The organism is Leisingera sp., assembly GCF_982940295.1.
In genome coordinates this window covers 1-111,133 of sequence record NZ_CEYXRG010000015.1, presented here as the reverse complement: position 1 = coordinate 111,133, position 111,133 = coordinate 1, and the positions used below count along the sequence as shown (strand labels likewise).

111 protein-coding genes, 4 tRNA genes and 2 riboswitches (1 of these 117 cut by a window edge) are annotated in these 111,133 nt (G+C 63.1%); of the genes, 55 read left to right on the top strand and 60 right to left on the bottom strand.

All coding sequences use genetic code 11. The features are described 5' to 3' along the window. The 3 genes in view from AC4HIX_RS14555 to AC4HIX_RS14545 are tightly spaced (each overlapping or abutting the next) and all read left to right on the top strand, a layout consistent with a single transcriptional unit that may run on beyond the window. A protein-coding gene (locus AC4HIX_RS14555; protein ID WP_490399480.1) for an ABC transporter permease subunit crosses the window boundary here: on the top strand, nt 1–142 show its end. 740 nt of this gene lie to the left of the window's left edge; the window shows 142 of its 882 coding nt (coding positions 741–882); its start codon lies off the left edge, out of view; it ends in the stop codon at nt 140–142. After that, nucleotides 139–954, top strand: a complete 816-nt coding sequence (locus AC4HIX_RS14550) for an ABC transporter permease (RefSeq protein ID WP_475048801.1) — start codon at nt 139–141, stop codon at nt 952–954. Before AC4HIX_RS14555 ends, AC4HIX_RS14550 begins: the two co-directional genes overlap by 4 nt. Then, a complete protein-coding gene (locus tag AC4HIX_RS14545) occupies nt 954–2,273 on the top strand; it encodes an NAD(P)/FAD-dependent oxidoreductase (protein ID WP_490399471.1) in 1,320 nt (439 codons plus the stop codon). Before AC4HIX_RS14550 ends, AC4HIX_RS14545 begins: the two co-directional genes overlap by 1 nt. On the opposite strand, the gene AC4HIX_RS14540 is transcribed toward AC4HIX_RS14545, so the two are convergent. From AC4HIX_RS14540 to fliK, 3 genes are all read right to left on the bottom strand, one after another. Next, the gene (locus AC4HIX_RS14540; protein ID WP_490399479.1) at nt 2,246–3,022 is read right to left on the bottom strand and encodes a phosphotransferase; all 777 of its coding nucleotides are present in this window, start codon (nt 3,020–3,022) and stop codon (nt 2,246–2,248) included. The genes AC4HIX_RS14545 and AC4HIX_RS14540 overlap by 28 nt on opposite strands. Nucleotides 3,023–3,170: 148 nt before the next feature. Then, a complete protein-coding gene (locus AC4HIX_RS14535; RefSeq protein WP_490399470.1) occupies nt 3,171–3,848 on the bottom strand; it encodes a flagellar hook capping FlgD N-terminal domain-containing protein in 678 nt (225 codons plus the stop codon). Between the two features lie 4 nt (nt 3,849–3,852). Further along, a complete protein-coding gene (gene fliK, locus AC4HIX_RS14530; RefSeq protein ID WP_490399469.1) occupies nt 3,853–5,610 on the bottom strand; it encodes a flagellar hook-length control protein FliK in 1,758 nt (585 codons plus the stop codon). 127 nt (nt 5,611–5,737) lie between these two features. On the opposite strand from fliK, the gene AC4HIX_RS14525 reads away from it, so the two are divergent. From AC4HIX_RS14525 to flbT, 5 genes are all read left to right on the top strand, one after another. Then, nucleotides 5,738–6,031, top strand: a complete 294-nt coding sequence (locus AC4HIX_RS14525; protein ID WP_490399468.1) for a rod-binding protein — start codon at nt 5,738–5,740, stop codon at nt 6,029–6,031. Next, nucleotides 6,024–6,383, top strand: coding sequence for a flagellar biosynthesis protein FlgN (locus AC4HIX_RS14520; protein ID WP_475048789.1), 360 nt, complete (start codon nt 6,024–6,026; stop codon nt 6,381–6,383). Before AC4HIX_RS14525 ends, AC4HIX_RS14520 begins: the two co-directional genes overlap by 8 nt. A gap of 202 nt (nt 6,384–6,585) precedes the next feature. Next, on the top strand, nt 6,586–7,395 hold the full coding sequence (locus tag AC4HIX_RS14515; protein WP_490399467.1) for a flagellin: 810 nt from the start codon (nt 6,586–6,588) through the stop codon (nt 7,393–7,395). A 78-nt stretch (nt 7,396–7,473) separates the two neighbouring features. Further along, nucleotides 7,474–7,845, top strand: a complete 372-nt coding sequence (flaF, locus tag AC4HIX_RS14510; protein WP_475048783.1) for a flagellar biosynthesis regulator FlaF — start codon at nt 7,474–7,476, stop codon at nt 7,843–7,845. A 2-nt stretch (nt 7,846–7,847) separates the two neighbouring features. After that, nucleotides 7,848–8,252 (top strand): flagellar biosynthesis repressor FlbT, encoded by a 405-nt coding sequence (gene flbT / locus AC4HIX_RS14505; protein ID WP_027235787.1) that lies wholly within the window; start codon nt 7,848–7,850, stop codon nt 8,250–8,252. Nucleotides 8,253–9,121: 869 nt separating this feature from the next. Here the strand turns inward: flbT and AC4HIX_RS14500 are convergent. After that, nucleotides 9,122–10,450 carry a FliI/YscN family ATPase gene (locus AC4HIX_RS14500; protein ID WP_490399466.1) on the bottom strand — a complete coding sequence of 443 codons (1,329 nt, stop codon included), beginning with the start codon at nt 10,448–10,450 and terminating at the stop codon, nt 9,122–9,124. A gap of 87 nt (nt 10,451–10,537) precedes the next feature. Here AC4HIX_RS14500 and AC4HIX_RS14495 point away from each other — a divergent pair, with 87 nt between their 5' ends. The 9 genes from AC4HIX_RS14495 to AC4HIX_RS14455 are packed head-to-tail and all read left to right on the top strand — an operon-like array spanning nt 10,538 to nt 15,108. Further along, the gene (locus AC4HIX_RS14495) at nt 10,538–10,927 is read left to right on the top strand and encodes a FlgB family protein (protein ID WP_475053061.1); all 390 of its coding nucleotides are present in this window, start codon (nt 10,538–10,540) and stop codon (nt 10,925–10,927) included. 13 nt (nt 10,928–10,940) lie between these two features. Next, nucleotides 10,941–11,333, top strand: a complete 393-nt coding sequence (gene flgC / locus AC4HIX_RS14490; RefSeq protein ID WP_475048779.1) for a flagellar basal body rod protein FlgC — start codon at nt 10,941–10,943, stop codon at nt 11,331–11,333. Between the two features lie 22 nt (nt 11,334–11,355). Continuing rightward, entirely contained in the window at nt 11,356–11,652 is a 297-nt protein-coding gene (fliE, locus tag AC4HIX_RS14485) for a flagellar hook-basal body complex protein FliE (protein ID WP_475048777.1), read from the top strand. Nucleotides 11,653–11,655: 3 nt separating this feature from the next. Next, nucleotides 11,656–11,928 (top strand): flagellar biosynthetic protein FliQ, encoded by a 273-nt coding sequence (locus AC4HIX_RS14480; protein ID WP_475048774.1) that lies wholly within the window; start codon nt 11,656–11,658, stop codon nt 11,926–11,928. Next, nucleotides 11,928–12,644: a flagellar hook-basal body complex protein gene (locus AC4HIX_RS14475; RefSeq protein WP_475048772.1), complete on the top strand. Its 717-nt coding sequence runs from the start codon at nt 11,928–11,930 to the stop codon at nt 12,642–12,644. Before AC4HIX_RS14480 ends, AC4HIX_RS14475 begins: the two co-directional genes overlap by 1 nt. Nucleotides 12,645–12,654: 10 nt before the next feature. Then, a complete protein-coding gene (gene flgG / locus AC4HIX_RS14470) occupies nt 12,655–13,440 on the top strand; it encodes a flagellar basal-body rod protein FlgG (RefSeq protein WP_475048769.1) in 786 nt (261 codons plus the stop codon). Beyond that, nucleotides 13,440–13,862: a flagellar basal body P-ring formation chaperone FlgA gene (gene flgA / locus AC4HIX_RS14465; protein WP_490399465.1), complete on the top strand. Its 423-nt coding sequence runs from the start codon at nt 13,440–13,442 to the stop codon at nt 13,860–13,862. The genes flgG and flgA overlap by 1 nt, the downstream gene beginning before the upstream one ends. Then, nucleotides 13,862–14,602, top strand: coding sequence for a flagellar basal body L-ring protein FlgH (gene flgH / locus AC4HIX_RS14460; RefSeq protein WP_475048764.1), 741 nt, complete (start codon nt 13,862–13,864; stop codon nt 14,600–14,602). The genes flgA and flgH overlap by 1 nt, the downstream gene beginning before the upstream one ends. Nucleotides 14,603–14,610: 8 nt before the next feature. Continuing rightward, nucleotides 14,611–15,108, top strand: a complete 498-nt coding sequence (locus AC4HIX_RS14455; protein WP_490399464.1) for a flagellar basal body-associated protein FliL — start codon at nt 14,611–14,613, stop codon at nt 15,106–15,108. An 84-nt stretch (nt 15,109–15,192) separates the two neighbouring features. Here AC4HIX_RS14455 and AC4HIX_RS14450 read toward each other — a convergent pair whose 3' ends face one another. From AC4HIX_RS14450 to AC4HIX_RS14410, 9 genes are all read right to left on the bottom strand, one after another. Next, nucleotides 15,193–15,591: a hypothetical protein gene (locus AC4HIX_RS14450; protein WP_475048758.1), complete on the bottom strand. Its 399-nt coding sequence runs from the start codon at nt 15,589–15,591 to the stop codon at nt 15,193–15,195. Then, complete coding sequence (gene flhB / locus AC4HIX_RS14445; RefSeq protein ID WP_475048755.1) at nt 15,588–16,676, bottom strand: flagellar type III secretion system protein FlhB; 1,089 nt, start codon at nt 16,674–16,676, stop codon at nt 15,588–15,590. The genes AC4HIX_RS14450 and flhB overlap by 4 nt, the downstream gene beginning before the upstream one ends. Then, nucleotides 16,673–17,452: a flagellar biosynthetic protein FliR gene (locus AC4HIX_RS14440; RefSeq protein ID WP_490399463.1), complete on the bottom strand. Its 780-nt coding sequence runs from the start codon at nt 17,450–17,452 to the stop codon at nt 16,673–16,675. Before AC4HIX_RS14440 ends, flhB begins: the two co-directional genes overlap by 4 nt. Next, the gene (gene flhA / locus AC4HIX_RS14435; RefSeq protein ID WP_490399478.1) at nt 17,449–19,482 is read right to left on the bottom strand and encodes a flagellar biosynthesis protein FlhA; all 2,034 of its coding nucleotides are present in this window, start codon (nt 19,480–19,482) and stop codon (nt 17,449–17,451) included. The genes AC4HIX_RS14440 and flhA overlap by 4 nt, the downstream gene beginning before the upstream one ends. Nucleotides 19,483–19,941: 459 nt before the next feature. Then, nucleotides 19,942–22,392, bottom strand: coding sequence for a hypothetical protein (locus AC4HIX_RS14430; RefSeq protein WP_490399462.1), 2,451 nt, complete (start codon nt 22,390–22,392; stop codon nt 19,942–19,944). Next, nucleotides 22,389–23,258, bottom strand: a complete 870-nt coding sequence (motA, locus tag AC4HIX_RS14425; protein WP_475040211.1) for a flagellar motor stator protein MotA — start codon at nt 23,256–23,258, stop codon at nt 22,389–22,391. The genes AC4HIX_RS14430 and motA overlap by 4 nt, the downstream gene beginning before the upstream one ends. 78 nt (nt 23,259–23,336) lie before the next feature. Then, on the bottom strand, nt 23,337–23,951 hold the full coding sequence (locus AC4HIX_RS14420) for a MotE family protein (protein WP_475048747.1): 615 nt from the start codon (nt 23,949–23,951) through the stop codon (nt 23,337–23,339). After that, nucleotides 23,951–24,397 carry a hypothetical protein gene (locus tag AC4HIX_RS14415; RefSeq protein ID WP_490399461.1) on the bottom strand — a complete coding sequence of 149 codons (447 nt, stop codon included), beginning with the start codon at nt 24,395–24,397 and terminating at the stop codon, nt 23,951–23,953. Before AC4HIX_RS14415 ends, AC4HIX_RS14420 begins: the two co-directional genes overlap by 1 nt. Nucleotides 24,398–24,406: 9 nt before the next feature. After that, entirely contained in the window at nt 24,407–24,931 is a 525-nt protein-coding gene (locus AC4HIX_RS14410; protein WP_490399460.1) for a flagellar basal body-associated FliL family protein, read from the bottom strand. A gap of 119 nt (nt 24,932–25,050) precedes the next feature. Here AC4HIX_RS14410 and fliF point away from each other — a divergent pair, with 119 nt between their 5' ends. Genes fliF through fliP form a run of 4 tightly spaced genes read left to right on the top strand, consistent with a single transcriptional unit; the run spans nt 25,051 to nt 28,349 of the window. Next, nucleotides 25,051–26,721 carry a flagellar basal-body MS-ring/collar protein FliF gene (gene fliF / locus AC4HIX_RS14405; protein WP_490399459.1) on the top strand — a complete coding sequence of 557 codons (1,671 nt, stop codon included), beginning with the start codon at nt 25,051–25,053 and terminating at the stop codon, nt 26,719–26,721. Then, a complete protein-coding gene (locus AC4HIX_RS14400; protein ID WP_490399458.1) occupies nt 26,721–27,320 on the top strand; it encodes a FliH/SctL family protein in 600 nt (199 codons plus the stop codon). Before fliF ends, AC4HIX_RS14400 begins: the two co-directional genes overlap by 1 nt. After that, nucleotides 27,313–27,609 (top strand): FliM/FliN family flagellar motor C-terminal domain-containing protein, encoded by a 297-nt coding sequence (locus AC4HIX_RS14395; RefSeq protein WP_259967947.1) that lies wholly within the window; start codon nt 27,313–27,315, stop codon nt 27,607–27,609. Before AC4HIX_RS14400 ends, AC4HIX_RS14395 begins: the two co-directional genes overlap by 8 nt. Next, on the top strand, nt 27,606–28,349 hold the full coding sequence (gene fliP, locus AC4HIX_RS14390) for a flagellar type III secretion system pore protein FliP (protein WP_475048735.1): 744 nt from the start codon (nt 27,606–27,608) through the stop codon (nt 28,347–28,349). Before AC4HIX_RS14395 ends, fliP begins: the two co-directional genes overlap by 4 nt. 474 nt (nt 28,350–28,823) lie before the next feature. On the opposite strand, the gene AC4HIX_RS14385 is transcribed toward fliP, so the two are convergent. The 5 genes from AC4HIX_RS14385 to AC4HIX_RS14365 all read right to left on the bottom strand — a co-directional run bounded on the left by AC4HIX_RS14385 (nt 28,824) and on the right by AC4HIX_RS14365 (nt 34,701). After that, complete coding sequence (locus AC4HIX_RS14385; RefSeq protein WP_475048733.1) at nt 28,824–29,930, bottom strand: flagellar basal body P-ring protein FlgI; 1,107 nt, start codon at nt 29,928–29,930, stop codon at nt 28,824–28,826. Continuing rightward, the gene (locus AC4HIX_RS14380) at nt 29,927–30,934 is read right to left on the bottom strand and encodes a flagellin (RefSeq protein ID WP_490399457.1); all 1,008 of its coding nucleotides are present in this window, start codon (nt 30,932–30,934) and stop codon (nt 29,927–29,929) included. The genes AC4HIX_RS14385 and AC4HIX_RS14380 overlap by 4 nt, the downstream gene beginning before the upstream one ends. A gap of 3 nt (nt 30,935–30,937) precedes the next feature. Then, the gene (gene flgK, locus AC4HIX_RS14375; RefSeq protein WP_490399456.1) at nt 30,938–32,386 is read right to left on the bottom strand and encodes a flagellar hook-associated protein FlgK; all 1,449 of its coding nucleotides are present in this window, start codon (nt 32,384–32,386) and stop codon (nt 30,938–30,940) included. 46 nt (nt 32,387–32,432) lie between these two features. Beyond that, nucleotides 32,433–33,740 (bottom strand): flagellar hook protein FlgE, encoded by a 1,308-nt coding sequence (locus AC4HIX_RS14370; protein ID WP_475048728.1) that lies wholly within the window; start codon nt 33,738–33,740, stop codon nt 32,433–32,435. Between the two features lie 124 nt (nt 33,741–33,864). Continuing rightward, nucleotides 33,865–34,701 (bottom strand): flagellar motor protein MotB, encoded by an 837-nt coding sequence (locus AC4HIX_RS14365; protein ID WP_490399455.1) that lies wholly within the window; start codon nt 34,699–34,701, stop codon nt 33,865–33,867. Nucleotides 34,702–34,973: 272 nt separating this feature from the next. Between AC4HIX_RS14365 and nirK the strand changes: the two genes are divergently transcribed. Together nirK and AC4HIX_RS14355 are read left to right on the top strand one after the other, a co-directional pair. Continuing rightward, nucleotides 34,974–36,098: a copper-containing nitrite reductase gene (gene nirK, locus AC4HIX_RS14360; protein WP_475048725.1), complete on the top strand. Its 1,125-nt coding sequence runs from the start codon at nt 34,974–34,976 to the stop codon at nt 36,096–36,098. Nucleotides 36,099–36,174: 76 nt separating this feature from the next. Then, entirely contained in the window at nt 36,175–36,969 is a 795-nt protein-coding gene (locus AC4HIX_RS14355) for a formylglycine-generating enzyme family protein (protein WP_490399454.1), read from the top strand. Between the two features lie 335 nt (nt 36,970–37,304). Here AC4HIX_RS14355 and hemN read toward each other — a convergent pair whose 3' ends face one another. Further along, nucleotides 37,305–38,660, bottom strand: a complete 1,356-nt coding sequence (gene hemN, locus AC4HIX_RS14350) for an oxygen-independent coproporphyrinogen III oxidase (protein ID WP_490399453.1) — start codon at nt 38,658–38,660, stop codon at nt 37,305–37,307. A gap of 216 nt (nt 38,661–38,876) precedes the next feature. Between hemN and AC4HIX_RS14345 the strand changes: the two genes are divergently transcribed. Continuing rightward, nucleotides 38,877–38,963, top strand: a tRNA-Leu gene (locus AC4HIX_RS14345). 96 nt (nt 38,964–39,059) lie between these two features. Here the strand turns inward: AC4HIX_RS14345 and AC4HIX_RS14340 are convergent. Then, a complete protein-coding gene (locus AC4HIX_RS14340; RefSeq protein WP_490399452.1) occupies nt 39,060–40,547 on the bottom strand; it encodes a flavin-containing monooxygenase in 1,488 nt (495 codons plus the stop codon). Between the two features lie 11 nt (nt 40,548–40,558). Beyond that, entirely contained in the window at nt 40,559–41,002 is a 444-nt protein-coding gene (locus AC4HIX_RS14335; RefSeq protein WP_490399451.1) for a cupin domain-containing protein, read from the bottom strand. A gap of 125 nt (nt 41,003–41,127) precedes the next feature. Between AC4HIX_RS14335 and AC4HIX_RS14330 the strand changes: the two genes are divergently transcribed. Beyond that, nucleotides 41,128–42,147: an AraC family transcriptional regulator gene (locus tag AC4HIX_RS14330; RefSeq protein ID WP_490399450.1), complete on the top strand. Its 1,020-nt coding sequence runs from the start codon at nt 41,128–41,130 to the stop codon at nt 42,145–42,147. Nucleotides 42,148–42,277: 130 nt separating this feature from the next. On the opposite strand, the gene AC4HIX_RS14325 is transcribed toward AC4HIX_RS14330, so the two are convergent. Further along, nucleotides 42,278–42,354, bottom strand: a tRNA-Arg gene (locus AC4HIX_RS14325). 146 nt (nt 42,355–42,500) lie between these two features. Between AC4HIX_RS14325 and AC4HIX_RS14320 the strand changes: the two genes are divergently transcribed. Beyond that, entirely contained in the window at nt 42,501–43,526 is a 1,026-nt protein-coding gene (locus AC4HIX_RS14320; protein ID WP_490399449.1) for a LacI family DNA-binding transcriptional regulator, read from the top strand. After that, complete coding sequence (locus AC4HIX_RS14315) at nt 43,526–44,728, top strand: winged helix-turn-helix domain-containing protein (RefSeq protein ID WP_490399448.1); 1,203 nt, start codon at nt 43,526–43,528, stop codon at nt 44,726–44,728. Before AC4HIX_RS14320 ends, AC4HIX_RS14315 begins: the two co-directional genes overlap by 1 nt. A 6-nt stretch (nt 44,729–44,734) precedes the next feature. Here AC4HIX_RS14315 and AC4HIX_RS14310 read toward each other — a convergent pair whose 3' ends face one another. The 6 genes from AC4HIX_RS14310 to AC4HIX_RS14285 all read right to left on the bottom strand — a co-directional run bounded on the left by AC4HIX_RS14310 (nt 44,735) and on the right by AC4HIX_RS14285 (nt 49,982). Beyond that, nucleotides 44,735–45,163, bottom strand: a complete 429-nt coding sequence (locus AC4HIX_RS14310) for an acyl-CoA thioesterase (protein WP_490399447.1) — start codon at nt 45,161–45,163, stop codon at nt 44,735–44,737. Between the two features lie 168 nt (nt 45,164–45,331). Then, entirely contained in the window at nt 45,332–46,837 is a 1,506-nt protein-coding gene (locus AC4HIX_RS14305) for a TRAP transporter large permease (protein ID WP_475048707.1), read from the bottom strand. Continuing rightward, a complete protein-coding gene (locus AC4HIX_RS14300; RefSeq protein WP_490399446.1) occupies nt 46,834–47,415 on the bottom strand; it encodes a TRAP transporter small permease in 582 nt (193 codons plus the stop codon). The genes AC4HIX_RS14305 and AC4HIX_RS14300 overlap by 4 nt, the downstream gene beginning before the upstream one ends. 81 nt (nt 47,416–47,496) lie before the next feature. Beyond that, nucleotides 47,497–48,540 (bottom strand): TRAP transporter substrate-binding protein, encoded by a 1,044-nt coding sequence (locus tag AC4HIX_RS14295; protein ID WP_490399445.1) that lies wholly within the window; start codon nt 48,538–48,540, stop codon nt 47,497–47,499. Nucleotides 48,541–48,862: 322 nt separating this feature from the next. After that, complete coding sequence (locus AC4HIX_RS14290) at nt 48,863–49,561, bottom strand: fumarylacetoacetate hydrolase family protein (RefSeq protein WP_490399444.1); 699 nt, start codon at nt 49,559–49,561, stop codon at nt 48,863–48,865. Between the two features lie 345 nt (nt 49,562–49,906). Then, nucleotides 49,907–49,982, bottom strand: a tRNA-Lys gene (locus tag AC4HIX_RS14285). Nucleotides 49,983–50,169: 187 nt separating this feature from the next. Between AC4HIX_RS14285 and dapF the strand changes: the two genes are divergently transcribed. Both dapF and mtaB read left to right on the top strand, forming a co-directional pair. After that, nucleotides 50,170–51,012 carry a diaminopimelate epimerase gene (gene dapF / locus AC4HIX_RS14280; protein ID WP_490399477.1) on the top strand — a complete coding sequence of 281 codons (843 nt, stop codon included), beginning with the start codon at nt 50,170–50,172 and terminating at the stop codon, nt 51,010–51,012. Continuing rightward, nucleotides 51,009–52,271, top strand: a complete 1,263-nt coding sequence (mtaB, locus tag AC4HIX_RS14275; protein ID WP_490399443.1) for a tRNA (N(6)-L-threonylcarbamoyladenosine(37)-C(2))-methylthiotransferase MtaB — start codon at nt 51,009–51,011, stop codon at nt 52,269–52,271. Before dapF ends, mtaB begins: the two co-directional genes overlap by 4 nt. 17 nt (nt 52,272–52,288) lie before the next feature. Here mtaB and AC4HIX_RS14270 read toward each other — a convergent pair whose 3' ends face one another. Beyond that, on the bottom strand, nt 52,289–52,702 hold the full coding sequence (locus AC4HIX_RS14270) for a nuclear transport factor 2 family protein (RefSeq protein WP_490399442.1): 414 nt from the start codon (nt 52,700–52,702) through the stop codon (nt 52,289–52,291). Between the two features lie 339 nt (nt 52,703–53,041). On the opposite strand from AC4HIX_RS14270, the gene AC4HIX_RS14265 reads away from it, so the two are divergent. Then, nucleotides 53,042–53,479 carry a glyoxalase superfamily protein gene (locus AC4HIX_RS14265; RefSeq protein WP_490399441.1) on the top strand — a complete coding sequence of 146 codons (438 nt, stop codon included), beginning with the start codon at nt 53,042–53,044 and terminating at the stop codon, nt 53,477–53,479. 84 nt (nt 53,480–53,563) lie between these two features. Here AC4HIX_RS14265 and AC4HIX_RS14260 read toward each other — a convergent pair whose 3' ends face one another. From AC4HIX_RS14260 to AC4HIX_RS14245, 4 genes are all read right to left on the bottom strand, one after another. Beyond that, nucleotides 53,564–54,349 carry a cytochrome c1 gene (locus tag AC4HIX_RS14260; RefSeq protein ID WP_490399440.1) on the bottom strand — a complete coding sequence of 262 codons (786 nt, stop codon included), beginning with the start codon at nt 54,347–54,349 and terminating at the stop codon, nt 53,564–53,566. A 19-nt stretch (nt 54,350–54,368) separates the two neighbouring features. Beyond that, complete coding sequence (gene petB, locus AC4HIX_RS14255) at nt 54,369–55,703, bottom strand: cytochrome b (RefSeq protein ID WP_490399439.1); 1,335 nt, start codon at nt 55,701–55,703, stop codon at nt 54,369–54,371. A gap of 12 nt (nt 55,704–55,715) precedes the next feature. Beyond that, nucleotides 55,716–56,276, bottom strand: a complete 561-nt coding sequence (petA, locus tag AC4HIX_RS14250; RefSeq protein WP_490399438.1) for a ubiquinol-cytochrome c reductase iron-sulfur subunit — start codon at nt 56,274–56,276, stop codon at nt 55,716–55,718. Nucleotides 56,277–56,488: 212 nt separating this feature from the next. Further along, entirely contained in the window at nt 56,489–57,091 is a 603-nt protein-coding gene (locus tag AC4HIX_RS14245; RefSeq protein ID WP_490399437.1) for a glutathione S-transferase, read from the bottom strand. A 112-nt stretch (nt 57,092–57,203) separates the two neighbouring features. On the opposite strand from AC4HIX_RS14245, the gene AC4HIX_RS14240 reads away from it, so the two are divergent. After that, nucleotides 57,204–57,500 (top strand): antibiotic biosynthesis monooxygenase family protein, encoded by a 297-nt coding sequence (locus tag AC4HIX_RS14240; protein WP_490399436.1) that lies wholly within the window; start codon nt 57,204–57,206, stop codon nt 57,498–57,500. A gap of 51 nt (nt 57,501–57,551) precedes the next feature. After that, nucleotides 57,552–57,701, top strand: a riboswitch (FMN riboswitch). Between the two features lie 91 nt (nt 57,702–57,792). Then, nucleotides 57,793–58,230 carry a 6,7-dimethyl-8-ribityllumazine synthase gene (locus AC4HIX_RS14235; protein ID WP_490399435.1) on the top strand — a complete coding sequence of 146 codons (438 nt, stop codon included), beginning with the start codon at nt 57,793–57,795 and terminating at the stop codon, nt 58,228–58,230. Nucleotides 58,231–58,297: 67 nt separating this feature from the next. Here the strand turns inward: AC4HIX_RS14235 and AC4HIX_RS14230 are convergent, their stop codons facing one another. From AC4HIX_RS14230 to thiB, 3 genes are read right to left on the bottom strand one after another with little or no spacing between them, the layout of a single operon-like run. Further along, a complete protein-coding gene (locus AC4HIX_RS14230; protein ID WP_490399434.1) occupies nt 58,298–58,990 on the bottom strand; it encodes a thiamine ABC transporter ATP-binding protein in 693 nt (230 codons plus the stop codon). Then, nucleotides 58,977–60,533 carry a thiamine/thiamine pyrophosphate ABC transporter permease ThiP gene (locus AC4HIX_RS14225; RefSeq protein WP_490399433.1) on the bottom strand — a complete coding sequence of 519 codons (1,557 nt, stop codon included), beginning with the start codon at nt 60,531–60,533 and terminating at the stop codon, nt 58,977–58,979. Before AC4HIX_RS14225 ends, AC4HIX_RS14230 begins: the two co-directional genes overlap by 14 nt. Further along, a complete protein-coding gene (thiB, locus tag AC4HIX_RS14220) occupies nt 60,509–61,486 on the bottom strand; it encodes a thiamine ABC transporter substrate binding subunit (RefSeq protein ID WP_490399432.1) in 978 nt (325 codons plus the stop codon). The genes AC4HIX_RS14225 and thiB overlap by 25 nt, the downstream gene beginning before the upstream one ends. A gap of 32 nt (nt 61,487–61,518) precedes the next feature. Next, nucleotides 61,519–61,610: riboswitch (TPP riboswitch) on the bottom strand. Between the two features lie 231 nt (nt 61,611–61,841). Here thiB and aroC point away from each other — a divergent pair. Further along, the gene (aroC, locus tag AC4HIX_RS14215) at nt 61,842–62,942 is read left to right on the top strand and encodes a chorismate synthase (protein WP_490399431.1); all 1,101 of its coding nucleotides are present in this window, start codon (nt 61,842–61,844) and stop codon (nt 62,940–62,942) included. A 65-nt stretch (nt 62,943–63,007) separates the two neighbouring features. Here aroC and AC4HIX_RS14210 read toward each other — a convergent pair whose 3' ends face one another. Continuing rightward, the gene (locus AC4HIX_RS14210; RefSeq protein ID WP_490399430.1) at nt 63,008–63,424 is read right to left on the bottom strand and encodes a MerR family transcriptional regulator; all 417 of its coding nucleotides are present in this window, start codon (nt 63,422–63,424) and stop codon (nt 63,008–63,010) included. Between the two features lie 73 nt (nt 63,425–63,497). Between AC4HIX_RS14210 and AC4HIX_RS14205 the strand changes: the two genes are divergently transcribed. Next, on the top strand, nt 63,498–64,136 hold the full coding sequence (locus tag AC4HIX_RS14205; protein ID WP_490399429.1) for a cation efflux transmembrane domain-containing protein: 639 nt from the start codon (nt 63,498–63,500) through the stop codon (nt 64,134–64,136). 92 nt (nt 64,137–64,228) lie between these two features. Here the strand turns inward: AC4HIX_RS14205 and AC4HIX_RS14200 are convergent, their stop codons facing one another. Then, nucleotides 64,229–65,731, bottom strand: a complete 1,503-nt coding sequence (locus AC4HIX_RS14200; protein WP_490399428.1) for a malonate--CoA ligase — start codon at nt 65,729–65,731, stop codon at nt 64,229–64,231. Between the two features lie 95 nt (nt 65,732–65,826). Between AC4HIX_RS14200 and AC4HIX_RS14195 the strand changes: the two genes are divergently transcribed. Next, nucleotides 65,827–66,762, top strand: a complete 936-nt coding sequence (locus tag AC4HIX_RS14195) for a DMT family transporter (protein WP_475048673.1) — start codon at nt 65,827–65,829, stop codon at nt 66,760–66,762. Nucleotides 66,763–66,817: 55 nt separating this feature from the next. On the opposite strand, the gene AC4HIX_RS14190 is transcribed toward AC4HIX_RS14195, so the two are convergent. Then, nucleotides 66,818–67,522, bottom strand: a complete 705-nt coding sequence (locus AC4HIX_RS14190) for an SDR family oxidoreductase (RefSeq protein WP_490399427.1) — start codon at nt 67,520–67,522, stop codon at nt 66,818–66,820. Between the two features lie 96 nt (nt 67,523–67,618). On the opposite strand from AC4HIX_RS14190, the gene AC4HIX_RS14185 reads away from it, so the two are divergent. Continuing rightward, nucleotides 67,619–68,455, top strand: coding sequence for a LysR substrate-binding domain-containing protein (locus AC4HIX_RS14185; RefSeq protein ID WP_490399426.1), 837 nt, complete (start codon nt 67,619–67,621; stop codon nt 68,453–68,455). A gap of 3 nt (nt 68,456–68,458) precedes the next feature. Here AC4HIX_RS14185 and AC4HIX_RS14180 read toward each other — a convergent pair whose 3' ends face one another. The 4 genes from AC4HIX_RS14180 to AC4HIX_RS14165 all read right to left on the bottom strand — a co-directional run bounded on the left by AC4HIX_RS14180 (nt 68,459) and on the right by AC4HIX_RS14165 (nt 71,608). Beyond that, nucleotides 68,459–68,830, bottom strand: coding sequence for an SPW repeat domain-containing protein (locus tag AC4HIX_RS14180; protein WP_490399425.1), 372 nt, complete (start codon nt 68,828–68,830; stop codon nt 68,459–68,461). A gap of 138 nt (nt 68,831–68,968) precedes the next feature. Next, nucleotides 68,969–69,928 carry an AraC family transcriptional regulator gene (locus AC4HIX_RS14175; protein ID WP_490399476.1) on the bottom strand — a complete coding sequence of 320 codons (960 nt, stop codon included), beginning with the start codon at nt 69,926–69,928 and terminating at the stop codon, nt 68,969–68,971. A gap of 133 nt (nt 69,929–70,061) precedes the next feature. After that, nucleotides 70,062–70,532 (bottom strand): MgtC/SapB family protein, encoded by a 471-nt coding sequence (locus tag AC4HIX_RS14170; RefSeq protein WP_490399424.1) that lies wholly within the window; start codon nt 70,530–70,532, stop codon nt 70,062–70,064. A 209-nt stretch (nt 70,533–70,741) separates the two neighbouring features. Then, nucleotides 70,742–71,608, bottom strand: coding sequence for a branched-chain amino acid aminotransferase (locus tag AC4HIX_RS14165; RefSeq protein ID WP_475048660.1), 867 nt, complete (start codon nt 71,606–71,608; stop codon nt 70,742–70,744). Between the two features lie 163 nt (nt 71,609–71,771). Between AC4HIX_RS14165 and AC4HIX_RS14160 the strand changes: the two genes are divergently transcribed. The 6 genes from AC4HIX_RS14160 (at nt 71,772) to dxs (ending at nt 77,274) form a co-directional block, all read left to right on the top strand. Then, complete coding sequence (locus tag AC4HIX_RS14160; RefSeq protein WP_008554519.1) at nt 71,772–72,284, top strand: MarR family winged helix-turn-helix transcriptional regulator; 513 nt, start codon at nt 71,772–71,774, stop codon at nt 72,282–72,284. Next, entirely contained in the window at nt 72,281–72,982 is a 702-nt protein-coding gene (locus AC4HIX_RS14155) for a response regulator (protein WP_490399423.1), read from the top strand. Before AC4HIX_RS14160 ends, AC4HIX_RS14155 begins: the two co-directional genes overlap by 4 nt. A 259-nt stretch (nt 72,983–73,241) precedes the next feature. Further along, complete coding sequence (locus AC4HIX_RS14150; protein WP_490399422.1) at nt 73,242–74,168, top strand: histone deacetylase family protein; 927 nt, start codon at nt 73,242–73,244, stop codon at nt 74,166–74,168. Then, entirely contained in the window at nt 74,165–74,407 is a 243-nt protein-coding gene (locus AC4HIX_RS14145) for an exodeoxyribonuclease VII small subunit (protein ID WP_019297546.1), read from the top strand. The genes AC4HIX_RS14150 and AC4HIX_RS14145 overlap by 4 nt, the downstream gene beginning before the upstream one ends. 3 nt (nt 74,408–74,410) lie before the next feature. Then, complete coding sequence (locus AC4HIX_RS14140; protein ID WP_490399421.1) at nt 74,411–75,295, top strand: polyprenyl synthetase family protein; 885 nt, start codon at nt 74,411–74,413, stop codon at nt 75,293–75,295. Nucleotides 75,296–75,345: 50 nt separating this feature from the next. After that, nucleotides 75,346–77,274 carry a 1-deoxy-D-xylulose-5-phosphate synthase gene (gene dxs / locus AC4HIX_RS14135; RefSeq protein ID WP_490399420.1) on the top strand — a complete coding sequence of 643 codons (1,929 nt, stop codon included), beginning with the start codon at nt 75,346–75,348 and terminating at the stop codon, nt 77,272–77,274. A gap of 59 nt (nt 77,275–77,333) precedes the next feature. Here dxs and AC4HIX_RS14130 read toward each other — a convergent pair whose 3' ends face one another. Continuing rightward, nucleotides 77,334–78,203 carry an SDR family oxidoreductase gene (locus AC4HIX_RS14130; RefSeq protein ID WP_490399419.1) on the bottom strand — a complete coding sequence of 290 codons (870 nt, stop codon included), beginning with the start codon at nt 78,201–78,203 and terminating at the stop codon, nt 77,334–77,336. Nucleotides 78,204–78,277: 74 nt separating this feature from the next. Between AC4HIX_RS14130 and AC4HIX_RS14125 the strand changes: the two genes are divergently transcribed. Continuing rightward, entirely contained in the window at nt 78,278–78,913 is a 636-nt protein-coding gene (locus AC4HIX_RS14125; RefSeq protein WP_490399418.1) for a class I SAM-dependent DNA methyltransferase, read from the top strand. A gap of 226 nt (nt 78,914–79,139) precedes the next feature. On the opposite strand, the gene AC4HIX_RS14120 is transcribed toward AC4HIX_RS14125, so the two are convergent. The 4 genes from AC4HIX_RS14120 to AC4HIX_RS14105 all read right to left on the bottom strand — a co-directional run bounded on the left by AC4HIX_RS14120 (nt 79,140) and on the right by AC4HIX_RS14105 (nt 83,725). Continuing rightward, nucleotides 79,140–79,937, bottom strand: coding sequence for a carnitinyl-CoA dehydratase (locus AC4HIX_RS14120; RefSeq protein ID WP_490399417.1), 798 nt, complete (start codon nt 79,935–79,937; stop codon nt 79,140–79,142). Between the two features lie 50 nt (nt 79,938–79,987). After that, complete coding sequence (locus AC4HIX_RS14115) at nt 79,988–82,018, bottom strand: acetate--CoA ligase family protein (protein WP_490399416.1); 2,031 nt, start codon at nt 82,016–82,018, stop codon at nt 79,988–79,990. A gap of 243 nt (nt 82,019–82,261) precedes the next feature. After that, a complete protein-coding gene (locus AC4HIX_RS14110) occupies nt 82,262–82,558 on the bottom strand; it encodes an Rdx family protein (protein ID WP_490399415.1) in 297 nt (98 codons plus the stop codon). Nucleotides 82,559–82,561: 3 nt separating this feature from the next. Next, nucleotides 82,562–83,725 carry an acyl-CoA dehydrogenase family protein gene (locus AC4HIX_RS14105; RefSeq protein WP_490399414.1) on the bottom strand — a complete coding sequence of 388 codons (1,164 nt, stop codon included), beginning with the start codon at nt 83,723–83,725 and terminating at the stop codon, nt 82,562–82,564. A 79-nt stretch (nt 83,726–83,804) separates the two neighbouring features. Here AC4HIX_RS14105 and AC4HIX_RS14100 point away from each other — a divergent pair, with 79 nt between their 5' ends. Next, nucleotides 83,805–84,764, top strand: a complete 960-nt coding sequence (locus AC4HIX_RS14100) for a GlxA family transcriptional regulator (RefSeq protein ID WP_490399413.1) — start codon at nt 83,805–83,807, stop codon at nt 84,762–84,764. 21 nt (nt 84,765–84,785) lie between these two features. Here the strand turns inward: AC4HIX_RS14100 and AC4HIX_RS14095 are convergent, their stop codons facing one another. Together AC4HIX_RS14095 and AC4HIX_RS14090 are read right to left on the bottom strand one after the other, a co-directional pair. Continuing rightward, on the bottom strand, nt 84,786–85,976 hold the full coding sequence (locus AC4HIX_RS14095; protein ID WP_490399412.1) for a hypothetical protein: 1,191 nt from the start codon (nt 85,974–85,976) through the stop codon (nt 84,786–84,788). A gap of 83 nt (nt 85,977–86,059) precedes the next feature. Beyond that, the gene (locus tag AC4HIX_RS14090) at nt 86,060–86,482 is read right to left on the bottom strand and encodes a VOC family protein (protein ID WP_490399411.1); all 423 of its coding nucleotides are present in this window, start codon (nt 86,480–86,482) and stop codon (nt 86,060–86,062) included. Between the two features lie 141 nt (nt 86,483–86,623). On the opposite strand from AC4HIX_RS14090, the gene ade reads away from it, so the two are divergent. From ade to msrA, 8 genes are all read left to right on the top strand, one after another. Beyond that, nucleotides 86,624–88,426: an adenine deaminase gene (gene ade / locus AC4HIX_RS14085; protein ID WP_490399410.1), complete on the top strand. Its 1,803-nt coding sequence runs from the start codon at nt 86,624–86,626 to the stop codon at nt 88,424–88,426. Further along, nucleotides 88,423–89,889: an AMP nucleosidase gene (locus AC4HIX_RS14080; protein WP_490399409.1), complete on the top strand. Its 1,467-nt coding sequence runs from the start codon at nt 88,423–88,425 to the stop codon at nt 89,887–89,889. Before ade ends, AC4HIX_RS14080 begins: the two co-directional genes overlap by 4 nt. A gap of 140 nt (nt 89,890–90,029) precedes the next feature. Continuing rightward, on the top strand, nt 90,030–90,317 hold the full coding sequence (locus AC4HIX_RS14075; protein ID WP_008553440.1) for an HU family DNA-binding protein: 288 nt from the start codon (nt 90,030–90,032) through the stop codon (nt 90,315–90,317). A 166-nt stretch (nt 90,318–90,483) separates the two neighbouring features. After that, complete coding sequence (locus AC4HIX_RS14070; RefSeq protein WP_490399408.1) at nt 90,484–91,107, top strand: LysE family translocator; 624 nt, start codon at nt 90,484–90,486, stop codon at nt 91,105–91,107. Nucleotides 91,108–91,179: 72 nt separating this feature from the next. Next, entirely contained in the window at nt 91,180–92,085 is a 906-nt protein-coding gene (locus AC4HIX_RS14065) for a DMT family transporter (protein ID WP_490399407.1), read from the top strand. 100 nt (nt 92,086–92,185) lie between these two features. Continuing rightward, entirely contained in the window at nt 92,186–92,749 is a 564-nt protein-coding gene (locus AC4HIX_RS14060; protein WP_490399406.1) for a DUF4202 domain-containing protein, read from the top strand. Between the two features lie 102 nt (nt 92,750–92,851). After that, on the top strand, nt 92,852–93,301 hold the full coding sequence (gene msrB / locus AC4HIX_RS14055; protein ID WP_490399405.1) for a peptide-methionine (R)-S-oxide reductase MsrB: 450 nt from the start codon (nt 92,852–92,854) through the stop codon (nt 93,299–93,301). Continuing rightward, entirely contained in the window at nt 93,298–93,813 is a 516-nt protein-coding gene (gene msrA, locus AC4HIX_RS14050; RefSeq protein WP_490399404.1) for a peptide-methionine (S)-S-oxide reductase MsrA, read from the top strand. The genes msrB and msrA overlap by 4 nt, the downstream gene beginning before the upstream one ends. 151 nt (nt 93,814–93,964) lie before the next feature. On the opposite strand, the gene AC4HIX_RS14045 is transcribed toward msrA, so the two are convergent. From AC4HIX_RS14045 to AC4HIX_RS14015, 7 genes are all read right to left on the bottom strand, one after another. After that, a complete protein-coding gene (locus AC4HIX_RS14045; protein ID WP_490399403.1) occupies nt 93,965–95,971 on the bottom strand; it encodes a hydantoinase/oxoprolinase N-terminal domain-containing protein in 2,007 nt (668 codons plus the stop codon). A 72-nt stretch (nt 95,972–96,043) separates the two neighbouring features. After that, a complete protein-coding gene (gene queG / locus AC4HIX_RS14040) occupies nt 96,044–97,087 on the bottom strand; it encodes a tRNA epoxyqueuosine(34) reductase QueG (protein ID WP_490399402.1) in 1,044 nt (347 codons plus the stop codon). Nucleotides 97,088–97,158: 71 nt separating this feature from the next. After that, on the bottom strand, nt 97,159–97,824 hold the full coding sequence (gene fzlA, locus AC4HIX_RS14035; RefSeq protein WP_475048611.1) for an FtsZ-binding protein FzlA: 666 nt from the start codon (nt 97,822–97,824) through the stop codon (nt 97,159–97,161). 65 nt (nt 97,825–97,889) lie between these two features. After that, a complete protein-coding gene (mtgA, locus tag AC4HIX_RS14030) occupies nt 97,890–98,627 on the bottom strand; it encodes a monofunctional biosynthetic peptidoglycan transglycosylase (protein WP_490399401.1) in 738 nt (245 codons plus the stop codon). Nucleotides 98,628–98,869: 242 nt separating this feature from the next. Further along, entirely contained in the window at nt 98,870–103,402 is a 4,533-nt protein-coding gene (gene gltB / locus AC4HIX_RS14025) for a glutamate synthase large subunit (RefSeq protein WP_490399400.1), read from the bottom strand. Continuing rightward, entirely contained in the window at nt 103,399–103,833 is a 435-nt protein-coding gene (locus AC4HIX_RS14020; protein WP_490399399.1) for a GFA family protein, read from the bottom strand. Before AC4HIX_RS14020 ends, gltB begins: the two co-directional genes overlap by 4 nt. Before the next feature lie 107 nt (nt 103,834–103,940). Continuing rightward, entirely contained in the window at nt 103,941–105,380 is a 1,440-nt protein-coding gene (locus tag AC4HIX_RS14015) for an NAD(P)-dependent oxidoreductase (RefSeq protein WP_490399398.1), read from the bottom strand. A gap of 241 nt (nt 105,381–105,621) precedes the next feature. Here AC4HIX_RS14015 and AC4HIX_RS14010 point away from each other — a divergent pair, with 241 nt between their 5' ends. Then, complete coding sequence (locus AC4HIX_RS14010) at nt 105,622–106,428, top strand: undecaprenyl-diphosphate phosphatase (RefSeq protein WP_490399397.1); 807 nt, start codon at nt 105,622–105,624, stop codon at nt 106,426–106,428. A 61-nt stretch (nt 106,429–106,489) separates the two neighbouring features. Here AC4HIX_RS14010 and AC4HIX_RS14005 read toward each other — a convergent pair whose 3' ends face one another. Further along, a complete protein-coding gene (locus AC4HIX_RS14005) occupies nt 106,490–107,479 on the bottom strand; it encodes a complex I NDUFA9 subunit family protein (protein ID WP_490399396.1) in 990 nt (329 codons plus the stop codon). A gap of 239 nt (nt 107,480–107,718) precedes the next feature. On the opposite strand from AC4HIX_RS14005, the gene AC4HIX_RS14000 reads away from it, so the two are divergent. Continuing rightward, nucleotides 107,719–108,129 carry a globin domain-containing protein gene (locus tag AC4HIX_RS14000; RefSeq protein ID WP_490399395.1) on the top strand — a complete coding sequence of 137 codons (411 nt, stop codon included), beginning with the start codon at nt 107,719–107,721 and terminating at the stop codon, nt 108,127–108,129. 88 nt (nt 108,130–108,217) lie between these two features. After that, nucleotides 108,218–108,304 (top strand) — tRNA-Leu (locus AC4HIX_RS13995). Nucleotides 108,305–108,447: 143 nt separating this feature from the next. Here the strand turns inward: AC4HIX_RS13995 and AC4HIX_RS13990 are convergent. Both AC4HIX_RS13990 and AC4HIX_RS13985 read right to left on the bottom strand, forming a co-directional pair. Beyond that, nucleotides 108,448–109,944 carry a heme biosynthesis protein HemY gene (locus tag AC4HIX_RS13990; protein ID WP_490399394.1) on the bottom strand — a complete coding sequence of 499 codons (1,497 nt, stop codon included), beginning with the start codon at nt 109,942–109,944 and terminating at the stop codon, nt 108,448–108,450. A gap of 10 nt (nt 109,945–109,954) precedes the next feature. After that, nucleotides 109,955–111,133 (bottom strand): COG4223 family protein (locus AC4HIX_RS13985; RefSeq protein WP_490399393.1); only part of this gene is annotated, 1,179 nt, incomplete at its 5' end.

Sequence of the window (111,133 nt, the reverse complement as noted above, 5' to 3'; positions counted from 1 at the left end):
CAAAGTGCTGTGGGAAGAGTTCTTCTCCAACCGAGACTGGCCGGTGGCGTCCGCCGTGGCAGTGGTTCTGCTGCTGCTGCTCATCATTCCGATCGTGCTGTTCCAGCGCAATCAGCAGAAACAGCAGGAGGCAGAGCAATGAACCGTATGAGCTGGTTTAACGCCGTATCGCTGACTCTAGGGTTTGCCTTCCTCTACATCCCGATGGTGATTCTGGTCATCTTCAGCTTCAACGAAAGCAAGCTGGTTACCGTCTGGGCCGGATTCTCAACCAAATGGTATGGCGAGCTGCTGCAGAACGAGGCGTTCCTGAATGCGGCTTGGGTGACCATCAAGGTGGCCGTGTTCTCCTCCACCATGGCAACCGTGCTGGGCACCATTGCAGCCTACGTCCTGGTGCGCGGCGGGCGGTTCATGGGTCGGACGCTGTTTTCCGGCATGATCTATGCGCCGCTGGTGATGCCCGAAGTGATCACCGGCCTGTCGCTGCTCCTTTTGTTCATCGGCATCGGCCTGGACCGCGGCGTGTTCACCATCGTCCTGGCCCATACCACATTCTCAATGTGCTATGTCTCGGTGGTGGTGTCCTCCCGCCTGGTGAGCTTTGACCGCTCGCTGGAGGAAGCTGCGCTGGATCTCGGCTGCTCTCCGGCAGAGGCCTTCCGCCTGGTGACCCTGCCGATCATTGCCCCTGCAGTGATTTCCGGCTGGCTCTTGGCCTTCACCCTGTCGCTTGATGATCTGGTGATTGCCTCCTTCACCTCCGGCCCCTCGGCGACCACCCTGCCGATCAAGATCTTCTCTGCCGTGCGTCTGGGCGTCAGCCCTGAGATCAACGCGCTGTCGACGATCATGATCAGCATCGTCACTATCGGCGTCATCACTGCCTCGCTGGTAACCAAGCACCAGGTGGCGCGTCAGAAACGGGAGGAACAGGCCGCGGTGCGCGCCTGATGCGCAGGATCTTCTCGGATTACGCCTATGGTCCCGGCCCGCGCAGCAACTGCTGGTGGGACGAGACCATCGCAGCACCAGACTGGCCGGTGCTGCAGGGGGAGGGGTCCGCCGATGTGGCGATCATCGGCGGCGGCTTTACCGGTGTGTCAGCGGCCCTGCATCTGGCGGAAAGCGGCTTGTCCGTCGCGGTGCTGGAGGCTGAAACTCCCGGCTGGGGCGCCTCTGGCCGCAACGGCGGGTTCTGCTGTCTTGGCGGGTCCAAACTCTCCGGCTCTGCCATGCGCCGCCTGTTTGGAAAACCGGCTGCAGATACCTATGACGCCGGCGAAGAAGCTGCCGTGCATCTGGTGCGGGAGCTGCTGCAGACCCATGGCATAGATGCCGACACGCATTCGGACGGGGAAACCCAGCTGGCGCACAGCGAAAAGGCCGCACGCGGCCTGCGGGCACAGGCCGAAACCATGCGCGCGTCTGGAGATGAGCCTGGTTTTCTGGCCCGGGACCAGCTGGCGGAGAACGGCCTGAACGGCAATTTCCATGCCGCGCTGACAACGCCGGTTGGCTTTGCCCTGAATCCTCGCAAATACCTTTTCGGCTTGGCAAAGGCCGCGCAACGTGCCGGGACGCACCTCTACCAGCGCAGCGCTGCCCTGTCGGTTCGGGAGGACCGCGGCGAATACCAAATAGTGACTAGCCAAGGCGTTTTGCGGGCAGCCAAGGTCATTATCGCCACCAATGGCTACTCCTCCGAGGACCTGCCCGGCTGGCTGGCCGGGCGTTACATGCCTGCGCAGTCAACTGTCATGGTGACCCGTCCGCTGACGGAGGCCGAGCTGCAGGCGCAGGGCTGGGTCTCGCATCAGATGGCCTATGACACCCGCAACCTGCTGCATTATTTCCGGCTGATGCCGGACCGGCGTTTCCTGTTCGGAATGCGCGGCGGACTGCTGGCCTCGCCCCGGGCCGAGGCCGCGATCCGGCGCAATCTGCGGCGGGATTTCGAGGCTATGTTCCCGGCGTGGCATGCTGTGGAAACCACCCATTGCTGGTCCGGCATGGTCTGCCTGTCCCGAAATCTGGTTCCCTACGTCGGGCCGGTTCCAGAAATGCCGGGCATGTATGCGGGCCTTTGCTATCACGGCAACGGTGTTGCCATGGGCAGCTATGCCGGGCGGTTGCTGAGCGATCTGGTGCAAGGACGGACGCCGGACCTGCCCTATTCCCCCGTGATGCAGAAAATGGCCCGCTTCCCCTTGGGCCGTGCCCGCAGGGTCCTGATGCCACCTGCCTATGCGCTGCTTGGCCTGATGGACTGAAGCGCCGCGCGCTCCAGCTCATACGCCTGCCGGTCCCTTCCGCCGCCGCGTTCGGCCCGCCACAGGCAGTAGGCCGCCATACGCCAATGGAACCAGGGTTTCAGCGCCAGAACCCGGCCGGCAATCCGCGGATCCGGGTAGGCCTCAAGAAAGCTGTCCTCCTCCGCCTTCGACAAGGGCGCCCCCCGATACATCAGCTGCATGGCGGGTGACAGGAACAGTGCAAGATCCTCCGCCGGATCACCGATCTGCGGGCATTGCCAGTCGATCAGCGTCAGCGTGCCGTCATGCGCCAGCAGGTTGCCAGGCACCGGGTCGCCGTGGATCAGCACCGGCTGCGGCAGCGGCGGAACCTGCCCCAGAGGTCGCAATTCCGCGAGCTGATCCCGGTCCCGGCAGTTTTTCAGAATCTCAACGGTCTGGATCTCGAGCGCCGCGCTGCCGTTCACGCCCTGCGGTAACCCTGGCGGCGGCGCCAGATCGTGCAGACGCCCCAGCAGTTGCGCAACATGGCCTGTATCCTGCTGCCAGGGGCTGCCGTTGACATGGGCATAGCCCAGCCACCTGCGTCCTTCGAAAACACCAGACTGCACCAGCGGCGGCACCATCCCGGTTCCCGACAGTGCCGTCAGCACCGCGATTTCCCGTGCCGGGTCATTGGCGAACAACGGGTTGCTGCCATCCGCCGCGAAAAGCTTGATCACCAGCCCGCCGGCCCGCCAGACATGGTTCGAACGCCCCCCGGCCAGACGCCGGGGGGCGGGAACATGCAGGCCCGTTGCGGACAAATGCGCAAAGAAGCGGGCTTCGAACGTGTCAGGAAGCGGTTGCAGGGCGGTCTCCGGTGTTATGCCGCCCTGTTCTTAGCCAGTTTTATTGCCTGCGGATACTGCCGGATCACCCTTGCGGATCGCGAAGAGCGCTGACCGAAGACGCCAGGACCACAGAACCGCCTTCGGTAATCAGGCCCACATCGCCGCCCTGCATCCGGGTTTCGTTCACCTTGAAATAGATCTCGGCATATTCCTGCAGAATGAGTTCGTCGTCCTTCCTGCTTTCGATGACGAACTTGTATTCCCCTGTCTCCAGCGGGTTGCCATCGTCATCCAGCCCCTTCCACTGGTACGGCTCGGCCGAAACCGGCAGAGTGACACGCTGTACCTCGGTGCCGTTGGCGTCCTCTACGACCAAAGTCACCGAATCAGCGGCAGCAGCCGGATTGGGCGCAATGGTGATCTCATTGCTGCCGTCGAAATAGCCCGGAGCCACGCCCCGCGCCTCCATCCCGACCCAGCCGGACAGCGCGGCCATGTTGGCCAGACCAAGCTGGGATTGCAGCCCTTCCAGCAAGGTGTTGCTCTTGGTCTGCTGTTCGACCATCGAGAACTGCGCCAGCTGGGCGGCGTATTCGGTCGAATCGAGCGGCTCCAGCGGATCCTGATTGGTCGCCTGTGCCGTCAGCATTTTCACGAAGGTTTCAAAATCGGACGTCAGCCCGGAGGTCTGCTGGGAAGCCGCCGGCTGAAGGGTGGATTGTGCTGCGGTGCTGCCCGCGGAAGTGACTGCTGTTGTCATGTGATCAGACCCTCATATCCACGCCGGTTTCACCCAGCCGGAGGTTTTGCGTAATAGTGGCGGCGCCATCCGACGCGTCGGCGCTGTTCGTTCCTGCGCCACCAGCAGTTGAACCGGTGCCGCCATCGGCGTCATCCGCGGACTGGCCGCCTGTTTGGCCGCCGCTGAATTCAAAGGAGATGTCGTCATAGCCCATGCGGCGGAATTCCTCCGCCAGTTCATGGATATGCCGGCGCATCAGGTCGCCGGTCTCCGGACGCTCGGTTTGAATGATCATCGTGATGCCCGTCTCGCTAGCCACCACGCGCATTTTCACGTGGCCCAGTTCCTGCGGGTTCAGCGAAACTTCAACTTTCTGCTCGCCTTTGGCCGCAAAAGCCTCAGCCAGCTGCGCCGCTACCATGCGCGGCGTCTCCGGCCGGTGAACCGTGCCTGTGCCGATGGAGGCCTCCGTGAGCAATTGCGTCAGCCCCGGAACCTCACCGGACAGTCCAAACGCGCCTGGCGCCAGGTCCTCGGACCCGGACAGCAGTTCCGTACCAAGCGAAGCGGTGCCGAGCCCGCCGGCCATCAGCGGTTGAAGAATGGCAGTGGCCGGCTGGAGCGGCTGCGGCGCTGTCATAGCCGGGGCTGAGCGGATTTCTCCGCCCTTGAACGCGCCGGAAGTCAACCTGCCGCTCTCAGCCGCCTCAGCATCCGAAGGGGCTTCGCTGGTAATCACCGCTGATTCTGTTTCAGCTTTCAGCCCGGCCGCCTTTGGCGCAGTTTGACCAGCTGCAGCTGCCTGCATGATGCCTGGCGCACCTGGCATGCCCGAATTTACCGATCCGTCAGGCCGTGCGGACGTTTGCTGGCCTTCTGCCTGCAGGACTTGAGATTTGATATCCGCAGTTGCGAAGACAGGATGTGCCTGAGCCGCCGCTCCGGCTGTTCCTCCCTGTGCGGGGGCTACGCTGGATTGCTGCCCCCCAGCTTGGGGTTGAGCGTGAGCAATACCAACTGCTTTGACCGGCGCTTCCAGGGGAACGCGGGCGGTACCAGCAGCCTCTGTTGCTCCCTCGACCCGCGGATTCGCAGAGGTGATACTGCGCTCAGCTGCATTGCTGCCAAGGACAGCTTCCGCCTGAAATGATCCAGAAGCCTGGGCTTGAGCGGATCCTTCGTTTGTCACGATCCGGCCACCGTTTTCAGCCGCCTGGTTTTCTCCCAGTGCGGAACTGCCTGCCGGTTTTGCCCCCGCAGATACGGATGCGGAAAGCTGTGCCTCATCACTGTGTCCGCCAGACAAACGCCCGGCGCCAGAGGGAAGATCAACCCTGCCTGGGTGTTCACCGCCTTCTGCGTCAGCTGCGGAGGCAGGGCGAGCTTGCCCATCCTCATCAGGACCGATGGCAGGCCGCTCCACGACATTCGCAACCGGGGCTTCTGAAGCATCAACGTCCGCAGTACCCGCCGCCGGATCTTCCTCCGCTCCGGTTTCGGAATGCCCGGCTTCGGTCTTTGGAAGTTCCGCCGCCGCCTCATCCAATTCGGCTTCAGACCCTTTTGAGCGGGCGGTGTCTGATTCGGCTTTGGCGCTCGTCTCAGCCGGCTCGCCCTTGCCTGGAACGGTTTCACCAGCCTCGCTTTCACGCCCTGGCTGGGACGCAACATGATCGGCAAAGCTATTGGAATTGGTAGATTTTCTGGATGACTCCCCGGTCGCGGCCGGCGTCTTGCCAACAGAACCGGCTTCAAAGCCAAGGATTGAATTCATCATCATGATTGTCTTCCGGACATTCTATCTCGACCCGGACAGACTTATCCCAAAGCGGTTACGGCAATTTTAACCGGTTCCGGCGCAGTTTTAGAAAATCGATGAAATTCGACGTTAAACCGGAGAACCGGACATGCCAGATATACTGCCCACCCCGCTGCAGACTGCATCTGCAGCTTCCAAAGCACGGCCTGCAGCCAGCGATCCGCTGCGAGAGGCTGCTATCGAGCTGGAAGCCTCCTTTCTTGCGCAAATGCTGAAATCCGCAGGCCTTGGCGAATCCCGCGAAGGGTTTGGCGGCGGCGCAGGCGAAGACCAGTTTTCCAGCTTTCTCATCCGCGAACAAGCCAATCAGATCGCCCGCTCCGGCGGCATCGGTCTGGCCGAATCGCTTTATCACGCATTGAAGGAGACCCAAGGTGAGTGACTCGAAACCGCAAAAGCTCATTGATGAGCTGGATCAAATCCTCGACCGCGAACGCGCCGCATTGATGGCAGGAGAGCTGCCCAAACTGGAAGAGCTCCTCGCCAAGAAGGAAAAGGTGATCGGCAAGCTGAATTCCGTTTCAGAACTGGAACGCGAGTCTCTGGCGCAGGTTCAGACCAAGGTAACCCGCAATCAGCAGCTCTTGGACAGCGCGATGGACGGTATCCGGTCGGTTGCCGCCCGCATGGCCGAACTGCGCCGAATCCGAAAAGGTCTGGACGTTTATGACCAGGCCGGACGCAGGAACCGCTATGGCACGCGCGGCGGAGCAAAGCTGGAAAAACGTGCCTGATGCAATTTTGGGAAAATTCTAAAAAACCAAATGCCGGTATTAGCACTCCCTTAGCAACTCCTGCGCCAAAGTCGCTTTGCACCTCATGAGGGGTGGCGCGGAAGCCGGACGGCGGAACGCACAGTCAGAAAGACGTCAATCAACGCCCCGCCGGGGCACAGAATACCGGGGCTAAAGCGCCCCACAGCTAAAGGAAAAAGCTATGACCAGCATTCTGACCAACAACGGCGCAATGGTTGCTTTGCAGACTCTGAAGACTGTGAACAACAATCTGGAAGAAACCCAAAACCAGATCTCGACCGGTAAAGAAGTCGGCAGCGCTAAGGACAATTCGGCTGTTTGGGCGATCTCCAAGTCGATGGAATCGGACATCCAGGCGTATGAAGCCGTGGGTGATGCGCTCGACTTTGGTGAAGCCACTGTGGCTGTTGCCTCCTCCGGCATGGAGCAGATCGTCGAAACCCTGAAGGAAATGCGTGAGCTGGTGGTGTCCGGCGTTTCCGAGAACGTGGACCACGGCAAGATCGAAGGCGACCTGGCGAAGAAGCGCGAACAGATCGACTCCATCATCTCGTCCGCGTCCTTCAACGGCGCCAACCTGCTGGACACTTCCGGTGCAACGCAGCTGAATGTTCTGGGCGGCCTGGATCCGGCCAACGATATCATTCAGGTCAATCACATTGACGCTGCCACCAGCATCTCCGGCGCTATGGGTAACACCCTCAACGCGACCAACGCCACTACCATTATGGCTGAGATCGAGACTGCGCTGACCTTTGCGATCGACAGCGCCGCTCAGCTGGGTGCGGATAGCAACCGTCTGTCCGACCAGAGCTCGTTTGTGTCCAAGCTGAACGACTCGCTGAAATCCGGCGTCAGCACCATGAGCGACACCAACATGGAAGAGGCGTCCGCCCGGTTGAAGGCCCTGCAGACCCAGCAGCAGCTGGCGGTGCAGTCGCTGACCATTGCGAACCAGGCGCCGTCCACCTTGCAGCAGCTGTTCCGTTAACAATCCTTACCGGGGCGCGCATAGCGCCCCGGTCTTCCCCTCTCAGAGAATCTGAAGAATAATACGTTAGGAAAACACGTGAATGCCCTTCTGAAGGCGAAGAGTGCCTATTCGGCGGCAAATGCCCCGACCCGGACAGCAAAAAACTTTGAATACGAAGTGGTTACCCGCGTTACCCGCCGGTTGATCACGGCTGCGCAGAAAGGCGGCGATGAGTTTAATGAACTTGCTCAGGCATTGAACGACAACCGCAAGCTTTGGTCGATTTTCACGGCGGATCTCGCAATGAAAAGCAACCCCTTGCCGGATGATCTCAAGCGGAATCTCTTCGAATTGGCGGAATTCACGAGACAACACACCAGCAAAGTGCTTCAGCGCAAGGCCAATGTGCGGCCCCTGGTGGAAATCAATACGGCCATCCTGCGTGGCCTCCGCAGCGGAGCTTCCTGAATATGAGCGGACTTGTCCTGAAACTCGCCCCCAAGGAGCGTGTCCTTGTAAATGGCGCGGTGATTGAGAACGGCGACCGCCGCAGCCGCCTGTCCATTGTAACCCCGGATGCCAACATCTTGCGCCTGCGCGATGCCATCCACCCCGAAGAGGCCAATACGCCGGTGCGCCGTGTATGTTATGCCGCGCAGCTTATCCTGTCCGGCGATGCCGACCCGGAGGAAGAGCGTCTGCCAATGCTGCGCCGGATCGAAGAGCTGAGCCAGGTCTTCACTGACCCCGACAGCCGCGCCTCTCTGGCAGAGGCAACTGACGCCCTCATCGGTAACAACCACTACCGGTGCCTGAAGGCGCTGCGCACGTTGCTGGCACGTGAAGACCGGCTGTTCGCGGTTCGCCCGTCCTGATCCTTGCAGCCCGTCCTGCCAGACACAGGTAATGCGGGCTGAAGCTTACCCCAGGCCACGTACGGCAAACAGTTCTCGATGTTCAAGCAGGATGCAAACCTGCCGCGCGTGTCCGATCGCGTTCTGAATAACATCGGCCATGTCCAAAGCGCCGGGGACCAGATCAGCGGTCCCCGGCGTTTTTGCTGCGTGCAAGGCAGGTTTGGCCTGAAAGGTGAAAACTCCTACGCAGCTTTAAGGATCAAATCTCTCCGGAGAGTGACGCTGCCTCTAAGCCAATGGCAAAGTGCATAATCTGTGCCCGTTCCGGACATCCCGCAACGGTGTTCGAATTGGCTCGGTACTGTAGATAAGAATTGACGAAGCCAAGCCAGTGCTCAATCCGGTCGTCACTAGCCAGGTGCAACACTGCCAAGCGGCCAGGAACGGGATCATCCGTAGCAGGCTGCAATGTGCGCCAGACGAGAATTATCCAGCCTAGGGGAAGTCAGCACGCAAAGAAATTGCAAAAAGATGAAACTTCATCTGTCAGCCCGCCTTGCGTGGACATTGCGAAAATGTGCCGGGGCCGCCGCCGAGACCGGGCTAAACCGGCTCCTGCCGGCGGTTGGGCATCTCTGGGGAAACGCCGCAAGCGCTACTCGAAACCGATGACACTGCCGAAGGTAGTGGTTCGGAGAGTATGAAGAGCTCGTCAAAGCCATTTCGATCCGGGAAAAGCCGTCGGCTTCGAGGAAAGCAATTCCTCAGCTTAAACAGCTTCTCCGCTACTGGCATGCTGGTCAGCCTGTCCCGCCATCTGAAAGCGACGCCACGGCAATGGCGCCAGACGCCGCTTTCATCAGGTTCCTTGAAACAAGAATTGGCCGTCAGCGCCCTGCCTTTGCGCGCCGCAGCAGCAGAAGCAGGCGATTGAAACTGCTGGTGATCCCCTCCGGGTCCTCGCGGCCAAAGAAGGCATCCAGTTCGGGCCAAAGCTTGACCGCCTGATCCAGCACAGCGTCGTTGCCTTCTGCGTAAAGCCCGGCCCGGATCATCACCTCGGATTGCTCATAGGCACCCAGGAATTTGCGCACCTGCTGGATTGCCTCGTTTTCATCCGGCGTGGCCGCGGCTGGCAGGCTTCGGGAGACCGAGCGAGAGACGTCGATCGCCGGGAACCGGCCGCGCTCGGCGATTTCCCGGCTCAGGACGATATGCCCGTCCAGCACCCCGCGCAGGATATCCGCGATCGGCTCGTCCATGTCGGAGCCCGCCACCAGAACGCTGAAAACGGCGGTGATATCGCCCTGACCCTCGCCGCCAGGGCCAGCGCGTTCGCACAATCCGGTGATCAGCGGAGTCACCGAGGGCGGGTAGCCGCGCAATGCAGGCGCCTCTCCCGAAGCGGCGGAGATTTCCCGGTGCGCCTCGGCAAAGCGGGTCACAGAGTCGGCCAGGAACAGCACATTCTTGCCCTGGTCGCGGAAGTGCTCCGCCACCGTCATGGCAGCCCAGGCACAGCGGCGCCGGACCAGTGCCGACTGATCGGAGGTTGCGGCCACCACCACGGCCCGGCGCATGCCTTCGGGACCCAGGACATCCTCGACAAAGTGATTCACTTCGCGGCCGCGCTCACCGATCAGAGCCATCACCACAACATCGGCTTCCATGTACCGCGCCAACTTGGCCAGGAGAGAGGATTTCCCCACCCCGGAACCTGCAAACAAGCCAACACGCTGGCCGCGCACAACCGGAAGAATCGTGTTCAGCAGTGCATGGCCAGTGGCCAGCCGCTCACCCATGGCCCGCCGTCCGGCGGCCTTGGGCGGCGGCGCCATCAGGTTCCTCGGAGCTGAGCCCGGCAGCATCGGGCGGCCGTCCAATGGCTCACCAAAGGGATCAATCACCCGGCCAATCCAGTGATCGCTGGGTGCGAACTCCGGCGAAGGATGCAGCAGAACCGCATCGCCGATTGCTGCGCCGTCGGGAGCCCGGTCAGGCAACATACTGATATTATTACCGCTAATCTTGAGAACTTCGCCGTGCAGCTCATCATTTGGGCCACGGCGCAGCACCAGCCGGTCACCGATCCTGGCAGCAGACGCCAGCCCGCTGACTTCGATCTCCCCGCCCGAGATTCCCGTCACCCGACCCATCTGCGTCGCCAGGTGCTTACTGGCGATTTGACGGGTCAGTGCTTGCAGCTCTGCTTTCATTGCGCGCTCTCCATTGGTGTCCTGAAAACAATTTCTAAAGGAATCGGGGTTAAGCCTTGATTGAAATCGATCAAGGGAGAAGCCCTGGTGTTCACAGAACTGAACGTATTCAAAATTGCCTATTCCATGGCAACCCATGCCGGCAAGCGCCAGGCATTGGTATCCCAGAATATCGCCAACGCCGATACGCCCGGTTACCAAGCCAAGGACATCAAGCCCTTCAAAGAAGTATTCGCAGCCGGTGCCCGCCCGAACAGCATGATCGCGTCCCGCGGCAGCCATTTGCACGGCACCGCCAGCAGCGGGATGGATTGGGCTGTTATTGCCGACGAAACCGGCAGCGATCCCAACGGCAATTCGGTGTCCGTGGAGACCGAGCTGCTGAAGGGCGTTGATACGGAACGCCAGCACAAGCGTGCCATGGCCATCTACAAGTCCTCCATGAATATCCTGCGCGCCAGCCTGGGCAAAACCTGAGGAGGCATGACAGATGAGTGAATTTTCCAAAGCCCTTTCCGTCACCGCCAGCGGTCTCAAGGCACAAGCCGCACGCCTGCGCCATGTGTCGGAAAACATCTCTAATGCCGACACGCCGGGGTACCGCCGCAAGGCAGTGCCGTTCGAATCGGTGCGCGAGCTGCAGACGGAGGTGGAACATGTACGCACCGGACGGGTCACCCTGGACCGCAGCGAGTTGGAGAAGGTCTACGATCCTTCGCATCCGCTGGCCGACGAGAGCGGGCATTTCGAAGGCTCAAACGTCGATCTGATGATCGAAGTTGCAGACGCCCGCGAAGCCCAGCGCAGCTATGAGGCGAACCTCAAGATGTTCGAGCAGACCCGCTCGATGTCGGCCTCGCTCATGGAACTTTTGAGACGTTAACTGAAATTTTTGGAGATCCAGAATGGATATTCGCAGCCTTTCCGCCGCTAGCGGCTATGCCGCAGCCCGCCCGGCCACCAAAGCCGATCCCACGCACGAAGGCAGTGGCGCCGGCGCCCATTTGAAGCAGAGTTTCGAGAACTTCGCAGCAACCTTGCAGAACAGTGAACAGGTCTCGGTGCAGGCAATGACCTCGCAGGCAGACCCGCATGCATTGGTGCAGGCACTGGCACAGACTGAACTGGCAGTCGAAACCGCGGTCACCGTGCGCAACAAGGTCGTTGAGGCCTATCAGGAAATCCTGAGGATGCCGGTCTAAGCCATGATGAGCGAAAGCCTCTTCTATGACACGCTGCGCCAAGCGCTGTGGGCCGCTGTCACCATGTCGACGCCAATCCTGGTCGTCGCGCTGGTGGTCGGTCTGGCCATCGGTCTGTTCCAGGCCCTTACGTCAGTGCAGGAAATGACGCTGACCTTTGTGCCTAAGCTGACAGCGATCCTGGTCGTGTTCTGGATGACTATGGGCTTCATGACCCAAACACTTGTGGCCTTCTTCGACGGCCACGTTGTTCCGATGATTGCCGGAGGCTCGTAATGGGAACCACAGGCTACACCACCATTTCACGCCAGTCGGGCCTGATGCGGGAAATGCGCGTCATTGCCAACAACATCGCCAACTCCGCCACGACCGGCTACCGCCAGGAAGGGCTGATCTTTTCAGAATTCGTGCAAACCTCACCCGGCGAACCATCGTTGTCGATGTCGCGCGCCAACATCTTCAACACCTCGATGCAGCAGGGCCAGCTGACCCAGACGGGCGGGACCTTCGATTTTGCCATAGAAGGAGACGGCTTTTTCATGGTCGAGACCCCGCAAGGGGAACGGCTGACCCGCTCCGGCGCCTTTTCCTCCAACGCCGCCGGCGATCTGGTGACAATGGACGGCTACCGGGTTCTGGATGCTGGCCGTGCGCCGGTCTTCGTGCCGCCGGATGCCGGCAAGATCGAAGTGGGTGCAGATGGATCGCTGAGCGCAAACGGACGCCTGCTGGGACAGTTAGGATTGTTCCAACCGGTTGAGAAGCACACGCTGGTGCGCGAGGACGGCGTGATGTTCCGTGTTGAGGGCGACATTGAGGAGAACTTCGACTCGAAAGTTCTGCAGGGCTTTCTGGAAGGATCCAACGTCAACGCGATTTCCGAAGTCAGCCGGATGATCGAAGTGCAGCGCGCCTATGAGATGGGCCAGAGCTTTCTGCAAGCGGAGGACGAACGCATCCGCAACGCCATCAAAAACCTGATCAAGTCCTAGGAGAATCCAGATGCGTGCCTTGAAGATCGCCGCGACCGGCATGAGCGCCCAGCAACTGCGGGTGGAGACCATCTCCAACAACCTCGCAAACATGAACACCACTGCCTACAACGCCCGCCGCGCAGAGTTCGCCGATCTGCACTACCAGCAGATCTCCCGCGCCGGAACCGTGAACGCGTCGGACGGAACCGTGCTGCCAACCGGCGTGCAGGTTGGCCTCGGTGTACGCCCCGCAGCTGTTTCGGTGCACCTGGCGCAGGGCGCGCTGCAGCAGACCAACAACGACCTGGATATTGCCATCGATGGCAAAGGCTACCTGGAGGTGACCCTGCCCTCCGGTCAATCCGCCTATACCCGCGACGGCGCGCTGAAACGCTCGGCCGAGGGGCTGATCGTAACCTCCGACGGTTTCGCCGTGTCGCCGGAAGTCACGATTCCAGACGACGCCACCAGCATTTCGATTAACGCCGAGGGCGAAGTCTACGGGTACTTCTCGGATTCTCCCGAAGGCCAGCTTCTGGGTCAGTTCACGCTGGCCGGGTTCACCAACCCCAAAGGGCTCGAGGCGATCGGCGGCAACCTGTTCACCGAAACCGAAGCCTCAGGCGCCGCCACTGTCTCCACCGCTGGTGAAGACGGGCTTGGCACCCTGCGCCAAGGGTATCTTGAGGGCAGCTCGGTGGATGCAGTGCGCGAGGTGACGGAGCTTATCGAAGCCCAGCGCGGTTATGAAATGAACGCCAAGGTCATCTCGGCTGTCGACCAGATGATGGGTGCAACCACACAGGTGCGCTGATGAAACTCGCTCTTGCCTGCCTCACTGCTGCCGCGCTGTGCGCGCCGCCCGCTTGGGCGGACTACCTGATCCCGCTGCGCACAATCCGCGCCAAGGAGATCGTGAACACCGAAGATCTGGCACTCAAGAAGGGCGAGATCCTGGGCGCACTGTCGGACCCCGCAGAGGTCGCAGGCATGGAAGCACGCGTCGCGCTTTATGCCGGACGGCCCTTGCGGCCCGGCGATATCGGCCCGCCGGCCATCATTGAACGTAACGACCTGGTCACCCTGATTTTCCGTCAGGGCGTGCTGACTATTGCCGCGGAGGGGCGTGCCTTGGGGCGCGGCGCCGCTGGCGAAGCCGTCCGGGTCATGAATCTCTCTTCCCGCACCACCGTCACCGGCCGGATCAAGCAAGACGGCTCCGTCGAGGTAAACTGATGACTATGAAACTTTCCCCCGTCAAACCACTGCTCTTCGGGCTGGCTCTCTTGGGCGCCTGCGGCCGGATGGACCACTTGGGCAAGCCGCCCAGCTTCACTCCCGCCAATGAAACGCCGGAACATGTGGCGATGCTCTACCAAGGATTGCCCGCACAAACCCAGAACCGGCGCACCGTCGACGGTTCATCCCTGTGGAGCGGTTCGCAGCAATCGCTGCTGGGCGACCGCCGCGCCATCAAGCGGGGCGACATCCTGACGGTTGTGATCGAAATCGACGAAGAAGCGGAGATCTCCAACGACACCCAGCGGTCGCGGTCGGGGTCCGAAAGCTTGAACATGCCGCAATTGCTGGGCCTGCCGCAGCGGCTGGACCGGAAACTCCCGGAAGGCGCAACCTCGGCAGACGCGGTGGAGCTGGGCAGCTCAAGTGCGGCCGGAGGCAAGGGATCCGTTAAACGCAGCGAAAAACTGGAGCTGCGGGTGGCGGCAACCGTCGTCGATGTTCTGCCCAACGGGGTTCTGGCGATCAGCGGCACCCAGGAGCTGCGGGTGAACTTCGAACTGCGCGAACTGCTGGTGACCGGTTATGTCCGGCCCCAGGACATCAGCCGTCAGAATGAAATCACTTATGACAAGATCGCTTCGGCACGAGTCTCTTATGGCGGCCGCGGCCAGATCACCGATGTTCAGCAGCCACGCTACGGCCAGCAGCTGCTTGACGCTGTCCTGCCATTCTGAGGGTTGCTATGCTGTCAAAACTCCTGCCAGTCATCCTGCTGATCCTCGGAACCGGAGGCGGCATCGGTGCCGGCATCCTGCTGATGCCCGCGCCGGAAGAAGAGCATGCTGCCGAGGCTGGCGCCACCGAAAAGCCCGCTGAAGAAGCCGAAGACGACGCCGCCGAAGAAAGCGAAGAAACCCAGCGCGAATACATCAAGATTACCAATCAGTTCGTCGTGCCAGTTGTGGAGCGCGACCAACTGACCTCGCTGGTGGTGCTGTCGTTGAGCCTGGAGGCCAAACAAGGCACTGACGAGAAAGTTCGCGCCTTGGAGCCGAAACTGCGCGATGTGTTCCTGCAAGTCCTCTTCGACCACGCCAACATGGGCGGCTTCCGTGGAGCGTTCACCCGGTCAGATGTGCTGGAGCCTCTACGCACCGCACTGCGGGAAGCCGCACAAAGGCATCTCGGTAAAAACGTCTATGATGTTCTGATTATGGAGATATCCCGGCAGGACGTCTGACCCCGGCTCTGTAGCTAAAAAAACGAAATGGCCGGCCTTTTTGGGGCCGGCCATTTTTTGTTTGCAAACGGAAAACCGGAGGTATCAGTTCTCGAGCAGCCGCGCCATCAACGCCTTGGCCTTTTCCGCCTTGTGCCTCTTGTGTTCGTCGGCGGCCATGGTCTCAACCGCATGCTTGCGCCCAAAAGCCTTACGCAGCTGATCCATGCTCCGCAGTTTTTGCGCAGTGGCTTTGGCCAGTTCCTGGTTCAGCTCCCGCCGGGCGCGTGTATGCCAGCCCTGCCAAAGAAGGTCCGCACCCAACGCCTTCATCGCTTGATCGCCATCGGCGTGCTCGCGCGCGGCCTGAACCTGATCATTCAGCTTGGCAAGCTGGCCGCGCAGCTGAGCCTCCCGAGCCAGAACAGGCTGAATTCTGGCGTGTTCCTGCATGTATTGCGCAGCGGTCACTGCTGCCATCTGATCCAGCATCTTCTGCTTCATGTAACCTGTCCTTTGGCACGCTGGCGCATCTCTTCGGCAAAGCGGATCGCCGCAGCGACAGGCGCATAGTGTTCTTCCAGAATCTCATCCCCGATCTCGATTGCCGCGTGCAGTGCCCGCGCGGTCGGCGGGTCGCTGTGGATCGGGATCGCATTTTCATTGGCAACACGCCGGATCGCCGCGGCAATTTCGTCGACACCCTTCGCAACACAGACCGGTGCGGCACCGGGCTCCCGGCTCCATTGCAGAGCAACCGCATAGTGCGTCGGGTTGACGATCACCACATCGGCCTTTGGCACATCGGCCAGCATCTGCCCCATCGCAATCTGCTGGCCGCGCTGGCGCCGCTGGCTCTTCATGTGCGGGTCACCTTCTGCGTCCTTCATCTCATCCTGGATTTCCTTGCGCGACATCATGTTCTTGCGGCGGTGCTCGGCATGCTGGAATGCCGCGTCGACGATCCCGATTGCCAGCGCGATGATAAGTGCCAGGAACAGAAACTCCATCGACAGCTGCGCGAGCATCATAACCACCGATTGGGGTCCAGTTCCGGAAGACGCAATCATCTCTGGCAGCCGATGGGAGAGGTAGATGCCTAGGCACACCGAATAGAGTGTCAGCTTTACAAAGCTTTTGAAAAACTCGAACAATCCGGAGCGGCCGAATTTGTTCTTAGCGTTTGAGACGATCGAGATCCGCGATAATTTCGGCTCCAGTTTGCTCGGCGCAAACACCAGCGCCCGCTGTCCGACAATCGACAGCAGCACAATAGCGAAAGGCACAAGAAACCATGGCAGCACCGGGCGGAAAGCACTGCCAATGAACCCTCCCACCGGCGCAGCGGCGGAGCCCTCGAAGAACAGCGGCGCCAGCCGGTCCGGCTGGTCCAGGTAGGCCATCAGCGCGGTGCCGATCCCTTCGACGCTGCTGCTGCCGGCCGCGTAAAAGGCGATAATCAGCCCTAGATAGGCGGCTGCCACCGACAAGTCTGTGGACTTGGCAACTTCACCTTTCTCCCGGGCCTTGCGGAGCTTCTGCTCCGTTGGCTCGAATGACTTGTCTGAGTCGTCGTCCTGGCCGCTCATGGCATCCCGCCCCCTGGATCGGCAAAGAAGGTCATCAAGGCCCGGGACCAGACATCCAGAATTACCGGGCTCCCGACCATAAGGATGAACAGCCCCATGAGAGTGATCACCGGTGCGCCAACCATGGCCACCATCAGCTGCGGCATCGCACGGTTTATCACGCCGAGCGCGAGGTTATAGATCACTGCGGTGATCACAAAGGGCGCTGCCAGCGTAAACGCCAGCGAAAAGCTTTGCGAGACACGGAAAACACCCCATTCTGTCAGCCCGGCCGCAACCGGAAACTGGCCCGCTGGGAACATCTGGTAAGAGCCGATCAGCAGTTCCGCCACCCGCACATGCAGACCCATCATGGTGGCGAGGGTCACGCCGGAGATCATCAGCACGGCGCCAAGCGCCGGCATCGGCTCTGCACCGATGCCGCCCAGCACCTGCGACAGCGAAGTGGCTTGCGCCGCCATCGTTCCTGCCGTCTGCAATGCCAGCACAAAGATCCGGACGCCAATGCCCATTGCCAGGCCAATGATGGCTTCAGTCACGGCAAAGCGGCCATAGGCCAGCACGTTGTCCGGTTCTGGAAATGGAGGCAGCGCCGGTGCCACTACGAAGGTAAAGGCCGCAGCGACCGCCAGCTTGACCCGCGTTGGGACGTAGAGTTCCCCCATCGCGGGTAATACTGACACCATCGCAGCAACTCGCAGGAAAACGATGGCAGCGTGCCAGAAGCCTGCCCCCAGCATCAGAACAAGCTCTGGCGGCAGAAAGTTCAGGTTCATGCCTGCACCATGCCAACGAGGGCAGGCCGCGCCTCCAGGCCGATTTCCTCGAACGACAGGACCGGATTGGTGATCCCGCGGGACTTCAGAATCGTCCTCAGATAGCGGCGGCGGCGGGTCGACGTAACCACTGCGGCGAACACGCCCTGATCGGTAATAGTCGAGAGCTTATCGCTCAGCCCGTCGGCAAGGCGGTTGAACAGATCCGGCGGCAGTGCGATGTCGAGCCCGGCGCCTTGCGCGTCGACTTGGTAGGTCGAAAACTTGTCCTCCCACTCCGGCGCAAGCTGGATCAGAGGAATGGTGCCGTCCTCGCGTTTCATCTCGGCCACCAGCTGGAAGCCGAGGCGCTGGCGCACGTGCTCGCAGATCAGCTCAGGCTGCGTGGTATGCAAGCGCGCCTCTGCAATCGATTCCAGAATCAAAGGCATGTTCCGGATCGACACTCTCTCCTCCAGCAGCAGCCGCAGAACCGCATGCAGCGTATCCATCGGCACCTTGTCCGGCACCAGCGCATCCAGCAGCTTGCGGTTCGCCTCGGCGCGGAAGCTGTCGGTAAGCTGTGTCATTTCGTCAAGCAGCCGGCGCAGGGACTTGAGCGTCAGCAGTCTGCTGAAGTTCTGCTTAATTATCTCCAGCAGGTGGGTCGCCAGGATTTCCGGCGGCGTGACCACGGTTGCGCCGGCCAGCGCCGCCTGCTCCTGTGCCTTGGCGGAAATCCAGCGCGCCGGGGCACCGTAGACCGGCTCCGTCACGTCCGCGCCGGCGGGCAAAGCATCATGGTTGTCCGGCATCAGCGCCAGGACCATATCGGGATGCAGGGTGCCGCGCACCTGTTCGACACCCTGCACCTTGATCACATAGGTGCCCCGCTCGAGATCGTGCTGATCGGTCAGGCGGATCTCCGGCAGGATCAGGCCGAATGTCGTGGCGATGTGGGACCGCATGTTTGCGATCCGCGCATCAAGCCCAGTGCCATGGTCCAACACCATGCTGACCAGATCGGGTGCGAACTCCAGATGCAGATCGTCGAGATCCAGAATGTCGCCCAGCGGCCGCGCGGCAGAAGGATCGGAGACCTCCTCGATTTTTTCCTCGATCTCGGCTTCTTCATCGTCCTGTTTCTTCTTGGCCATCCGGAACGCCGTGTAACCCAGAACTCCCCCTCCGATTACAAAGGGCAAAAACGGCAACCCCGGCACCAGCGCAAACAGAACCATCAGCACGGCAACGGTGGTCAATGCTGCGGGATGCCGGCCGAACTGTTCGAACAATGCGGTGTCGGTCGCACCCGTGGTGCCGCCGCGCGCCAGCAGCAATGCGGCCGCAATCGAAATAATCACCGAGGGGATCTGCGATACCAGGCCATCGCCTACGGTCAGAATAGCATAGGTCTCAAACGCGGCCCCAACCGGCATGCCGTGGACCAGCACCCCCATGATCAGCCCCATGACGAGGTTCAGCAGGGTAATCAACAGACCGGCAATGGCGTCGCCCTTGACGAACTTCGACGCACCATCCAGCGAACCGAAGAAGGTCGTTTCTTGCTGGTCGCGCTCGCGCCGTTCCTTGGCGGTCTGGTGATCGATGGCACCTGCAGACATATCGGCGTCAATGGCGAGCTGCTTGCCGGGCATTCCGTCCAGGGCAAAACGGGCACCCACCTCGGCCATCCTGGCGGCGCCCTTGGTGATCACCATGAAGTTAACGATCAAAAGTACCCCAAAGACCACCAGGCCAAGGAACACGCTGCCGCCCATAACGAACTGGGCAAACCCTTCGATCACGTTACCCGCAGCATCGGTGCCGGAGTGGCCTTGACCGATGATCAGCTTAGTGGAGGAGACGTTCAGCGACAGGCGCAGCATAAGCGAGGCCAAAAGAACCGTCGGGAAGGAGGAGAAATCCAGCGGCCGTTCGATGAACAGCGTGATGGTGAAGATCAGAATTGCAAGCGCAAATGAAGCCGCCAGCCCGACGTCCAGCACCCAGGCCGGCATAGGCAGGATCATCATTACGATGATCGCCATCAGCGCCAGCGCCAGCAGGACAGTGGGGCTGAAAAGTTGTTCTGTCGTCAGCTTAGGCACAGTTTCGGCCCCATTTATTAATGTTTTTCAATTGATTGAAAATCTCACTGGGCGCCACAGCCAGAAACGGCAGCCATCCGGATGTTAGCCAGTCAGCAGCCCGCTCGGTGCCGGCTGGCATCGACCCGGCGGCTGCCTCTGCAAGCCATCCGGAATTAACCTTGGAGAAATGTGTGAGAGTGGCACCAGTGGCGCCAATAGCCTCGCGTGCCCTGTGCGTTGCGCGCGGACTCGGCCCTTGCAGGCAAAGTTTAAAGTTGTTTTCCGGCATTCTGCCCGTTCCAGATCAGGATTCACCCGTTACCCAGTTTACCGGCAGCCAGTTGACAAAGTGTTATCAGCAGAACGCAAAGGCCGCCCCGGGCGGGACGGCCAGAACACAGTAAACCGAATGCCGGATCACTGACTTTCTTCAGGTGCGTCCAGTGTTGTGCCGACCTGGTTCAGCAAGTCGGCGATACCGCCCCGCGTCCCCTCGCTGCTCTCCACCAGTGCCCGCGCATATGCCAGCGGCGGCAGATTATCCGGATCCTGGACGGTTTCACCGATTTTTGTGGTGACAGAGGCGACAGTTCCGAATTGCGCCCCTTCCTCCGGCTTGATTTCCTCGATCACTCCCAGATCCTCAGAGTGCCAGAAACCGCGGGCGGCTGCATCCTTGTCATCCTCGGCCAGGAGATACTCCCCAGCACGGGCATACTCGCCATTGCGCCAAAGAGCCTCGGCGCGCAGGCGGTTGGCCCGGGATCCTTCAAGCCCCATCAACTCAACCAACGCCCGATGCGGTTTATCCTGCGCCAGCGCAGCTTCGGCCATCATAAGACGGCGGGCCTCATCTTCCGGCGCCAGCGACAGCTTGTTGAGCAGCACCAGAGCCTGGTCCGCAAACCCAAGGTCCAGTAACCGGCGGGCCACCGGCACGGCGACCGGGGCAGCCTCAGCTGCCGTGGCCTGCCCTGCGAAGACCAGCCCGTACTGCAGGAAAGTCACATCGTCCGCGCGTTCAGCCAGCAGCAGCATCAGCGGCTCCAGCGCAGCGGCCCTGGCACCTGGGCCATCACGTTCCGTCAGGCCCTTGAGCTCATGAAACGCGTCCTGGAACTGCCCCATAAGCGCCAGAGAAGATACCTGGGCTTTACGCAGCTCAGCGCCCAGCTCCGTCTCCCGGTTCTCCAGTTCATAAGAGGCAATCAGATCCGGCACATCCGGCGAAAGCGCCTTGCGCTCCTTTACGCTGAGGGCCACCAGATCAATCAGCGCGGCCGGTGCATTGCCGGTACGCTCCGCGACTTCGCTCGTCAGCTCTTCGGCCACCTTCTCAGAATCACCTTCCAATTCGGCAATTGCCGCCTCAGCCAGGTTGATTTCCGGCACGTCCTCAATTCCAGTCCGGTCCACGGCACGCAGCACCGCTTCCGCCACATGATGATCGCCAGCTTCGGCAAACATCTTGCTGACCCGCGGCCCCAGATGAACCCGCAGATGGGTCGGCATCTTCGAGAACGCCTGCTGAATAGCATCGGTATCGGCGCCTTTCTTGACCGCACCGTCAGCCAGAACTCCCCAGAGGGCGCTGCTTCCTTCGCAGCCCTGCTGCGCTGAGAAGGGATGCTGCGGTGGCAGCTCCGCACCATCCATCAGCAGAGCCATGGCCGTCAGCAAGGCAGCCTCCGCGCCGTCCCGGTCCCCGGGCGGCAAGATTGCCAGCATGGACCGGGCTTCCGCTCCGAAGCCGAAATAGAGATAGATCCGTGCCAGCGCAAAGACGCCCGCCGGGTTGATGTCGTCGAACTCGCGGACCAGCGCGCTGCGCAGCGGACCAATCTGGTCGGAAAACGGGCTGTCGGAGCCCCAAGTGCTGATGGCCACTGCGTTGTCAGGCAAACAATGAGATGCCTCGGGACTGCCATCGCTAAGAACGGCCATCAGTCCGGTTTCACGGTCAATTGCGGAAGTCACGGAGATATGGTCGAGCGGGTTCAGGGGCCTATCCGAACGTCCGAGAGGATCCAGCCCGGCCGCTGCTTCCGCGGCGGGCAGCCCGTCCGCGGCCACGCTCACCAGGCCCTGGTTCGCCGCGCGTCCAATCTGCTGCAGCAACCGCTGCTCGGACTCTTTGACCACCGCAGCGCGCTCGGTTTCCGCCAGATTGATAAGCGCCCCGGTCTGTGGCTGCGCCTGCGGGACGTCTTCGGTGATGCCTTCCGCGTCCACGCGGTAGCTGCTTCCGTCGAGCGGCAAAACGATATCCTCTGCTGCCGGTTCTTCGGACGCAGCAGATTCAGGCGCAAGATCCAGCGCCTGGTTGTCTTCTTGAGGCCGTATTGTACTCCCCGGATCAGACCGCCCCGCTACTGCGGCGGCCAAGGCCGTCCGCGCATCCGCTGAGGCCGACTGAGAGAAACTGAACCGGTAGCCGGTGCCCGAAGCCGGCGTGGTCACCGGAAGAATGCTGCCTGCCGTGGAATATTGCGGCTGCTGCGCCGGTTTACCGCCATCGCGGATATCGACCACCAGATAGCCATCCTCCTGCACATAGGAGGTTACCGTGCACTCGCACCCCAATTGCAGCCGCAGCGGCTGGCCCGGTCCATTCTGTCTGAGGGATTGCAGCCGGGTGCGGGGAATCAGGTTGAAGACCCGGGTTGTATCAAAGACCACCTCAGGCGCGTCAATGTTGACCGTCGCCGTATTGCCGCTTTGGGTCAACGACCAGTCCGCGCCGTTCGGAAGGCGCATCACCAGGCGCGTGAACCCCTTGTGTTCGCCCGAGCGGGTCACAATGGTCTGCGCCTGGGCAGTGGCGGCTGTCAGGACAACAGCCGTCGTGGCAAGTGCTCGCCAGATCATGCTGCGTCCTGTTTCACCGATTTCAGGGCTTCTTCCAGCTCCGAGAAGCCGGGGCGGAAATGCGACGGGGTATTCTGGCGGCCGACTTCAATGCAGATAGCTGCTGCGTGATTGTGCAGATTGGCCACCAGCACCTCGCGGATGAGCTGGTAGAAGTGTGCATCTTCCTCGACCACGGTCTTCACCTTGCCGGCAAAGGGCGCCGCAAGACAGTAAGCCAGAAAGATGCCCAGGAAGGTCCCCACAAGAGCGCCGCCGATCATCTTGCCGAGAACCTCTGGCGGCTGGTCGATCGATCCCATGGTCTTGATCACACCGAGAACCGCCGCAACGATCCCAAGCGCGGGAAGGCCGTCAGCCAGGGTCTGCAGCGCATGGCTGCCGTGCATGGCATGGTGATGATTCGCCTCGATCCGCTTCTCAAGCACCTCTTCCACCTGATGCGGATCGTCATAGTTCATCGATGCCGAACGCATGGTATCGCAGATCAGGTTCACCGCTTCCTTGTCTCCCAGGATCTTGGGGTATTTGTTGAAAACAGAGGAATTTTCCGGGTCTTCGATGTGCTGTTCAACTTCGACCGGGTTCGCGCGCGCAATCCGGATCAGGGCGAACAGCAGACACAGCAAGTCGCGGTAGTCATCCGGCTTCCACTTGGGGCCCTTGAACACCTTGCCGACATCCTTGAGCGTGTGCTTGATGCCCCCCATGTCGTTGCTGATCAGGAAGGTGCCAACAGCCGCCCCGCCAATCATCATCATTTCAAATGGCAGCGCCTTAATGATGATCGCCAGTTTGCCGCCGGCCAGAAGGTATCCGCCGAACACCATGGCAAAGATAACCACAATGCCTACAATCCCGATCATAGGTCCACTCCGAATTCCGTTGGTTTTTATTAGTTTAGACGAGTCGTCCTAAGGAAAGACTAAGCCCGCGCGCCCAACTCATTCCGTGGGCACAGCTCCGTTCCGTCCGGCCAGGACAACGCTGATGGTGTAAGCCGCCTCCGGGCTGAGCCCCGCCATGATTCCTGCCGCGGCCTCCGGCTGCATCCGGGCGAGGAAGCCAGCCGCAAACGCAGGATCCATTTCCTCGAATAGGGCTGCAGCCTCCTTGGGCTTCATTTGCTCATAGACAGAGGTCAGACGCGTCACATCCGCCTCAGTCGCACCGTCAGCCAGTGCCAGGGTCGCGCGCAGCTTCTCTTCCGCCTGCTCCAGCGCCGCCAACTTCTTGTCGATCGCCTGATCAGCGATTTCCAGCGCCTTCATCCGGTCCTGAATCTCCGCTTCCCGGGCAGCCAATGCCTGTTCCCGCTCCTGGAATGCGGCCAGCATCGTCTGCAGCTCGGCCGAAGTCGGCATGGATTCGCGGTGCGGCTCGCCCTTGTGTGCCTGCTCTTCGCCACCCGGCTCCTTCAAGCTGGCCACTTCACGGGCAATTGCCGGCCCGGCTTCCAGGCCCAGCCGCACCGCTGCAGAGCCCATGAGCAGAACCGCCAGCATCATCAGTGTGCTGCCACGCCGCAAATGCTTGGATTTCTTCGCTGCCTTTGCCATCACGCCACCCGGTTCTGGCTGCGGTTATGGCGGACAAACATCAAGCCGGAGGGTTTGCTCTCTTCCTGTTTCTCCTCTGCCGGTTGCGCTTCAGCCTCATAGGCAGCTGCCATTTCCTCATCTTCCGCAGCGGGCTCTGGCGCTGGTACCGCAGCGTCGGCTTCGTCAATGTCATGCATCGACGCCATCATCAGCTCCAGACGTTGCGCGACCGTTTCGGCCCGGCCCGTCAGCTGCTGCAGCGCCTTGCTGGAGCCATCCGACACCTCCTGCGCCGCCTGCAATGATTTGTTGAGATCATCCACTTGGGCGGACAGAACGGCAACTGCACCACCCACGCCCTTCTCCAGATCATTGAACCGCTTGAGACGGCGCGACAGCACCAGACAATAGAATCCGGCGCCCAGCGCCCCGGCCGCAAGCAGGATATCAGCAATAATGTCCATCCTGTCCTCCTAGTTCAGTACGAAATCCATGATCAGCAGATCGCGCACCCGGCCCTGGCCGGTGGCAATGTTGATCCGCCGCAGCATCTGCGCTCTCAGTTTCGGCAGAGCCATCGGATCGGTCAGATCCTCAAGCTCCAGTGCTCTCAGGTAGCTGTTCAGGACATCGACAACCCGCGGGAGGATTTTCTCGACCTCGGCCTGGTGCGCCAGGTCGACCTCAAGCTGCGCGCGGAACCGCAAGTGCTTGATACCGCTGGCTTTGCGCAGGGTAATCACAATTGGGTCCATTTCGATGAAGGCAAGATTGGCGATATCCTCCGCCGTCTCACCAGTGTCCACGCCTTCTGGCGCCTCTTCGGCCGCAGCCGCCGGTTCCGGCGCTGCTTTCTGACCAAAGGGAAGAAGGCCTGACTGAACGGCAAAGAATCCGCCGCCGCCGCCAACCAGTGCCAGCACCACCCCGATGATGAGGGGCAGTTTGCTTTTCTTGGCCGGGGCTTCTGCTTCTGTATCTACTGCAGCGTCTGTCATGGCTATCCCTAAAACGTCGTGCAGCATCTTCATAACCTGCGAGAAACTAACCGAATGTTAAGGCCGATCCGTCAAAAGGGTTGCACGCCGGACAGAACGCCGGTGCGACGGAGGTTAATGTGCAGCAGATCAAGAATGTCTGGGCAGAGATGGACATGCGAAAGCGTCTGATTGCCGTGGGTGCCACGGTAATTATGATTCTCAGCGTCATCGCGATGTCCCATGTGGCAAGCAAGCCATCAATGACACTGCTATATGCCGGGCTGGAAAGCGGCTCGGCCGGAGATGTGGTGCGGGCGCTGGAACAGCGCGGCACCCAGTATGAAGTGCGTGGCGGCTCTATCTATGTGCCGTCGACGCAGCGTGACGAACTGCGGATGACGTTGGCAAGCGAGGGCCTTCCGGCCAATGGCGGCAAAGGGTATGAGCTGCTCGATTCGCTCAGCGGCTTTGGCACCACCTCGCAGATGTTCGACGCCGCCTACTGGCGTGCCAAGGAAGGCGAACTGGCCCGCACCATTGTCGCCAGCCCGCATGTCAGCCAGGCCCGGGTGCATATCGCCAACACAGGTTCGAATCCCTTCCAGCGCACGGTTGAGCCAACCGCATCGGTCTCCATCGTGCCCATGGGTTCCCCGATCACGCCTGCGCAGGCCAACGCAATCCGTTTCCTGGTGTCCTCCGCTGTCACCGGCCTTGCGGTGGAAAATGTTGCCGTGATCGATGCCAATGGCGCTCTGATCGGGTCGTCGGATGCCACCGCTGCAGCCGGTGCCGGCACCGATGACCGCTCCCAGATGATTCGCGAACGTGTCATGCGCCTTGTCGAGGCCCGCGTCGGCCAAGGCAACGCCGTGGTCGAGGTCAGTGTCGAAACCGTAACCGACACAGAATCCATTCGCGAAAAGCGCGTGGATCCCAAAAGCAGGGTCGCGGTTAGCACCGATGTCGAGGAACGCGCCGATTCTTCCACCAATCAGGCGGGTGAAGTCACCGTTGCCTCCAATATTCCCGATGGTGACGCCGCCTCCGGCCAAGGGTCCAAGGCCAATACCAGCGCAACCCGCGAGCGGATCAATTATGAGATCTCCGAGACAGAAAAAGAGATCCTCCGTGGACCCGGCGCCATTAAGCGCCTGACTGTCGCCGTCCTCGTGAATGGCACAGCAATCACCAACGCTGCTGGGGAAACAGTCTTCCAGCCCCGGCCGGAAGACGAACTCGCCGCAATGCGGGAACTGATTTCCGCAGCCGTCGGCTTTGACGAGGATCGTGGAGACGTCATTACCCTTAAGTCCATGGAGCTGCCGGCGGTGGAGCCGCAGGGCACGGTGGCCACGGCCTCCTTCTTCGACAATCTCTACTTCGACGCTATGTCGCTGATCCAGATCGGCGCGCTGGCTCTCGTCAGCCTGATCCTGGGCCTCTTCGTGGTGCGGCCGATCCTGTCGAATCAAGCCGCGCCGGTGGCAGCGCTGCCAAGCCCCGAAGGAGGCGACCTGCCTGGTTTGCCCGGCGTTGGCGGCGACGGTTTCATGACCGCTCCGGACCTGGGCGCGGGGCTCGCGCTTGATGGTGAAATCGAAAACAACGAAACCGGGCAGTTCGAACCGATGGGCGGCCTGCCGGCTATGGGCACGGGCGACATGATGGGCGCCGCCGGGCTGCCGGCCTTGGGCGGCGGCATGGATGATCCCGTCGACCGGCTGCGTAACCTGATTGGTGAGCGGCAGGAGGAAACCGTCCAGATCCTGCGCGGCTGGCTGGAAGAAAATAGGGAGCAAGCCTGATGACAATTGCGCATTTGCTTGAAGATTTCGGGTTCGACACACCGGCGGCCCCGGTGCTGCCGACGGTGTCCGAAGAGGTCATCGAAGAACAGCGGCTGGCCTCCTTTGAGAAGGGTTACAGCGCCGGCTGGGACGACGCCGTGACCGCCAAGGATCAGGAAACCATCCGGATATCCACTGAGCTGGCCAACTCTCTGGAAGATCTGAGTTTTACCTATCACGAGGCGCAGAGCCAGCTGCTCGATTCGCTGGATCCGATGTTCAAAGTGCTGACCAGTGCCATACTGCCGGATGCCATGGCTGCCTCCTTCGGGCACCACATCGTCGATCAGCTTGCCGGAATGGCGAAAGGGCAGACCGACCAGCCGATGCAAATCGTGGTTTCTCCGGGCGAAGGGGCGCCTGTACGCAGCCTGCTGCCGCAGAACTTCTCTGTTCCGGTGACCGTTCGGGAAGACAGCGCGCTGTCTTCCGGCCAAGCCTATCTGAGCGTCGGCAGCACCGAATGCGAAATCAATTGCGATGCCCTTCTCGAATCGATCCAGGATTCGATTGAGGCCTTCACCTACCACGCGAAAGAGGACAGCCAGTATGGATGACGCCGCCGACCTGAACATGAAAGCCGCTGATGCAAACAACCCCTTTGTTTCGGTTCCCGTCGAAGTGGTTGTTTCGGTCGGCAAGGCCCGGCCGCTGATCCGAGATCTGGTCAGCCTGGGTGAAAATGCGATCCTGACGCTCGACAAACGGGTCGAAGACCCTGTCGACCTCTATGTCGGGGACCGGCTGGTCGCCCGCGGCCAGTTGGAAGAGCTGGAAGGCGAGCAAGCAGGCCAATTGGCCGTACGCCTGACGGAAATTGCCGATCTGCAAAGCGGTTTGGGATGACACACAAGACGATTGTGCGGGCGGCCCTGGTTTCAGCGCTTCTGCTGGCCTTGCCGCAAACCGCCCTGGCTCAAGAATTGAGCCTTTCGCTGGCAGACGGCGAGTCGATTTCGGCCCGCTCAATCCAGCTGATCCTTCTGATTACCGTGCTCAGCCTGGCCCCCGGCCTGCTGATCATGGTTACCTGCTTTCCATTCCTAGTGACGGTGTTGTCGATCCTGCGCCAGGGCATCGGGCTGCAGCAGGCGCCGCCGAACATGCTGATCATCAGCCTGGCGCTGTTCCTGACCTATTTTGTGATGGAGCCGGTCTTTACCGAGGCCTGGAGCACCGGAATCAACCCGCTGCTGGAGGAGCGGCTTGAACCGGGCGAGGCCATCACCCGCAGCCTGGAACCATTCCGGGCGTTTATGGCCAACCGTCTGGATCCGGACACGTTTTATGCCATTGCTGATCTCAGACCGGAAACTCAGGGCATGGACCCGGTGCCAGAAGCGCCGCTGTCCGCACTGATCCCGAGCTTCCTGCTGTCGGAAATTGCACGCGCCTTTCAGATCGGTTTTCTGGTCTTTCTGCCCTTCCTGGTGATCGACCTTGTGGTCGCCGCCATCCTGATGTCGATGGGTATGATGATGGTGCCACCGGCCATCGTGTCCCTGCCGTTCAAACTGGCGTTCTTTGTTGTCGCCGATGGCTGGAGCCTGATCGCCACCGCGCTTGTTCGCAGCTACTACCCCTAAACATCTGAACCCACACACTAGGAATAGCCCGGACACATCATGTGCCCGGGCTTTTTCCTGTGCGGGCACTCTTGCCGTTGCCAGAAACTGGTGCTCCTTGAAAGCCGAAGGGGGGGTTGAGTTGCATGAGGTCCGGCACTGCGCAGGTCCGGCCCTCTGGCCGCTCGCTCCGCCCGCCGCGGAAAGTGGCCAGACGCTTCCGTCCCCTCAAGCACAGCCGCTTGTCTGAAGTGGGCAAGGAAAATGCGCGCTCGGTCACCACTGCAAGTCCCGATAAATGCCCAAAGCTCTTTGATAGTTTGCCTCCTGCCCTTGCTGCGCTCCGAGAGCCTGCAAGCAAACATCCAGCACTGGGCCTGAGCGCTATTCACAGCCAAGTGAGCGCCGGAGACGAGTGGTTTAGGGAAAAGCAAAGAAATACCCCGGCTTCAGCAGATGAAGCCGGGGCGTGTTCCGTCGGAACTGGTGCGCGTGTCAGCGGACAACGAACTCCGCGTGCAGGGCCCCTGCGGCCTTGAGGCTCTTTAGAATGTCGATCATGTCCCGCGGAGACACTCCCAGGGCATTCAAGCCTGCCACAACTTCTGAAAGCGAGGTTGTTTCGGGCACTTCCGCCAGTTGGATCCCCTCCTCTTCCTCGATGGCGGCACCGGTTCTGGGCACCACAACCGTTTCACCATCTGCAAAGGGATTGGGCTGAACAACCAGCGGCGTCTCTTCGATCCGAAGGGTGAGGTTCCCCTGGGCAACAGCCACGCGGGAAATCCGCACGTCGCTGCCCATCACGATGGTGCCGGAGCGCTGGTCGACCACCACCCGCGCCTTGCGCTGTGGCTCAACCAAGATGTTTTCAATCCTGCCCACCGCATGCGCTGTGGAACGTGTATTGGTTCGGCGAATGTCGACTTCGACCGTCCCGGAATCGCGCATCAAGGCAACGTTGCGGCCAAATTCGTTGTTGATCGCCCGCTCGATCCGCCCGGCAGTGGTAAAGTCCGGCTCCCGCAGCGCCAGCCGCATAGAGCTCAGCGAAGCCAGGTCAAAATCGATCTCCCGCTCGACACGCGCACCGGCCGGGATCACGCCAGCCGTCGGCACCCCCTGGGTAACCGTGGCGGCTTCACCTTCAGCCACCGCACCGCCAGCCAGGATCGTCCCCTGGGCAACGGCATAAATCTGGCCATCCGCGGCATTCAGAGGTGTCATGATCAGCGTGCCGCCCATCAGGCTTTTGGAATCGCCGATGGCCGACACTGTCACATCAATAGTGCTGCCGACGCGGGCAAAGGGCGGCAGGGTCGCCGTCACAAAAACCGCCGCGACGTTCTTGGGCCGGAACTGCTCGCCAGTCACGTTGACGCCAAGCCGCTCCAGAATGTTGGACATGATTTCTTCGGTGAACGGCGAATTCCGCAGTCCGTCGCCGGTGCCATCCAGGCCGACAACCAAACCGTAGCCGACCAGGTCATTGCCGCGAACCCCGTCGAATTCCACCAGATCTTTGAGCCGGATGGTGCTTGCCTGCGCCACCACAGGCAGCAGAAACAGGCAAGCGAGTAAGAGACGCAAGAAACCCATCATGAGATGTACTTCAGCAAGGACAGCTGCGAGCTGCGGGCTGTGATAGTGTACAGTCCTTCCAGCTGCGTTTGCGCTTCTTGCAGCCGGGTATAGGTCTCATAAGGGTCGGCTGATACCAGATTGTTTTTGACAATGCTCAGGCTGGTTTTCGAAGCCTCGTTGCGGGTGTTGACCGCCTCGAGCTGGCCTTCGATGAACCCTACATCGGCTTGGAGATCAATCAGCTTATCCGCGCTTTCAGCCAGCTCGCTGCTGGCCTCGATAACCAAGTCGATCCGCACGTCATCGGTCAGGCCGAGGCTGGGTTCATCCGCCAGAGCAGTGATTACATAACTCTGCAGGGCATGCTTGAGGTTGTCATCATCGGCGCGGATGCCCAGGGTCACCTGTTCTCCCTCGCCAACAGTAACCGGCTGAAGCGACGTCGTGGAGCCGCGGTACATTACGGTGTCAAAGCCGGCAGGATCGTCGAACCAGTCCTTGACGGCCTGGATGATGCCATTGCTGGTTGTCAGCCCTGCGACTTCCGCGAGCGCGGCAGTCATCAAAGTGCTGGCGTCATTCAGAGGTTTGGTGTCCGTCGCCGTGCCCGCAAAGATCGTCCGCCCCCCGACTGAGGTGTTCATCAGGTTGATGGCGCTGGACATTCGCTGCTTGGCCTGGCTGCCGAACTGCTGCGCGTTATCCGTGTCAATCGCGGGCGACAGCCTCAGGATGTCGTTGCGCATCGCCTCCACCTGGCTGTGCACTTTATCAAGGCTGCCTTGCGTGGCGGTGGCAAACAACTGCACTTCTCCATTGGCAACCATATAGCTGTCGATCCTGTTCAGCGAGCTCTCGAGATCTGCAAGATAAGTGAAATCGCCGCCGAGCCGCTCGCTCAAGTTGGACGATTTACCGGTGGCAAACTCTTCGGACAGGGTGGTGACGTTTTCCTTCAGTTCCGTATTACGGCTGCGGAGAAAGAGGTGCTGCGCCATATCGCCGTATGAATTCAAAATCATGGGTCAGATCCTCAAAAGTGTTTCCATAAGTTCGTCGACCACGGTGAGCACGCGGGCGTTGGCGGCATAGTACTTCTCAACCAGCATCAAATTCTGCAGCTCCGCGTCGGTGTCGACACCCAGCGCCAGTTCCGCTTGGCTCAGCTCGTTGAAACTGGTTGCGGCAAAAGTTGATGCACGCGAGGCGGTTTCGTTATCCTGTGCAAACCGCGACAGCAGGTTCGCGCTTAGAGTCGCAGCTGTCATGTCTGCGGTCCCAAGTCCGACAGAGGACACCGTACGGGTGGTGTTCAGCGTGTCGGAATAGGCCTGCAGCAAACTGGAATCGCCAGGATCGCCGGGGCCGGCTGCATAAAGGCCATCGCGGAACCGCCAAGTCTCACCGGTGCCGTCCAAAGCCACCAGATCATTCAGCTCAATCCGGTTGGATATTCCGACGAAATTCGACGGGTCGTAGAAGGCCCCATCATCAGTGAAAATACCTGCGTCCGTGACCCCGATGCTGGCATCCAGTGCCGGGTCCTGGAAACGCTCGATAAGATCGGCGGCCATGGCGTCCAGATCCTCCTGAGCCTCGACCGCGGTCACATCACGGATTTCGAACTGCGCGGTCAGGGTACCGCCGCGCAGCGGACCATCCGGGCTGGTGTCGATTGTTTTACCGTTGACTTGGAGGCCGGAAATCATGCCGTTGCCCAATGTCATGTGCGGCATGATATCGCGCGAAGGCGTGAAGCTCAGCTCAGACGCCTTGTGATCCAGCAGCATCACTCCGCCGGTCGAATACAGGGTTACTTGGCCGTTGTCGCGGCGGACAACATTGACCGGAATAATCCCGTTCACCTGGTCAATCAGCTGGTCACGCTGGTCATGCATTGCCACGGCGTCCATGCCGCCTGCTTCCACCACCATAATCCGCGCGTTGAGCTTCTCGATCTCTTTCAGTGCCTGGTTCACCGTATTGACCTGGCTGCCGATCGCACTGTCCGCATTGATCCGCAGGTCGCGCAGCCCTTCAGCCGTGCGCGATATCGAGTCTGCCAAGGAGTTGGCCTTGACCGCAAGGTCGTTCAGACGGGGTTGCGAGTCCGGTCTCGAGACCGCTTCGATCAGCGAAGATTCGAAGTCCGAGAGCTGCGCGGCCAGTGACATCCCGTCATCAACAGTGCCCACCAGATCGGACATCCGGCCGAAAAAATCGGCCTCCGCCTTGGCGGCCCCGTATTCCGCTTCGGCAACCCGGCGGTTGGAGATCAGCACCGGATCATTCATGCGTTGGACGTTGCCGGTCTGGACACCGGGAACGCCCACGCCCGGGCTGTTCAGATCCAGAACCCGGCGCGTGTAGCCCGGGGTCAGCGCGTTGGCCAGGTTTTCAGAGACCACTTGCGAGGACCGGCCGGCCGCGGTCAGCCCGCTCATCGCGCTGTTAAGGGCGGTGTAAAGAGACATGTTCAGCCTGCTTTCGTGAAGCCAATGTCAGGGAGCATCAAGCGCTTTAGCGCTTGATGTTGGTGGTTTCCTGCAGCATCTCGTCAACGGTCTGGATTACCTTGGCGTTAGACGAATAGGCCCGCTGGGTCTGGATCATGTCGGTCAGCTCTGTCGCCACGTCGACCGCCGATTCCTCCTGTGCGTAACCCAGGATTTCTCCAGTCGGCCCGTCACCGGCATCCCACAGGTAAAACGCCCCGGAATCGTCAGTCGGCTTGTAGGTCTGGCTGTCCAGCGCCCGCATGCCGTTGATGTTGGAGACATCCGCCAGCGGAACCTTGTAGATGACCTTCGTATCGCCGGAGTCATAGGCGGCAATCACCTCACCGGAGGCGTTGACCTCAACCGAAACGAAGGAACCGACTGCCGTACCGTCCTTCTCAGTCGTGCCAGGCACGAATTCGTCGCCCAGCTGGCTCATCCCGTTCTGTTCGCCGATGACACCGATGTTGATCTCGACCGGGCCGCCCGCAACGTTGATGGTCACCGAGCCGGCGGTTCCGTCGTAGGCACCCCCGGTTACGGTCGCTACGCTTTGAAGCGTGCCGGCCGACGATGCGCTGTCATCGAATGTCAGTGTGTATTCGCCGATGACCGTTGCGCCTGTCGCGGAGTCCACGATTTGCATTGTCCATTCGTTCGTACCGGTGGTAGCCGGCAGCGTTGCAACCGTGGGCGTATAGGTGATCGTCAGCTCTTCGGAGCGGCCCATGTTGTCGTAATACTGTACCACCTGTTCGACAACGGCGCCGGAGGCACCCGGATCGGTTTCGGCGGCGGGCAAGTTTGCCGTCAGGCTGATTTCCGTTGTTGGTTCCGCCGACAGCCTGTTGAGGTCGATCCGGACGGGTTCAAGGCCGTCGCTGGTATCGCGGGCCGCATCCGGAACCGTGCCGTCAGCCAGCGCGGGCCAGCCCATCAGGACCAGGCCTGAATCCGTCGACAGATACCCGTTGGAATCAGTCCGGAAAGAGCCGGTGCTGGTCAGCATCATAGACGGGCTGCCGCCAGCCTCCACCTCAGTGATCGAGGCCACCGGCAGCATGCCGCGGCCGCGCACTGCCAGATCGGTGGCGTTGTTGGTCGAAACCAGCGGGCCGCGCTCGTCGATAAGCCGGACGTTGGTCGCGCGCACACCACCCGCAGAATAAGTGCCGCCGGAACCGGACAAGACCATGGAATGGAAATCGGTCTGGACCCGCTTGTAGCCGCGGGTCGAGGAGTTGGCGATGTTGTCGGAAATGGAAGCCAACCGGCTGGCGTTGGCGCTCAATCCTGAAACGCCCGCGTTCAGCGACGAAGAAATGGTCATAGCACGCCTTTCTGCTGCATCTAATCATTCTGGTTGCAACAGCTAGCGCAGGAGCGATTAACGGGCGGCTAACAGATAAAATATGACCTATCTGTCAGCCGCCTGCCTCAATGTTTTCAGGGACTTATTCCCGCAAAAAGATGATCTCGATCCGGTCGTTGCGAGCGGCCATGGGATTTCCGACGGCCAGCTTACGGTCGGCATGCCCAGTCACCCTGTAAACGCGGCCCGCGGCCAGACCGCCCGATTCGAGCAGCGTGCGCGTCTTGTCCGCCCGCGCGTGGGACAACTCCCAAACCGGATTCTTCGCGAGAACAACCGGGTGGGACCGGATATGGCCGCCGATAGCGACATTGCTGGTCACGCTTTCCGAGACCCGCGCAATCATTCTGACCAGATCCCTGAACAGCGGTTCCGGTTCCGCCTGGTCCTGTTTGAACAGGGGCATGTCCTCGGTGGCGAACAACTCGATGATCAGCCCTTCGTCGGTGACCCGGGTCACGATATGGCGGGACATTGCGACCGACACCATGCTCTCGCCGCCGCGCCCGGACAGCTGTTCCTCGATTGCGCGGAACTTGGAATCCTCTTCCTCGCGATTCTCGTTGGACTCAACCCCGGTTTCACCCTGCGCCTGCTGGGCATCCATCGGGTTGATATCCGTTGCCCCAGTACCAGACTGCGGTTTGATTTCTTCGGTGAACATGCTGTCACCTTGAAACGCACCATTGCCGCCGCCGGAAACCCGGCTCAGCGGAATCGAAGGCGAGAAGTAATCCGCCAGCCCTTTGCGTTGTTTTTCCGTCGTCGCGTTCAGCAGCCACATCAGCATAAAGAAGGCCATCATCGCGGTCACGAAGTCGGCATAGGCCACCTTCCACGCGCCACCGTGATGGCCATCGCCACCACTGACTTTTTTCTTCTTGATGATAATGGGCGCCACATTGCTCTGTGCGCTCATATCCACCACCACTATTTTCACCCATCCCTGAAATAGCAGGCGGCGCGTTAAACGAGCCTTAACAATTAAATTTGCCGGCAGTTCCTTCCTAAACCGCTTCGTTGATCACGCAGCCTTGGCCAAGTTCTACAGCGGCAAATCCTGCATGTTAAAAACCTCTTATCTTGCCATCAAGAATTCATATCGAAGGTTGATAAGGGACAAACACCTGTACAGCGCGCGGCGCTAGGGTCTCCTCAACACAGCACATTGAACACTGAAAGGAGATCATCATGCTGACCCGCAGAGCCGCACTGATGGGGGCAGCCGGCGCAGCAGCGCTGCCTGTACTGGCCAAAGCCGCAAAGGCCGAGAGCACATCCGTCCACGAGGCCGCGGCGCCTGTGGACCTGTCCAGCCTCAAGCGCATCAAGCGCGAGCTGGTTGCACCGCCCTTCGTGCATGAACACGAGCAAATCGCCCCGGGTGCCCCCCGCATCGTCGAATTCGAGATGAAGATCATCGAAAAGGAGATCGAGGTCGACCAGGGCGCCTACCTTCAGGGGATGACCTTTGACGGCTCCATCCCAGGTCCGATGATGGTGGTGCATGAGGGCGACTATGTCGAACTCACCCTTATCAACCCGCCGGAAAACATGCTGCAGCACAACATCGACTTCCACGCAGCCACCGGCGCCCTGGGCGGCGGCGCGCTGACCCTGGTGAACCCGGGCGAGAAAACCGTGCTGCGCTTCAAGGCCACCCGCCCCGGCACCTTTGTCTACCACTGCGCGCCGGGCGGCCCCATGATCCCCTGGCACGTCGCCTCGGGCATGGCCGGCACCATCATGGTGCTGCCGCGCGAAGGGCTGTCGGACCACAACGGCAACCCGGTGAAATACGACCGCGTCTATTACATCGGCGAAAACGAGTTTTACATTCCAAAGGACGAAAACGGCGACTACATCCGCTATGAGGACGTGGGTGAAAGTTATCCCGATACGCTGGAAGTCATGAACGGGCTGATCCCCAGCCATGTCGTGTTCAACGGTGCTGTTGGCGCGCTGACCGGTGAGAACGCCATGAAGGCGAAGCAGGGCGAGAAAGTGCTGTTCGTGCACAGCCAGGCCAACCGCGACAGCCGTCCGCACCTGATCGGCGGTCACGGCGACCTGGTCTGGGAAGCCGGTAAGTTCAACAACGTGCCGGACCGGGATCTGGAAACCTGGTTCATCCGCGGCGGTTCGGCCGGGGCAGCGCTCTATGAGTTCCTGCAGCCGGGTGTCTATGCCTACGTGAACCACAACCTGATCGAGGCGGTGAACCTCGGCGCAACCGCGCATGTGGTGGTCGAGGGTGAATGGAACAACGACCTGATGGAACAGGTGGTCGCCCCGACCGAGTACTCCGGCGCCTGACCTCCGGCCGGAAGCAAAACTGGACAGGGCGGCCGCAGCACGCGGCCGCCCGTTTTTGCCTTGAGGGGACACAAACATGAAAGTTGAGCTGATTGCTGCCGGGCTAGCTGCCGCCGTTGGCTTGCCGGGGCTTTGGTATTCCACTGCCAGGGAACCGGTACCGCAGGCCGAAACCGTGTCCGTCGCAAAAGGCACGATTGCGTACCGCCCGATCGGAAACTTTCACCGCAACGGCAAAAGCGTGGTGCCGCCGGAACAGCAGCGGCCTGTTGCGGCGTTTGAAATCATGAAACACCAGGTCTCAGGCGCGGAATATGCGGCCTGCGTGGCAGCGGGCGCCTGCAAGGACGCGGACAGCAACCCGGCAGAGGGCAGCCAGCCGCAAACCCATGTCAGCTGGCATGACGCCACCGCCTATGCTCGATGGTACTCCAAAAAGACCGGCGAGAGCTGGCGGCTGCCGGATGAAGCCGAATGGCAGCTCGCTGCGGCCGAGATTTTCGGGGACGAAGCGGTTGAGACCGATGGCGGCGACCCCGCCCAGCGCTGGCTGCGCCAATACGCCCGCGGCGTCACATTGCGCGGATTGCCGGGACCGGCTCAGGATCCCAAGAGCGAGCCCGGCGCGAACAGCAACGGGCTGACCGGCCTTGGCGGCAACATCTGGGAATGGACCGGCGGCTGCATGCAAAACGGCGAGGTGAACAAGGACGGCAGTGTAGAGCTAGGCGACCCCTACTGCAGCGCCCGCATCACCGGCGGCCGCCACCGGGCGGTGGTGATCGATTTCATCCGGGATGCCAGCGTCGGCGGCTGCGCCGTCGGGCTGCCGCCGGATTATCTGGGATTCCGACTGGTGAAAGACGGCTGACGCCAGGAAAAAGGGGCGTACTCCCGCGTCCGCAGGTGCCCCGGCTGCGCCAGAAATCCTTCGCGGCCTTGGGCCCGGCAGCTGCGCTGCCTGTCCCGTCAATAGCCGTTCAAAGACACGCCTGCCTTAAACGGCTCTTCCGATTATTGGCCGGTCATACCCGCCTCTAAGGCAAACCGCACCAAGGCGCTGCACCTGCAGTCCCTAACCCGGTGCTGGCGAGCGGAGCCCGGTGATGAGGATGGCCGCGCTGTGCGCCAGCACAGCGCCACGCCCAACTGTGAGGGGCCTCCGGCAGGAGGCTCTTGAACAGGCGGGAGCACGCCGCTCCCGGTTCAGGACGCCCTGCTGTAACGCACACCTTCGGGCACATGTGCATCGAAGCTGCTGGCAATGATCCGGGTCAGCGGACGGCCCTCGGGCAGGATCTCCAGCGCTTCCGCGTCCAAGCTCACCAGATCGCCAAAGCGGGCCGCGATCTGCGCCAGATCTGCATCCAAGCTTGCCGCCAGATCCCCAAAGCGCTGCCGCAGCTCTGCCCGGTCCAGCCGGAACTCGCACATCAGCATCTCGATGGCACGGCCGCGCAGCAGGTCCTCCTGGCTCATCACATGGCCGCGCGCGCCAGTAAGCTGCCCGGCCTCAACCCGCTGCACATAGGCAGGCGTTGCGGCGGCATTCTGGATGTAGCCCCCGGCAAAGCGGGAGATCGAGGACGCACCGAACCCGATAAGCGTCGGGCAAGTGTCGTCCGTGTAGCCTTGGAAATTGCGCCGCAGATGGCCGGTTCGGGCCGCCGCCTCCAGCCCGTCGCCGGGTTTGGCGAAATGGTCGATGCCAATCGCGGCAAAGCCCGCCTTCGCAAATTTCTCCGCCGCCAGCCCGGCCAGATGATACCGCGCCAGATCGCCAGGCAGTGTCTCTTCTTTTATCAGCTTTTGCCGCTTGGCCACCCACGGGACATGCGCGTACCCGAACAGCGCCAGCCGGTCGGGGTTCAGGCTCAGCACCTTCTCCACCGTGTCCGCCATCCGCGCCTGCGTCTGGTGCGGCAGCCCATAGACCAGATCGGCATTCAGCGAATTGATCCCCGCCGCGCGCAGATCCTCGACACAAGCCCTGGTCACCTCAAACGGCTGCGCCCGCCCGATCGCCTGCTGCACCAGCGGGTCAAAGTCCTGAATACCGATGCTGGCCCGGTTCATACCTTCCGCCGCCAGCGCCGCGATCTTGTCCCGGTCAACCATGGTCGGGTCAATCTCCACCGAGAACTCCCAGTCATGGGTGTGCGGGAACACTGCCTTCACCGCCTGTGCCAGCCGGTGGATCAAGTGCGGAGGCAGGATGGTCGGCGTACCGCCGCCCCAATGCATCCGCCCCATCCGCAAGCCCTTGGGCAGAAGCGGCGCCACCAGCTTCAGCTCCTGCTCCAGCGTGCCGATATAGCTCTCCACCGGGCTCAGCGTCTGGGTGCCTTGAGTGCGGCAGGCGCAGAACCAGCACAGCCGCTCGCAGAACGGGATATGCAGGTAAACCGAAACCGGCACATCCGGATCCAGAGCCTGCAGCTCGCGGGCCTGCTCCGCGGCACCAACGGCTGCAGAAAACACCGGCGCGGTCGGATAAGAGGTGTAGCGGGGCACCCGGCTGTCGAACAGTCCAAGGGCTTGGAGGCGGTCAATCTGTTTCATGACTTTCCTATGCCCCTTTTGCGAATCCGCCACTTTGCGCAGGATCAAACCGGCACCCGGAATTCCTCAAAGGCAAAAATCCGGCCGGCCCCTTCAAAGCACTGGATTCACTTGGGAAAACAATCATCAGGCAGATGATCAGGAAATTCGCCAAAGACTCACATTTTCCGTTTGACGCTGCTCGCGACTCCCCTTATACGCCCCCTCACGACACCTGCCCAGGTGGCGGAATTGGTAGACGCGCTAGCTTCAGGTGCTAGTGTCCGTATGGACGTGGAGGTTCGAGTCCTCTCCTGGGCACCATTCCCCCTTATTGGAAATCTGCACGCTCCATCGCGGTCTTTGCGCGATCCGGAAAGCTTGAGCGCCGGCCGTTTCCGGCAGACGCAGGGGCAGACCTCAGGCCGCCTGATAGTGCGGAGCCGTTGCCAGGAACCGGCCATAGGCGCTGGCATCCGGCGGCGCGAATTGCTCCACGAATGGATTAGACCGCTTCCACTGCGTTGCCCCCATATCCATCAGCAGCTCATCGAAGTGCTTGAAATGGAACGGTGCCGAGCACAGACCGCCATAGATCTGCGCCGCCGGACGCTCCTTGCGCCGCCAATCGAGCATCATCTGAATATTGTTCTCCATCTCTGCCCGCGAAGGCTGCCGCGCCAGCTTCCCGTCGGCATAGCGGACCAGCCAGTTCGCCACCATCTCCGCCGACAGGATCGTGCAGAAGCTCGAGTTGAAACCGACAAAGCCCATCTCAGGCAGGTCCGGATTCACCGCCAGGCGGTAGGTCCGGTACTGGCCGTCCGCCTCGATCAGCTTGTCCAGATGCCGCTGCGCCAGATAGGGAATACCCAGCTTCCAACCGACCGCCGAGATCACCAGATCAGCGCCGATTCGCTCACCATTTTCTAGCACAATTTCGTCACCGTCATAATGCGAGAAGGTGGTGCGGTGCGGCAGGATCGAGCCGTCCTTGAAGCCTTCGAACAGTCCCGGCGTGACGATGGGTACCGAGCAGGAGACATCCTTTTCGATCGGAATATCGGGCACCATGTCCCACTTCTTCAGCCCCAGCTGCAGCTTCAAAAGCGTCTCTAATCCACGGAAATTGGCCCAGATCAGCGGCTTGGCCAAACCATAGAAGGCCTTGTGCAGCCAGCTGCGGCCCCAGCCGTTGAACTGCACCTCCTGCGCCCGCATGTAGAGCAGCTTCTTGAAGTTGATGCCGCCAACAAAATACGGCACCCGCCAGACATTCTGCCGGTAAACCAGATGCACCTGCCTGGCGCCGTTCTGCGCCGCATTCACCGCCACGTCGGTCGCGGATTTGGAGCCGCCCAGCACCACAACCCGCTTCCCGCGCGCATGTTCGGGATCCAGATACTCAGAGGAGTGCATCACCTCCCCGCCCTGCGCGGTGAAGGCCTCCTGCCCGGGATGGGTAAGGATGTTCTTTTCGGAAAACTGCCCGGTGCAGACTACGGCAAAATCCACGTCCTGCGCCCGGGTCTCGCCACCCGCCTCAATCACCAGCCGCCAGCCCGGCTGACCGTCCGGGCGCCGGTCCATCTCCAACACATTGGTGTTCAGATGGAACAGCCGGTGCAGATCGTGCTTGTCCGCATAGGAATGCAGATAGGCGTGCACCTGCGGCCCCTTGGGCCATTCCGGGTAATCATCCGGCATCGGATGGTCGGTATAGCAGTACAGGTCCTTGGGCGATTGCGTCTGCACCCCGGGGTAGGAACGCGACGGCTCCCACACCCCGCCCAGATCGTGGCTGCGTTCGAAGCCTAGAACCTGATGCCCCTTTTCGGCAAAGGCCTTGGCCGCAGCCAGCCCGCTTACCCCGCCGCCGATTACGGCAACCGTCTTGCGTTTCACCATGTCCGCCTCCCTTATTCCGACGGCGGCGGCAGGAAATCGACCTCGTGCAATGCCGACAGCCGCACCAGCTCTTCCGGATCAGTCACCCCGTCCAGCGCAGAGAACAGCTCGAACAGCTTGCGCGACGGCGCCACCCCGAAAACGCAGGTAGCCTCTGCTCCTGAACGGTTGAAGATGCCATGCGCCACCCCCATCGGCATCCGCACCGTGTCGCCCGGCCCGGCCTGGTAAACCTCACCGCCGAACTCGACGTCCAGCGTGCCTTCCAGCATGGTGATCCACTCATCCTGGGTGGGGTGCACATGCGGCGGCACAAAGGTTCCGTCCGGAATGACCGCGTGCCAGATAAATGCGTTCTCGCTGTGCAGCTTGGGCGTATAGGTGTGCCCGACGACATTCCAGGACAAGCCCTCCAGCCCGCCGGCCGCCTTGGTGATTCCCTGATCCAGAGCCATAGTTTCCTCCCTTATCGCTCATTCATTGAGCCTAGGTGCAGCAGTGGAAAAGGATTATCCAGAATGCGCAAAATAGCGCAGACGCGCGCGATTGCCTGATTTCAGAACCGTGTTAGGCTGCGCGGATGACCCGGCAGCAGCCATCACAGAAGCACGAGCCTTTGCGCGCGTGGCGGCAATTTAACAGCCGCGACCTTGACGAGGCCCGCGCGCTGGTGGCGCAGAAATTCTGCGACCACCGCCTGCGGCCTGCCGGCAGGACCCGTGGCTTCGGCACCCGCCACAATCATGTGCCCGGGGGCAGCCTGTCTCTCAATTACCTGAGCTATGGCTCCGCCGTGCAGATCGACCCCGGTGAACTGAGGGACTTCTATCTGGTGCAAATGCCCCTCTGCGGCACCGCCCAAGTCGCCAACGGCGCCGCAGCGGTGGACTCGCACACCGGTCAGGCCACCGTTCTCAACCCGACCCGGGCAACCCGGATGACCTGGCACGCCGACTGCCAGATGCTGCTTCTGCAAATCGACCGGGACGCACTGCACGGGTTAGCCGAGCGTGCAGCCGGGCTGCCACTGTCCGAGCCGGTGGTCTTTGACACTGCGGCACCGCTCGGCACCGGGCCTCTGCAGAGCTGGACCCGGCAATTCATCGCCTGCGTCCGCGCCACCGACGCCCGGGCCGGTTTCGGCCACTGGAGCGCGCTGCAGCAGCAGGTGATCGAGGAGCAGCTGATCCTCGGCCTGCTGACCCACCAGCAAAGCAATATCCGCCATCTTTTGTCCCCTCGCGCGCCCCAAGGCAGCAGCCTCCAGATCCGCCGTGCGCAGGACTTTATCCACGCTAATGCGGCTGAGCCGCTGACTGTCACTGCCATTGCCGCCGCGGCCGGCTGCAGCATCCGCACCCTGCAAGCCGGGTTCCGCCAGCATTTCGGCCTGACCCCGGTGGAATACCTGCGCGACCTGCGGCTGGATCTGGCCCGCTACCTGCTGCTGTCCCGCCCTGCCGGGACGCCGGTCAGCAGCATCGCATATGACAGCGGCTTTTCCCACCTGGGCCGGTTTTCCCAGCTTTACCGCGCGCGCTTTGGCGAGCTACCCAGCACCACCCGCGCGGCGTCCGGCTTTCCGGAACCATCCTCTTGATCATAATCTCCCGGACACGCCAAGTTTGCTTGGCGGGCGCATCCAGCTTCCGGTAGCGTCGCTGGAACCAACAAAGGTCGGCCGGCCAAGGAATTCAAAAGTGAATCCACGGATTTTCGATTGCAGAAATTGGCGACCCCGGCAGGATTCGAACCTGCAACCTGCCCCTTAGGAGGGGGCTGCTCTATCCAGTTGAGCCACGGGGCCGCGCGTGTTTACGCGATAGCAAATCCATCCTGCGATCACAATGGGATGGACCGTGCCAGCAGCTGTTTTGCCGCGCGCAGTTTCCATTGTGCAGCAGCAGATGTCTGCGCTAACCTGAATGCAGCAGTAACAAGAGGCTCAATAACGTGACAACGGACAGCAAGCGCCCGCTCACCCTTCGCGATGTATCAGAGGCGACCGGTGTTTCCGAAATGACCGTGAGCCGCGTGCTGCGCAACCGCGGAGACGTGTCGGAGAAGACGCGCACCAAAGTGCTGAGCGCCGCCAAGGAACTGGGCTATGTGCCCAACAAGATTGCGGGTGCGCTGGCCTCGAACCGGGTGAATCTGGTTGCGGTGATTATCCCGTCGCTGTCCAACATGGTGTTCCCCGAGGTGCTGACCGGCATCAACAAGGTGCTGGAAAACACCGAGCTGCAGCCCGTTGTCGGCGTTACCGATTATCAGCCGGAAAAAGAGGAAAAGGTGCTGTACGAGATGCTCTCTTGGCGCCCCTCCGGCGTGATCATCGCAGGGCTGGAGCATACCGAAGCCGCCCGCGCCATGCTGAACAGCGCCGGCATCCCGGTGGTGGAGATCATGGACACCGACGGCAAACCGGTAGATGCGATGGTCGGCATTTCCCACCGGCGTGCGGGGCGTGAGATGGCCAAGGCGATCCTCAAGGCGGGATACCGCCACATCGGCTTCATGGGCACCAAGATGCCGCTCGACCACCGCGCCCGCAAACGCTTCGAAGGCTTTACCGAGGCGCTGGCCAAGGAAGGTGTGGAGATCGAGGACCGCGAATTTTATTCCGGCGGCTCGGCCCTGGCCAAGGGGCGCGAGATGACCCAAGCCATGCTGGAACGTTCGCCGGAGCTGGATTTCCTCTATTATTCCAACGACATGATCGGTGCAGGCGGTTTGTTGTACCTGTTGGATCAGGGCATCGACGTGCCCGGCCAAATCGGCCTTGCCGGTTTCAACGGCGTGGAGCTGCTGCAGGGGCTGCCGCGCAAGCTTGCCACCATGGATGCCTGCCGCCTGGAAATCGGCCGCAAGGCGGCTGAGATCATTGCCGCGCAGCTGGAGGATCCGGACGCGGAGATCGAGACTCACGTAACACTGACCCCGACCATCTCTTTTGGCGATACGCTGAAACGGCGCTGATGGCGCTGCGGCGGCTTGGCAACCAAAGCGCGCGGCGGCTGTTCCTGGACCGCCACGCGCTGCTGGAAAAGCCCGCGGGTCCAGCCAAAGGCCAGGATCTGCTGGACCTGATCCAGCAGCTGGGGTTCGTGCAGCTCGACAGCATCAACACTGTCGCGCGCGCCCATGACGTGATCCTCTATTCCCGTCGGCCGGGCTACCGGGCGCAAAACCTCAAACGGCTTTACGAGCTGGACCGCGGGCTGTTTGAGCATTGGACCCATGACGCCGCGATGATCCCGATGGCGTTTTACCCGCACTGGCATCTCAGGTTTCAACGCGACACCGAGCTCTTGCGCAAACGCTGGCGCAACTGGCGGCGCGACGGGTTCGAGGCGCAGTTTGAAACCGTCTTGAACCACGTCCGCGATCACGGGCCGGTCAGCTCTTCCGACGTTGGCAAGGACGAGAAAAAGGGCTCAGGCGGCTGGTGGGACTGGCACCCGTCCAAAACCGCGCTGGAATACCTCTGGCGTTCTGGTGCGCTGACGGTGGTGGGGCGTGAGGGGTTTCAGAAACGTTATGACCTGACGGAGCGGGTGATCGAGGAGCAACTGCGTCCCGGTGCCCGCTGCGATGAGGCGGCGACGGTCAACTGGCTGTGCTCTGCCGCCTTGGACCGGCTGGGCTTTGCCACATCGGGAGAGCTCGCCGCCTTCTGGGACACGGCCTCTCCGGCGGAAGCCAAGGCCTGGTGTGTGGAACAGCTGCGTCGGGGCGAGCTGGAAGAGATCGAAATTGAGCAGGCGGTCGGCAACCTGCGCAAGGTGTTCAGCCGTCCTGGCACCATCGAAGCAGCGGCGGATCTTGGTCCGGCGCCGGGCCGGATGCGGGTCCTCAGCCCCTTCGACCCGGCCCTGCGCGACCGTAAGCGGGCTGAGCGCCTGTTCGGCTTCCACTACCGGATCGAGGTCTTCACCCCCGCCCCAAAACGGCAATACGGCTATTATGTCTTCCCGCTGATGGAGGGCGAACGCCTTGCGGGCCGCATCGACATGAAAGCAGACCGCGACGCAGACTTGCTGCGCGTGACCGCCGTCTGGCCGGAGAGGGGCGTGAAATGGGGCGCGGCCCGCATCAGGCGGCTGGAGGCGGAGCTGGACCGGGTGGCGCGGTTTGCAGGTGTCAGCGCGGTGGCGTTCTCTGATGGCTGGCTGCGCTGACCGGCCCTACTCGGGCCGCAGTTGCGCCTCGATCACCGCCCGGTAGTCTTCCGGTGCGGATTTGGCGGTGAAGGTCTCAGGGGCGATGAAGACACAGATAAATTTGCCCTCGAAACACAGCACCCCGTCCTGCCGTGCATTGACCCGGAAGGTCACCGACTTACTGCCCAAGGCAGCCGGCCAAACTTCGCACATCAGCCGGTGGCGGGGCGTGACAGGGGACCGGAAGTCGATGCTCATATGCACAAACGGTGTGCCGGTGCCGCGGTCCAGTTCCATCTGATACCAGCCGTCACCGTCCAGGTGATGCTCCCACCAGGCGTCGATCGCTTCCAAGGCAAAGGCAGGCAGCCGCCCGGTATAGGCAATCCGCGCCGGGTCGCAATCGCCCCAGCCCACACGGATTTCATAAACGAAAGCGTCGTACCCTGCCATTTCCTGCCGCCCTGCATATTTCTTCAATTGGATCCTACCGGCGCGAGTCCGCGGTATCAAACGGCACGGACCCTAAGCGCCGCTGCGTCAACAAACAGGCGCGGTAGCGGCACTGGATCAGATCCGGCAGCCAGCCCCCACCCGCGCGGGGCGGGAGAGGGCAGCGCGTTACTGCATCAGCATCAGCGGCAGCAGCGTGATGATCGGGAAGGCCACCAGGATGACCACCCGGATCAGGTCGGAGGCGACAAAGAACATGACCGCCTTGTAGGTGTCGATCATCTTGGTCTTGCGGTCCATCGCGTTGATGATGAACAGGTTCATGCCCACCGGCGGGGTAATCAGGCCCACCTCCACCACGATCAGCACCAGCACACCGAACCAGATAGCGACATATTCCGCCTCGATCCGGTTCACCCGGCCTTCGGTCACCCGGATGCCCAGCTCCTTCATCTGCTCACGGGTCAGCTCCGCCCCTGTGGCGATGGCATCCTGTATCGAGGCAAGCATTTCTGCCCCCATCCCCTCCGGCACGCCGGCCTTCAGCACCTCCATCGCCGCATCCGCCTGCATCGCGGGCAGGGACAGCAGACCAAAGTCCAAGGCAGAGATCACCGGGAAGAAGATCGGGATGGTCAGCAGGATCATCGAGAGCGAGTCCATCAGACAGCCGAACACCAGATAGAAGGCGAGGATCAGTGCCAGCACCATCCAGGGGCTGAGTCCCTGGCTGACAACCAGGTCCGCCAGTTCCTGCGGCACCTTGGTCAGTGCCAGGAACCCGTTGTAGAAGCCTGCGCCCAGCACGATGAAGAAGATCATCGCGGTGGAGCGCGCCGTCACCAGGAAACTGTCCGCCAGAGTCTCGCGGTTCAGCCCGCCGTTGGTCCAGGCGATGAACCCGGTGCCAAAGGCCCCCACGGCCGCGCCTTCGGTCGGGGTGAACCAGCCCAGGTAAATGCCGCCGACAACCAGACCAAACACCAGCAGCACCGGCCAGACATGGAACAGCGCGGCAAAGCGGTCACGCATCGGAACCGGCGGGCGGGTGCCCGCGCTTTCCGGGAACAGGCGGACGTAAATGGAAATCGCAATCACATAGCCCAATGCCGCCAGCAGGCCGGGGATGAAGGCCGACAGGAACAGCTTGGCAATGTTCTGCTCGGTCAGGATCGCATAGATCACCAGGACAACCGAGGGTGGGATCAGGATGCCCAGCGTGCCGCCTGCCGCCAGTGTCGCGGTCGAAAACCCGCCGGCATAGCCGTATTGCTTCAGCTCCGGCAATGCGACCCGGCCCATGGTGGCCGCGGTTGCCAGCGACGAGCCGCAGATCGCACCAAAACCCGCACAGGCGCCAATCGCTGCCATCGCGACCCCGCCCTTGCGGTGCCCCAGGAACCCTTCGGCCGCCTTGAACAGCGCTGTGGACATGCCGCCCAGCGTCGCGAAATGCCCCATCAGCAGGAACATCGGCACGATGGTCAGCGAATAGGAGGAAAAGGTGGTATAGGTCTCGCTTTTCAGCCGCCCGAATGCGACCTGCGTGCCATCCGTCACCCAGATCAGCCCGCCAAGGCCGACCAGGAACATCGAGAGCCCGATCGGCACCCGCAGAAAGATCAGAATCATCAAAACCGGAAAGGAGGCAATGCCAATTTCAAGAGCCGTCACTGTTCACCCTCCACGCCGTCCCAGATCAGGATCCGGCCGGTAAAGAATTCGATGGTGCGCACCGCACCCATGTAAGTGCCCACGATGGCCGCCACGACGGCTGCCACCAGGCTGATGGCGTAGGCCCACCAAATCGGAAATTCGAGCAGGAAGGAGGTCTCGCCATTGGAGTACTTGCCTGCAAGACCGTCCGCCAGCCGCCAGGCGATCAGCACCAGCACCGCGGCAAAGACAATTTCGGTCACCATCCGCAGAAACCGTTTCACACCGCGCGGAAACGCATTGGCCACCACATCGACCGAGGCATGGCCTGCCGTGATCTGGCACAACGGCAGAAAGGCGAAGATGGCAAAGGCCACACCGGCCTCAACCAGCTCGAAGTCGCCGTTCACCGGCCCGACCCAGCCCGTCATCCATTTCGAAAACCCTGGTGCAATCCGCTCCATCAAATCGCCATGGAAGAAACCGTTGAGCAAGCGCCCAGCGATCGAAACACATGTCAGAATGATCAGAAGAGTGAGGACCGCACCGCCCAGGTAGGCCATTGATTTGGCCAGCCGCATCATGAGCTTGTGCATGGTTCAGTTGCCTTGTTCCGGTATGCAAAGGGCCGCAGTGCCAATGCCGCGCGGCCCTTCACCTTTATCAATTCAAACGCCTTACTGGTACTGCGGCGTGTATTTCTCGATCAGCCCGCTGGCTTCCTCGATCAGCGCGGCACCGTCGATGCCTTTTTCCTTCATGTCAGCGATCCACTGGTCATAGATCGGCTGCGCACGTTCGCGCCAGATTGCTGTCTGGTCCTCGTCCAGGGTGATGACGTTGTTGCCCAGGTCCAGCGCCATCTCGCGCGAGGGGCCGTCCGAATCCGCCTGTGTGCCGCCGGCAAAGACCGAGAACTCCAGTCCGGAGTTGTCGTCGATGGCCTTCTTCAGGTCATCCGGCAGGCTCTCGTACTTCTCCTTGTTCATCGCCAGAACGAAGGTGAGAGTATAAAGCGCCTTGCCGGTGAACTCGGTGTGGTTCTCCACCAGCTCCGGAACCTTCAGCGCCGCGGTCACTTCCCACGGAATGGTGGTGCCGTCGATCACGCCCTTGGACAGGCCTTCCGGGATCGCCGGAACCGGCATCCCGACCGGGGTCGCGCCCAGCTCGGTCAGCAGCGCGTTGACCGAACGGCCGCCGCCGCGGATCTTCATGCCTTCCAGGTCTTCCGGAGTCTCCACCGGATCGGCGGTATGGATCATGCCCGGCCCATGCACCCAGGTGCCCAGGATCTTCACATCCTTGAACTCGGTGTCCTTCATGTGCTTGTCGAACATTTCCCAATAGGCATGCGACACGGCGCGTGCGTTGGTCATCATGAACGGCAGCTCAAACACCTCGGTCGAGGGGTAGCGGCCCGGGGTATAGCCCACCACGGTCCAGACGATGTCAGCGACGCCGTCAATGGCCTGGTCCATCAGCTCCGGCGGCTTGCCGCCCAGCTGCATCGACGGAAAGCGGTCAACCTTGATGCGCCCGCCCGAGGATTCCTCGACGTTGTCCGCCCAGACATCCAGGATCAGTTTCGGCACGTTCGCCTGCGCCGGCAGGAACTGGTGCAGCTTCAGTGTCACCTCCTGCGCAAATGCCGGTGCCGCGCAGAATGCTGCAACAGCTGCCGCGCCAACGGCGCCCAGTAGCTTTCTCCGAGTGGTCATATCGTCCTCCCTTTGACCTCATCCCTTGCCGGTTTCCCGCCTTCGCAACTTTGCTGCGGAAACCAGCGATTATCTTTCCGTTTCTGCCGTCAGAGCCCTGCAAAAGGTTCGTTTATCGAACCGGCTGCTTCTCTGCTATTAGGTGCGTTTGTAACCATCAACAGCAGATTATGCATTTTTTACTCATGAAATCTGCCTGCCGGCTCTTGCCGCAAGCAGATTCTCCGCTTGATATGTTACGAAGCTCCCGCAATCACATTCAAATTGATACATATTGAAACCACCGCAAAGCAACAATATTCGTTTGCTGCCCAGCCTTGCGTCATTCCGCTGCAGTCAGGGACAGCTCTACCGGCACAAGCCCGTCAATCCCGCCGCGCATCCGGTCGCCGCCTTGCACCGGGCCTACCCCGGCAGGCGTGCCGGTCAGAATCAGGTCCCCGGGGCGCAAATGGTAAAACCCTGACAGATGGCAGATGATCTCCTCCACCGACCAGATCATTTCCTCCAGCGTGGCATCCTGCCGGGTCTCCCCGTTCACCTCCAGCCAGATCCGCTGCTTCTCCGGGCCGCCCCAATCTGCCACCCGGGTCAGCGGTGCCAGGACCGTGCCGTTCTCCAGGTCCTTGCCCAGATCCCAGGGCCGCTGTTTTTGCCGTTCGCGGATCTGCAGATCACGCCGGGTCATGTCCAGGGCACAGCCGTAGCCGAAAACCGCATCCCGGGCTTCCTCCGGTGACGCCCGGAACACCGGCGCCCCGATGGCCACGGCCAGCTCCATTTCATAATGGAAGTTCTCCGTGCCCGGCGGATAGGGCACCTCCGAACCTGACAGCACCGCATTGACCGCCGCCTTGGTGAAATAGAAGGGGGCCTCCCGGTCAACTTCGTTTCCCATCTCAGCGGCGTGTGCTGCATAATTGCGTCCGACACAAAACACCCGCCCGACGGGATAGCCTGCGGCCTCCCGGGCAACCGGAATCACCGGCGTCGCCGGCAGAGCAAACAGAACCTCACCCATCTGAATATCCTTTTGGTATGGCCTCCCGCCTAGTCAGACCCACAAACAATGAGCCTGTAAACCCTGCTTACGGCACCTAACGAGTTGAATTTCCTAACCCATGCACAGACCATCGGCGCCTCCGCCGAAGTTCCGCCGGTTGCACTGCCCCGTTGAAACACGCTGCTGCCTCAAAGCAGGAAACGAACTTGGCTGAAGCGAGCGCAAACACTCAGCGTATTACACCGAAAGGGGGAGGGCTTCGCCAACTCTCCTGTAAACACCGGTATGCACATCCGGACGGCCGCAGGAATCCCGAAGGGGATCAGCGTCTTAATAGTATTCAGCGGTGTTTTTGGGAGGAAGTGGTGAGCCGTGCAGGATTCGAACCTGCGACCCACTGATTAAAAGTCAGTTGCTCTACCAACTGAGCTAACGGCCCACTTCTTCGTCGCGGTCTAAGTGTTTTTCCCAGAAGGTTCAAGCACTTATTTCGCTTCGGAACTGCTTGGCAGCGTGTGTCTTGCTGTCCCGATAGGCGGCGTATCTAGGGGGAGTAGCGCGGGGGGTCAACCCCTTTTTTCAACTTTTCTCGCCGAAGGCTGGATTCATCTTTGCGCCGGGTCTATATGCCCGCCATGAGCACCTCCGCAGATACCGCACTCCCCTTCATGAAGATGCACGGGCTGGGCAACGATTTCGTCGTTGTCGATGCGCGCGCGCAGGACATAGCCATCACTCCGGCAATGGCCAAGGGAATCGCCCACCGCCAGTTCGGCGTCGGGTTCGACCAGCTGACCGTGATTTCAAATGGCAAGGGCGACGCGCATCTGACCTTCTACAATGCCGATGGCTCCACCTCCGGCGCCTGCGGAAATGCCACCCGCTGCGTGGCGCGCCACCTGATCCTGGAAAGCGGCAAGCCCGAGCTGCACCTGACCACCGGCCGCGGCGATCTTTACGCCCGCGATGCCGGCAATGGCCTCACCTCCGTCAACATGGGCGCGCCGCAGCTTGACTGGCAAGACATTCCGCTGGCCGAGGAAGCGGACACGCTGGAGCTGCCGATCGAGGGTGGACCCACTGCCACCGGAATGGGCAATCCGCATTGCACCTTCTTTGTCGAGGACGCAGAGGTCATTCCGCTGGAGGAATTCGGCCACCGCTACGAGCACCACCCGCTCTACCCCCAGCGCACCAATGTGCAGGTCGCGCAGGTGACCGGCCCCGACCGCATCCGCATGCGCGTGTGGGAGCGCGGGGTGGGGGTGACCCTGGCCTCTGGCTCCTCATCCTGCGCCACCGCCGTTGCCGCCGCCCGCCGCGGGCTGACGGGCCGCAAAGTGCAAATAGACCTAGATGGCGGCACCCTGTGGATCGACTGGGCCGAGGACGGCGTTTGGATGACCGGCCCGACCATGCATGTCTTTGACGGCACCTTCACCCGCGAATTCCTGGAAACACTGGCATGAGCGTCCCCAAGTTCACCACCCTCGGCTGCCGCCTCAACGCCTATGAGACGGAGGCGATGAAGGAGCTCAGCCAGCAGGCGGGGCTTGCCAATGCCGTTGTGGTGAACACCTGCGCGGTGACGGCTGAGGCGGTGCGCAAGGCGCGTCAGGAAATCCGCCGCCTGCGCCGGGAAAACCCCGAGGCGCCGATCATCGTCACCGGCTGCGCCGCCCAGACCGAACCGGAAACCTTCGCCGCGATGGAGGAGGTCACCCGCGTCATCGGCAATACCGAGAAGATGCAGCCGGAAACCTGGCAGCAGATCGCCAAAGGCCCGGATTTCATCGGCACCACCGAGAAGGTCCAGGTCGACGACATCATGTCGGTGACGGAAACCGCAGGCCACCTGATCGACGGTTTCGGCACCCGCTCCCGCGCTTATGTGCAGGTCCAGAACGGCTGCGATCACCGCTGCACCTTCTGCATCATTCCCTACGGCCGCGGCAACTCCCGCTCTGTTCCCGCAGGCGTGGTGATCGACCAGATCAAGCGGCTGGTGGACAAGGGCTATAACGAGGTGGTTCTGACCGGAGTGGACCTCACCTCCTGGGGCGCCGATCTGCCCGCCCAGCCGCGCCTGGGCGACCTGGTAATGCGGATCCTCAAGCTGGTGCCGGACCTGCCGCGCCTGCGCATTTCCTCGATCGATTCGATCGAGGCGGACGAGAACCTGATGCAGGCGATCGCCACCGAGCCGCGGCTGATGCCGCATCTGCACTTGTCGCTGCAACACGGCGACGACCTGATTCTCAAGCGCATGGCCCGGCGCCACCTGCGCGACGATGCCATCGCCTTCTGCGAGGAGGCCCGCAAGCTGCGCCCGGAAATGACCTTTGGCGCCGACATCATCGCGGGTTTCCCGACCGAAACCGATGCGCATTTCGAGAACTCGCTGAAACTGGTCACAGACTGCGATCTGACCTGGCTGCACGTCTTCCCTTATTCCAAGCGCGAGGGCACCCCGGCGGCCAGAATCCCCAGCCAGGTGAACGGCAACATCATCAAGGACCGCGCCGCACGTCTGCGGGCTGCCGGCGATGCCCAGGTCTCCCGCCATCTGGCCGGACAGGTCGGCAAGATCCACCGTATCCTGATGGAAAACCCGCACATGGGCCGCACCGAGCAATTCACCGAGGTGGCGTTCACGGAACCGCAGGACGAAGGCCAGATCGTTACCGCCGCCATTACCGGCGTGACAGGCAGCCAGCTGACGGCCTGATCAACGCCCTGCTCATTTTAGCAGGCAGCAGCTGCCACCGACGCCGTGTCGTAGAATTCATGCAGTTCGCAAATACGCCCGTACCGGAACCGGCACACTACGGCGATAGGAGTCTTCACGCGCTTGCCAGTGGCCTTGCAAGTCCAGGCAGTGGTGCCCAGCCCCACCACCCGGTCGCCTTCTGAAACCGTTTCTTCCAGCGTCCAATGCTCCATTTCGAATGCGCTGGTCAATTCGGACAAATAGCTGCGCAGTTCCTCACGCCCGTTCCGCGCCGCACTGAAATCCAGACCGTGCCCCCCCTCCGCCAGCGAACGCAGGCACATGTCCTCGCTGGTGTAATCGTCCCACATAGCCAGATCCCCCGCTTTGCAGGCGTTCCAGCGGTCCATGGCCTCGCGCAGGATCTCTGCATTCGATTGACCGGACATTGCAACTCCTCCCACTCGTAAAAAATATACAACCTTTAAAGGGTGCGCCTCTGCCCTGCACTCCGTCAAGCGTGTCACAGACAGGAAGCGAGGCGCAAAAGTTCCCGCACGAGAGGAGCGGCGCAGGCGCAACTGCCCCGGCAGGCCCAGTCTTTGATGGTTTGCGCCCCGGCTCAGGCCACGCTATGACCAAGCCAAGGTCCCGGATACCTGCCGCTCGCGGCCTCTGGCCATGGTGAAATCCGGATAAGGTTTATCCTGACGCCTGGGTGCGCGCCCGGACAGCAACGCGAGCCCTGTCTGCAACGGCATATGCACCCTTTTGCGAAAGGTACATCCATGCAGACACACTCTGCCCTTCCAACCGTTCCGCAACTCAAGGCCGAAGCACGCCTGCTGCGCAAGCATTCTGAGACTCAGGGCCAGCCCATCAGCCATAGCACCGCCCTGGAGCGGATCGCTCAGTATTATGGCTTCCGCGACTGGAACACTCTCTCTGCGCGCGCGTCCAACGCGCCGGAGCTTCAGGTCGGCATGCGGGTCGAAGGCCGCTACCTGGGACAGCCGTTCACCGGTTATGTCCACGCGCTCGCCGCTTGCGGCAGCAGCGGCCACCGGCGGGTCACGCTGCAGTTCGACGCGCCCGTCGATGTGGTCCAATTCGAAAGCTTCTCGTCCTGGCGCCACCGGGTGTCGGCAGTCATCAATGCAGACGACCGCTCGCCGCAGAAGACCTCAAACGGCCTCCCCCACCTGACGGTCAGCCCGCTGGCGTAAACTGCCGGGCCGCGCCCTCAAGAATAAAAACCCCCGCAGAACTCTGCGGGGGTTCGTTGTTTCAAGCTGTCAGCCATCCAGGGATTACTCTTTGCCCTTAACCGGCGCCCACAGCTTCTTGTTGGTCAGATACAGCAGCACCGACAGCACGGTCAGGAACAGCACGCCGACAAAACCGGCCTGCTTGCGTGCCATCATCTTGGGCTCGGCAGTCCACATCAGGAAGGCCGCGACGTCCTGCGACATGGCTTCCACGTCGTTGGCGTGGCCGTCGGCGTATTCCACCTGCTCATCCGACAGCGGCGGCGCCATCGAGATCCAGCCGCCCGGGAAGGCGGTGTTTTCATAGAAGGTGGTGCCTGCTTCTTCCTTGGTCTCACCGGTGTAACCTGCCAGCAGCGAGGCGATGTATTCGGCACCGCCCATGCCTTTGAACAGCTGGTTCAGACCCAGGCCGTAAGGGCCGTGGAAGCCCGCGCGCGCCTTGGCCATCATGCTGAGATCCGGAGCGCCGGCGTTGTTGTTTTCCGGGAAGTGATCGACCGGCTTGGCCGGGCGGTCTTCGTCCAGTGCCGGATCGTAGACGCTGAAGTTGTCAGCTGCGTAAGCGCGCACCTGATCTTCGGGCATCTGCGGGCCGCCTTCGTCCGACAGCGTGCGGATCGGCACCAGCTTCAGACCGTGGCAGGCTGCGCAAACTTCGGTGTAGACCTGCAGGCCGCGCTGCAGCTGGTTGCGGTCATAGGTGCCGAACGGACCCTCGAAGGAGAAGTCATAGTCTTCGATGTGGCCTGCCCCGCCTGCTGCGAAAGACGCAGCAGGGATCAGGGCCAGAGCGAAGGCGGCACCGGTTGCCAGTTTCTTGAACATTGCTAGGTGTTCCTTCTTCTTACTCGGCAGGAGTGGCTTCAGCAGAAGATTTCTTGCCATAGTGGGCTTCGAAATCCTCTTCGATGGTCGCCGGTTGCGGCAGCGGCTTCTCGATCACGCCCAGCAGCGGCAGGATCACGAAGAAGTAGCCGAACCAATAGGCCGATGCGATCAGCGAGAACGATGCATAGGGCTCTTCCGCCGGCATCGCGCCCAGCCACATCAGGGCAAAGAAGTCGATCACCAGCAGCGCGAACCACCACTTGAACATCGGACGGTAGCGGCCCGAACGGACCCGCGAGGTGTCCAGCCAGGGCGCCAGAGCCATCGCCAGGATCGCGCCGAACATGGCGATCACGCCAAAGAACTTCGCATCCACGATGCCGCCGGTGATGAAGGAGGCGAACTGCACAACCCAGACCTCGGAGGTGAAGGCACGCAGGATCGCGTAGAACGGCAGGAAGTACCATTCCGGAACGATGTGCGCCGGGGTCACCAGCGGGTTGGCTTCGATATAGTTGTCCGGGTGGCCCAGGTAGTTCGGCATAAAGCCGACAATCGCCCAGAACACAACCAGCACAACGGCCAGGCCCAGGAAGTCCTTGATCACGAAGTACGGCCAGAACGGCAGGGTGTCTTTCTCCGCTTCGGCTTTGGAGCCTTTACGCACGTCAACGCCGGTGGGGTTGTTGTTGCCCGTGGTGTGGAAGGCCCAGATGTGCACGATAACCAGCGCTGCGATCACGAAGGGCAGCAGGTAGTGCAGCGAGAAGAAGCGGTTCAGGGTGGAGTTGTCCACCGCCGGGCCGCCCAGCAGCCAGGTCTGGATTGCTTCGCCGATGAACGGGATCGCGCCGAACAGGCCGGTGATCACGGTGGCGCCCCAGAAGGACATCTGACCCCACGGCAGCACGTAGCCCATGAAGGCGGTGCCCATCATCAGCAGGTAGATCAGCATGCCGACAATCCAGGTGATCTCGCGGGGCGCCTTGTAGGAGCCGTAGTACAGGCCGCGGAAGATGTGGATGTAGACAGCAACAAAGAACAGCGAAGCGCCGTTCATGTGAAGGTAGCGCAGCATATGGCCGCCGTTAACGTTGCGCATGATGTGCTCGACGGAGGCAAACGCCATGTCGACATGCGGGGTGTAGTGCATCACCAGGACGATGCCGGTGACGATTTGCAGCGCCAGGCAGAACGCCAGGACGATGCCCCAGATCCACCACCAGTTCAGGTTCTTGGGGGTGGGGATCATGATGGTGTCATAGATCAGGCCGACGATGGGCAGGCGGCTGTGCAGCCACTTCTCTGCGCCTGTCTTCGGCTCGTAATGGTCGTGGGGAATACCGGACATGAGCGCGTTTCCTTATCCCAGCTTGATGGTGTTGGCGTCGGTGAACTCAGCCACCGGCACGTGCAGGTTCTCCGGCGCCGGACCTTTGCGGATGCGGCCTGCGGTGTCGTAGTGCGAGCCGTGGCAGGGGCAGAACCAGCCGTTGAATTCGCCGGCACCGTCGCCCAGCGGCACACAGCCGAGGTGGGTGCAAACACCCATCATCACCAGCCATTCGCCGGCGTCGTCCATGGTGCGGTTCACGTCCGCCGCGTCGGTGCCCGGTTTGTTCGGGTTTTCCGACCGCGGGTCGATCAGCTCGGACAGCTCCACGGCACGTGCGGCCTCGATCTCTTCCTGGGTGCGGCGGCGGATGAACACCGGCTTGCCCAGGAACATGACCGAAATCTGCGTGCCTACTTCCACGCCGCTGACATCGACCAGGATCGAGGACAGCGCTTTAACGTCGGCGGAGGGGTTCATCTGGTTGACCAGGGGCCATACGGCGGCACCCGCGGTCACTGCCCCGGCGCCGGCAGTGGCGTAGTAGAGGAAATCTCTCCGGGTTCCTTCGTGGTCTTCTGCGTGGGACACGAGGTTTTCTCCAATTCCAGCGCCCGTTTAGGGCAAACATGCGCATGCACCGCGATTGCTCGCAGTGACTCTGGCGCGTGTCTAGCGGGGAGAGAGCCGTTCGTCCAGCGGTCATGGGCGCGCAGAAAGCCGCAGACGGCGATTCTGTCACGCCTGTGTGACAGTGCCGCACCCATATCGTTGCGGCACCCGTCCGTTTCAAGAGGCTGGGCTCACGCCGCAGGCGGTTTTGTCGCCTGCATCGACGGGCGCGATTCGAACTCGGAAAACCACTCAGCCAGCGCCTCGTTGCCCTGGCGCCAGTTTGTATCCGGGTGGCGGAAGTCCACATAGGCCAGCGCGCAGGCCACCGCGATCTGGCCGATATCCAACGGCCCACGCAGATGGCTCATCCAACGCGCATTCAGCGCCGCGCAGCCGCCCAGAACCTTGCTCTGCTGTGCGTCCAGCCAGCCGTCCCACTGCTTTTGTTCTGGGCGCAGCCGTTTTTCATAGGACATCAGCACGGCCGCATCCATGATCCCGTCAGCGGTTGCTTCCAGCACCTTGCTGTCCCAGCCGCGGCCATACAGCTTGCCGCCTGCCCGCTCATCCAGATAGGCGCAGATCACCCGGCTGTCATACAGCGCCGGCCCGTCATTGCGCTCCAGCGCCGGGATCTTGGCCAGCGGGTTGCTGGCCTTCACATCCGGGCTGGGCTTCAAGGGCGTGGTGGTGACATCAAAGATTTCAACATCGTCCGCCTGCCCGGTTTCATGCAGCAGCACAACGACCTTGCGGGCAAAGGGTGATGCTTGGGAATAGGTGAGCCTCATGGAAAATCCTCCGCTGTTTGGCCGCAGCCTAATGCAAGCGGGCCTGAGGGGAAGGGGCAATCACCGCACTGTGTTAAACTGGGTCTGTGTAACAAGTGGCAGGAGACCCCCAATGATCATGCGAATATTTCAGGTTGTCATCCGTCCGGGCAAGGAAGCCGAGTTCAGCAAGTTCTTCCATGAAACAGCAATCCCGCTGATGAAAGGCACTGACGGCATCGTCTCTGTACTGCCCGGCGCGCCGCGCGCCGAAACCCCGCGAGAATTCAGCTTTGTCATGGTCTGGAAGGACCTGGCCTCCCTCAAGGCCTTCGTGGGCGAGGATTACACCAGCCCGCACATCGACCCCGCCGAAGCTGAGCTGGTCGAGTCGCGCACCATCAAGCACTACGACTTGGTCGATACCTGACACCGTGCCGCAATTCCCGCTTGCAGGAATCTCCGCCGCTTGCCACAGTCCCGGCGTTCTCAGGGCGGGGCGGAATTCCCCACCGGCGGTAAGCGGGCACGTCCCGCAAGCCCGCGAGCGGCTTCCGAGGTTTTGGAAGTGTCAGCAGATCTGGTGCAACTCCAGAGCCGACGGTCACAGTCCGGATGGAAGAGAACGTGCGTCAGGACCGCTTTGGGTTTTTCAGCCCTGCGTGCGCCTGCCGTTCGTGATCGCCTTGGGTGACGTGTCAGACACACAAGGAGATTACGACATGACACACACCCGCTATGCCTTCATCAAGGCGCAATGGCACGCAGATATTGTCGACCGCGCGCTGGAAGGCTTCCTCCAGCTGATCCCGGCGGATCAGGTCGACGTGTTCGACGTCCCCGGAGCCTTCGAGATGCCGCTGCTGGCACAGGAGCTGGCCAGGACCGGAAAATACGCCGCCGTCGCCTGCGCTGCGCTAGTCGTCGACGGTGGCATCTACCGGCATGACTTTGTGGCCCAGGCCGTGGTCGACGGTCTGATGCGCGCCAGCATGGACACCGGGGTGCCGGTGCTTTCGGTCTCGCTGACCCCGCATCAGTATCAGGAGACGGAGCATCACAACGCGATCTACCGCGCGCACTTCGTGCAGAAAGGCAACGAAGCCGCCAGTGCCGCATTGATGATCACCAAAACGCGGGAAACGGCGCGGGCCGCATAAAACAGAGGCCTGCGCCCGCCCGGGAGCAGGCGGGCGCAGGCCTGGCCACAAGCGGCCCGGCCAAAGACTACCCCAAATACGCCTTCAGGGCAGGCGGCGGGTTATCCAGCAGCTCCGCCGTCGCTCTCGGCGGATAAGCCCTGCCCTCCGCCACCAGCACCACCTGATCGGCAATCCTGCGCGCGTCATTGGGATCGTGACTGACCATCAGCACTGTCGCGCCGTTCTCGCGCGCCAGCTCCGCGACCAGGTCCAGCATCTCCGTCTTCAGGGCCGGCCCCAACGCCGCAAAGGGCTCATCCAGCAGCAGAATATCGCGCCCCTGCACCAGCACCCGCGCCAAGGCCACCCGGCTCTGCTGGCCGCCCGACAGCGCCGCTGGCTTGCGCGCGCCCATGCCGCCAAGCCCGACCCGTTCCAAGGCCGCGTCCACCCGGCTCCACTCAGCCTGGCTCAGCCGCAGGTTCGCATGCAGCCCCAAGCCCACATTCTGCGCCACAGTCATATGCGGGAACAGGTTGCCATCTTGAAACAGCATCGCCACCGGACGCTTGCCCGGCGGCCTGTGCGTCAGGTTCGACCCGTTCCACGAAATCCGCCCCCGGGTCACCGGCAGAAAACCGGCGACCGCCTCCACCAGCGTGGATTTCCCGGCACCTGACGGCCCGATCACCGCAACGCAAGCGCCGGGACTGATCTCCAGATCCGCCTCCACCGCGTAATCGCCGTTCATGATCCGGCAAGTCTCAAGCCTCAGCATGCCAGCGCCCTCCGCGATCCAAAATCCAGAATGCCCCCATCGACAGAATCAGCAAAAGCAGCGCCGCAGCCGCAGCCGCTTCCATCCGGTAGGCCCCCATCAAACGGTAGATCTGCAACGGCAGCGTTGCGAAATCCGGGTCGGCAAACAGCGCCACCACCCCAAGATCGCCCATCGACAGCGCAGCCGCCAGCCCGGCGGCAAACCCCGTCTGCGCCCGCATCCGCGGCAGGTAAACCCGCCGGACAAAAGCCCAGCCCCGCATATCCAGCGACAGCGACAGGCGGCCATACCGCGCCAGCACCTCGCGCGCACGCGGCACCAGGATCCGCATCGCAAAAGGCAGCGCCATCACCGCATTGACCATCGCCGTCACCGGCAGCGCCAGCGCAAACGGATCGGTTATGGGGTAGATCAGAATGAACAGCCCGGTGCCGATCACCAGCGGCGAGGCCGCAAGCCCCAGGATACCGGACAGCTCGGTCACGCCGTTCCGCCCCGCCGCCACGGCGGCGGCCATCGGCAGGGCCAGCAGCAGCAGGATCACGGTGCTGAGCGCAGCCACCAGAATGGAGGTCCCGGCAGCCTGCCAGACCGTGCCTTTCAAGCCCGCCAGCCCCGGCAGCCCGGCCAGCACAATTGCCGCCAGCGGCAGAAGCAGAAAGGCAGCGGACAGCACAATCCAAAAGCCATCCAGGCCGCGCGCCAAGGCGCTTTGCCCGTCCCAGCGCCGCACCACGCGGTCCAGTCCGGCCCCAAAGCCCTCCCCTGCCGAAACCCGCAGCGCCACCAGTGCGGCGGCGCCTGTCAGCAGTAGCTGCATGCCCGACAACAGCGCCGCCCGGCCCAAGTCAAAATCAAACCGGAACGCCTGATAAATCGCCAGCTCTATCGTGGTGGCCCTGGGGCCTCCGCCCAGGGTCAGCGCCACCGCAAAGCTCGACAAGCAAATGGCAAAGACCACCGCCAGCGCCCCCGGCGCCACCCGCCGCAGCATCGGCCCTTCCAGCAGCCGCCACATCGCCAGCGGCCCGGCATCGAGCTGCGCCGCCACGCGGAAGCGCTCGGCAGGCATCTCCTGCCAGCCCTGCAGGATCAGCCGGGTAGCCAGCGGCAGGTTGAAGAACACATGCGCCAGAACCACCCCGTGCAGGCCATAGATCTGAACAGGCTCTAACCCAAGGGAGATCAGCCCCTGGCTCAGCCAGCCTGCCCGGCCGAAGACCGCCAGGAGACCCAGGATGGCAACAATGACAGGCAGGATGAAGGGCGCGCCCAGCAGAGCAATCAGCAGCCGCCGCCCGGGAAACCGCCGCCGCGCCAGCGCGCGGGCAACGGGAATGGCAAGACCGACGCTCAACAGCGCCGACAGGCTTGCCTGGGTCAGCGTGAACCGCAGCGCGGCCCAGTCACTGGCGCCAAACCCGGTGCCGGCCTCCGCCCTGAGGGCCACAGCCCCCAGCGTCCCCAAGATCAGCGCAGCCACCAGCAGGGCTGCGCTGATCCCGGGAAAGGCGCTTACTGGCTGAGCGCGTCCAGCCATTCGCCCAGCGCCGCATCACGGACCTCAGCCGCTTCAGACTCGCTCAGCAGCAGCGATTTCTCCGGCGCGATCAGGGTGTCGAATCCTTCCGGCAGACCCGCCGCCGGTGTCACCGCCGGATACATCCAGTTGGTGGTCGGGATGACCGACTGGAACGCATCCGACACCATGAAGGCCAGGAACTGGTCCGCCAGCTCCGGCTGGTCGCTGTTCGCCAGCTTGCCGGCAACCTCCACCTGCATGTAGTGGCCTTCGTCGAAAGCCGCGGCAGCCTTGGAGGCATCTTCCTCCTCAATCAGGTGGTACGCAGGCGAGGTGGTGTAGGAGAGCACCATGTCAGCCTCGCCCTCCAGGAACATACCATAGGCCTCGGACCAGCCCTTGGTCACGGTCACGACATTGTCGGAAAGACCCTTCCAGATCTCCGGCGCCTCCTCGCCATAGGCGGCCTTCACCCACAAGAGCAGCCCCAGACCAGGGGTCGAAGAGCGCGGGTCCTGAATGACGATCTTGGTGTCGCTGGCGGCCAGCGCCTTGAAATCCGCTGGCGCCGCGGCGTCAGCGTTATGGACAAAGGCAAAGTAGCCCCAGTCATAGGGCACAAAGGTCGCGTCGTTCCATTCAACCGGCAGCGCATAGTCAGCGCTGACCGAATGCTCGGCAAACAGGCCGGTTTCCTTGGCCGCCGCGGTCAGGTTGGTGTCGAGCCCCAGCACGACATCCGCGTCGGAGCGTTCGCCCTCCAGTTTGACCCGCGCCAGCAGCGCCGCACCGTCGCCCGCGCCGACCAGCTTCAGGTCGCAGCTGCAGACCTCTTCAAAGGCTTTCTCCACCGCCGGGCCCGGGCCCCAGTCGGAAACAAAGCTGTCATAGGTGTAAACGACCAGTTCGGGCGCTTCGGCAAACGCTGCCGAGGCGCCAAGCAGTCCCGCAGCAAATGCAAGATGTTTCATGCCATCCTCCTTTGCGGCTTTGGGCAAGGGTGGAGGCTGTCCAGTACCTTCCCTCCGCCGGTGTGATCCGGTTCAGGTTCAACGGGTGTCATCTCAGCGCTCGCGCGCACCCCGAGGTGGCGCGGACATTAGACCCAGGATGCAGCAATAACAAGCCAAAGCGCCGTCAGGACCTATGCTCCGGGCAAACTGGACCGCTCGCAACCGGGATCCCCTGTTCTTCTGGCTGAAAATATCCCGGGGGAGCCGCCGCAGGCGGCGGGGGCAGCGCCCCTGCCCGGTGTGCCGCACAGGAAACCTCTTGAGAGACAGGCCCCCGCCCGCTAAGCACATCCCGCAAAGGAGACCGCGCCGCATGTCGATGAACAGCTTTGGACACCTCTTCCGCGTCACCACCTGGGGCGAAAGCCACGGGCCTGCGCTTGGCGCCACCGTTGACGGTTGCCCGCCGAACGTGCCGCTGGAGCCGGAAATGCTGCAGCAGTGGCTCGACAAGCGCCGCCCCGGCCAGAACAAGAATACCACCCAGCGCAATGAGCCGGATGCGGTCAAGATCCTGTCCGGCGTGTTCGACGGCATGTCCACCGGCACGCCTATCCAGCTGATGATCGAAAACACCGACCAGCGGTCCAAGGACTACGGCGAGATTTCCCAGACCTTCCGTCCGGGCCACGCCGACATCACGTACTTCCAGAAATACGGCAACCGCGACTACCGCGGCGGCGGCCGCTCCTCGGCGCGCGAAACCGCGGCGCGGGTGGCTGCGGGCGGTGTTGCACGTGAAGCAATCAAGGCTCTGGCGCCGGGATTGGAGATCAAGGGCTACATGACCCGAATGGGCGAGCTGGAGATCGACCGCAGCCGCTTTGACTTGGACGCGATCGAACAGAATGACTTCTGGATCCCTGATGCAGGCGCGGTGCAGGAGTGGGAAGACTACCTGCAAGGCTTGCGCAAGGCGCATGACTCGGTCGGCGCTGTGGTCGAGGTCGTCGCCCGCGGCGTTCCCGCCGGCATCGGCGCACCGGTCTATGGTAAGCTCGACACCGATCTGGCCGCTGCGATGATGTCGATCAACGCCGTGAAAGGCGTCGAGATCGGCGAAGGCATGAATGCCGCGCGGCTGAAGGGCTCGGAAAACGCCGATGAGATTTTCATGGGCGAAAACGGGCCTGAGTACTCCTCTAACCACGCCGGCGGCATCCTCGGCGGGATCTCCACCGGGCAGGATGTTGTGGTGCGCTTCGCAGTGAAACCGACCTCCTCGATCCTCACCCCGCGCAAGTCAATCCGCAAGGACGGCTCCGCCACCGAGGTGATCACCAAGGGCCGCCACGACCCCTGCGTCGGCATCCGCGCGGTGCCGGTGGCCGAGGCGATGATGGCCTGCGTGATCCTGGACCACCTGCTGCTGCACCGCGGTCAGATCGGTGAAAACCAGGGCCATATCGGCTAAACTAAAGGCTCTAACAAGGGGATTTGCCTATCAATTGAGCAGGCGCCTCCCCTCAGACCATTCCCTCAATCATGCGCGCCCGCGCATTGGCTGTGATCGCCCAGCGCCGTCAGCACCTTGCAGCAGCCGCCGTTGCCCCCATCGCACAGATGGCTGATCCGCTCCAGCTCATTGGCCAGCCGCTCTAGCCGGGCAATCCGCGCGCGCACGTTCCGCAGCTGGCTGCGGGCGAGCCGGTCGGCCTCGGCGCAATCATCGCCCAGCTGCCCGTCCAGCCCCATCAGCGCCTTGATGTCCTCCAGCGAAAAGCCAAGGTCCCGGGCGTGCTTGATGAAGCCCAGCGCCTCCATGCCGTCCTGCCCGTAGCGGCGCTGATTGCCGGCATTGCGGCCCGGTTCCGGCAGCAGGCCGATCTCTTCGTAATAGCGGATGGTGGGAACCTTCACGCCGGTGGCCTTGGACAGCTGACCGATGGAAAACATCGCAATGACCTCTTGATGCTCTAGTGACTAGAGGCCCTACATTGATCTCGAATCAGGAATGAGGACAAGAGCAATGGCAGGCTGCTGCAATCATGAGGCCCGGTTTGACGGGGTATCGGCGGACTACAAACGCAGGCTTTGGCTGGTGATCGCCATCAACGCCGGCATGTTCGCGGCGGAAATGGGCGCGGGCCAGCTGTCCGGCAGCCAGGCGCTGAAGGCGGACGCGCTGGATTTTCTGGGTGACGCGCTGACCTATGGCATTTCGCTGGCGGTGATTGGGGCCACCCTGCGCACCCGGGCGCTGGCAGCACTGGGCAAGGGCATCAGCCTGTTGCTGATGGGGCTCTGGGTGTTCGGTTCCACGGTTTACCAGGTATTCTACGTCGGCGTGCCGCAGGCCCATATCATGGGGGTGATCGGCTTTATGGCACTGGCAGCGAACCTGATCTCGGTGCTGCTGCTGGCCCGCTACAAGGACGGCGACGCCAATGTGCGCTCGGTCTGGCTGTGCTCGCGCAATGACGCCATCGGTAACGTAGCGGTGATGATCGCGGCGCTTGGCGTCTGGGGCACCGCTACCGGCTGGCCCGACCTCATTGTGGCCGGGATCATGGGCGGGCTGTTCCTGAACTCCGCCTTCCAGATCCTGGTGCAGGCGGTGCGGGAATGGCGCGAGGAAGAGGCGCATACGGCAGCGCACTCGTCGTAAGACTTGAGGGCTGCGCCTGTCTGGGCGGGCGCGAATGCGCCTGCCGGGGGCAGGCAGGCGCATCCCGGCCTATCGGCCGGGCGGATCAGGTACTAACCAAACAGCCCTGCGAATTCCTCACGCAGGGCTTTCTTCTGCACCTTTCCCATGGTGTTGCGCGGCAGCGCGTCCAGCAGGAGGATCTCCTTGGGCTGCTTGAACTTGGCCAATTGCCCGGACAGCGCCGCCTTGATCGCCGCCGCGCTGGTGCCCTCACCCTCCGGCACCACCACGGCCACCACACCCTCGCCAAAGTCTGGATGCGGCACCCCGATGACGGCGCTTTCCAGCACGCCAGGCAGGTCGTCGATCAGGCTCTCCACTTCCTTGGGGTAGACGTTGAAGCCGCCGGTGATGATCAGATCTTTCTCGCGCCCGACAATGGTGACATAGCTATCGGCATCAACCTTCGCCATGTCGCCGGTGATGAACCATCCGTCCGGCTGCAGCTCCTCCGCCGTCTTTTCGGGCATCTGCCAATAGCCCTGAAACACGTTCGGCCCGCGCACCTCCAGCACACCGATCTCTCCGGCGGGCACCTCAGCTCCGTCCCGTATCACCCGTGCCTCCACCCCAGGCAGCGGGAAACCGACAGTGCCGGCCCGGCGCTCTCCGTCATAGGGGTTCGACGTGCTCATGTTGGTTTCGGTCATCCCGTAGCGTTCCAGGATGCGGTGGCCGGTGCGGGCCTCCCACTGCTCGTGGGTGTCCACCAGCAACGGTGCGGAGCCGGAGATGAAAAGCCGCATATTTGCAGCGCGCTCCGGCGTCAGCCGGTCATCCGCCAGCAAGCGGGTGTAGAACGTCGGCACCCCCATCAGCGCCGTGGCCTTGGGCATCGCCTCAAGAATGGCATCGGCATCGAACCCCGGCAGAAACACCACCTGAGCGCCCGCAAACAGCGCCACATTGGTCGCCACAAACAGCCCGTGGGTGTGGAAGATCGGCAGCGCATGGATCAGCACGTCGTCCTTGGTGAACCGCCAGTAATCCCGCAGGGTCAGCGAATTGGAGGCAAGGTTATCATGGCTCAGCATAGCACCCTTGGAGCGGCCGGTGGTGCCTGAGGTGTAGAGAATCGCCGCAAGATCATCCGCCTGCCGGGCCATCGGATCAAAGCCGCCCTGCCCGTCCGCCAGATCCCGCAAGCTGCCCTGCCCCGCCGCATCCAGTGTCAGCACCTCAGCCTCCCCGGAGACCGCGCTGATCTCCTCCCGCCGTGCAGGATCGCAGACCACCACCCGGGGCGTTGAATCGCCGACGAAATAGGCGACTTCCGGCCCGGTATAAGCAGTGTTCAAGGGCAGAAAGATGCCGCCCGCCATCACCGTACCCAGGTAAAGCTCAATCGCCTGGATGGTTTTCTGAACCTGCACCGCCACCCGGTCCCCCGGCTGCACCCCCTGGCCCGCCAGCGCCGCCGCCATCCGCTCCGCCCCGGCAAACAGCGCGCCAAAGGTGACCGTGCCGCCACCGGGAAGCCGGGCAAAAACATCGTCCTCACGCCCCAGGGAAGACTCACGCAGCTGGCGGATCAGGTGGTTGGCGTCATACATTGGCGGGCTCCTGTCTAAACCGGCGCCATTTGCGCCCGGCCTTGAGTCGAAATCAAGCCATTGATCTTTGCGGCGCTTGGGCGCAGGGTCGCGCCATGGCGGAATCCTTAACATCGCATCGGCCTGTGCTGGCGGTCCTGCTGAAAGTGACCGCAATTGCGCTGTTCACCGCGCTGTCCGGGATCATCAAGGCCACCTCCGAAACCGTGCCGGCGGGAGAGGCTGTGTTCTTCCGCTCCTTCTTTGCGATCCCGGTCATCGTCGCCTGGCTCGTCGCGCGCGGAGAGCTGCGGCACGGCCTGATCACCAAAAAGCCAATGTTTCACGTGTGGCGCGGGCTGGTCGGCACCTCGGCGATGGGGATGACTTTCATGGGGCTGGCGCTGCTGCCGCTGCCCGAGGTCACCGCCATCGGATACGCCACCCCGATCTTCACGCTGATTCTGGCAGCGCTGTTCCTGGGCGAGACCATCCGCATGGTACGGATCAGCGCTGTGGCCATCGGCCTGCTGGGTGTGCTGATCATGATCTGGCCCCGCCTTGGCGGCGATCTGGAGGATGGCGCCATGCTGGGGGTGCTGCTGGTGGTCGCCGCCACCGTCGCCCGCGGGTTCGTGCAGATCCACATCCGCCGCATGGTGCAGTCGGAACACACCGCGGCTATCGTGTTCTACTTCTCGCTGACCGCCTCCGGCCTCGCGCTGCTGACCGCGCCCTTTGGCTGGGTGATGCCGGATGCGCAAACCGCCGCGTTGCTGGTCAGCGCCGGGCTGGTGGGCGGGGTGGCGCAAATCCTGGTCACCTCCTCCTACCGCTTTGCCCCGGCCTCGATGCTGGCGCCCTACGATTACGCCTCGATGATATTTGCCATCGTCATCGGCTACGTCTGGTTCGATGAGTGGCCGACGCTGGTCATGCTGGCAGGCGCAGCGCTGGTCATCGCCGGCAATGTGCTGGTGATCTGGCGCGAGCACCGGCTGGGCCTGCAGCGCGGCAAGGCCAAGCCGATGATCGACCCCAAAGGTGGATAACAGGCTCTAACAATGGGTTTTGCGCCAGTTGAGCCTGCTCCCCAATCAGCCCGGCTCAGATCGCGCGGGTCAAACCGCCGTCAACGCGGATGTTCTGCCCGGTGGTATAGGCCGCATCATCCGAGGCCAGATAGGCAATCAGCGCCGACACTTCACGAGCAGTGCCATAGCGGCCCATCGGGATCCGCGCCTTGCGGTCCTCAGTCTCCGGCAGGCTGTCGATAAAGCCCGGCAGCACGTTGTTCATCCGCACGCCCTGGCCTGCAAACTTGTCTGCAAACAGCTTGGTAAAGCTCGCCAGCCCGGCCCGGAACACGCCGGAGGTCGGGAACAGCGGATCCGGCTCAAACACCGCAAAGGTGGAGATATTGATGATCGACCCCTTGCCCTGCGCCGCCATGATCGGCGCCACCAGCCGTGCCGGACGGATCACATTCATCAGGTAGTATTCCATCCCCAGATGCCAGTCGTCGTCGCTGATCTCCAGGATATCGCCCTTGGGCCCGTGGCCCGCGGAATTGACCAGCACATCAATCCGCCCCCAGCGGTCCATCGCCTTATCCACCAGTGCCTGCAGATCGCTTTGCTCCAGGTTGGAACCCGTGTGGCCCACCCCGCCCAACTCTTGCGCCAGGGCTTCGCCCTTGCCGGAGGAGGAGAGGATCGCAACCTCATACCCCTGCGAATGAAGATGGCGGGCAGCATCCGCGCCCATGCCGCTGCCCGCGGCGGTGAAGAGAGCAACCTTGGTCATATCCATACTCCTTTGCTTGCCTCCAAGATGGCCGTTGCAGCCGCGCTTGACCAATCATGTCTCATCGCGCCAGACTGTAGGAAATCTACTGGCTGAGACCCGATGCGCCTTCCCAACCTCAACGCCCTGCGGATGTTTGACGCCGCCGCCCGCCACCTGAACTTCGGCCGCGCGGCAGAGGAGCTGCACCTGACCCAAGGCGCGGTGGCCCAGCAGGTGCGCAGGCTGGAGGCGGACCTGGGGCACAAGCTGTTCCACCGCCACGCGCGCGGGCTGACACTGACCGACACCGGGCGCAGCTACCATGCGCCGGTGCAACAGGCCCTGGCGCTGATCCGGGAGGCAACAGACAAGCTGGCCCCGGCTGTACAGCGGGTGACGCTGTCGGTGCCGCCCTCCTTTGCCTCAAAATGGCTGGTGCCGCGGCTGCCGGAGTTCGAGGCGCGGCACCCGGACATCGACCTGCGGGTGGTGGCGGAGGAAAGCCTGACAAATTTCAAGCGGGACGGCATCGACATTGCCATCCGCCAAGGCAGCAAACCGCAGGAAAGCAGTTTGAACTCCGCCCTCCTGTCGCTGGTGGATCTGGTGGCCGTGGCCAGGCCGGATTCGGCTCTAATACAGGAAGAAGTTCTGGAATTGGCTGATCTCGCCCAGCATACGCTGATCCAGGACGGGCACCGGCACTGGGACCATCTGCTGCGGCAGGAGGGGCTCACCGCCAAGGGCCGGGTCCTGCAATTCAACCAGACCGCACTGGCGATGGATGCTGCGATGAACGGCCAGGGGATTGCCCTGGTGCCGCGCATTTTCCTGGGCGGCCAGCCGCTGGAAATCCTGTGGCAGGCACCGCGCCTGGGAGACCAGGGGTTCTATGTGCTTTGGCCCAGCGCACAGGGCCGGGCCAAGACAGTGGTGGACTGGCTCTTGCGCCAATAACGGTCAGGCAGAGGCTGCCTCGGCCTCTTCCGGCGCGGTGAGCGAGATCACCGCAACCACCGCAGCCCCATTCAGCAAGTAGAAGGCAGAATCAAGCCCGGCAAAGCCGAAGAGAAAAGGGGCTGCCAGAAAGGTGATCCCGACAATCAGGTCAACGGTCAGGTGCAGCTTGTAGGGCAGCACCCGGATCAGGCCGAGGTGATGGTCGGTCAGCACCGTCAGCACCAAGGCGGCGATGCCGGTTGCCACCGACAGCCACAGCGCCAGCGGATTGCTTTCGCCGAGACCCAGCAGAAACGGCAGCCCCATCAGGGCGACGGCCACGGGATAATCGAGATAGGCATGGATGGTACGGGTCACGAAACGCAGGGGCATGGGTCAGGTCCTTGTAACTGAGGTGTCTTGGCCGCTGAAACGGCTCTGCCCCCAGATTGGCCCAGTCATCCCGGACGGTGAATTTCAGATCCTCGCGCAAATTGTGCAGATCGTCCAAACTGCGGACGCCTCAGCATGTCAGGCCGCTGCATGCTGCTGCCGGTAGGCCGCGGGCGACATGCCCACCTGTTTTCGGAATACGCGCGAGAATGCCGCCTCGGAAGCATAGCCGGCAATCTCCGCCGCATCGGCCACGTTCAGCCTCTGCTCCGCCAGCCCCTGACAGGCGATCTGCATCCGCCAGCTGGTCAGGTATTGCATCGGCGTCACCTCCATCTTGGCGGCGAACTCCTGCGCAAAGGCGGTGCGCGACATCCCGGCTTCGCGCGCCAGCCCTTCCACGCTCCACTCCCTGGCAGGCGCCTGGTGAAACGCCGTCAGCGCCCGCGAGATGCGCGGGTCGGCAAACCCAGCCAGCGCCGATCCGCTGGGGCTCTGATGCTCCAGATAGGCGCGGATCGCCTGTGCAAACAGCACCTCAGACAGCTTCAGCGCAATCAGATCGCCGCCGATACGGGCACCCTGCACCTCGGAGCCGATCATCCGCAGCGTCGCCTCGATCCAGGCCCCGGCAGCCTCGCCGTAGTTCTCGATCACGATATAGGGCGGCAGCCGGTCGATCAGCATATGCCCGGCACCGCGCCGTCCCGGCATCGTGGCAAATGAGAAATGGCCGCAGATCAGCTGGGTATCGCGCACCTCCTCTGCCCCGCCATAGACCAGCACCCCGCCGCCGTCATAGCCCGCGTCCTGCAGCACCTGCTCCAGCGGCAGCGCCTCCAGCGGCTGCACCTCGTTGCACAGCAGCATATGCGCCGCGCCATGCGGGATCAGCACCAGATCGCCCTGCTTCAGCCGCAGCGTCTCGCCGCTCGCAGGCACATGAACATTCAGCTCGCCGCGCTGAACGAAGTGGAACCGCGCTACGTTTTCGTAATCCGGCACCTGGATTCCGAACGGCGGGGTGAAGGAGGTGCGGAAATAAAGCGTCCCCCTGAGGGACAGCCGGGTGAGGATATCGCTGAGCAGATCCAACATGGCCTTGATGTTAGGCATGTGGAACCTGCCGTCCATGGTCCCGGACGATCTGCAAGGGAATGTGAACGCCCGTGCAAAGCCTCGCCACGGCCGCAGGAACGGCGCAGCCTAGCTGCAAAGCCCCAAGTGGACGTCAGTCATGGATGTCCGGCCGGTCCTTGCGCCCGCGGTTGCTCATCAGCCGGCTCATCGCCAGGATGCCGGCAGCGCCCGCCGCCAGCAGCACGGCGTGGACATAATACCCAAGCCCCGATGCCATGCCGACGCCTCCGGCCACCCACAGGCTGGCTGCCGTCGCCATGCCCCCGACCCGCTCATCCCCCTGGATGATCGCCCCGGCGCCAAGAAAGCCGATCGCCCCGACAAGCCCCTGCATGATGCGGGTCGGATCAGCCCCCATATCAAGGTTCAGCGCCTCCATCGACATTTCCATGGTGATCAGCGTGAATCCCGCCGCCCCAAGCGAAACGATCATATAGGTCCGCATCCCCACCTTGCGGTGCCGCAGCTCCCGGTCCAGACCCAAAAGCGCCCCGGCAGCCGCGGCGCACAGCAACCGCAGGCCCAGCTCAAAATAACTTACGTAGGCAATGCTCAGGTCCATCGCGTTCCTGCTCCTGCTTTTCGGGCAGCAGCACGCAGCATGCCCTGGAATGACGTTTCAGCAATATGCCCGACTATGGCACACTAATTGGAACTGTGAAGGAAAAGGGAGTTAGCCGCTATGTGCTGCGACATGCCACGCAGTCCTGCAGCCGCAAAGAAAAACCCCCGCACGCAGGCGGGGGTTTTCCGGTCTGTCCTGGCGGGCGCTTAGGCGCGGACCAGTTTCTCGTAGTCCTCGGCGATCTCGCGGGTCAGGTCGCCGACCTCGAACGTGTACTCACCGATCTGCCCGACCGGGGTCACCTCGGCGGCGGTGCCGGTCAGCCAGCACTGCTCAAAGCCTTCCATCTCTTCCGGCTTGATGCGGCGCTCGTGCACAGTAATGCCCTTGTCCTTGAGCATCTGGATCACGGTCTGGCGGGTAATGCCATTGAGGAAGCAATCCGCCAGCGGAGTGTGCACCTCGCCGTCCTTCACAAAGAACACGTTGGCGCCGGTTGCTTCGGCCACATAGCCGCGCCAGTCCATGAACAGCGCGTCGGAGCAGCCCTTGGCCTCCGCCTTGTGCTTGGAGATGGTGCAGATCATGTAGAGGCCCGCCGCCTTGGCATGGACCGGAATGGTTTCCGGGCTCGGACGTTTCCACTCCGCAATGTCGAGCTTGGCGCCCTTCATCTTGGCATCGCCATAGTAGGCGCCCCAGCCCCAGACCGCGATCGCCATCCGGACCGGGTTCTTGGCCGACGCCACGCCCATGTCCTCACCCGAGCCGCGCCACACCAGCGCCCGCACATAAGCGTCCTGCAGGCCGGAGGCCTTGAGGGTTTCCTCCTTCGCCGCCTCGATCTGGTCGACGGTATAGGGCATCGGCATATCCAGCGCCTCAGCCGAAGCGATCAGGCGCTCGGAATGCTCCCTGCTCTTGAAGATCTTGCCGTTATAAGCGCGCTCGCCCTCGAAAACGGAGGAGGCATAATGCATCGCATGGGTCAGGATATGCACCTTGGCATCCCGCCAGTCGACCAGCTCTCCATCCATCCAGATCACACCGTCGCGGTCGTCATAACCTGCCATGCCGCACCCTCCTGAAACTCTGCGGTGATTTTCAATAATTGCGCAATTTACGGCCGCAACGGACATAATATTGCGCCAAAGCTGGGATTCGATACATCTTCACCCTTGGAATGTCAACAACACTGACATAAACTGACCGGCAAGACAAATGAGGGGGCACCGAATGCCTGAAGGCCGGACAGGGCAGGGATACAGCGGCGAAAGCCTGCTGTTTCTGACAGATGAGCAGCTGCGCCAGGGGATCGAGGCGATGTTCTTTGCCTACCGCGGCTTTACTGCCGATCCGGACCGGATCCTCGCGGAACTGTCCTATGGCCGGGCGCACCACCGGGCGATCCACTTCATCAACCGCTCCCCCGGCACCACGGTGAACAACCTGCTCAGCATTCTGGGCGTCACCAAGCAATCGCTGAACCGGGTGCTGCGCACCCTGATCGGCGACGGCCTGGTCGAAAGCAAGGTGGGCGAGCTTGATAAGCGCGAACGCCACCTCTACCTGACGGAACAGGGCGCGGCACTGGAAGCCACCCTGTCGGACGCCCAGCGCGCCCGGATGCGCGCCGCCTACAAGGACGCAGGCCCCGAGGCGGTGCAGGGTTTCAAAAAGGTGCTTGAGGCAATGATGGATGCAGACATGCGCCGCGCCTATGCCAAGCTGCGGGAAACGGGTGCATGAGCATGAATGACGCCCATCTCCTGATCGTTGACGATGATGAGCGGATCCGCGGCCTGCTGAAGAAATTTCTGATGCGCTCGGGCTTCCTGGTCACCGCGGCGCGCGATGCGGCCCATGCCCGGCGGGTGCTGGCGGGGCTGGATTTCGACCTGATCATCATGGACGTGATGATGCCGGGCGAGGACGGCATCTCGCTGACCCAATCGCTGCGCGAGACCATGGCCACCCCGATCCTGCTGCTGACCGCCAAGGGCGAGACCGAAGACCGCATCGCGGGGCTGGAGGCCGGCGCGGACGACTATTTGCCGAAACCCTTCGAGCCGAAGGAGCTGTTACTGCGGGTGAACGCCATCCTGCGGCGGATGCCGGACACGGTTGCACAAGAGGCTGCCCCCAAGGTGCTGCACCTGGGCGCCATCCGCTATGACATCGAGCGCGGCGAAATGTGGCAGGGCGACGAGCTGATCCGCCTCACCGGCACCGAAAGCCAGCTGATGAAAATCTTCTCGGCCCAGCCCGGCGAGCCGGTCTCCCGCACCAAGCTGGTCGAGGATCTGGGCCGCGACCGCGGCCAGGCGCAGGAGCGCGCGGTGGACGTCCAGATCACCCGCCTGCGCCGCAAGATCGAGCCGAACCCGAAACAGCCTCAATACCTACAAACGGTCCGCGGCGCGGGCTACATGCTGGCGCCCGACTAGAACCGGCCCGCCTCTTCTTCTGGCCGGAAATATCCCGGGGGGTGAGGCCCGTCTTGGAAACCGTCCGGGGGACGGTTTCAGGGCCGAACGGGGCAGAGCCCCACTCCGCAGGGCCGGGGCAGTGCCCCCATCCGTCCGGCGAAATGGCACCGGGGGAGTGCACAGGCGGTGCACGCATGCCACCCCCCGATTCCCCTTGCAGCCACAGCCCCCCGCCCCCTAGGGTCGCGCCAAGCCCCGCAGCCGGAGGAACACGCCCATGACCACCGCCCTGATCACCCACGCGGATTGCCTCAATCACCTCACACCCGAAGGCCACCCCGAACGGGTAGCGCGGCTGGAGCACATCCTGCACGCGCTGGAGCCGCTGGACCTGAAACGGGTCACCGCGCCGATGGCCGCCGAAGACGACATCCTGCGCATCCACCCGGCGTCCTATCTCTCGGACCTGCGCAAGGCGTCCCCGGCGGAGGGCTGGGCGCAGATCGACGGCGACACTTTCCTGTCCCCCGGGTCGCTGGACGCGGCTTTCCGCGCGGCCGGCGCGGTGGTGCGCGGCGTCGACATGGTGCTGGGCGGCGAGGTGCAGAACGCCTTTGCCGCGGTTCGTCCGCCGGGACATCACGCCGAAACAGACACTGCAATGGGCTTTTGCCTATTCGGCAATGCCGCGCTCGCGGCCAAACATGCGCTGGACCATCACGTGCTCAGCCGCGTTGCGGTGGTGGATTTCGACGTTCATCACGGCAACGGCACCCAGGATCTCTTGTGGGATGAACCGCGCGCGCTGGTGATCACCAGCCAGCAGATGCCGCTCTGGCCCGGCTCCGGCCGCCCGGACGAGGACGGCGCACACGGCCAGATCCTCAACATGCCGCTGGCGCCGGGCTCCGGCCGGGCAGAGATGCAGGCCGCTTATGAGGGCCAGGCCTTCCCCCGCCTGCGCGCCTTCAAGCCGGAACTGATCATCATCTCCGCAGGCTTTGACGCCCATCAGGACGACCCGCTTGCCAATTTGAACTGGGCGACCGCGGATTTCGCCTGGCTCACCGCCGAACTCTGCAAACTCGCAAGTGAACTGTGCCAGGGCCGTATCGTCTCGACTTTGGAAGGCGGATATGATCTGAACGCGCTGGCCGCCGCAACGCGCGCGCATGTGGAAGAATTGATGAAGGCACCGGCATGACTGAGACCCCCGTAGACCAGATGAGCTTTGAACAGGCGATGCGTGAGCTGGAAGGCGTGGTGGACCAACTGGAGCGCGGCGACGTGGCGCTGGATGCCTCGATTGCGCTTTATGAACGCGGCGCCGCGCTGAAGAAACGCTGCGAAGATGAGCTGAAGCGCGCCGAGGAAAAGGTCGCCGCCATCACCCTGGACGCCAACGGCACCCCCAAGGGCACCCAGCCGCTGGACGCCGGCTGAGCCATGACCGCCGCCGCAGACACCCAAACGCGCCCCTTTGCAGAGGCGCTGAAAGACGCACAGACCCGCATCACCGCGCATACGGAGCTGCGGCTGGCAGGAAGTGACGAACTGCACGCCGCCATGCGCTACGCCATCACCGGCGGCAAGATGCTGCGCGGCTTTCTGGTGCTGGAAAGCGCCCGTCTGCACGGCGTCCCGCAAGACGCAGCCATCGAGGCGGCGCTCGCCATAGAATGCATCCACGCCTATTCCCTGGTGCATGACGATCTGCCCTGCATGGACGACGATGACCTGCGCCGCGGCCAGCCGACCGTGCACCGGAAATGGAATGAGGCAATGGCGGTGCTGGCAGGCGATAGCCTGCAAACCTTCGCCTTTGAACTGCTGGCAAACCCCAAGGTTGGCCCCCATGCGCTGACCCTGATCCGCGATCTGGCGCAATCCTCCGGCAAGGACGGTATGGTGTCTGGCCAGATGCTTGATATAGCAGCGGAAAGTGCTGCCGAACCGCTGACGCTGGACCAGATCACCAGGCTGCAAGGCCGCAAGACCGGCTGCCTGATCGAATGGTCCGCCACGGCCGGCGCCGTTTTGGCGGGCGCCGACCCCGCACCGCTGCGGCAATACGCACTCGCCCTTGGCCTTGCCTTCCAGATCGCTGACGACATCTTGGATGTGGAAGGCGATGCCGCCAAGGTCGGCAAAGCCGTGCGCAAGGACGCCGACGCCGGCAAGGCGACCTTTGTCTCGCTGCTGGGTCTGGAAGAAGCGAAAGCCCGCGCAAACGCGCTGTGCGGCGAGGCTTGCGCCGCGTTGTCACATTATGGCGCAAAGGCTGAAACCTTGAAGGAAGCCGCGCGTTTCGTTATTGCGCGCGACAGCTAACCCCGCGCGCCACGCCCCGCACCCTGCCCGGCGCAGCCCAAGGAGACACCATGCCCGACCGGCCCAAGACCCCGCTTCTGGACCAGATCACGCGCCCCGCGGATCTGAAGAGGCTGACGGATGCCCAGCTGGTGCAGGTGGCCCACGAGCTGCGGCAGGAAACCATTTCCGCGGTTTCCGTCACCGGCGGCCACCTCGGCGCGGGCCTTGGTGTGGTGGAGCTGACCACCGCCCTGCACGCGGTATTCGACACCCCGCGCGACAAGGTGATCTGGGACGTCTCCCACCAGTGCTACCCGCACAAGATCCTGACCGGGCGCCGCGACCGCATCCGCACCCTGCGGATGAAGGACGGGCTCAGCGGCTTCACCAAACGCTCCGAGTCGCCTTATGACCCCTTCGGCGCCGCCCACAGTTCCACTTCGATCAGCGCCGCGCTTGGCTTTGCCGTGGCGCGCGACCTGGGCGGCGTGATCCCCGAGGGCAACGGCGACGCCATCGCGGTGATCGGCGACGGCTCGATGTCGGCCGGCATGGCGTTTGAGGCGATGAACAACGCAGGCCATCTGGGCAAGCGGCTGTTCGTGATCCTGAACGACAACGAGATGTCGATTGCCCCGCCAGTGGGCGCGCTGTCGTCGTACCTGTCCCGCCTTTACGCGGGCGAACCCTTCCAGGAGCTGAAGGCCGCCGCCAAGGGTGCCGTCTCGTTGCTGCCGGAACCCTTCCGCGAGGGCGCCAAACGCGCCAAGGACATGCTCAAGGGCATGGCGGTCGGCGGCACGATGTTCGAGGCGCTTGGATTTTCCTACCTCGGCCCCATCGACGGCCACGACATGGACCAGCTGCTGCCGGTCCTGCGCACGGTCAAGGCCCGCGCCACCGGCCCGATCCTGATCCACGTGCTGACCAAGAAAGGCAAGGGCTACGGCCCCGCCGAACGCGCCCGCGACAAGGGCCATGCCACCGCCAAGTTCGATATGGTGACCGGCGAGCAGAGGAAGGCGCCCTCCAACGCGCCCTCCTACACCTCTGTCTTCGGCAATGAGCTGGTGAAGCACGCCGCCAAGGACGACAAGATCTGTGCCGTCACCGCGGCGATGCCCGATGGCACCGGCCTAAACCTGATGGCCGAACGCTACCCCTCGCGCTGCTTTGACGTCGGCATTGCCGAACAGCACGGCGTCACCTTTGCTGCAGCGCTGGCCGCGGGCGGCATGAAGCCGTTCTGCGCGATGTACTCCACCTTCCTGCAGCGCGGCTATGACCAAGTGGTGCATGACGTGGCAATCCAGCGCCTGCCGGTCCGCTTTGCCATCGACCGGGCCGGTCTGGTCGGTGCTGACGGCGCCACCCACGCCGGCAGTTTCGACATCGGTTTCATGTCCAACCTGCCCGGCATGGTGGTGATGGCCGCCGCTGACGAGGCCGAGCTTGTCCATATGGTCGCCACCGCCGCCGCACATGACGACGGCCCCATCGCCTTCCGCTACCCGCGCGGCGAGGGCGAAGGCGTCGAGATGCCCGACACCCCGGAGGTGCTGGAGATCGGCAAGGGCCGGATGATCCAGCTGGGCAAACGCGTTGCGCTCCTGTCCTTTGGCACCCGTTTGGGCGAGGTCAAAAAGGCGGCAGAATCGCTCGCCGCCAAGGGCATCACGCCGACCATCGCCGACGCCCGCTTTGCCAAGCCGCTGGACCGGGACCTGATCCTGCAGCTTGCCGCCGATCACGAGGCGCTGATCACCATCGAGGAAGGCGCGGTGGGCGGCTTCGGCTCCCACGTGGCGCAGCTGCTGGCGGAAGAGGGCGTGTTCGACAGCGGCCTCAAGTACCGTTCCATGGTGCTGCCTGACACGTTCATTGATCAGGCCAGCCCGGCGGATATGTATGAGACCGCAGCGATGAACGCGCCGCAGATCGAGGCCAAGGTGCTGGAGGTTCTGGGCGTGGCGACGATTGGGGAAAAGCGGGCTTAAGGTGCCCGTCACCAGGGGTTAGCCGTAGGCCGGGGCGCAAGTGCCACGGCTGACTGATGTCACACTCCCGGCGGCTCGGCTGGCGGCACAAAGCTCTCCATATCCTCGGCCTCCAGCACCGCCCTAAGCCCCTCGCGATAGGTCGGGTAGAGCAGTTCCACCCCCAGCTCATCCTTGATGCGCCGGTTCCTGACCCGCTTGTTCTCGCCATAGAAACTGCGCGCCATCGGCGTCATGCCGGCCTCGTCAAAGGGCACCTCGGCCGGCACTGGCAAGCCCAGCAGCTCGGCGGCATGGCCCAGCACATCCTGCGGCGGGGCCGGGTCGTCATCGCAGACGTTATAGATGGCACCGGAGCACGGTTGCGCGATGGAGGCCGCAAGCACCTGGGCGATGTCGTCCACATGGATGCGGGAAAACACCTGCCCCGGCTTGATGATCCGCCGCGCCTTGCCCGCCATCAGCTTGGCAAAGGGGCCGCGGCCGGGGCCGTAGATGCCGGCCAGGCGGAAGATATGCAGCGGCAGGCCTGGAATGGCCTGCCATTGCGCCTCCGCCAGGGCGCGCCAGTCGCCGCGCTGGCTGGAGGGTGTCACAGGCGTGTCTTCATCCACCCAGGCGCCATCGTGGTGCCCGTAGACAGCTGTGGTGGATAGGTAGCCTACCCATTCCAGATCGGGAGCCGCGGCAATCCTGCTCCCCATCGCCGCCATCACCGGGTCGCCCTCTGCATTGGGGCCGATGGAATCCAGAATATGGGTCACGCCATCCAGCGGCACCTCCTGCGCTGGCCAGGTGATCATCTCCACCCCGTCAGCCTCGACCGGTTCGCGCGAGGTGCCGATGATCCGCCAGCCCTCAGCAGGCAGATGCCGTGCAAGCGCCCGTGCGGTATAGCCAAATCCAAGACAAAGCAGCGTTTTCTCCATGTCTCCTAGATGCGTTGGCCGCGCCCGGGGCGCAAGGGTTGATTCGAATCTCCTTCCGCCTTTTCATGACCGCCATGGACAATCGGAAACCGGGACTTTCAGACGCCTACGCCCTGCACACACCTGCCGATTCCAAACGGCTGTACAGGGACTGGGCCGGCTCATACGATCAGGATTTCGCCGCCGGGCAGGACTACCTCCTGCCCGGATTGACTGCCAAGGCATTTGCCGATGCCGGGGGAACCGGCCCGGTTCTGGACGTGGGTGCCGGCACCGGCCTCTGCGGGCAAGCTTTGCGGACGTATGGGGTAGAACCCGTCGACGCCACCGACATCAGCGCTGCGATGCTGGCCGAAGCCCTGCGCAAGGATGCCTACCGCGACGTGATCGAGGCCGACCTGCTGGAAGGAATCCCGGTTCCGCGCAGCTCGTACCGCGGGGTGGTGTCTTCGGGCACTTTTACCCACGGCCACCTGGGCCCCGAAGTGCTGCCCGCCCTGCTGCGCGCGGCCGCTCCCGCTGCCTGGTTTGCGCTGTCGGTGAATACCCGGTTCTATGAAAAGGCAGGATTTGCCGACGCCTTTGACCGGCTGCTCAGCGGTCAATGGATCAAGAGCCTCACCCTGCCGGAGCTGCGCATCAATGGCCCGCGCGCCACCGGGCCGCATAAGGACGACACCGCCCTGATTGCTCTGTTCCAGAAGGCGTAGCACTGTTCCGCTTTCGCCGTGTCAAGGGAGGCGCAGCCTCCGCGCGGCACGCGCGGCTTGCCCTTGAGGCGGCGATGGCGGGTCACACAATCGGCTAGGCTTCTTGAGGAGCAAACCTGCTCCTCAAGAGCTTCTCAGCAAAAAGGTAACGCCGCGCGAAGCGCGGCGCCGGGCCCAACTGTGCAGGGGCATCATTGGATGCCCCGCAGCAGGCGGGAGAACCTCGTCAACGGCCTTTCCAGACCGGATCGCGTTTCTCGGCAAAGGCGCGGGCGCCTTCCAGGTTGTCCTCGGAACCATAGAGCACATCCACCGTCTTGAGCTGGCGCTGCGTGATCCGGTTCATCGCATCCTGGAACTTGCTGTCCTCGGCGTCGCGCACGATCTCCTTGATCGCCGCATAGACCAGCGGCGGGCCGGAGGCCAAAAGACGCGCCAGTTCCCAGGCCCGGTCCATCAGCTGATCCGCTGCCACGATCTCATTCACCAGGCCCCAGCGGTGGGCCTCCTCGGCATCGAACCAGCGCCCCGTGAGCAGCAGCTCCATCGCAATGTGATACGGGATGCGCTTGGGCAGCTTCACGCTGGCCGCATCCGCCACGGTGCCCGAGCGGATCTCCGGCAGCGCAAAGGTCGCATGACCGGCGGCGATGATCATGTCCGCCGACAGCGCCAGCTCCAGACCGCCGCCGCAGGCGATGCCGTTCACGGCGGCGATCACCGGCTTGTTCATATCGCGCAGCTCCTGCAGCCCGCCGAAACCGCCGACGCCGTAATCGCCATCCACCGCATCGCCGTCAGCCGCCGCCTTCAGGTCCCAGCCGGGGCAAAAGAACTTCTCGCCGCCGCCGGTCAGGATCGCCACCCGAAGTTCCGGATCATCGCGGAAATCACGGAACACCTCGCCCATCACCCGGCTGGTCTGCAGGTCGATGGCGTTGGCCTTGGGCCGGTCCAGCGTCACTTCCAGAATGGCGCCGTCGCGGCGGGTTTTCACAGGGCTGTTCTCTGGGCTTTCACTCATGTCGTCTCCTCCTGGCATGGGTCATGCCGTTCCTTGTCCAGGCCGAAGCCTCAGTATTTCCGGCGCATCAGCGCATCCGCCGCCACCGCATCCGAAGGCGTGCAGAGCAGCGGGTTGATCTCGATCTCTTCCAGGCCCAGGGCATTTTCCATCACATAGGCTTCCACCGCACGGATGGCGCGCAGGACCGCCTCCCGGTCCGCCGCCGGGGCGCCGCGGTAGCCATCCAGCAGCTTCGCCATGCGCAGAGATTTCAGTGCGGTTTCGATTTCCGAATCCGAAGCCGGCAGCAGGAAGGAGGCGCTGTCCTCCATCAGCTCGGTCAGGGTGCCGCCCGCTGCCAAGGTCATGACAAAGCCATGCGCCGGATCCTTGACCACGCCGATCAGCAGCTCCGCGACCGCACCGGTGACCAATTCCTCAACCAGAAAGCGCGAGGCGGGCATGTTGAAGGCGGCATCGCTCACCTCCTGCCCGGAGTTCAGGTTCAAAGCCACGGCGCCTGCCTCGGTCTTGTGCGCAACGCCCTCGCCCTTCAGCACCACCGGGAAGCCGACATCCACTGCCACCGCGCGGGCATTGGTGGCAGACGCCGCCCGTTTGGAGCGCGGAACGCGCAGACCGTAACTTGCCAATTGCCACTTAGCCTCGGCCTCCGGCACCAGGTCAGGGTCCACGGCTGGTGTCGGCAGCAACAGCGGTGCCGGCGCATCCGGCAGCGGCAGGCTGGCGGCCTCGCAGGCGGCGATGGCCTCGCTGAGGCCGGCAAATGGAACCACCCCCGCGTCCATCAGCCGGGCCGCCACATCCTCCGGCAGCAATTCGGGCAAAGTCGCCACCAGACCGACGTTGGCCCCCGTCCGCTCGTGCGAGCCGATGGCGGCCTGGATCGCGCATTCCCAGTCCGACGCATCGCAGCGGTCGCCACGCGGGAAATCGACGATCAGCAAGGTCATCGCCAGCTGCGGGTCCATCATCGCCGCAAACGCCCGGGTCATCGCCTCGGCATCGCGCCAGATATATGTGTGGTAGTCGAGCGGGTTCGCCAGTGCCACCATCGGGCCAAGCGCCTCCCGCAGATCCGTTTTCTGGCGCACGTTCAGGGGCGGGAACTCCACCCCCCGCGCGTGGCCGGTGTCTGCGGCCAAGCTTGCCTCCCCTCCAGAGCAGCTGATGGTGGCGATGCGGTTCGAGGGCAGACGCCCCGTCACATGCAACAGCTTCAGCGTCTCCAGAAAGGACGGCAGGTCATCAAGACGCGGAATGCCAAGGCGTGAGAGCAAAGCCCCGGCCCCCGCGTCGCCGCCTGCAAGCGAGGCGGTATGAGAAACAGTTGCGGCCTGGGCCTCGGCCGATTTACCGACCTTCAAAGCGATAATCGGCTTGCCCAGTTCGCGGGCCCGGGCGGCCAGCGCCTCAAACGCGCGCAGATCGCCAAAGCCCTCGATATGCAGGCCCAGCGCGGTGACACGGTCGTCTTCCAGCAGCGCCTCGCCAATTGCAGCAATGCCCGATTGCGCCTGGTTGCCCGCGGTCACAACATAGGCCACCGGCAGGCCGCGTTTCTGCATGGTCAGGTTGATCGCAATGTTGGAACTTTGGGTGACCAGCGCCACGCCCTTCTCCGCTCGCGCTCCGCCATGCTGATCCGGCCACAGCAGTGCGCCGTCCAGGTAGTTGATGAAGCCATAGCAGTTAGGGCCGAGGAAGGGCATGTCGCCTGCCGCTTCCAAGAGCTGCGTCTGAAGGTCCGCGCCCTCGGCATCCTCAGCGGCGGCCTCCAGGAAACCGGAAGCAAAGCACACTGCCCCCCCGGCACCGCGCGCCGAAAGCCCCCGCACCACCTCGATGGTGACGAAGCGGTTCACCCCGATGAAGGCCGCATCTGGCGCCTCCGGCAGGCTGTCCACGTCCTTGAAGGCAGGCAAGCCCGCGACCACTTCGGCCTTTGGGTGGATGGGCCAGATAGTGCCGTTAAACCCCATCTTCTGGCATTGCTCGATCACCAGGCGGCACCATGCGCCGCCGCCGATGACAGCGATGGACTTGGGGCGGAAGAGGCGGGAAAGGTCGCGTGTCATTTTCTAGCGGTTCCGCTGGTTGAGAGTTCGGGAGCCTCCGGCGGGGATATTTTCAGCCAGAAGAAGCGTAGGGTTTCATTAACCAGGATCGGCAACCGTGGTTGCGCGGTACAGGCGGGGACGCCGATGACCGCGCCAGGAGAAGGCCCCCGGTTTCGGCGCTGCCCTCCGGGGGCTGGATCTGGTTTCATTCTTCTTCTGGCCTTCAAATATCCTCGCCGAAGGCGAAAAAACTGCTGGGTTTCAAGGTGCCGGCCGGTCGAGATGGCCCAGATCCCGGTCCGGGTCAATCCGGTCTCGCACGCGGGTTTTCAGCTCTTTCACATCCGGAAAGCCGCCGTCCCGTTTGCGTTCCCAGACCAGCTCCTCGTCAACATGGATCTCAAAGATCCCGCCCAAATCTCCGGGAACCAGTGTCACCCCGCCCAATTGGTCCTGGAAGGTCTGCAGCAGCTCCTGCGCCATCCAGCCCGCCCGCAGCAGCCAGTTGCAGCCGGTGCAGTAGCTAATGGTCACAATTGGTTTCCCGGATCGGGTCATGGATCAGCCTCCGACGGCGCGCAGCATCTCGCGGCTGATGATGTGCCGCTGGATTTCACTGGTGCCTTCCCAGATACGCTCCACCCGCGCGTCGCGCCAGATGCGTTCCAGCGGCAGCTCATCCATCAGGCCCATGCCTCCGTGGATCTGGATCGCCTCATCGGCCACCATCGCTAGCATCTCGGTTGCCTTCAGCTTGGCCATCGACATGTCGCTCTCGGTGACGGTGCCCTGGTCAAACTTCCAGCCGGCTTCCCAAGTTAGCAGGTTCGCCGCCTTCAGCTCCAGCGCCATGTCGGCGAGCTTGAATGAGATGCCCTGGAACTTGCCGATCTGCTGGCCGAACTGCTTGCGCTCGGCGGCGTAGCTGATCGAGTGTTCCAGCGCGCGCTCAGCCCGGCCCAGACAGGTGGCGGCCACTTGCAGGCGGGTGGCGCCCAGCCAGGTGTTGGCCACCTCGAACCCCTTGTCGACCTCGCCCAGAATGGCCGAGGACGGCAGGCGGCAGTCGTCGAACTCCAGCACCGCGTTGGTGTAGCCGCGGTGGCTGACGTTGCCGTAACCGTCACGCACCTCAAACCCCGGCGTGCCCTTGTCGACAAAGAAGGCGGTGATCTTCTTCTTCGGCCCGCGCGGTGTGTCCTCGACCCCGGTCGCCATGAAGCAGATGGCAAAGTCGGCAATGTCCGCGTGGCTGATGAAATGCTTGGTGCCGTTCAGGATCCAGTCATCACCATCCTGGCGCGCGGTCGCCTTCATGCCGCGCAGGTCGGAGCCCGCGTCCGGCTCAGTCATCGCCAGGCAGTCCCATTTCTCGCCCTTCATGCAGGGGAACAGGTATTTCTCCTTCTGCTCCTCGGTGCCCGCCAGCAGGATGTTCGACGGCCGCGCGACGCCGGTCCAGTGCAGCGCATAGTTGGCGCGGCCCAGTTCCTTTTCGTACATCAGCCAGGTCAGGGTATCGAGGCCGGCACCGCCCACTTCCTCCGGCATGTTGGCCGCGTAAAGCCCTGCTTCCATCGCCTTCTTCTGCACGTCGCGGATCACGTCCATATCCAGATGGCCGGTGCGCTCAATCTCCGCCTCATGCGGATAGAGCTCCTTTTCCACAAAGGCGCGGGTGGTCTCCACGATCATCGACTGTTCTTCGGTCATCCCGAACTGCATGGCGGTGTTCCTTCGCAAATCTGTTGCGGATCAGAATACGCCGCTTGCCGGCACCTATCATGCAGGGATAGACAAAATCATGCGAAGTTGGACAAAAGATACCGCTGCAACGCAGCAATTGGATGTGCTGCTGTTTGATGCCTTCTCGGCCCATTGCCTGGCCAACACAGTAGAGCCGCTGCGCGCCGCCAACACTTTCGCCGGGCGGCGGGTCTATGCCTGGCGGTTCCTGACCTTGGATGGCGGGCCTGCTGTATCCTCCTCGGGCATGGAGGTTCGGGCGCATGGGACGCTGGGCGATTGCAGCGGCGATCTGCTGATTGCGATGCCCTCCTACGATTTTCTGCGCCATGCCACTGTGACAACCGCCCGGGCGCTGAAGTCCGCGGCGCGGCGGTATGAGGCTATGGCCGGTTTCGACACCGGTGCCTGGCTGCTGGCCGCAGCCGGGCTGCTGGACGGCAAGCGCGCCACCATCCACTGGGAGGAGCTGGACCGCTTCACGGAGGCCTTTCCAGATGTGCAAGCCGAGCGCGCGCGGCAGGTCTGGGACGGCAACCGCTTCACCTGCACTGGCGCTCTTGCGGCCTTTGACACCATGATGGAGCTGATCGGCGAGCAGCACGGAGCAGCCCTGCGGCTGGAGGTTGCCACACTGTTCATGGCACCCGAGGCGACCGAAACCCAGGACCCGATATTGGTGCGCGGCAAATCCGTGGCCCGTGCGGTTGCGGTGATGCAGGCCAATCTGGAGGCGCCGTTGCCGATTGCTGCCGTGGCCAGGAAAGCGGGCCGCAGCCAGAAGGACCTGGAGGCGCGGATGAAAGCCGAACTCGGCGCGACACCGCAGGCGGTTTACCGGCGGCTGCGGCTGATACAGGCGAGAAAGCTTGTGTTAGAGACTGTTTTAAGCGTCTCGGAGATTGCCCTGCGCTGCGGCTACGACGACCCCAGCGCGCTGACCCGGGCCTTCAAGGCGGAGTTTGGTGTAACGCCCAGAACTTTGCGCAGCGGTGGTCAAATTACCCACCCTGCGTAGGGTGGGCGATTCCGCCCACCGTTAACCCTGCTTGGCGGCCATCCACAAATTCAGCCGCCACAACCCCCAGGCCAGCGGGATCGCGGCCAGCCCGCCAATCACATAGGCCAGCGGCTCATCTGCGAAAGACTCGAACATCTGCGTGTAGGCATGGATCGCCGCAAAGGTTAGCGCCGCGTTGAACAGCCCGCGCTGGTGCCGCTGTGCCGCCCAAAAGATCACTGCGGCCAGCACCGCCGCCCACAGCACGGAATAGACATTCTCAGAAATGAACAGTGCACTGTCGCGGAAGGTATCGCGTGCGGCCGCATAGGCTTCCCAGTCCTCGTAGCCATCGCTGTAGCGGCCCGGCCCCCAGACGGTTTCGCCCACCACATCGCCCCACAGGGAGCCAACCAGCGCGCAAAGGTTCGCAACCACAAACCCCAGGATCGCCAGAATGCGCAGGTGCCGGGCGTCGCGCTCTGCCAGCCGGGAGGCGCCCCAGACGCACAGCACGATCAGCACCACCATCTGCAGGATCGTCAGCGTCGATTCCGGCGAATAGAACACATAGGCCGCGTGGAAATAGCTGGTGCCGGTCTCCAGCATCTGGGCAAAGGGCGCAATCGCCAGCGCGGTGACAAAACGCACATCCACCTGCCAGCCGGCCAGGGCCAGCGCCGCCGCGTAATAGAGCAGCGCCAGGTTGCGCAGCGGCGAGCCGATGCCGTACTGCTGCAGCAGCAGCTCGATGCCCGCCAGATGCATCGCCAGCCCCATCAGCAGGATCGCTCCCAGCACAAACCCCGTGGACCAGGCCCCGTGCCGCCAGCGCCAGGTGCAGATCAGCGCCACCAGCGCACCGGCAGGCACCATTACCCAGCCGGCGATATCCTCGTATTTGTCCACCAGCTCGATCGAGGCGCCGCCCATCAGCATCCCCGCGCCGATCAGGACAGCGGAATTGCCGAACATCCGCAGCATCTCGCCGCCGCGCGCCAGCACCGCCAGCCCGCCGCCCAGCATCAGGATGCCAGTGACGGCCACCGCCAGCGGATCGGCCAGCCAGAAGATGAAGCCGGCGGTGGCGGCGATGATCCCGAAACACAGGATCGCATTTACCGCCAGCGACACCATCACCTCGCGCGAGCGCGCCTCTATGGTGCGGGCCTGATCCGGGGTCAGAACCCCCTCCTCGACCAGGGCGGTTGTATCGGCAATGGCGTGCATCAGCGGTCCCTCGCGGCATCCAAATGGTTCCGCCCAGCATGGACCGGCCAACGTTCCGGCGAAAGGGGAGGAACTTCCGCCGCTTACACTTTGGGCCGGCTGGGCACCCAGGCATAGCCGTTTCCGCACAGGATACAGGCCTCGCGCAAGCCGTGCGGCTTGTCCGTTGGCGGCTGTAGAACGGTGAACCCCGCCGCCTGCGCCCGCGCCACGGCCTCATCCGGATCGCTGTCATACAGGCGGATCTCGATACCGGCCCCGCGCGGCGGGTTTTCCGGCAGCAGACCCAGCAGCGGGTTTTCCGCATAGGTGCCGTCACTGTGCAGCTGAAACACCTGACTGCCATAGGTAACGATGGCAAAATCCTGCGTCACCTGATGGCCTTTCATGGCAAAAACAGTCTCTAAAAAGGAAACTTCAGCTAGAACATCGCGCACCAGAAGATTGAGACCGATCCCGCGCAGGGAGCGGCCGAAACTGTCCGCATCTGTTGTCTCATAATCCATGCCCGCAGTCTTTCCCAGCCGCCGCCCTCCGGCAATGCCAAATGCGTCAGCCTTCGGCGCCTTTCCACCGCGACGATGAAGCTTTGATGGCAATGCAAGCAATCCGCTTGCCTTCCCGCCCGCAATCGGAACAATTGGATTATGTCAGAAAACAATTTTCCGAGCTGGCCCGACACCGCCCCGCAATTGATTGACGTAGCAGCCGGCCGCGCGCCGGCCGATACGGTGATCCGGCAGGGGATCTGGGTCAACGTCCACACCCGCGAGCAGCTGCCAGGCCATGATATTGCAATCAAGGCCGGGCGCATCGCCTATGCCGGGCCGGATGCCTCCTATTGCATCGGGCCTGACACACAGATCATCGAGGCAAACGGCCGTTACATGATCCCCGGCCTGTGTGATGCCCACATGCATATCGAAAGCGGCATGCTGACCCCGGCAGAGTTCGCCCGCGCGGTGATTCCGCACGGCACCACCTCGATGTTCACCGACCCGCATGAGATCGCCAATGTGCTGGGTCTGGACGGCGTGCGCTATATGCATGACGAGGCGCTGATGCAGCCGGTCAACATCTTCACCCAGATGCCTTCCTGCGCGCCTTCTGCGCCCGGGCTGGAAACCACCGGCTATGAAATCTCTGCCGAAGACGTCGCCGAGGCGATGAACTGGCCCGGCATCATCGGACTGGGCGAGATGATGAACTTCCCCGGCGTCGCCAATGCCGACCCCAAGATGCTGGCCGAAATCGCCGCCACCCAGCGCGCGGGCAAGACCGTGGGCGGCCACTACGCTTCCCCTGATTTAGGCCCGGATTTCGCCGCCTATGTGGCCGGCGGGCCGGCGGACGACCACGAGGGCACCTGCGAGGCCGACGCCATTGCCCGGGTGCGCCAGGGGATGCGGTCGATGATGCGGCTGGGCTCTGCCTGGTATGACGTCGAAAGCCAGATCACTGCCGTCACGGAGAAAGGGCTGGATCCGCGCAACTTCATCCTCTGCACCGATGACTGCCACTCCGGCACGCTGGTCAACGACGGCCACATGAACCGGGTGGTGCGCCATGCGATTGCCTGCGGCTGCGACCCGGTGGTTGCCCTGCAGATGGCGACGATCAACACCGCCACCCATTTCGGGCTGGAGCGCGAGATCGGCTCCATCACCCCGGGACGGCGCGCCGATGTGATCCTGACCTCAGATCTGCGCGAACTGCCCATCGAAGTGGTGATTGCCCGCGGGCAGATCGTGGCGGAATCAGGCTCTATCAAGGTCGAATGCCCGCATTACAACTGGCCCGCCAGCGCCCGCGGCACCGTGCACCTGGGCCATGAGCTGAGCGCCAGGGACTTCGAACTCGCCGCCCCCGAAGGCGCCAATGCCGTCACCGCCAACGTGATCGGCGTGGTCGAGAACCAGGCCCCGACCAAGGCGCTGCGGGCGGAACTGCCGGTGGTGGACGGGCTGGTCGAGGGCACTAGTGACGTCTGCCAGATCGCCCTGGTCGAGCGCCACCGCGCCACCGGCGGCGTCACCAACGCCTTTGTCTCCGGCTTCGGCTACAGCGGCAAGATGGCAATGGCCTCCACCGTGGCGCATGACAGCCACCACATGATCGTGGTCGGCACCGACCGCGCGCAGATGGCGCTGGCCGCCAACCGCCTGGCCGAAGCGGGCGGCGGCATCACGCTCTTCAAGGACGGCGAGGAACTGGCCCTGGTCGAACTGCCGATTGCCGGCCTGATGTCCGACAGCCCCGCCACCGAGGTCGCCGCCAAGGCGCAGCAGATGGTCGAGGCGATGCAGGCCTGCGGCTGCAACCTCAACAACGCCTATATGCAGCATTCGCTGCTGGCGCTGGTGGTGATCCCGGAACTCAGGATCTCCGACCTGGGCCTTGTCGACGTCCGCACCTTCCAGAAAATTCCGGTAATCGAGCCCGCGCGATGATAACAACAAAACATCCCGGCCACCCGCCGGACGAAAGCTTCAACGACGCAACCGAGGCCGTCGACCGGCTGGAGCTGCTCTACCGGCAGGCCACCGGTTTCATCTGCGAGGAATTCTCCCGCGCGATGGCCGACGGCGCGCCGGACAACCAGCGCATCCGCGCCTTCTACCCGGAGATCCGCTTTTCCACCCTGACCTTCGCCCAGGTGGACAGCCGCCTCAGCTTTGGCCATGTCTCTGCGCCCGGCACCTATGCCACCACAGTGACGCGGCCGGACCTGTTCCGCAATTACCTGATCCAGCAGATCGGCCTCTTGATCCGCAACCACGGCCAGCCGGTGATCATCGGCGTCTCTGACACCCCGATCCCGGTGCATTTTGCGGTCGCCTCGCGCCCGGACCTGACGGTGCCCCAGGACGGCGCCGCCGGCTTCACCCTGCGCGACGTCTTTGACGTGCCGGACCTGTCGACCACCAACGATGACATCGTCAACGGCACCCATCAGCCCGCCAACGGCACCGGCCCGCTGTCGCTGTTCACCGCCCAGCGCATCGACTACTCACTGGCCCGGCTGACCCACTACACCGCCACCAGCGCCGAGCATTTCCAGAACCACGTTCTGTTCACCAACTACCAGTTCTACGTGGCAGAGTTCGAGGCCTATGCCCGCGCCCAGCTGGCGGATCCCAATTCCGGCTACACCAGCTTTGTCAGCACCGGCGATCATGAGATCACCGACCCTTCGGCTGAAATCCCGGAGATCGCCAAGCTGCCGCAGATGCCCACTTACCACCTCAAGCGGGAAGACGGGAACGGCATCACCTTGGTCAACATCGGCGTCGGCCCCTCCAACGCCAAGACCGCCACCGACCATATCGCGGTGCTGCGCCCGCACGCCTGGCTAATGGTCGGCCATTGCGCAGGGTTGCGGAACACACAGGCGCTGGGGGACTTCGTCCTTGCCCACGGCTACCTGCGCGAGGATCACGTTCTGGACGATGACCTGCCGATATGGACCCCGATCCCGGCGCTGGCGGAAATCCAGGTCGCGCTGGAGGAAGCGGTGGCGGAGATCACCGAATACGAAGGCTTCGACCTCAAGCGGATCATGCGCACCGGCACCGTCGCCACCATCGACAACCGTAATTGGGAGCTGCGCGACCAGTCCGGCCCGGTGCAGCGCCTGTCCCAGTCCCGCGCCATCGCGCTGGATATGGAAAGCGCCACCATCGCCGCCAACGGCTACCGCTTTCGGGTGCCCTACGGCACGCTGCTCTGCGTCTCAGACAAGCCGCTGCACGGCGAGCTGAAACTGCCGGGCATGGCGTCGGACTTTTACCGGACCCAGGTTGCACGCCACCTGCAAATCGGCATAAGAGCAATGGAGCGATTGCGCGGCATGCCTTTGGAGCGGCTGCACAGCCGGAAATTGCGCTCGTTCGACGAAACCGCCTTCCTTTAAGGCTGATTTTCGCTGTTTTCCGGGAAAAAATGCCTGTTTTGCCTTATGTGGAGCACACAAGAAGTTGTGTTACCATACAACATAACGATAATGTCTCGCGATGAGGCCCCACAGTTCGGGCAGCTTTAAGGAGACGAAGAATGTCCAAACCGATGACCAAAACCCAGCTTGTAGCCGCACTGGCCGAGGAAATGGGCAGTGACAAGAAAACTGCAGGTTCTGCGCTGGAAGCGGTCTGCTCGCTGATCACCCGCGAAGTGTCGGGCGGCGGTGCCGTGACCCTGCCGGGCGTCGGCAAGATCTACTGCCGTGAGCGCCCCGAGCGCGAAGTGCGCAACCCGGCCACCGGTGAGAAGTTCACCAAGGAAGCCGACAAGGTGGTCAAGATGACCATCGCCAAAGCGCTGAAAGACAGCGTCAACGGCTGATACCGGACAACTTCCGGACGGTTTCAGGGCTGCCCCCGCGGGCGGCCCTTTTCTTTTGCATGGGCCGCCCGCTCCGACTGACGGTTCGTCCGCCACCGCAGTGTTCCGGATTGCAAACGCCCGTCCAGAGGCGCACCCTGCCGCCAAACCGCAAGGGAGCCGCACCATGGAAAACGTCAATCTGCTTCTGATCCTGGGTGCTGCACTGCTGGCCGGCGCCAGCCCCGGGCCTGCAACGCTGACCATTGCCGGCACCTCCATGCAGCGCGGCCGCGCCGCCGGGCTGGAACTGGCCGCCGGCGTCAGCAGCGGCTCGCTGATCTGGTCGGTTTCCGCCGCCTTCGGGCTTGGTGCCGTTATGCTGGCCAATGCCTGGATGTTCGAAGCCGTCCGCTATCTCGGTGGGGGCTATCTGATGTATCTGGCCCTTCGCTCGGCCCGCTCCGCGCTGCGCTCCGGCGCCCCGGAACTGCTCCCCTCGGCCGCACCGTCGCTGCGCGCCGCCTATGCCAAGGGGCTGGCGCTTCATCTGACCAACCCCAAGGCCATTCTGTTCTTCGGCTCTCTCTACGCCATCGGCATCCCGCCCGGCACGGAACCTTCGGCCTTGCTGGTGGTGATCGCCGCCATCGCGGTGCAAAGCACCCTGATCTTCCACGGCTACGCGATGCTGTTCTCCAGCAGCACCGCCAGCCGCATCTACCTCCGCCTGCGCCGCGGGTTCGAGACGGTCTTTGCCGCCGCCTTTGGCGCCGCCAGCTGGCAGATCCTGGCGGCCCGGCTCAGCTGAGCCATTGTCCAGCCCGGCTTGATCTCCCCTCTCAATTCCCCGAAGGTCCGCCGCGGGAGAAAGGAATTCACGATGGATGCGCGCGCTATTGCCATGGGGCTGGCCTTTGCCCTAATGTGGTCCTCCGCCTTCACTTCGGCGCGGATCATCGTTCAGGATGCCTCCCCGCTGTTCTCCCTGGCAGTCCGCTTCCTGATTTCCGGCCTGATCGGCGTCGCCATCGCCCGCGCCATGGGGCAGACCTGGCGGCTGACTCCGGGCCAGTGGCGCGCCACGGTGATATTCGGCATCTGCCAGAATGCGCTCTACCTCGGCCTGAACTTCGTCGCCATGCAATGGATCGAGGCCTCGCTGGCCGCCATCATCGCCTCCACCATGCCGCTGCTGGTGGCGCTGGCGGGCTGGGCCCTGTTCGGCGAACGGCTGCGGCCGCTGGGCTATGCCGGGCTGGCGGCGGGCATCCTGGGCGTCGCGCTGATCATGGGCACACGGCTCAGCGCCGGTGTCGACCTGCTAGGCGTTCTCCTCTGCGTCATTGGCGTGCTGGCGCTGACCACTGCCACCCTTGCCCTGCGCGGCGCCACCTCTGGTGGCAATTTCATGATGGTTGTGGGCCTGCAAATGCTGATCGGCTCGGCGGTGCTGTTCGTGGCGGCGCCGCTGACCGAGGAGATTTTCGTGAACCCCACCTGGCCGCTGGCGCTGGCCTTTGCCTACACCACGATCGTGCCGGGGCTGACGGCCACCTTCATCTGGGTGCTGCTCTTGAACCGCATCGGCGCGGTGCGCGCCGCCACGTTCCACTTTCTGAACCCGGTGTTCGGCGTGGCCATCGCCAGCGTGCTGCTCGGCGAAAAACTGGGGCCGCTCGATCTGCTGGGAGTCGCCATCGTCACCGGCGGCATTCTGGCCGTTCAGCTGGCCCGCCAGGCCAACCGGCGCAAAACGGAGCTCTCCCGCGCGGCAAAGCCGGGCTGACGCCCGCCCCCGGCCCTTGGGCCTGGCGCCCGCGGCCCGTTGCAACCCCTCGTGTTTACGGCTTAACCTGACCGGCAAGACCCCAACAGGAGGACGCCGCATGAGCGCGCAACTGACCCAGGTTCTGGAAGCGATCGACGCCGCCAACGCTTTGGACCCAACCCTGGAAGACGGCCAGCCTGCCGCGCTGCTCTATGGCCAGCGGATGAGCCAGGAGCAGCAACGCCTGTTCCCGGACGCCCCCGAAGTGCTGCAGATCGCCGCCCGCGGCCAGCATGTGGAACGCTGGAAGCTCGCCCGCGATGCCTTCCCCGAAGGCCGGGCCGGCTATCTCGCCTGGCGCAAGGCCGAGGCTGTGCATCACGCCGACGTGGTCACCTCCCTGATGCAGGACGCAGGCTATGGCGCCACGGATACGGAAGCCGCCGCCAAGATGCTGCGTAAGGAAGGCATCAAGCGCGACGATCAGGTGCAGGCGCTGGAGGACATCATCTGCTTTGTCTTCCTCAAGTGGTATTTCGCCCCCTTCGCCGCCAAGCATCCGGCGGACAAGGTGCAGCGCATCGTCGAGAAGACCGCCCGGAAGATGTCGGCGGAGGCTCGCGCCCGGGTGCTGCGGGAATTCGACCTGCCCGGCGACCTGGCCGGCGCCTTCGCCGCCTGAGCACCCCCGCACACGGCTTTGCGAGCCGCCTGTAACAGGGCTTTGCATTTGCGCATCCAGACCCCATGTTCTGCACCAAACGCGAACAGGCGGGAGGACACCATGACCAGATATTTCAAGAACCCGGACGCCATTGCCGCCCTCTCCGAGGAAGAGTTCTATGTGACCCAGAACGCGGGCACCGAACGCCCCGGCACCGGCAAGCTGCTCCACAACAAGGAGCCGGGCATCTATGTCGACATCGTCTCGGGCGAGCCGCTGTTTGCGTCTTCGGACAAGTATGAATCGGGCTGCGGCTGGCCCAGTTTCACCAAGCCCATCGAATCTGCCCATATCCAGGAACTGGAGGACCGCAGCCTCGGCATGATCCGCACCGAGGTCCGCTCCACCCATGGCGACAGCCACCTGGGCCATGTCTTCCCCGACGGCCCGATGGACCGCGGCGGCCTGCGCTACTGCATCAACTCCGCCTCCCTGCGCTTCGTGCATCTGGACGACATGGAGGCCGAGGGCTATGGCGCCTACATCAACCAAGTGGAGACCGTGAAATGAGCACCACCGAACGCGCAGTCCTGGCAGGCGGCTGTTTCTGGGGCATGCAGGAACTGATCCGCAAGCGCCCAGGCGTCATCAGCACCCGCGTCGGCTATACTGGCGGCGACGTGCCCAACGCCACCTACAAGAACCACGGCACCCATGCCGAAGGGATCGAGATCGTCTTCGACCCCGCCGTCACCTCCTACCGGGAACTCTTGGAGTTCTTCTTCCAGATCCATGACCCGACCACCGTGAACCGCCAGGGCAATGACATCGGCATGAGCTACCGCTCGGCGATCTACTACGTGGACGACACCCAGAAGGCGGTGGCCGAGGACACCATCGCCGACGTCGACGCCTCCGGCATCTGGCCCGGCAAGGTGGTGACCGAGGTCGAGCCTGCGGGCGATTTCTGGGAAGCGGAGCCGGAGCACCAGGACTACCTGCAGCGGCTGCCCACCGGCTATACCTGCCATTTCCCGCGCCCCGACTGGGTGCTGCCCAAACGCGGCGCCGCCGCGGAATAGGCCCTAACCAAGCGCTTTCAGCCCCGCCGTACTCCGGCGGAGCTTTTCACATGTCAGATCTGCAGCAAGCGTCCGTGCTTCTTCTGGCCAGAAATATCCCCGCCGGAGGCAGCGGGTTTTCCCGGAAAACCCGCTTCACAGCCCAGGACGCCTAGGCGTGCGCCACCCGCGGCCGGCCGCTGGCCTCCACCGTCAACGTGCCTTCGACGAACACTTCACGCGATTCCACCTGCGCCGTGCGGATGTCCCGCTCCACATGCACATGGATGTCTTCGGCGCCAGCGTCCTCCGCCGCACCGCGGGCCTCACCCGCCAGCGCCGCCTCCAGCGCCGCCAGCGCCTCGTCTGATGCCTGGTAATCCACCGGCCCGCTCTCCAGATGCACCCGGTACTTGCCCTCCGCAGGGCACGTCACGGTGCCGCTGCGCCGCATGGTGACCCGGCCCACAACCGCACCAATGGCATTCGCCACGCCTGCGTGTTCCGGCAGGATCATGTTGCAATGCAGCCGCTCCCCCACCGCCGGGTAGTAACTGGGCGCCGAGGCCCCCAGACCCACCACATCCACATTCATAGAGGCATCCAGCGCCAGCAGGCCACGGTGCCGGGCAAGGCCCTTTTGCAGCAGCACATGCCGCGCCAGTTCCCGTTCCGGCAGGCCAAAGCTCTCGGCTTCCTCGGCAAAGGCAGACTGTAACAAGGTCAAAGCGGTCTGTTCAGTCAGCTGATCGATGATCATCTGCGCCATCGTTTCCGCATCCTTTGCCGCCATGTCGCCGCTGCCCACCCGGCGGCGGGCAAAGAGGGTCAGCGCCTTCTCCGCCGCCTCCCGGTCCCAGGCAGCGACCCGGCCCAGCACATGGCTCGCGTCCGAAGGCGTCACTCCAGACACCTGCACCAGCCCGCGGTCCACCAGCCGGTTCAGCGAGCCGTGCTCCATCCGGGTCCGCAGAATGCTTCCCAGCGGGTGCACCTGCATCCCGATCCGCGCCAGCAGCCCGGCCTCGCGCTCGCTCAGCCCCGCCACCGGCACCCCCGGCACCGCCCGCACGAAACGCCCGTCGAACTCGCCCACCGTTGTATTGCGCAGCTGTTCGTCCAGCGCCGCATGCACCACCTCCGGCGCATCCGTGGCTATCAGCGAGACCGGCACCACCCGTCGCGGCCCCAGGGTCAGCCCCCCAGACAGGCCGCTGGTGTTCAGATGCACCTGGCTGTCACCGCCGAGACCGGTGGTCCGCATCGCCACCGCCTCGACCATGGTGCGGAACTCGCCGACCCGGGCACCGGCCGGGTCAATCGCCGGCTTGCCGTCCCGGATCAGCGCCACATCGGTGGTGGTGCCGCCGATGTCGCTGACCAGCGCATGCTCCACACCGGTCATCCAGCGCGCCCCCACGATCGAGGCCGCAGGTCCCGACAGAATGGTTTCAATCGGCCGCTCCCGCGCCTGTTCACCGCTCATCAGCGCCCCGTCGCCGCGCACCACCATCATCGGCGCCTCGATGCCCAGATCGCGCAGCGTGTCCTGCGCCCGGCCGATCAGCCGGTCGATCATCCCGATCAGACGCGCATTCAAAACCGCCGTCACCGCCCGCTTGGGCCCGTTCAGCTTGGCCGACAGCTGGTGCGAGCAGGTGACCGGCGCGCTGGTCAGCTCATGAATGACCCGCGCGGCCTCCATCTCATGCGCCGGGTTGCGGGTGGCAAAGACACCGGCCACGGCAAAGCCCGTCACCCCCTGCCCCTCGGTGCGCAGAAACATCTCCAGCGCCTCCACATCCAAGGGCGCCGCCTCGCTGCCCGCATGGGTATGGCCGCCCGCCAGCACCAGTGCCGGATCGCCCTTCAGGGCATCCTTCAGCCCGTGCCGGTCCAGATCAGCCTCGGCAAACCCGATATAGATCAGCGCCACCCGGCCGCCCTGCCCCTCGACCAGCGCATTGGTGGCCAAAGTGGTGGACAACGCTGCCAGCGACACGTCCTCCGGCTTCACTCCGGACTGCTCCAGCACCGCCCGGATCGCGCCGCCAACGCCAATCGCCAGATCCTGCCGCGTGGTCAGCGACTTGGCCGAGGCGATCACCTCCTTCTCGTCGCGGATCAGCACCGCATCGGTATAGGTTCCGCCCGTGTCCACTCCCAGCAACAGCGCCATGCCCAGCCCTCTCAAACTCTGTTCGCCGGACCGGGTGTAACGCCTATTTGCGGCCCGTCCATCCTGTTTGCGTCACGAAAGCTTTTGAACCGCCCAAGCCGCCGCATCCGCCACCGCCGGGTCCGGATCCTCCGCCAGCCGCTGCGCCACCTGCCGCAGCTCCAGCAGACCGGAATTGCCAATGGCATAGAGCACATTGCGCACAAACCGGTCGCGACCGATGCGCTTGATCGGCGAGCCGGAGAACATCGACCGGAACGCCGCATCGTCCAAGGCGGCAAGCTCCGCCAGCTTCGGCGCCTTCAGCTCCTCGCGCGCGGCATAGCGCATGTCGCTGGCCGCCACCGCAAACTTGTTCCACGGGCACGCCGCCAGGCAATCGTCGCAGCCGTAAATCCGGTTGCCCATCTTCTCCCGCAGCTCCTCCGCCACCACCCCCTTGTGCTCGATGGTCAGGTAGGAAATGCAGCGCCGCGCATCGACCTGGTAGGGCGCTGGAAAGGCATCGGTCGGGCAGCTGTCCAGGCAGGCCCGGCAGGACCCGCAGCGGTCCCGCTCCGCCTCATCCGCAGGCAGCTCCAGCGTGGTAAAAACAGAGCCTAAAAAGGCCCAATTGCCCCAATCCCGGCTCACCAGATTGCTGTGCTTACCCTGCCAGCCCAAGCCCGCTGCCTGGCCCAGCGCCTTTTCCGGAACCGGTGCGGTATCGACAAAGACCTTTACCTCGCAATCCTCACCGGCCTCCGCAATCAGCCAGCGCGCCAGCCGCTTCAGCCGCTTCTTGACCAAGTCGTGATAGTCCTTGCCCCGGGCATAGACAGACACCGCGCCGCGGTCCGCCTGACCGACCACCGCCATCGGGTCCTCATCAGGTGTATAGCTTTCCGCCAGCATGATCACCGACCGCGCCTCGGGCCACAGCCGGCTAGGGTCACCCCGCCAATGCGTCCGCTCCGCCATCCAGCTCATCTGCCCGTGATAGCCCGCCTCCAGAAAGGCCTGCAGCCGTCCAGGCACCTCCGGCACGTCCCACGGGCGGCAGACCCGGCAGGCGACAAACCCCTCCGCCAGCGCCTGCGCGACCAGTCTTTGCTTGATGCCGGATCGGTCTTTCATCTTTCCCCAAATACTCCGGGGTGAATTGGGCCTAAGGCCCAAGAGGGGCAGCGCCCCTCAACCCGTTGATATCAGAAATCCAGATCAGTGTAATGCGGCGGCGGCCGGAAGCCCGGCACCTGATCGGCCAGGATCGAGCGGAACGCAGGCCGCGACTTGATCTTGGCATACCAGTCCTTGACCACCGCCGAGCGGTTCCAGTCCACGTCCGAAATGTAATCCAGCGACGACAGATGGGCGGCAGCGGCGAAGTCCGCCAGCGTCATCATGTCCCCGGCCAGCCAGCGGCGGTGGTCCAGGAGCCAGGCCATGTAATCCAGATGGTATTTGATCGCCTTGGCGCCCGCCTTGACGTTGCGGCTGTCGGGATAGCCCTCGCCGGTGATCTTCTTGTTCACCCGCTCATACAGCAGCTTGGAGGTCACCTCGTGGTGGAACTTGTCATCAAACCAGCTCACCAGCCGCCGCACCTCATAGCGGCCCGCGGCATCCTTGGGCATCAAGGGCGGCTCCGGCCTGGTGTCCTCCAGGTATTCGCAGACCGCCGCGCTTTCGGCCATCATCTGGCCGTCCAGCCGGATCACCGGAACCTTGGCGGCCGGGTTGCGGCGCAGGAAATCGGGGTCCTGCTCCCAATAGCGCTCCTCGACCAGTTCAACCTCGATCTTCTTCTCCGCCAGCGACAGCCGCACCTTGCGGCAAAAGGGGGACAGGGGAACGTGGTACAGGCGCGCCATGGCTACAGGGGATCTCCAGAAACGTGACTACGGATACCCAGCAATGCCTCGGCCGGGAGAAAGATTCAATCCTCGAAACAATCCGCCCGCCCGTCTGCGCGAATCGTGGCCGCCCCGTCCTGAATCTGCCGCGCCCGGCGCTGCACGAAGTTCGAGGGTTTACGGGCCGAACGCTCTTTGGGATTGGGCAGAACCGCGGCGATCAGGGCCGCCTGGCGGGCGCTCAGCTGATCCGGGCCGACACCGAAATACTTGCGCGCCGCGGCCTCGGCACCGAACACGCCCTCGTCCATCTCGGCAACGTTCAGATAGACCTCCAGGATCCGCCGCTTGCTCCACACCGCCTCGACTATCGGAGTCAGCAGCGTCTCCAGCACCTTGCGCGGCCAGCTGCGGCCCTGCCACAGGAACACGTTCTTGACGACCTGCTGCGAAATCGTCGAGCCGCCGCGGCTGCCGCCCGCCTCGATCGCGGCCTGAATGGCGCGGGCATCAAAGCCCCAATGGCGGCAGAACTGCGCATCCTCCGCCGCCACGACGGAACGCGCCAGCACCGGTGCCATCTCCTCCAGCGGCACCCACATCCGGTCGACCTCGCCCAGGCGGCGCTGCTCCGCCCAGATGGTGTGGGTGATAGGCGGATTCACCACTGAAAACAGCAGGATGAGTAAAAGGAAGACCGCCGCAACCGCAAGCACCGCGCGCAAGAACCAGCGCCGCAGCCAGCGCAGCGGCTGAATCTGCCGCTTCGCCGTCTTCTTGCTGCTCTTGGTTTTCTTCTTCTTTGCAACTGCCTTGGCCATGACCCTCTATAGGACGGCAGGGGGGCATTCACAAAGGGTCAGTTGCCCGGCTGCCGTAATCCGCCAGCCCTAAGTCTCCCGAGGCGAGGGAAGGGCGCTGCCCCTCTTGAGCCTGCGGCCCAATTCACCCCGGGATATTTTTGGCCAGATGAAGTCCGGATCGGACTGCGCAGCTGACCGCGGGCAATGAAAAACCCCGCAAGCTTGCGCCTGCGGGGGTCGATTTCTGTGTCTGATCGGGCTTATTCCGCTGGAACGGCTGCCTGCTCCTGCATCACCGGATGCGCCAGCTTGTCGAGCATCTCCTTCGGGCAAACCTGCAGGAAGTTCGCCTTCTCGATATCCCAATGCTGCAGGATCTCCGCGGCCTTGCGGCTGCCGGTCTCCTGCTGATGGCGTTCGATCAGGCTTTTCAGCTCCGCTTCCCAATGCGCCACGGTGACCGGGCAGGTGACCAGCGATTCCATGTTCATCAGGGTCGCGGCCTTGCCCTCGGGGTCATAGAGATAGGCCATGCCGCCGGTCATGCCCGCGCCGAAGTTGGCACCGATCGAGCCGAGGATCACCGCTACGCCGCCGGTCATGTATTCGCAGCCGTTGGAGCCGCAGCCCTCGATCACCACCTTGGCGCCGGAGTTGCGCACCGCAAAGCGTTCGCCCGCGCGGCCGGCCGCAAACAGGTAGCCATCGGTTGCGCCGTACAGCACAGTGTTGCCGATGATGGTGTTCTCCGAGGCCACCAGCGGGCTTACCTGCGGCGGGCGCACCACGATGGTGCCGCCCGACAGGCCCTTGCCCACATAGTCGTTAGCATCGCCCGACACTTCCAGCTTAAGCCCCGGCGCCGCAAAGGCGCCCAGCGCCTGGCCGGCAGAACCCTGCAGCTTCACCGTCAGGTGATCCGGCTGGAAGGAGTTCCGCATCCCGAAGTTGCGCACGATGTGGCTGGAGGTCCGGGTGCCCACGGTGCGGTGGGTGTTCTGGATCGCGTAAGACAGCTGCATCTTCTCGCCGTCCTGCAGGAAGCGGGCGGCATCGCGCACGATCTCCGCATCCAGCGTGTCCGGCACCGCGTTCCGCTCCTTGTCACGGTTGTAGACGATGCTGGCGGAGCCATCGACGGTGATCAGCAGCGGGTTCAGGTCCAGGTCGTCCAGGTGCGCAGAGCCGCGCGACACCTGCGCCAAGAGGTCGGCCCGGCCGATCACCTCGTCCAGGCTGCGGGCGCCGATGGAGGCGAGGATTTCCCGCACTTCCTGGGCGTAGAAGGTGATCAGGTTCACCACCTTGTCGGCGTTGCCGGTGAACTTGGCGCGCAAGGATTCGTCCTGGGTGCAGACCCCCACCGGGCAGGTGTTGGACTGGCACTGGCGCACCATGATGCAGCCCATGGCGATCAGCGCCGCGGTGCCGATGCCGTATTCCTCGGCGCCCAGCATCGCTGCCATCACGATATCCCGGCCGGTCCGCAGGCCGCCATCGGTGCGCAGCGTCACCCGCTCGCGCAGGTTGTTCATCGCCAGTACCTGATGCGCTTCGGTCAGGCCCATCTCCCACGGCAGGCCCGCGTATTTGATCGAGGTCGCCGGAGACGCCCCGGTGCCGCCGTTGTGGCCCGAAATCAGGATGATGTCAGCCTTCGCCTTGGCCACGCCCGCGGCGATGGTGCCGACGCCCGAAGATGCCACCAGCTTCACCGTCACCTTGCAGCGCGGGTTGATCTGCTTGAGGTCGTAGATCAGCTGCGCCAGGTCCTCGATCGAGTAGATGTCGTGGTGCGGCGGCGGCGAGATCAGGGTCACGCCCTTGGTGGAGTGGCGCAGGCGGGCGATCAGGTCGGTGACCTTCATGCCCGGAAGCTGGCCGCCCTCACCGGGCTTGGCGCCCTGGGCCACCTTGATTTCCAGCTCTTCGCACTGGTTCAGGTATTCCGCGGTCACGCCAAAGCGGCCCGAGGCCACCTGCTTGATCTTGGCCGACGGGTTGTCGCCGTTGGGTTCGGGCACGAAGTGTGCCGGATCCTCGCCGCCCTCGCCGGAGTCCGACTTGGCGCCGATCCGGTTCATCGCCACGTTCAGCGTCTTGTGCGCCTCGGGGCTCAGCGCGCCCAGGGACATGCCCGGGGTCACGAACCGCTTGCGGATCGCGGTGATGCTCTCCACTTCCTCCAGCGGGACCGGCTTGCCCAGCGGCTTGATCTGCAGCAGATCGCGCAGGTGGATCGGCGGGTTGCTCTGCATCTTCGCCGAATACTGTTTCCACAGCTCGTAAGAGGCGCGGTTGCAGGCCATCTGCATCATATGCATCGAGGTCGCTTCCCAGGCGTGCGTCTCACCCGACTTGCGCGCCTTGTAGAAACCGCCGATGGGCAGCACGCCCTCCGGCGCCTTCCAGGCCTTGGCGTGGATTTCCTCTGCCTTGGTCTGGATACCGGTCACACCGATGCCGGAAATGCGCGAGGTCATGCCCGGGAAATACTCGGCACACATGGCGCGGGACAGACCCACAGCTTCGAAGTTCAGGCCGCCGCGGTAGGAGGAGACCACCGAGATCCCCATCTTGGCCATGATCTTGAGCAGACCCTGGTCGATGGCCTCACGGTAGCGCGCGACGTTTTCGGTCAGGGTACCGTCCAGCAGGCCGCGCTCGATGCGGTCGGCCAGCGAATCCTCGGCCAGATAGGCGTTCACCACGGTGGCGCCGCAGCCGATCAGCACCGCAAAGTAATGCGGGTCGATGCACTCGGCAGAGCGCACGTTCAGCGAGCAGAAAGTGCGCAGGCCCTTGCGGGTCAGATGCGAGTGCACGGCAGAGGTCGCCAGGATCATCGGCATCGCCACCTTGCTGGCGTCGGAATACTGGTCGGTCAGCACGATATGGCCCGCGCCCGAGCGCACCGCTTCCTCGGCTTCGGCCCGGATCCGCTCCAGCGCTGCGTTCAGCGCGCCGCGGCCCGGTGCAAAGGTACAGTCGATCTCGGCCAGCGGCGCGTTGAACTGCTGCACCAGCTTGTCCCATTGGGCGTTGCCGACAAAGGGGCTTTCCAGAACGATGATCTCGGTCTGGGAGCTGTCCTCGTCCAGCACGTTCTTGAGGTTGCCGAAACGGGTCTTCAGCGACATCACCCGGTATTCGCGCAAGCTGTCGATCGGCGGGTTGGTCACCTGGCTGAAGTTCTGGCGGAAGAAGTGGCTCAGCGGGCGGTACATCTTGGACAGCACGGCAGACGGGGTGTCATCGCCCATCGAAGCCAGCGATTCCTTGGCGTCCTCGGCCATCGGCGCAAGGATCTGCTCCAGCTCCTCGATTGTATACCCAGCCGCAACCTGACGGCGCCGCAGCTCCTCGCCGCTGAACAGCGGCTGTTCGGTGACGCTGGCGAGGGTTGTGTCCAGATCGTTGATCCGCTTTACCCAGTCGCCGAACGGCAGCGCGCGCGCCAGCTTGTCCTTGATCTCGGTGTCGCGGAACAGCTTGCCCTTTTCCATGTCCACGGCGAGCATCTGGCCCGGACCCAGCGCGCCCTTCTCGACCACGGTGGCCTCGTCCACCGGCACCATGCCCGCTTCGGAGCCGGCAATCACCAGCCCGTCGCCGGTCACGACGTAACGCATCGGGCGCAAGCCGTTGCGGTCCAGGCCCGCGCAAACCCAGCGGCCGTCGGTCATCGCCAGCGCGGCGGGGCCGTCCCAGGGCTCCATCACAGAGTTGCAGTAGGAGTACATGTCGCGCCAGGACTGCGGCAGCTCTACCGCCTGCTTGGACCAGCTTTCCGGCACCAGCATGGTTTTCGCCATCGGCGCCGAACGGCCGGCGCGCACCAGAACCTCGAACACGCCGTCCAGCGCTGCGGAGTCGGAAGCGCCGCCCGGCACGATCGGCTTGATGTCTTCGGCATAGTCGCCAAAGGTCGAAGATGCCATGCGGATCTCATGGCTCTTCATCCAGTTCAGGTTGCCCTTCAGCGTGTTGATTTCGCCGTTGTGCGCCAGCATCCGGAACGGCTGCGCCAGCCACCACTGCGGGAAGGTGTTGGTGGAATACCGCTGGTGATAGATCGCAAAGGCACTCTCGAACCGCTCATCCATCAGGTCCGGGTAGAACACCGCCACCTGCTCCGCCAGCATCATGCCCTTGTAGATGATCGAGCGGCAGGACAGCGACGCGATATAGAGGCCGGAGATGCCGGCCGACGACGAAGCCTTCTCGATCCGGCGGCGGATCACATACAGCTCGCGTTCAAAGGTTTCCTCGTCCACGCCCTTGGAGTTGGAGATCAGGATCTGCTCGATCTCCGGGCGGGTGGCATTGGCCTTTTCCCCCAGGCAGGACACATCCACCGGCACATGGCGCCAGCCATAGATGGAATAGCCCATGCGCAGCACTTCGGTTTCCACGATGGTCCGGCAGCGCTCCTGGGCGCCGAAGTCGGTGCGCGGCAGGAACACCTGACCCACCGCCATGAGCTCATCCTGGCGCGGCTCGTGGCCGGTGCGGCGGATCTGGTCATAGAAGAACGGCACCGGGATCTGCACATGGATGCCCGCGCCGTCGCCGGTCTTGCCGTCGGCGTCCACCGCGCCGCGGTGCCAGATCGCCTTCAGCGCGTCGATGCCGGCCTCCACCACCTTGCGGCTCTTCTTGCCGTCAACCGAGACAACCAGCCCCACACCGCAGGACGAATGCTCCTCTTCCTCGGAATAGAGACCGTTTTCAGCCATCCATTTGCGCTTGGCTTCCTCGGCGCGCACCCAATCGGCATCATATTTGGTCATTGGCTGTTTCCTTCTACGGCGGGGGCAAACATCTCCATCACGTCAGCGCCGGTCAGTTTCCGGCAGCTGCTGCTGAAGGCGTAGCCCGCGGGCTTCTTGTCGATGTAAAGTTCCAGGCGCAGTTCATTGCCGCCTGCGTTTTCAAACAGGCCAGCCGACATTTGCGTCTGGCCCTTATGTTCTCCTGCGGTCATCCGGTACCACAGCGCCGATCCGCATTCGCCGCAAAACGCGCGCTCCGCCCACCGCGAGGACTGATAGGTCCGCACCGGACCCAGCGCGGCATAGCCGGTGCCGGCCTGAAAGCTCAGGAACGGGCCGCTGGCCCAGCGCTGGCACATCTCGCAATGGCAGGCAGAAATAGAGGCGCGCGCGGGCGTCGCGGTGACGCTCACTGCGCCGCACATGCACTGTCCCTGCAATTCGCTCATGTCCATTGTCCTTTGCTGGCTGGGTCAGCAGTGCTGACCTTGGCGCTGCTCTATTGCTGCCCGCCGGTGCACAGGGGGTGCACAAGCGGTGTACGGGGGGTGCCGGGTTATTCCGCGGCCACCGCGGCCTTGCTGTTCAGCTTTTCGATGATCGCCTCGGCGCAATCGCGGCCGTCCTTGATCGCCCAAACCACCAGCGACGCGCCGCGCACGATGTCACCCACGGCGTAGACACCGTCCAGCTCTGTGGCACCGGTCTGGAACGCGGCCTTGATGGTGCCCCAGCGGGTCACCGGCAGCTCCGGCTGGTTCCACAGTGTGGGCAGTTCTTCCGGCTCAAAGCCCAGCGCCTTAATGACCAGGTCGGCTTCTTCAACGTAGTCCGCGCCTTCGATCACTTCTGGCGCCTGACGGCCCGAAGCATCCGGCTGGCCCAGGCGCATCTTCTGCACCATCACGCCCGCGACCTTACCGCCGTCGTCGGTGAAACCCTTGGGTGCCGACAGCCATTCAAAGATCACGCCTTCTTCCTCGGCGTTCTGGGTCTCGCGCTGCGAGCCCGGCATGTTGGCGCGGTCGCGGCGGTACAGGCATTTGACCGAGGTCGCTCCCTGGCGGATCGAGGTCCGCACGCAGTCCATCGCGGTATCGCCGCCGCCGATCACGACGACCTTCTTGCCCTCGGCGTTCAGCGACCCGTTGTCGAATTCTTCAACCGCATCGCCAAAGCTCTTCTTGTTCGAGGCACACAGGAAATCGATCGCCTTGACGATCCCTTCGGAACCGCTGCCCGGCATCGCCAGATCGCGCGATTTATAGACGCCGGTGGCAATGATCACCGCATCATGCTTGGCGCGGATGTCCTCAAACGAGATGTCTTCGCCCACGTTGCAGTTCAGCTTGAACGTCACGCCGCCATCGGCCAGCAGCTTGTTGCGGCGCTCGACCACGTCCTTTTCCAGCTTGAAGCTGGGGATGCCGTACATCAGCAGCCCGCCAGCGCGGTCATAGCGGTCATAGACGGTTACCTGGATACCGGCCTTGCGCAGCATGTCCGCCGCCGCCAGGCCGCCGGGGCCGGCGCCGATGATGCCAACGCTCTCGCTGCGCTCAGCCAGCGGCGCTGCGGGCTTGACCCAGCCTTTTTCCCAGGCGGTGTCGGTGATGTACTTCTCGACCGATCCGATAGTGACGGTACCGTGGCCGGACTGTTCGATCACGCAGTTGCCTTCGCACAGGCGGTCCTGCGGGCAAATGCGGCCGCAGATCTCCGGGAAGGTGTTGGTGGCCTGCGAGGTGGCATAGGCCTCTTCCAGGCGGCCGGTTGCGGTCAGGCGCAGCCAGTCGGGGATGTTGTTGTGCAGCGGGCAGTGGCTCTGGCAATACGGCACACCGCATTGGCTGCAGCGGCTGGCCTGCTCCTCAGCCTTGGCAGCAGCATACTCCGCGTAGATCTCATTGAAGTCTTCCTTGCGTACACTCGCGTCACGCTTTTGAGGCATGTCGCGTTCGATCTGCACAAATTTCAGCATCGGTTGCTTGGCCACGGGCTGGACTCCATCGTTTGTCTGGCTGCGAGGGCACCTTTGCAGGTACTGGAACGCTTTATGTCAACTGTGCTGACCTATTTTGCCAGCGCTTTACCTCTGATACCTTGTTCGGCGGAAATGTACAGAAATTTTAGGTCCGTATCGGACCATAATATCCGCTTCCCAATTCAGAGGCGGTATTTATACAGAGTCACGACAGTTTACGGCCCGTTCGCGGCCAGCAAAGGACGTTTTCAGTATGCCTCTTTTCCAGCTCGTCCTGGTAGCGCTGATCCAGGGCATTACCGAATTCCTGCCCATCTCCTCCTCCGGCCATCTGATTCTGCTGCCCGGACTGACCGGGCTGAATGATCAAGGGCAGGTGATCGACGTCGCGGTGCATGTGGGCACCCTGGCCGCGGTGATGATCTATTTCTGGAGCGATGTGCGCGAGGGCCTTATCGGCCTGCCCCGCGCCCTTACAGGCCGCACGGACACGCCCGGCGCCCGGCTCGCCATGGGGTTGATCATCGCCACCATCCCAACCGTTCTGTTCGGTGCGGTGCTGCATTTCACCGGCCTCAGCGATGCGCTGCGGTCGATGGCGGTGATCGGCTGGACAATGCTGGGATTCGGGCTGGTGCTGTACTGGGCCGACCAGAAAGGCGCCGAGGTGAAACAGGCCGGCGACTGGGGGGTGCGCGACGCGCTGATCATGGGGCTGTGGCAGATGCTGGCCCTGATCCCGGGTACCTCGCGTTCCGGAATCACCATCACCGGTGCGCGCCATCTGGGCTACACCCGCGAGGACGGCGCCCGCATCGCCATGCTGATGTCGATCCCCACCATCATCGCTTCGGGCGTGCTCCTGGGCACCGAGGTGGCGCTGGAGGCCAACACCGCCCTGATGCGCGATGCAGGGATCGCCGCAGTGCTTGCCCTGCTGTCGGCGCTGGCCGCGCTCAGCCTGATGATGCGGCTGCTGCGCTCTGTCAGTTTCACGCCTTACGTGATCTACCGGGTGATCTTGGGGAGCATCCTGCTCGCCATCGCCTACAGCAGCTGAGCCGGAAACGAAAAACGCGGGGACATCCCCGCGCTTTCAAACCCTTGGGCTGTCGCAACAGTCAGGTGCCGTTGCGCAGATTGCGGGCCGAGTTGGTCATCTCGTCGTACTGGCCGGAGGGGCGGAATTTCCACAGGTAGTCCGGCAGAACCGCCTCCAGGCTGACCGGGCTGATACCCAGATCGCCAAACCCCTTGGCGCCTTCGGACACCACATTGTCCGACTTCAGGCTGCGCAGCTGGTCGCGGGTCAGCGTCTTGTTTTCGATCAGCTGGAAGCTGGCCGCCTGCAGCATGTCAAAACCAAAAGCTACCAGCCAGGCGGCGGGGCGGGGCAGCGACAGGATCAGGCGGCGGCGGTGAATCACCTCCAGCATCTGCTCCATCAGCTCGCGGAAGGTCTTGGCCTCAGGGCCGCCCAGTTCATAAATGCCGCCCTCCGCCGCGCCGGTTGCTCCCTTGACCGCGGCCTTAGCCACGTCATCAACGTAGACCGGCTGGAACCGGGTGGCGCCGCTTGCAATCGGCAGAACCGGCGACAGGCGGGTCATGCCCGCAAAGCGGTTGAAAAATTCGTCCTCGGCCCCAAAGATCACGGAGGGGCGCAGGATCACGGCACCCGGGAAGTGCTGCAGAACAGCAGTTTCGCCCGCGGCCTTGGTGCGGGAGTATTCGCTGGCAGCATCCGCATCAGCGCCAATCGCTGAGATATGCACCAGGCTGGCGACACCTTCTTGCGACGCGATGCGGGCTATGCGGCCCGCGCCTTCGGCGTGAACGGCGCCAAAGGTGTTCTTGCCCAGCTCGTTCAGGACGCCCACGCAGTTCACCACTGCATCCGCACCCTGCATCACTGCGGCCACGGACATGTCATCGCGGACGTTGCAGAACACCGGCTCCACCTGGCCCGGAACACCATAGGGTTTCACATGCATGGCTTCATTGGGGCGGCGCACCGCCACCCGCACACGCCAGCCTTCCTTGGCCATGCGCCGCGCAATGTAGCGGCCCACGAAACCGGATCCGCCATAGATCGTGACCAGTTTGGACATCTTTTGGCTCCTGAACTTAGCTGCCCCTATGCCTTAGCGCCGCAACGGGCGTCAAACAAGGCGCAAAACGTGGGATTACGGCCACAATGACTGCCGAAGACGCAAGCCGAGTTAACAGCTTCCCCGGAATTGCCTTATTTGGTTAACGTCGCCTTCAGCCCCTCAGGGTTAAGGCAATTTGGTGTACCCGAAACACCTGTTTTGGCGGTTTAATTGTCGGTTTAAAGAGGTCAGCTCATATGATCAGTGAAAATGACAAATCCCTGGTCCGCAAAAGTTTCGAGAGCGAGCGGATGGATCTTGATACCTTCGCCACCGCCTTCTACGCCAAGTTCTTTGCCGCCTGCCCCGAAGTCCGCCACCTCTTTTCCCGCGACATGACTAGGCAGGAAGAAAAGCTGCTGGCCATCCTGACCCATATTGCAGAAGCGCTGGACGATTCCGCGCGGTTGAATGAAATCCTCAGGCAGCAGGGGGAAAAGCACCGCGAGCGGGAAGTGTCAGATGCGCATTTCAAGGGATTTATCCTCGGCTTCACAGGCGCCCTTTCAGAAACACTTGGTCCGGACTGGAGTACCGAAGCGGAGCTGGCGTGGACCAGATTCCTGACATTTGTAGCGGCCAAAATGAATTTCACGGTGCAGCGCTAAGCAGCTCCAGGCAGCGGCCCTGCATGTGCTGCCGTTTTCCATTTGACGCCCCTTGCGAACCGCCTTATACGCCGGTCACACGACACCTGCCCAGGTGGCGGAATTGGTAGACGCGCTAGCTTCAGGTGCTAGTGTCCGTATGGACGTGGAGGTTCGAGTCCTCTCCTGGGCACCATCCCCCTGCATCAGTCACAAAATCTGCAGAACCGCACGGCGCCTTTCCGGTCCGGCAACGCTGTTTATAATGCTTATTGGTCTATGCCGGTAAACGGGCAGAACGGCAGGGAAGCCCCGCCGTTCGCAGTCTTTCCAAAATTATCAGTTCGGCTCTTTTACCGCGTCCTGCCGCTCCGCTTCCGGCTCCCCTTCAGCGTTCGGGCCGGTTTCCGCGAAGTCTGCTTCTTCCGCATCTTCCGCTGTGTCAGTCTGCTTGTTGTCCAGCGCACCGGTGATCAGCGGCAGCATATGTGCCGCCGCATGGCTGGCAACCTCCGGTGTCTCCGGGCGCTTCCAAGACAGGGTGTCAAAGCTGGTGCAATGCTCACAGACCGGCTCCCATTCCGCATGGATATGGTTGCAATTGGTGCAAACCCACTGCGGTCCGCGCGGAGCCGTCAGCGCTTTGGCGAGCCACCCCTGCACCACCTTGTCATCCGCGCCTTCGCCGCGCTCGATCGCTGCCATCAGCGTCAGCGCCCGCGCGTCCGGGGCCCGCTCTGTCAGGTCGCTCAGCCAGCGGCGGGCTTCGGGGAAGTCCTCTGCCACGATGTTCAGCTCTGCCATCACCAGGCGGGTTTCATCGTCCTGCGGGTTGAGCCGGGCCAGCTGGTCGAAGCGGGCAACGCGCTCCGCGGCGCTTTCGTCCGGCTCGACCTCGGCAAAGGCGTGGGCCAGATCCGGGTGCGGCTGGCTTTGCCAAGTTTTTTTCAGCAGACGGACCGCCGGGCGCTTCTTGCCCTTGGCGAGGTAGGCACGGGCCGCCATCGCCGCGGCGGGCACCAGGTCAGGCGACAGACGGTTGGCCTCGATCGCCTGCTCCCGCTGCTCGATCGTGGCGTTTTCGTCGATCACCCCTTTGGAGGCCGATAGTGCCAGCACCGCATCGCGGCGCTTGTAGACATCGCGCGGCAGGGTGCCGGTCTTGAGCTTAGTCGACAGCGTCTTGCGGGCACCGGCCCAATCCTCGGCCTGGGCCTGCAGGCGCAGAAGGGTGTCCTGCACCTCTTCATGCTTGGGCCGCAGCGCCAGCGCCTTCTCGGCCAGCTGGCGGGCGGTGTCGGTATCGCCCTCGGACAGTTTCTGCTTCATGATCCCGCGCACCCCGACAAAGCGGGTCTGCTGGTTCGACAGCAGCCGTTTGTAGGCCTCCGCCGCCTTGTGAGTGTCGCCGCTCATTTCAGCAGCCTGCGCCACCAGCAGGTCCGTCAGCTCAGGGTTCTGCAGGTATTTTTCCGCGCGCGCCGCCTTGGCCAGGGCCAGCCGTCCTTCACCGGAGGCCAGCGCCATCAGGCCTTCGGACAGCGCCCGGTAGCCTTTGCGCTCACGCCCCTTGTCCCAATAGCGCGACAGGGCGGTCTCGTCACCGTTCAGGAAGCGCAGCGTGGCCACCAAGAGCGACAGCAGCTTGAGAAACAGCCAGACCGCAACCACAAGCACGCCCAGCGCGATCACCGATTGCAGCGCGCTGAAGGTGTATTCAGTGCCGGCAACGGTGATTTGCACCCCGCCGGCGGTTTCCATCAAAAGGCCCGCGCCAAATGCCAGAAGCGCGACAATCGCGACAAATACGAGGATCTTCAACAACGACCAGAGCATGGCGGCTTCCTTATTTGGCTTGCAGGCTTTGGGCCAGATCAGCGGCAGCGTTCACCGCTGCGACCCGCGCGTTTGCCGCCGCTTCCCAGCCGGCTAGGGCAGCACGTGCGGTTTTCGGCAGCGCGGAGAGTTCTGCCAGCGCCTCCTCGATCCGGCCTGCGGCCACGGCGGCCTCGGCCCGGGACAGGATGGCATCCGGATCATCGCCGTCGCGCGGCGCTACGGAACGGGCGCCAAGATGGCGGTTCACATAATCCATCAGGCTGCCGCCGCCTTTTGCCTCTTCGCGGGCGGCGGCCAGCGCCTCGCGGGCGGCCGGGGCAAAGCCATCGCGCAGGGCGGTCAGGGTGGCCACACCGGTTTCCGCCGGTCCGGCAAGTTCTGGCGGCACTTCGACGCCCAACAGTTCAAGCCGCTGCACGCTGGAGTCATAGCTGTTGCCGCTGTCCAAGGCGGACCGCAGCTGCGCCAGCTGGGTCTGGGCGCTGGCGATGCGGGCGGCTTCGGCGCTGGCCGTCTCCATTTCCTCTGCTTCTGCCAGCTTCTGATCGACTACGGCCCGCTGCGCCGCGAGGCTCTCCTGCAGCTTGCCCAGCTCTGCCTCAAACGCCGCAACCGCTTCAGGCGATGCGCCTTCCAGCGGGCGGGTTTCCAATGCGGACACACGTTCCGCCAGGGCCTGCAGATCCGCGCGCAGCGTATCATCCGGGGCCTCAGCGGATTGCGCCTCTTTCAGCGCTGCAACCTCTGCGGCGAGGGTGTCGGTGCGTTCGGCGAGCGGAGCAAGGTCAGGGGCGCGGTTGTCCTCAACCTGCTGCTTCAGCGCGGCAAGCGCCGCCTGCATCTCCGCCTGGCTGGTTTCCAGCGCGGTCAGATCCACGCTGCTGCCTTTCAGCGATTGCGGCAGCACGGAGTCGAGCCAGCCGCTCTGTCCGGCCACAAAGCCGATCCCCGCGGCCACCACACCGCCCAAGAGGGCTGCGCCGAAGCCGCCGCGCTTTTCCACCACCCGCTCGATTTCGTGCGGCTGTGCCTCTGCCGCGGCGTTATGTTCCGCAGGCTCAGCCGGGGTGTCCTCTTGCAGCGTCTCCCGTTCGAAGGGAGACACAAATGCGGTCTCGGTCTCGGTCTCGGTCTCGGGCTCGGGCGCGCTCTCGCGCTCGGTCGCGCTCTCGCTGGCGCGGTCGCG

Coding starts and splice junctions, on each gene's coding strand:
- AC4HIX_RS14230 (WP_490399434.1), bottom strand. CDS start 58,990: ATGCTGAGGCTTGAGACTTGCCGGATCATGAACGGCGATTACGCGGTG.
- AC4HIX_RS14395 (WP_259967947.1), top strand. CDS start 27,313: ATGGATGACGCCGCCGACCTGAACATGAAAGCCGCTGATGCAAACAAC.
- AC4HIX_RS14440 (WP_490399463.1), bottom strand. CDS start 17,452: ATGAACCTGAACTTTCTGCCGCCAGAGCTTGTTCTGATGCTGGGGGCA.
- flgH (WP_475048764.1), top strand. CDS start 13,862: ATGACTATGAAACTTTCCCCCGTCAAACCACTGCTCTTCGGGCTGGCT.
- AC4HIX_RS14175 (WP_490399476.1), bottom strand. CDS start 69,928: ATGTTGGATCTGCTCAGCGATATCCTCACCCGGCTGTCCCTCAGGGGG.
- AC4HIX_RS14240 (WP_490399436.1), top strand. CDS start 57,204: ATGATCATGCGAATATTTCAGGTTGTCATCCGTCCGGGCAAGGAAGCC.
- AC4HIX_RS14370 (WP_475048728.1), bottom strand. CDS start 33,740: ATGACCATTTCTTCGTCGCTGAACGCGGGCGTTTCAGGATTGAGCGCC.
- mtgA (WP_490399401.1), bottom strand. CDS start 98,627: ATGGCCAAGGCAGTTGCAAAGAAGAAGAAAACCAAGAGCAGCAAGAAG.
- AC4HIX_RS14020 (WP_490399399.1), bottom strand. CDS start 103,833: ATGAGCGAATTGCAGGGACAGTGCATGTGCGGCGCAGTGAGCGTCACC.
- AC4HIX_RS14335 (WP_490399451.1), bottom strand. CDS start 41,002: ATGGCTCTGGATCAGGGAATCACCAAGGCGGCCGGCGGGCTGGAGGGC.
- AC4HIX_RS14270 (WP_490399442.1), bottom strand. CDS start 52,702: ATGTCCGGTCAATCGAATGCAGAGATCCTGCGCGAGGCCATGGACCGC.
- hemN (WP_490399453.1), bottom strand. CDS start 38,660: ATGAAACAGATTGACCGCCTCCAAGCCCTTGGACTGTTCGACAGCCGG.
- AC4HIX_RS14005 (WP_490399396.1), bottom strand. CDS start 107,479: ATGTCCAAACTGGTCACGATCTATGGCGGATCCGGTTTCGTGGGCCGC.
- AC4HIX_RS14365 (WP_490399455.1), bottom strand. CDS start 34,701: ATGAGCGCACAGAGCAATGTGGCGCCCATTATCATCAAGAAGAAAAAA.
- AC4HIX_RS14380 (WP_490399457.1), bottom strand. CDS start 30,934: ATGATTTTGAATTCATACGGCGATATGGCGCAGCACCTCTTTCTCCGC.
- AC4HIX_RS14430 (WP_490399462.1), bottom strand. CDS start 22,392: ATGATCTGGCGAGCACTTGCCACGACGGCTGTTGTCCTGACAGCCGCC.
- AC4HIX_RS14235 (WP_490399435.1), top strand. CDS start 57,793: ATGACACACACCCGCTATGCCTTCATCAAGGCGCAATGGCACGCAGAT.
- flbT (WP_027235787.1), top strand. CDS start 7,848: ATGAGCGGACTTGTCCTGAAACTCGCCCCCAAGGAGCGTGTCCTTGTA.
- gltB (WP_490399400.1), bottom strand. CDS start 103,402: ATGACCAAATATGATGCCGATTGGGTGCGCGCCGAGGAAGCCAAGCGC.
- nirK (WP_475048725.1), top strand. CDS start 34,974: ATGCTGACCCGCAGAGCCGCACTGATGGGGGCAGCCGGCGCAGCAGCG.
- AC4HIX_RS14160 (WP_008554519.1), top strand. CDS start 71,772: ATGCCTGAAGGCCGGACAGGGCAGGGATACAGCGGCGAAAGCCTGCTG.
- dapF (WP_490399477.1), top strand. CDS start 50,170: ATGCCCGCCATGAGCACCTCCGCAGATACCGCACTCCCCTTCATGAAG.
- AC4HIX_RS14515 (WP_490399467.1), top strand. CDS start 6,586: ATGACCAGCATTCTGACCAACAACGGCGCAATGGTTGCTTTGCAGACT.
- AC4HIX_RS14455 (WP_490399464.1), top strand. CDS start 14,611: ATGCTGTCAAAACTCCTGCCAGTCATCCTGCTGATCCTCGGAACCGGA.
- AC4HIX_RS14130 (WP_490399419.1), bottom strand. CDS start 78,203: ATGGAGAAAACGCTGCTTTGTCTTGGATTTGGCTATACCGCACGGGCG.
- AC4HIX_RS14205 (WP_490399429.1), top strand. CDS start 63,498: ATGGCAGGCTGCTGCAATCATGAGGCCCGGTTTGACGGGGTATCGGCG.
- fliP (WP_475048735.1), top strand. CDS start 27,606: ATGACACACAAGACGATTGTGCGGGCGGCCCTGGTTTCAGCGCTTCTG.
- AC4HIX_RS14150 (WP_490399422.1), top strand. CDS start 73,242: ATGACCACCGCCCTGATCACCCACGCGGATTGCCTCAATCACCTCACA.
- AC4HIX_RS14210 (WP_490399430.1), bottom strand. CDS start 63,424: ATGTTTTCCATCGGTCAGCTGTCCAAGGCCACCGGCGTGAAGGTTCCC.
- AC4HIX_RS14170 (WP_490399424.1), bottom strand. CDS start 70,532: ATGGACCTGAGCATTGCCTACGTAAGTTATTTTGAGCTGGGCCTGCGG.
- AC4HIX_RS14330 (WP_490399450.1), top strand. CDS start 41,128: ATGACCCGGCAGCAGCCATCACAGAAGCACGAGCCTTTGCGCGCGTGG.
- msrA (WP_490399404.1), top strand. CDS start 93,298: ATGAGCACCACCGAACGCGCAGTCCTGGCAGGCGGCTGTTTCTGGGGC.
- AC4HIX_RS14265 (WP_490399441.1), top strand. CDS start 53,042: ATGCAGACACACTCTGCCCTTCCAACCGTTCCGCAACTCAAGGCCGAA.
- flhB (WP_475048755.1), bottom strand. CDS start 16,676: ATGAGCGGCCAGGACGACGACTCAGACAAGTCATTCGAGCCAACGGAG.
- petB (WP_490399439.1), bottom strand. CDS start 55,703: ATGTCCGGTATTCCCCACGACCATTACGAGCCGAAGACAGGCGCAGAG.
- AC4HIX_RS14480 (WP_475048774.1), top strand. CDS start 11,656: ATGATGAGCGAAAGCCTCTTCTATGACACGCTGCGCCAAGCGCTGTGG.
- msrB (WP_490399405.1), top strand. CDS start 92,852: ATGACCAGATATTTCAAGAACCCGGACGCCATTGCCGCCCTCTCCGAG.
- AC4HIX_RS14010 (WP_490399397.1), top strand. CDS start 105,622: ATGCCTCTTTTCCAGCTCGTCCTGGTAGCGCTGATCCAGGGCATTACC.
- AC4HIX_RS14080 (WP_490399409.1), top strand. CDS start 88,423: ATGATAACAACAAAACATCCCGGCCACCCGCCGGACGAAAGCTTCAAC.
- AC4HIX_RS14120 (WP_490399417.1), bottom strand. CDS start 79,937: ATGAGTGAAAGCCCAGAGAACAGCCCTGTGAAAACCCGCCGCGACGGC.
- AC4HIX_RS14155 (WP_490399423.1), top strand. CDS start 72,281: ATGAGCATGAATGACGCCCATCTCCTGATCGTTGACGATGATGAGCGG.
- AC4HIX_RS14075 (WP_008553440.1), top strand. CDS start 90,030: ATGTCCAAACCGATGACCAAAACCCAGCTTGTAGCCGCACTGGCCGAG.
- AC4HIX_RS14400 (WP_490399458.1), top strand. CDS start 26,721: ATGACAATTGCGCATTTGCTTGAAGATTTCGGGTTCGACACACCGGCG.
- aroC (WP_490399431.1), top strand. CDS start 61,842: ATGTCGATGAACAGCTTTGGACACCTCTTCCGCGTCACCACCTGGGGC.
- AC4HIX_RS14300 (WP_490399446.1), bottom strand. CDS start 47,415: ATGCACAAGCTCATGATGCGGCTGGCCAAATCAATGGCCTACCTGGGC.
- AC4HIX_RS14185 (WP_490399426.1), top strand. CDS start 67,619: ATGCGCCTTCCCAACCTCAACGCCCTGCGGATGTTTGACGCCGCCGCC.
- AC4HIX_RS14065 (WP_490399407.1), top strand. CDS start 91,180: ATGGATGCGCGCGCTATTGCCATGGGGCTGGCCTTTGCCCTAATGTGG.
- AC4HIX_RS14535 (WP_490399470.1), bottom strand. CDS start 3,848: ATGACAACAGCAGTCACTTCCGCGGGCAGCACCGCAGCACAATCCACC.
- AC4HIX_RS14525 (WP_490399468.1), top strand. CDS start 5,738: ATGCCAGATATACTGCCCACCCCGCTGCAGACTGCATCTGCAGCTTCC.
- AC4HIX_RS14090 (WP_490399411.1), bottom strand. CDS start 86,482: ATGGATTATGAGACAACAGATGCGGACAGTTTCGGCCGCTCCCTGCGC.
- AC4HIX_RS14100 (WP_490399413.1), top strand. CDS start 83,805: ATGCGAAGTTGGACAAAAGATACCGCTGCAACGCAGCAATTGGATGTG.
- AC4HIX_RS14140 (WP_490399421.1), top strand. CDS start 74,411: ATGACCGCCGCCGCAGACACCCAAACGCGCCCCTTTGCAGAGGCGCTG.
- AC4HIX_RS14190 (WP_490399427.1), bottom strand. CDS start 67,522: ATGGATATGACCAAGGTTGCTCTCTTCACCGCCGCGGGCAGCGGCATG.
- AC4HIX_RS14315 (WP_490399448.1), top strand. CDS start 43,526: ATGGCGCTGCGGCGGCTTGGCAACCAAAGCGCGCGGCGGCTGTTCCTG.
- AC4HIX_RS14295 (WP_490399445.1), bottom strand. CDS start 48,540: ATGACCACTCGGAGAAAGCTACTGGGCGCCGTTGGCGCGGCAGCTGTT.
- fliK (WP_490399469.1), bottom strand. CDS start 5,610: ATGATGATGAATTCAATCCTTGGCTTTGAAGCCGGTTCTGTTGGCAAG.
- AC4HIX_RS14475 (WP_475048772.1), top strand. CDS start 11,928: ATGGGAACCACAGGCTACACCACCATTTCACGCCAGTCGGGCCTGATG.
- AC4HIX_RS14180 (WP_490399425.1), bottom strand. CDS start 68,830: ATGCCCCTGCGTTTCGTGACCCGTACCATCCATGCCTATCTCGATTAT.
- motA (WP_475040211.1), bottom strand. CDS start 23,258: ATGATCGGGATTGTAGGCATTGTGGTTATCTTTGCCATGGTGTTCGGC.
- AC4HIX_RS14145 (WP_019297546.1), top strand. CDS start 74,165: ATGACTGAGACCCCCGTAGACCAGATGAGCTTTGAACAGGCGATGCGT.
- mtaB (WP_490399443.1), top strand. CDS start 51,009: ATGAGCGTCCCCAAGTTCACCACCCTCGGCTGCCGCCTCAACGCCTAT.
- AC4HIX_RS13990 (WP_490399394.1), bottom strand. CDS start 109,944: ATGCTCTGGTCGTTGTTGAAGATCCTCGTATTTGTCGCGATTGTCGCG.
- queG (WP_490399402.1), bottom strand. CDS start 97,087: ATGAAAGACCGATCCGGCATCAAGCAAAGACTGGTCGCGCAGGCGCTG.
- fliE (WP_475048777.1), top strand. CDS start 11,356: ATGGATATTCGCAGCCTTTCCGCCGCTAGCGGCTATGCCGCAGCCCGC.
- AC4HIX_RS14195 (WP_475048673.1), top strand. CDS start 65,827: ATGGCGGAATCCTTAACATCGCATCGGCCTGTGCTGGCGGTCCTGCTG.
- AC4HIX_RS14415 (WP_490399461.1), bottom strand. CDS start 24,397: ATGGACATTATTGCTGATATCCTGCTTGCGGCCGGGGCGCTGGGCGCC.
- flgC (WP_475048779.1), top strand. CDS start 10,941: ATGAGTGAATTTTCCAAAGCCCTTTCCGTCACCGCCAGCGGTCTCAAG.
- AC4HIX_RS14545 (WP_490399471.1), top strand. CDS start 954: ATGCGCAGGATCTTCTCGGATTACGCCTATGGTCCCGGCCCGCGCAGC.
- AC4HIX_RS14000 (WP_490399395.1), top strand. CDS start 107,719: ATGATCAGTGAAAATGACAAATCCCTGGTCCGCAAAAGTTTCGAGAGC.
- dxs (WP_490399420.1), top strand. CDS start 75,346: ATGCCCGACCGGCCCAAGACCCCGCTTCTGGACCAGATCACGCGCCCC.
- AC4HIX_RS14225 (WP_490399433.1), bottom strand. CDS start 60,533: ATGGCTGGACGCGCTCAGCCAGTAAGCGCCTTTCCCGGGATCAGCGCA.
- AC4HIX_RS14500 (WP_490399466.1), bottom strand. CDS start 10,450: ATGAAAGCAGAGCTGCAAGCACTGACCCGTCAAATCGCCAGTAAGCAC.
- flgA (WP_490399465.1), top strand. CDS start 13,440: ATGAAACTCGCTCTTGCCTGCCTCACTGCTGCCGCGCTGTGCGCGCCG.
- thiB (WP_490399432.1), bottom strand. CDS start 61,486: ATGAAACATCTTGCATTTGCTGCGGGACTGCTTGGCGCCTCGGCAGCG.
- AC4HIX_RS14070 (WP_490399408.1), top strand. CDS start 90,484: ATGGAAAACGTCAATCTGCTTCTGATCCTGGGTGCTGCACTGCTGGCC.
- flgK (WP_490399456.1), bottom strand. CDS start 32,386: ATGTCTCTTTACACCGCCCTTAACAGCGCGATGAGCGGGCTGACCGCG.
- AC4HIX_RS14420 (WP_475048747.1), bottom strand. CDS start 23,951: ATGGCAAAGGCAGCGAAGAAATCCAAGCATTTGCGGCGTGGCAGCACA.
- AC4HIX_RS14165 (WP_475048660.1), bottom strand. CDS start 71,608: ATGGCAGGTTATGACGACCGCGACGGTGTGATCTGGATGGATGGAGAG.
- AC4HIX_RS14260 (WP_490399440.1), bottom strand. CDS start 54,349: ATGTTCAAGAAACTGGCAACCGGTGCCGCCTTCGCTCTGGCCCTGATC.
- flgG (WP_475048769.1), top strand. CDS start 12,655: ATGCGTGCCTTGAAGATCGCCGCGACCGGCATGAGCGCCCAGCAACTG.
- AC4HIX_RS14095 (WP_490399412.1), bottom strand. CDS start 85,976: ATGCACGCCATTGCCGATACAACCGCCCTGGTCGAGGAGGGGGTTCTG.
- flhA (WP_490399478.1), bottom strand. CDS start 19,482: ATGGCGATCATCGTAATGATGATCCTGCCTATGCCGGCCTGGGTGCTG.
- ade (WP_490399410.1), top strand. CDS start 86,624: ATGTCAGAAAACAATTTTCCGAGCTGGCCCGACACCGCCCCGCAATTG.
- AC4HIX_RS14410 (WP_490399460.1), bottom strand. CDS start 24,931: ATGACAGACGCTGCAGTAGATACAGAAGCAGAAGCCCCGGCCAAGAAA.
- AC4HIX_RS14060 (WP_490399406.1), top strand. CDS start 92,186: ATGAGCGCGCAACTGACCCAGGTTCTGGAAGCGATCGACGCCGCCAAC.
- AC4HIX_RS14115 (WP_490399416.1), bottom strand. CDS start 82,018: ATGACACGCGACCTTTCCCGCCTCTTCCGCCCCAAGTCCATCGCTGTC.
- AC4HIX_RS14450 (WP_475048758.1), bottom strand. CDS start 15,591: ATGAAGCAGAAGATGCTGGATCAGATGGCAGCAGTGACCGCTGCGCAA.
- AC4HIX_RS14045 (WP_490399403.1), bottom strand. CDS start 95,971: ATGGCGCTGTTGCTGGGAGTGGACACGGGCGGAACCTATACCGATGCG.
- AC4HIX_RS14340 (WP_490399452.1), bottom strand. CDS start 40,547: ATGGTGAAACGCAAGACGGTTGCCGTAATCGGCGGCGGGGTAAGCGGG.
- AC4HIX_RS14105 (WP_490399414.1), bottom strand. CDS start 83,725: ATGCAGTTCGGGATGACCGAAGAACAGTCGATGATCGTGGAGACCACC.
- AC4HIX_RS14355 (WP_490399454.1), top strand. CDS start 36,175: ATGAAAGTTGAGCTGATTGCTGCCGGGCTAGCTGCCGCCGTTGGCTTG.
- AC4HIX_RS14550 (WP_475048801.1), top strand. CDS start 139: ATGAACCGTATGAGCTGGTTTAACGCCGTATCGCTGACTCTAGGGTTT.
- AC4HIX_RS14110 (WP_490399415.1), bottom strand. CDS start 82,558: ATGACCCGATCCGGGAAACCAATTGTGACCATTAGCTACTGCACCGGC.
- AC4HIX_RS14245 (WP_490399437.1), bottom strand. CDS start 57,091: ATGAGGCTCACCTATTCCCAAGCATCACCCTTTGCCCGCAAGGTCGTT.
- AC4HIX_RS14200 (WP_490399428.1), bottom strand. CDS start 65,731: ATGTATGACGCCAACCACCTGATCCGCCAGCTGCGTGAGTCTTCCCTG.
- AC4HIX_RS14125 (WP_490399418.1), top strand. CDS start 78,278: ATGGACAATCGGAAACCGGGACTTTCAGACGCCTACGCCCTGCACACA.
- AC4HIX_RS14310 (WP_490399447.1), bottom strand. CDS start 45,163: ATGGCAGGGTACGACGCTTTCGTTTATGAAATCCGTGTGGGCTGGGGC.
- AC4HIX_RS14385 (WP_475048733.1), bottom strand. CDS start 29,930: ATGATGGGTTTCTTGCGTCTCTTACTCGCTTGCCTGTTTCTGCTGCCT.
- AC4HIX_RS14290 (WP_490399444.1), bottom strand. CDS start 49,561: ATGGGTGAGGTTCTGTTTGCTCTGCCGGCGACGCCGGTGATTCCGGTT.
- fzlA (WP_475048611.1), bottom strand. CDS start 97,824: ATGGCGCGCCTGTACCACGTTCCCCTGTCCCCCTTTTGCCGCAAGGTG.